This is a genomic window from Maribacter polysaccharolyticus, assembly GCF_028882255.1.
Lineage (GTDB): Bacteria > Bacteroidota > Bacteroidia > Flavobacteriales > Flavobacteriaceae > Maribacter_A > Maribacter_A polysaccharolyticus.
The window spans coordinates 1,182,372-1,297,714 of record NZ_JARBUY010000001.1; the positions used below are offsets into that span (position 1 = coordinate 1,182,372).

The 115,343-nt window shown below is 42.0% G+C and carries 106 protein-coding genes, 2 tRNA genes and 1 other RNA gene (2 of these 109 cut by a window edge); 44 read left to right on the forward strand and 65 right to left on the reverse strand.

The genetic code is table 11. The annotated features are described in order from the left end of the window. From PHU20_RS04995 to PHU20_RS05025, 7 genes are all read right to left on the reverse strand, one after another. On the reverse strand, window positions 1-5 hold the start of the coding sequence (locus PHU20_RS04995) for a HipA domain-containing protein (protein WP_338040878.1). Its footprint begins 1,273 nt before the window's first position; 5 of the gene's 1,278 nt are visible here — the first part of the coding sequence; the start codon lies at window positions 3-5; its stop codon lies off the left edge, out of view. Then, window positions 6-293 (reverse strand): helix-turn-helix domain-containing protein, encoded by a 288-nt coding sequence (locus PHU20_RS05000; protein ID WP_274824243.1) that lies wholly within the window; start codon window positions 291-293, stop codon window positions 6-8. 307 nt (window positions 294-600) lie between these two features. Next, entirely contained in the window at window positions 601-747 is a 147-nt protein-coding gene (locus PHU20_RS05005; RefSeq protein ID WP_274824244.1) for a hypothetical protein, read from the reverse strand. Between the two features lie 20 nt (window positions 748-767). Beyond that, a complete protein-coding gene (locus PHU20_RS05010) occupies window positions 768-2,030 on the reverse strand; it encodes a site-specific integrase (protein ID WP_274824245.1) in 1,263 nt (420 codons plus the stop codon). A 252-nt stretch (window positions 2,031-2,282) separates the two neighbouring features. Continuing rightward, a tRNA-Pro gene (locus tag PHU20_RS05015) sits at window positions 2,283-2,357 on the reverse strand. A gap of 26 nt (window positions 2,358-2,383) precedes the next feature. After that, window positions 2,384-2,467: transfer RNA gene (locus tag PHU20_RS05020), tRNA-Ser, on the reverse strand. 109 nt (window positions 2,468-2,576) lie between these two features. After that, the gene (locus tag PHU20_RS05025; RefSeq protein ID WP_274824246.1) at window positions 2,577-4,613 is read right to left on the reverse strand and encodes an HD family phosphohydrolase; all 2,037 of its coding nucleotides are present in this window, start codon (window positions 4,611-4,613) and stop codon (window positions 2,577-2,579) included. 121 nt (window positions 4,614-4,734) lie between these two features. On the opposite strand from PHU20_RS05025, the gene PHU20_RS05030 reads away from it, so the two are divergent. Then, window positions 4,735-5,910, forward strand: coding sequence for an acetyl-CoA C-acyltransferase (locus PHU20_RS05030; RefSeq protein ID WP_274824247.1), 1,176 nt, complete (start codon window positions 4,735-4,737; stop codon window positions 5,908-5,910). A gap of 21 nt (window positions 5,911-5,931) precedes the next feature. Further along, window positions 5,932-6,681, forward strand: coding sequence for a C40 family peptidase (locus PHU20_RS05035; RefSeq protein ID WP_274824248.1), 750 nt, complete (start codon window positions 5,932-5,934; stop codon window positions 6,679-6,681). 53 nt (window positions 6,682-6,734) lie between these two features. Here PHU20_RS05035 and PHU20_RS05040 read toward each other — a convergent pair whose 3' ends face one another. Continuing rightward, on the reverse strand, window positions 6,735-7,997 hold the full coding sequence (locus tag PHU20_RS05040; RefSeq protein ID WP_274824249.1) for a tetratricopeptide repeat protein: 1,263 nt from the start codon (window positions 7,995-7,997) through the stop codon (window positions 6,735-6,737). A gap of 33 nt (window positions 7,998-8,030) precedes the next feature. Then, entirely contained in the window at window positions 8,031-10,565 is a 2,535-nt protein-coding gene (gene gyrA / locus PHU20_RS05045; protein ID WP_274824250.1) for a DNA gyrase subunit A, read from the reverse strand. 258 nt (window positions 10,566-10,823) lie between these two features. Between gyrA and PHU20_RS05050 the strand changes: the two genes are divergently transcribed. Next, on the forward strand, window positions 10,824-13,379 hold the full coding sequence (locus tag PHU20_RS05050; RefSeq protein ID WP_274824251.1) for an ATP-dependent Clp protease ATP-binding subunit: 2,556 nt from the start codon (window positions 10,824-10,826) through the stop codon (window positions 13,377-13,379). Window positions 13,380-13,575: 196 nt separating this feature from the next. After that, entirely contained in the window at window positions 13,576-13,980 is a 405-nt protein-coding gene (locus PHU20_RS05055) for an STAS/SEC14 domain-containing protein (RefSeq protein ID WP_274824252.1), read from the forward strand. Between the two features lie 20 nt (window positions 13,981-14,000). On the opposite strand, the gene PHU20_RS05060 is transcribed toward PHU20_RS05055, so the two are convergent. Further along, entirely contained in the window at window positions 14,001-15,554 is a 1,554-nt protein-coding gene (locus PHU20_RS05060) for an NAD(P)H-hydrate dehydratase (RefSeq protein ID WP_274824253.1), read from the reverse strand. A 273-nt stretch (window positions 15,555-15,827) separates the two neighbouring features. Here PHU20_RS05060 and thrA point away from each other — a divergent pair, with 273 nt between their 5' ends. The 13 genes from thrA to PHU20_RS05125 all read left to right on the forward strand — a co-directional run bounded on the left by thrA (window position 15,828) and on the right by PHU20_RS05125 (window position 32,112). Next, the gene (thrA, locus tag PHU20_RS05065; protein WP_274824254.1) at window positions 15,828-18,272 is read left to right on the forward strand and encodes a bifunctional aspartate kinase/homoserine dehydrogenase I; all 2,445 of its coding nucleotides are present in this window, start codon (window positions 15,828-15,830) and stop codon (window positions 18,270-18,272) included. Window positions 18,273-18,274: 2 nt separating this feature from the next. Further along, window positions 18,275-19,198 carry a homoserine kinase gene (locus tag PHU20_RS05070; RefSeq protein WP_274824255.1) on the forward strand — a complete coding sequence of 308 codons (924 nt, stop codon included), beginning with the start codon at window positions 18,275-18,277 and terminating at the stop codon, window positions 19,196-19,198. Window positions 19,199-19,248: 50 nt separating this feature from the next. After that, window positions 19,249-20,547 carry a threonine synthase gene (gene thrC / locus PHU20_RS05075; RefSeq protein WP_274824256.1) on the forward strand — a complete coding sequence of 433 codons (1,299 nt, stop codon included), beginning with the start codon at window positions 19,249-19,251 and terminating at the stop codon, window positions 20,545-20,547. A gap of 305 nt (window positions 20,548-20,852) precedes the next feature. Then, window positions 20,853-21,941 carry a glycine cleavage system aminomethyltransferase GcvT gene (gene gcvT, locus PHU20_RS05080; protein ID WP_274824257.1) on the forward strand — a complete coding sequence of 363 codons (1,089 nt, stop codon included), beginning with the start codon at window positions 20,853-20,855 and terminating at the stop codon, window positions 21,939-21,941. Continuing rightward, complete coding sequence (locus tag PHU20_RS05085; RefSeq protein ID WP_274824258.1) at window positions 21,938-22,852, forward strand: glutaminase; 915 nt, start codon at window positions 21,938-21,940, stop codon at window positions 22,850-22,852. Before gcvT ends, PHU20_RS05085 begins: the two co-directional genes overlap by 4 nt. Before the next feature lie 3 nt (window positions 22,853-22,855). Beyond that, window positions 22,856-23,677 carry a sugar nucleotide-binding protein gene (locus PHU20_RS05090; RefSeq protein ID WP_274824259.1) on the forward strand — a complete coding sequence of 274 codons (822 nt, stop codon included), beginning with the start codon at window positions 22,856-22,858 and terminating at the stop codon, window positions 23,675-23,677. 48 nt (window positions 23,678-23,725) lie between these two features. After that, window positions 23,726-24,013 (forward strand): 4a-hydroxytetrahydrobiopterin dehydratase, encoded by a 288-nt coding sequence (locus tag PHU20_RS05095; protein ID WP_274824260.1) that lies wholly within the window; start codon window positions 23,726-23,728, stop codon window positions 24,011-24,013. 217 nt (window positions 24,014-24,230) lie between these two features. Further along, window positions 24,231-24,941, forward strand: a complete 711-nt coding sequence (locus PHU20_RS05100) for a YebC/PmpR family DNA-binding transcriptional regulator (protein WP_274824261.1) — start codon at window positions 24,231-24,233, stop codon at window positions 24,939-24,941. A 207-nt stretch (window positions 24,942-25,148) separates the two neighbouring features. Next, window positions 25,149-25,643, forward strand: coding sequence for a hypothetical protein (locus PHU20_RS05105; protein WP_274824262.1), 495 nt, complete (start codon window positions 25,149-25,151; stop codon window positions 25,641-25,643). A 324-nt stretch (window positions 25,644-25,967) separates the two neighbouring features. Then, window positions 25,968-26,906, forward strand: coding sequence for a helix-turn-helix domain-containing protein (locus PHU20_RS05110; protein ID WP_274824263.1), 939 nt, complete (start codon window positions 25,968-25,970; stop codon window positions 26,904-26,906). 364 nt (window positions 26,907-27,270) lie between these two features. Then, window positions 27,271-30,297: a SusC/RagA family TonB-linked outer membrane protein gene (locus PHU20_RS05115; protein ID WP_274824264.1), complete on the forward strand. Its 3,027-nt coding sequence runs from the start codon at window positions 27,271-27,273 to the stop codon at window positions 30,295-30,297. Between the two features lie 8 nt (window positions 30,298-30,305). Beyond that, entirely contained in the window at window positions 30,306-31,709 is a 1,404-nt protein-coding gene (locus PHU20_RS05120; protein WP_274824265.1) for a RagB/SusD family nutrient uptake outer membrane protein, read from the forward strand. Between the two features lie 226 nt (window positions 31,710-31,935). Beyond that, entirely contained in the window at window positions 31,936-32,112 is a 177-nt protein-coding gene (locus PHU20_RS05125) for a hypothetical protein (RefSeq protein WP_274824266.1), read from the forward strand. 288 nt (window positions 32,113-32,400) lie between these two features. Here the strand turns inward: PHU20_RS05125 and PHU20_RS05130 are convergent, their stop codons facing one another. Genes PHU20_RS05130 through PHU20_RS05155 form a run of 6 tightly spaced genes read right to left on the reverse strand, consistent with a single transcriptional unit; the run spans window position 32,401 to window position 37,559 of the window. Beyond that, window positions 32,401-32,937 carry a 1-acyl-sn-glycerol-3-phosphate acyltransferase gene (locus PHU20_RS05130; protein ID WP_274824267.1) on the reverse strand — a complete coding sequence of 179 codons (537 nt, stop codon included), beginning with the start codon at window positions 32,935-32,937 and terminating at the stop codon, window positions 32,401-32,403. A gap of 12 nt (window positions 32,938-32,949) precedes the next feature. Then, a complete protein-coding gene (locus PHU20_RS05135; protein WP_274824268.1) occupies window positions 32,950-34,077 on the reverse strand; it encodes an iron-containing alcohol dehydrogenase family protein in 1,128 nt (375 codons plus the stop codon). Window positions 34,078-34,081: 4 nt separating this feature from the next. Next, complete coding sequence (locus tag PHU20_RS05140) at window positions 34,082-34,783, reverse strand: HAD family hydrolase (protein ID WP_274824269.1); 702 nt, start codon at window positions 34,781-34,783, stop codon at window positions 34,082-34,084. Further along, complete coding sequence (gene kdsB, locus PHU20_RS05145) at window positions 34,774-35,487, reverse strand: 3-deoxy-manno-octulosonate cytidylyltransferase (RefSeq protein ID WP_274824464.1); 714 nt, start codon at window positions 35,485-35,487, stop codon at window positions 34,774-34,776. The genes PHU20_RS05140 and kdsB overlap by 10 nt, the downstream gene beginning before the upstream one ends. 37 nt (window positions 35,488-35,524) lie before the next feature. Then, the gene (locus tag PHU20_RS05150) at window positions 35,525-36,094 is read right to left on the reverse strand and encodes a DUF4126 domain-containing protein (RefSeq protein ID WP_274824270.1); all 570 of its coding nucleotides are present in this window, start codon (window positions 36,092-36,094) and stop codon (window positions 35,525-35,527) included. Between the two features lie 25 nt (window positions 36,095-36,119). Then, window positions 36,120-37,559: an ATP-dependent DNA helicase gene (locus PHU20_RS05155; protein WP_274824271.1), complete on the reverse strand. Its 1,440-nt coding sequence runs from the start codon at window positions 37,557-37,559 to the stop codon at window positions 36,120-36,122. 273 nt (window positions 37,560-37,832) lie between these two features. Between PHU20_RS05155 and PHU20_RS05160 the strand changes: the two genes are divergently transcribed. The 3 genes from PHU20_RS05160 to PHU20_RS05170 are packed head-to-tail and all read left to right on the forward strand — an operon-like array spanning window position 37,833 to window position 39,845. Beyond that, window positions 37,833-38,483: a hypothetical protein gene (locus tag PHU20_RS05160; RefSeq protein ID WP_274824272.1), complete on the forward strand. Its 651-nt coding sequence runs from the start codon at window positions 37,833-37,835 to the stop codon at window positions 38,481-38,483. Beyond that, on the forward strand, window positions 38,461-39,294 hold the full coding sequence (locus PHU20_RS05165) for a DUF3822 family protein (protein ID WP_274824273.1): 834 nt from the start codon (window positions 38,461-38,463) through the stop codon (window positions 39,292-39,294). Before PHU20_RS05160 ends, PHU20_RS05165 begins: the two co-directional genes overlap by 23 nt. Next, window positions 39,294-39,845: an RsmD family RNA methyltransferase gene (locus PHU20_RS05170; RefSeq protein ID WP_274824274.1), complete on the forward strand. Its 552-nt coding sequence runs from the start codon at window positions 39,294-39,296 to the stop codon at window positions 39,843-39,845. Before PHU20_RS05165 ends, PHU20_RS05170 begins: the two co-directional genes overlap by 1 nt. 124 nt (window positions 39,846-39,969) lie before the next feature. Here the strand turns inward: PHU20_RS05170 and rnpB are convergent. Continuing rightward, an RNA gene (rnpB, locus tag PHU20_RS05175) (RNase P RNA component class A) lies at window positions 39,970-40,286 on the reverse strand. Between the two features lie 128 nt (window positions 40,287-40,414). Between rnpB and PHU20_RS05180 the strand changes: the two genes are divergently transcribed. Together PHU20_RS05180 and PHU20_RS05185 are read left to right on the forward strand one after the other, a co-directional pair. After that, window positions 40,415-42,238 carry a DNA polymerase III subunit gamma/tau gene (locus tag PHU20_RS05180; RefSeq protein ID WP_274824275.1) on the forward strand — a complete coding sequence of 608 codons (1,824 nt, stop codon included), beginning with the start codon at window positions 40,415-40,417 and terminating at the stop codon, window positions 42,236-42,238. Window positions 42,239-42,376: 138 nt separating this feature from the next. Beyond that, entirely contained in the window at window positions 42,377-42,958 is a 582-nt protein-coding gene (locus PHU20_RS05185; protein ID WP_274824276.1) for a MiaE family protein, read from the forward strand. 19 nt (window positions 42,959-42,977) lie between these two features. Here PHU20_RS05185 and PHU20_RS05190 read toward each other — a convergent pair whose 3' ends face one another. The 8 genes from PHU20_RS05190 to pyrR all read right to left on the reverse strand — a co-directional run bounded on the left by PHU20_RS05190 (window position 42,978) and on the right by pyrR (window position 50,165). Next, window positions 42,978-43,868: a Ppx/GppA phosphatase family protein gene (locus PHU20_RS05190; protein ID WP_274824277.1), complete on the reverse strand. Its 891-nt coding sequence runs from the start codon at window positions 43,866-43,868 to the stop codon at window positions 42,978-42,980. Window positions 43,869-43,879: 11 nt separating this feature from the next. Then, window positions 43,880-45,958 (reverse strand): polyphosphate kinase 1, encoded by a 2,079-nt coding sequence (gene ppk1 / locus PHU20_RS05195; protein ID WP_274824278.1) that lies wholly within the window; start codon window positions 45,956-45,958, stop codon window positions 43,880-43,882. Further along, window positions 45,958-46,443: a SixA phosphatase family protein gene (locus PHU20_RS05200; protein ID WP_274824279.1), complete on the reverse strand. Its 486-nt coding sequence runs from the start codon at window positions 46,441-46,443 to the stop codon at window positions 45,958-45,960. The genes ppk1 and PHU20_RS05200 overlap by 1 nt, the downstream gene beginning before the upstream one ends. A gap of 80 nt (window positions 46,444-46,523) precedes the next feature. After that, on the reverse strand, window positions 46,524-47,171 hold the full coding sequence (gene pdxH / locus PHU20_RS05205) for a pyridoxamine 5'-phosphate oxidase (protein ID WP_274824280.1): 648 nt from the start codon (window positions 47,169-47,171) through the stop codon (window positions 46,524-46,526). 226 nt (window positions 47,172-47,397) lie between these two features. Further along, complete coding sequence (locus PHU20_RS05210) at window positions 47,398-48,303, reverse strand: ribonuclease Z (protein WP_274824281.1); 906 nt, start codon at window positions 48,301-48,303, stop codon at window positions 47,398-47,400. A gap of 54 nt (window positions 48,304-48,357) precedes the next feature. After that, window positions 48,358-48,690, reverse strand: coding sequence for a ribonuclease Z (locus PHU20_RS05215; protein ID WP_274824282.1), 333 nt, complete (start codon window positions 48,688-48,690; stop codon window positions 48,358-48,360). Window positions 48,691-48,692: 2 nt separating this feature from the next. Further along, window positions 48,693-49,622 carry an aspartate carbamoyltransferase catalytic subunit gene (locus PHU20_RS05220; protein ID WP_274824283.1) on the reverse strand — a complete coding sequence of 310 codons (930 nt, stop codon included), beginning with the start codon at window positions 49,620-49,622 and terminating at the stop codon, window positions 48,693-48,695. Between the two features lie 3 nt (window positions 49,623-49,625). Further along, window positions 49,626-50,165: a bifunctional pyr operon transcriptional regulator/uracil phosphoribosyltransferase PyrR gene (pyrR, locus tag PHU20_RS05225; RefSeq protein WP_274824284.1), complete on the reverse strand. Its 540-nt coding sequence runs from the start codon at window positions 50,163-50,165 to the stop codon at window positions 49,626-49,628. A 754-nt stretch (window positions 50,166-50,919) separates the two neighbouring features. Here pyrR and rpsU point away from each other — a divergent pair. The 6 genes from rpsU to ablB all read left to right on the forward strand — a co-directional run bounded on the left by rpsU (window position 50,920) and on the right by ablB (window position 55,234). Then, window positions 50,920-51,114 (forward strand): 30S ribosomal protein S21, encoded by a 195-nt coding sequence (gene rpsU, locus PHU20_RS05230; protein WP_274824285.1) that lies wholly within the window; start codon window positions 50,920-50,922, stop codon window positions 51,112-51,114. Window positions 51,115-51,316: 202 nt separating this feature from the next. Further along, window positions 51,317-51,508, forward strand: coding sequence for a hypothetical protein (locus PHU20_RS05235; RefSeq protein ID WP_274824286.1), 192 nt, complete (start codon window positions 51,317-51,319; stop codon window positions 51,506-51,508). Window positions 51,509-51,517: 9 nt separating this feature from the next. Beyond that, window positions 51,518-52,324 (forward strand): pyrroline-5-carboxylate reductase, encoded by an 807-nt coding sequence (gene proC / locus PHU20_RS05240; RefSeq protein WP_274824287.1) that lies wholly within the window; start codon window positions 51,518-51,520, stop codon window positions 52,322-52,324. A gap of 12 nt (window positions 52,325-52,336) precedes the next feature. Next, window positions 52,337-53,107 (forward strand): glutamate 5-kinase, encoded by a 771-nt coding sequence (proB, locus tag PHU20_RS05245; RefSeq protein ID WP_274824288.1) that lies wholly within the window; start codon window positions 52,337-52,339, stop codon window positions 53,105-53,107. 11 nt (window positions 53,108-53,118) lie between these two features. Next, the gene (locus PHU20_RS05250) at window positions 53,119-54,318 is read left to right on the forward strand and encodes a glutamate-5-semialdehyde dehydrogenase (RefSeq protein WP_274824289.1); all 1,200 of its coding nucleotides are present in this window, start codon (window positions 53,119-53,121) and stop codon (window positions 54,316-54,318) included. A 49-nt stretch (window positions 54,319-54,367) separates the two neighbouring features. Further along, a complete protein-coding gene (gene ablB / locus PHU20_RS05255) occupies window positions 54,368-55,234 on the forward strand; it encodes a putative beta-lysine N-acetyltransferase (protein ID WP_274824290.1) in 867 nt (288 codons plus the stop codon). 132 nt (window positions 55,235-55,366) lie between these two features. Here the strand turns inward: ablB and rpsA are convergent, their stop codons facing one another. Next, window positions 55,367-57,199, reverse strand: a complete 1,833-nt coding sequence (gene rpsA, locus PHU20_RS05260; RefSeq protein WP_274824291.1) for a 30S ribosomal protein S1 — start codon at window positions 57,197-57,199, stop codon at window positions 55,367-55,369. 262 nt (window positions 57,200-57,461) lie between these two features. Between rpsA and PHU20_RS05265 the strand changes: the two genes are divergently transcribed. Further along, window positions 57,462-57,842 (forward strand): LysM peptidoglycan-binding domain-containing protein, encoded by a 381-nt coding sequence (locus tag PHU20_RS05265; RefSeq protein ID WP_274824292.1) that lies wholly within the window; start codon window positions 57,462-57,464, stop codon window positions 57,840-57,842. 20 nt (window positions 57,843-57,862) lie between these two features. Here the strand turns inward: PHU20_RS05265 and cmk are convergent, their stop codons facing one another. Continuing rightward, window positions 57,863-58,570, reverse strand: a complete 708-nt coding sequence (gene cmk / locus PHU20_RS05270) for a (d)CMP kinase (protein WP_274824293.1) — start codon at window positions 58,568-58,570, stop codon at window positions 57,863-57,865. A 39-nt stretch (window positions 58,571-58,609) separates the two neighbouring features. Continuing rightward, window positions 58,610-61,060 carry an endopeptidase La gene (gene lon / locus PHU20_RS05275; RefSeq protein WP_274824294.1) on the reverse strand — a complete coding sequence of 817 codons (2,451 nt, stop codon included), beginning with the start codon at window positions 61,058-61,060 and terminating at the stop codon, window positions 58,610-58,612. A gap of 217 nt (window positions 61,061-61,277) precedes the next feature. On the opposite strand from lon, the gene PHU20_RS05280 reads away from it, so the two are divergent. The 4 genes from PHU20_RS05280 to PHU20_RS05295 are packed head-to-tail and all read left to right on the forward strand — an operon-like array spanning window position 61,278 to window position 64,242. Then, complete coding sequence (locus tag PHU20_RS05280; RefSeq protein WP_274824295.1) at window positions 61,278-61,829, forward strand: RNA polymerase sigma factor; 552 nt, start codon at window positions 61,278-61,280, stop codon at window positions 61,827-61,829. 2 nt (window positions 61,830-61,831) lie between these two features. Beyond that, window positions 61,832-62,401, forward strand: a complete 570-nt coding sequence (locus PHU20_RS05285; protein WP_274824296.1) for a hypothetical protein — start codon at window positions 61,832-61,834, stop codon at window positions 62,399-62,401. Continuing rightward, a complete protein-coding gene (locus PHU20_RS05290) occupies window positions 62,382-63,470 on the forward strand; it encodes a DUF4097 family beta strand repeat-containing protein (protein ID WP_274824297.1) in 1,089 nt (362 codons plus the stop codon). Before PHU20_RS05285 ends, PHU20_RS05290 begins: the two co-directional genes overlap by 20 nt. A gap of 46 nt (window positions 63,471-63,516) precedes the next feature. Further along, on the forward strand, window positions 63,517-64,242 hold the full coding sequence (locus PHU20_RS05295; RefSeq protein WP_274824298.1) for a head GIN domain-containing protein: 726 nt from the start codon (window positions 63,517-63,519) through the stop codon (window positions 64,240-64,242). 54 nt (window positions 64,243-64,296) lie between these two features. On the opposite strand, the gene PHU20_RS05300 is transcribed toward PHU20_RS05295, so the two are convergent. From PHU20_RS05300 to glgB, 4 genes are all read right to left on the reverse strand, one after another. Beyond that, complete coding sequence (locus PHU20_RS05300) at window positions 64,297-65,637, reverse strand: MFS transporter (RefSeq protein ID WP_274824299.1); 1,341 nt, start codon at window positions 65,635-65,637, stop codon at window positions 64,297-64,299. Window positions 65,638-65,709: 72 nt separating this feature from the next. Beyond that, a complete protein-coding gene (locus PHU20_RS05305) occupies window positions 65,710-66,519 on the reverse strand; it encodes a M48 family metallopeptidase (protein WP_274824300.1) in 810 nt (269 codons plus the stop codon). A gap of 35 nt (window positions 66,520-66,554) precedes the next feature. Then, window positions 66,555-68,954 (reverse strand): glycoside hydrolase family 31 protein, encoded by a 2,400-nt coding sequence (locus PHU20_RS05310; RefSeq protein ID WP_274824301.1) that lies wholly within the window; start codon window positions 68,952-68,954, stop codon window positions 66,555-66,557. Between the two features lie 100 nt (window positions 68,955-69,054). Continuing rightward, window positions 69,055-70,950: a 1,4-alpha-glucan branching protein GlgB gene (gene glgB / locus PHU20_RS05315; protein WP_274824302.1), complete on the reverse strand. Its 1,896-nt coding sequence runs from the start codon at window positions 70,948-70,950 to the stop codon at window positions 69,055-69,057. A gap of 180 nt (window positions 70,951-71,130) precedes the next feature. Between glgB and PHU20_RS05320 the strand changes: the two genes are divergently transcribed. From PHU20_RS05320 to PHU20_RS05335, 4 genes are all read left to right on the forward strand, one after another. Then, window positions 71,131-71,676 carry a collagen-like protein gene (locus PHU20_RS05320; protein WP_274824303.1) on the forward strand — a complete coding sequence of 182 codons (546 nt, stop codon included), beginning with the start codon at window positions 71,131-71,133 and terminating at the stop codon, window positions 71,674-71,676. A 155-nt stretch (window positions 71,677-71,831) separates the two neighbouring features. Next, window positions 71,832-72,314 carry a peptide-methionine (R)-S-oxide reductase MsrB gene (msrB, locus tag PHU20_RS05325; RefSeq protein ID WP_274824304.1) on the forward strand — a complete coding sequence of 161 codons (483 nt, stop codon included), beginning with the start codon at window positions 71,832-71,834 and terminating at the stop codon, window positions 72,312-72,314. A gap of 240 nt (window positions 72,315-72,554) precedes the next feature. Continuing rightward, window positions 72,555-73,946, forward strand: coding sequence for a dihydrolipoyl dehydrogenase (gene lpdA / locus PHU20_RS05330; RefSeq protein WP_274824305.1), 1,392 nt, complete (start codon window positions 72,555-72,557; stop codon window positions 73,944-73,946). 141 nt (window positions 73,947-74,087) lie between these two features. Next, window positions 74,088-74,366 carry a DUF3817 domain-containing protein gene (locus PHU20_RS05335; protein WP_274824306.1) on the forward strand — a complete coding sequence of 93 codons (279 nt, stop codon included), beginning with the start codon at window positions 74,088-74,090 and terminating at the stop codon, window positions 74,364-74,366. Window positions 74,367-74,504: 138 nt separating this feature from the next. Here the strand turns inward: PHU20_RS05335 and PHU20_RS05340 are convergent, their stop codons facing one another. From PHU20_RS05340 to PHU20_RS05365, 6 genes are all read right to left on the reverse strand, one after another. After that, window positions 74,505-74,708: a hypothetical protein gene (locus PHU20_RS05340; protein ID WP_274824307.1), complete on the reverse strand. Its 204-nt coding sequence runs from the start codon at window positions 74,706-74,708 to the stop codon at window positions 74,505-74,507. 83 nt (window positions 74,709-74,791) lie between these two features. Beyond that, entirely contained in the window at window positions 74,792-75,157 is a 366-nt protein-coding gene (locus tag PHU20_RS05345; RefSeq protein WP_274824308.1) for a NifB/NifX family molybdenum-iron cluster-binding protein, read from the reverse strand. Between the two features lie 95 nt (window positions 75,158-75,252). Next, window positions 75,253-75,378, reverse strand: coding sequence for a hypothetical protein (locus PHU20_RS05350; RefSeq protein ID WP_274824309.1), 126 nt, complete (start codon window positions 75,376-75,378; stop codon window positions 75,253-75,255). Window positions 75,379-75,401: 23 nt separating this feature from the next. Beyond that, window positions 75,402-75,719, reverse strand: a complete 318-nt coding sequence (locus PHU20_RS05355; protein ID WP_274824310.1) for a NifB/NifX family molybdenum-iron cluster-binding protein — start codon at window positions 75,717-75,719, stop codon at window positions 75,402-75,404. A 9-nt stretch (window positions 75,720-75,728) separates the two neighbouring features. After that, window positions 75,729-76,133 (reverse strand): DUF134 domain-containing protein, encoded by a 405-nt coding sequence (locus tag PHU20_RS05360; RefSeq protein WP_274824311.1) that lies wholly within the window; start codon window positions 76,131-76,133, stop codon window positions 75,729-75,731. A gap of 347 nt (window positions 76,134-76,480) precedes the next feature. Beyond that, on the reverse strand, window positions 76,481-78,016 hold the full coding sequence (locus PHU20_RS05365; RefSeq protein ID WP_274824312.1) for a serine hydrolase: 1,536 nt from the start codon (window positions 78,014-78,016) through the stop codon (window positions 76,481-76,483). Window positions 78,017-78,285: 269 nt separating this feature from the next. Here PHU20_RS05365 and PHU20_RS05370 point away from each other — a divergent pair, with 269 nt between their 5' ends. Further along, window positions 78,286-78,762 carry a Dps family protein gene (locus tag PHU20_RS05370; protein WP_274824313.1) on the forward strand — a complete coding sequence of 159 codons (477 nt, stop codon included), beginning with the start codon at window positions 78,286-78,288 and terminating at the stop codon, window positions 78,760-78,762. 143 nt (window positions 78,763-78,905) lie between these two features. On the opposite strand, the gene PHU20_RS05375 is transcribed toward PHU20_RS05370, so the two are convergent. Beyond that, window positions 78,906-79,907: a YhdH/YhfP family quinone oxidoreductase gene (locus PHU20_RS05375; RefSeq protein ID WP_274824314.1), complete on the reverse strand. Its 1,002-nt coding sequence runs from the start codon at window positions 79,905-79,907 to the stop codon at window positions 78,906-78,908. A 137-nt stretch (window positions 79,908-80,044) separates the two neighbouring features. On the opposite strand from PHU20_RS05375, the gene PHU20_RS05380 reads away from it, so the two are divergent. Beyond that, entirely contained in the window at window positions 80,045-80,371 is a 327-nt protein-coding gene (locus PHU20_RS05380; protein WP_274824315.1) for a winged helix-turn-helix transcriptional regulator, read from the forward strand. 34 nt (window positions 80,372-80,405) lie between these two features. On the opposite strand, the gene PHU20_RS05385 is transcribed toward PHU20_RS05380, so the two are convergent. The 4 genes from PHU20_RS05385 to PHU20_RS05400 all read right to left on the reverse strand — a co-directional run bounded on the left by PHU20_RS05385 (window position 80,406) and on the right by PHU20_RS05400 (window position 86,915). Further along, window positions 80,406-81,326: a YeiH family protein gene (locus PHU20_RS05385; RefSeq protein WP_274824316.1), complete on the reverse strand. Its 921-nt coding sequence runs from the start codon at window positions 81,324-81,326 to the stop codon at window positions 80,406-80,408. A 75-nt stretch (window positions 81,327-81,401) separates the two neighbouring features. Then, a complete protein-coding gene (locus PHU20_RS05390; RefSeq protein WP_274824317.1) occupies window positions 81,402-82,286 on the reverse strand; it encodes a LysR substrate-binding domain-containing protein in 885 nt (294 codons plus the stop codon). Between the two features lie 56 nt (window positions 82,287-82,342). Next, window positions 82,343-84,556: a heparinase II/III family protein gene (locus PHU20_RS05395; protein ID WP_274824318.1), complete on the reverse strand. Its 2,214-nt coding sequence runs from the start codon at window positions 84,554-84,556 to the stop codon at window positions 82,343-82,345. A gap of 46 nt (window positions 84,557-84,602) precedes the next feature. Then, on the reverse strand, window positions 84,603-86,915 hold the full coding sequence (locus PHU20_RS05400) for a chondroitinase-B domain-containing protein (RefSeq protein ID WP_274824319.1): 2,313 nt from the start codon (window positions 86,913-86,915) through the stop codon (window positions 84,603-84,605). Window positions 86,916-87,667: 752 nt separating this feature from the next. On the opposite strand from PHU20_RS05400, the gene PHU20_RS05405 reads away from it, so the two are divergent. Further along, window positions 87,668-91,150, forward strand: a complete 3,483-nt coding sequence (locus tag PHU20_RS05405) for a PPi-type phosphoenolpyruvate carboxykinase family protein (protein ID WP_274824320.1) — start codon at window positions 87,668-87,670, stop codon at window positions 91,148-91,150. Between the two features lie 138 nt (window positions 91,151-91,288). On the opposite strand, the gene PHU20_RS05410 is transcribed toward PHU20_RS05405, so the two are convergent. The 6 genes from PHU20_RS05410 to PHU20_RS05435 form a co-directional block, all read right to left on the reverse strand. Next, window positions 91,289-91,834 carry a cupin domain-containing protein gene (locus PHU20_RS05410; protein WP_274824321.1) on the reverse strand — a complete coding sequence of 182 codons (546 nt, stop codon included), beginning with the start codon at window positions 91,832-91,834 and terminating at the stop codon, window positions 91,289-91,291. Window positions 91,835-91,918: 84 nt separating this feature from the next. Then, a complete protein-coding gene (locus PHU20_RS05415; protein ID WP_274824322.1) occupies window positions 91,919-92,722 on the reverse strand; it encodes a helix-turn-helix domain-containing protein in 804 nt (267 codons plus the stop codon). Window positions 92,723-92,957: 235 nt separating this feature from the next. Beyond that, entirely contained in the window at window positions 92,958-94,022 is a 1,065-nt protein-coding gene (gene corA, locus PHU20_RS05420; RefSeq protein WP_274824323.1) for a magnesium/cobalt transporter CorA, read from the reverse strand. A gap of 57 nt (window positions 94,023-94,079) precedes the next feature. Next, complete coding sequence (locus PHU20_RS05425) at window positions 94,080-94,637, reverse strand: hypothetical protein (RefSeq protein ID WP_274824324.1); 558 nt, start codon at window positions 94,635-94,637, stop codon at window positions 94,080-94,082. A gap of 183 nt (window positions 94,638-94,820) precedes the next feature. After that, window positions 94,821-95,933, reverse strand: coding sequence for a serine hydrolase domain-containing protein (locus PHU20_RS05430; RefSeq protein WP_274824325.1), 1,113 nt, complete (start codon window positions 95,931-95,933; stop codon window positions 94,821-94,823). Between the two features lie 155 nt (window positions 95,934-96,088). Continuing rightward, window positions 96,089-96,685, reverse strand: a complete 597-nt coding sequence (locus tag PHU20_RS05435; RefSeq protein WP_274824326.1) for a TetR/AcrR family transcriptional regulator — start codon at window positions 96,683-96,685, stop codon at window positions 96,089-96,091. Between the two features lie 72 nt (window positions 96,686-96,757). On the opposite strand from PHU20_RS05435, the gene PHU20_RS05440 reads away from it, so the two are divergent. After that, a complete protein-coding gene (locus tag PHU20_RS05440; RefSeq protein WP_274824327.1) occupies window positions 96,758-97,192 on the forward strand; it encodes a cupin domain-containing protein in 435 nt (144 codons plus the stop codon). Between the two features lie 80 nt (window positions 97,193-97,272). On the opposite strand, the gene PHU20_RS05445 is transcribed toward PHU20_RS05440, so the two are convergent. The 4 genes from PHU20_RS05445 to PHU20_RS05460 all read right to left on the reverse strand — a co-directional run bounded on the left by PHU20_RS05445 (window position 97,273) and on the right by PHU20_RS05460 (window position 101,341). Continuing rightward, a complete protein-coding gene (locus PHU20_RS05445) occupies window positions 97,273-98,130 on the reverse strand; it encodes a hypothetical protein (RefSeq protein WP_274824328.1) in 858 nt (285 codons plus the stop codon). A 228-nt stretch (window positions 98,131-98,358) separates the two neighbouring features. After that, entirely contained in the window at window positions 98,359-99,300 is a 942-nt protein-coding gene (locus PHU20_RS05450) for an aldo/keto reductase (protein WP_274824329.1), read from the reverse strand. A gap of 338 nt (window positions 99,301-99,638) precedes the next feature. Further along, window positions 99,639-100,313, reverse strand: a complete 675-nt coding sequence (locus PHU20_RS05455) for a LytR/AlgR family response regulator transcription factor (protein ID WP_274824330.1) — start codon at window positions 100,311-100,313, stop codon at window positions 99,639-99,641. After that, window positions 100,310-101,341: a sensor histidine kinase gene (locus tag PHU20_RS05460; protein WP_274824331.1), complete on the reverse strand. Its 1,032-nt coding sequence runs from the start codon at window positions 101,339-101,341 to the stop codon at window positions 100,310-100,312. The genes PHU20_RS05455 and PHU20_RS05460 overlap by 4 nt, the downstream gene beginning before the upstream one ends. 198 nt (window positions 101,342-101,539) lie before the next feature. On the opposite strand from PHU20_RS05460, the gene PHU20_RS05465 reads away from it, so the two are divergent. Both PHU20_RS05465 and PHU20_RS05470 read left to right on the forward strand, forming a co-directional pair. Continuing rightward, window positions 101,540-102,973, forward strand: coding sequence for a serine hydrolase (locus PHU20_RS05465; RefSeq protein ID WP_274824332.1), 1,434 nt, complete (start codon window positions 101,540-101,542; stop codon window positions 102,971-102,973). 30 nt (window positions 102,974-103,003) lie between these two features. Next, entirely contained in the window at window positions 103,004-103,459 is a 456-nt protein-coding gene (locus PHU20_RS05470) for a YybH family protein (protein WP_274824333.1), read from the forward strand. A 169-nt stretch (window positions 103,460-103,628) separates the two neighbouring features. Here the strand turns inward: PHU20_RS05470 and PHU20_RS05475 are convergent, their stop codons facing one another. The 4 genes from PHU20_RS05475 to PHU20_RS05490 all read right to left on the reverse strand — a co-directional run bounded on the left by PHU20_RS05475 (window position 103,629) and on the right by PHU20_RS05490 (window position 106,658). Further along, complete coding sequence (locus PHU20_RS05475; RefSeq protein WP_274824334.1) at window positions 103,629-103,895, reverse strand: hypothetical protein; 267 nt, start codon at window positions 103,893-103,895, stop codon at window positions 103,629-103,631. Window positions 103,896-104,001: 106 nt separating this feature from the next. After that, on the reverse strand, window positions 104,002-104,802 hold the full coding sequence (locus PHU20_RS05480; RefSeq protein WP_274824335.1) for an SDR family NAD(P)-dependent oxidoreductase: 801 nt from the start codon (window positions 104,800-104,802) through the stop codon (window positions 104,002-104,004). After that, window positions 104,799-105,659 carry a DUF4437 domain-containing protein gene (locus PHU20_RS05485; protein ID WP_274824336.1) on the reverse strand — a complete coding sequence of 287 codons (861 nt, stop codon included), beginning with the start codon at window positions 105,657-105,659 and terminating at the stop codon, window positions 104,799-104,801. The genes PHU20_RS05480 and PHU20_RS05485 overlap by 4 nt, the downstream gene beginning before the upstream one ends. A gap of 12 nt (window positions 105,660-105,671) precedes the next feature. Further along, complete coding sequence (locus PHU20_RS05490) at window positions 105,672-106,658, reverse strand: zinc-dependent alcohol dehydrogenase family protein (protein WP_274824337.1); 987 nt, start codon at window positions 106,656-106,658, stop codon at window positions 105,672-105,674. A 98-nt stretch (window positions 106,659-106,756) separates the two neighbouring features. Here PHU20_RS05490 and PHU20_RS05495 point away from each other — a divergent pair, with 98 nt between their 5' ends. After that, a complete protein-coding gene (locus tag PHU20_RS05495; protein WP_420828667.1) occupies window positions 106,757-107,113 on the forward strand; it encodes a winged helix-turn-helix transcriptional regulator in 357 nt (118 codons plus the stop codon). A 180-nt stretch (window positions 107,114-107,293) separates the two neighbouring features. On the opposite strand, the gene PHU20_RS05500 is transcribed toward PHU20_RS05495, so the two are convergent. The 8 genes from PHU20_RS05500 to PHU20_RS05535 all read right to left on the reverse strand — a co-directional run. After that, complete coding sequence (locus tag PHU20_RS05500) at window positions 107,294-107,794, reverse strand: hypothetical protein (protein WP_274824338.1); 501 nt, start codon at window positions 107,792-107,794, stop codon at window positions 107,294-107,296. Between the two features lie 159 nt (window positions 107,795-107,953). After that, the gene (locus PHU20_RS05505) at window positions 107,954-108,862 is read right to left on the reverse strand and encodes a TolB family protein (protein WP_274824339.1); all 909 of its coding nucleotides are present in this window, start codon (window positions 108,860-108,862) and stop codon (window positions 107,954-107,956) included. A 205-nt stretch (window positions 108,863-109,067) separates the two neighbouring features. Then, window positions 109,068-109,580, reverse strand: coding sequence for a hypothetical protein (locus PHU20_RS05510; protein ID WP_274824340.1), 513 nt, complete (start codon window positions 109,578-109,580; stop codon window positions 109,068-109,070). A gap of 3 nt (window positions 109,581-109,583) precedes the next feature. Beyond that, window positions 109,584-110,495, reverse strand: a complete 912-nt coding sequence (locus PHU20_RS05515; RefSeq protein ID WP_274824341.1) for a helix-turn-helix domain-containing protein — start codon at window positions 110,493-110,495, stop codon at window positions 109,584-109,586. A gap of 9 nt (window positions 110,496-110,504) precedes the next feature. Next, on the reverse strand, window positions 110,505-111,455 hold the full coding sequence (locus PHU20_RS05520) for an SDR family oxidoreductase (RefSeq protein WP_274824342.1): 951 nt from the start codon (window positions 111,453-111,455) through the stop codon (window positions 110,505-110,507). A gap of 443 nt (window positions 111,456-111,898) precedes the next feature. Beyond that, on the reverse strand, window positions 111,899-112,201 hold the full coding sequence (locus PHU20_RS05525) for a HigA family addiction module antitoxin (protein WP_274824343.1): 303 nt from the start codon (window positions 112,199-112,201) through the stop codon (window positions 111,899-111,901). An 11-nt stretch (window positions 112,202-112,212) separates the two neighbouring features. After that, window positions 112,213-112,494 carry a type II toxin-antitoxin system RelE/ParE family toxin gene (locus PHU20_RS05530; protein WP_274824344.1) on the reverse strand — a complete coding sequence of 94 codons (282 nt, stop codon included), beginning with the start codon at window positions 112,492-112,494 and terminating at the stop codon, window positions 112,213-112,215. A 295-nt stretch (window positions 112,495-112,789) separates the two neighbouring features. Continuing rightward, window positions 112,790-115,343 carry the 3' portion of a PA14 domain-containing protein gene (locus tag PHU20_RS05535; protein WP_274824345.1) on the reverse strand. 869 nt of this gene lie beyond the right edge of the window, so 2,554 of the gene's 3,423 nt are visible here — the last part of the coding sequence; its start codon lies off the right edge, out of view; it ends in the stop codon at window positions 112,790-112,792.

Here is a 115,343-nt window from a genome sequence, read left to right on the forward strand (position 1 = left end):
ATCATTTACAATAAATCTAAGTCTTGTAATTTTCTTCCGAATGCATCGTCATTGGCCAACTTCAAAAAATCATCCTGAAGATTCATTACCTTGAGCACATTAAAATATAGTCCAATGGCCACCCCCGGATCGCCTTTTTCTATACGGTAAAGGGTAGCTCTGTGAATGCCCGCACGTTCTGATACCTGCTCTGTCGTTAGCTTTCTTCTCTTTCGTGCCAGTTTGATATTCTCCCCTATTTGATCAAAAAACTTTTGATATTTCGGAAGTAGAATAGCTTTCTTAGTGTTCATGATGTTGCTCTTTTGCGACAAATATACAATTTTTGTTGTAAATTAGCGACATTATGGTGTTTATAGATAGGTATAACATTTTTAATCAGGATCATGAATCAACCATATAAATGGGAATTCCCAATGAGAACACCTTGAGTGGGCTCAAAGAAAAATATATATGGTTTTCAGACAGGAGTTCCCTGAATGATAAATTGGATTCTAATCCCTAATTTGTGAATTTTTCAGACAATCCCGCCGAGCTGAAATCACTTTATGATACCATATTGGAAAGTATCCTAGACCCAATAGTGAAGAACTATTTCGATTAGATTATAACTCCAAAAAACCTCCTTGAATTTGCCCCTACTAAAATAAGATCTTTCATGTCAAGCTTTGGTATTGCTTGCTTAACTCCGATATCTTTTTTCCCCTGAATATTATGGATTTCTGTTTTTATTATAGATAGTTCCATTGTTTGCTCTTTAAAGTAGGTTATACATTGTGATGGGTTTTGGAAGTTGGCTCACTTTCCAATTGATTGAAGTGGGTTCTCAACCTTTGCATATCGTCACTTACCTTACGTTCAATGACCTTGGCATAAATCTGGGTAGTGGATATTTTGGAATGGCCCAACAATTTTGAAACCGTTTCAATTGGCATTCCGTTGCTCAAGGTAACGGTGGTAGCAAATGTGTGCCTAGCTATATGGAACGTTATGTTCTTTTTAATGCCGCAGACATCGGCAATTTCCTTCAAATAGGAGTTGAGCTTTTGGTTGGATATTTTAGGGAACAACCTGCCCTGGGAAACGGCTTTCCGATTACCCTTGTATCTTTCGATAATGGCCAAAGCCTTAGGCAATAACGGTATGCGTATGGGTTTGGTCGTTTTTTCACGTCTGTAATAAATCCATAGTTCACCGTCAATACCGGTACAGATATTATCCTCGCTCAAATGGATAACATCGATATAACTTAAACTTGTATAACAACTAAAAACGAACAAATCCCTTACCTGTTGTAGTCTCACAATGGTCAGTTGCTTGTTTTCGATTTCCAGAAGTTCATCCAAACTTAAAAAGCCACGTTCCTTTTTTATGAATTTGGATCTGAAATTGATAAATGGGTCACGCTCTATCCACCCCAACTTATGTGATAAGTTAATCAGTTTCCTAAATCGTTCAATATGCTTCATCACGGTATTGTTGCCCATCGGTTTTTGATGGTCCTCCGGAATATAGTTCCGTAAATACTTCTCGAACTTTATAATGAAGTCATAATCGAGTTCCTGTAAATACTTATCGGTAGTCCTATATGATTTTTGAAGAAATTTGGAAATATAACGTTGTGTGGTAAAGTAGTTCTTTTGGGTACCCCATTTCAGCTTGCCTTCCATATCCTCATTGTGGTAGTTGATGATATCCTTAATGGAACGGTTATCGTCATCTTCACCAAAGTACCTCGCTTTGACAGCTTGTGCCGTAATCAATTTACGTTCCGCTTTTAATTCCCGATAGCACTCGAATAGAAAAGTATAGGATTCATCCAAATAGCTGTTGAGTACCCTGGATTTTTGACTGTTCCCACGAGCTCTATTTCGATGGGCATCCCAATCAGATATCAAAACCTTTCGTTTTAGACTGATGGTAGATCGTTTTCCGTTTACGGTTATTCTAGCATAGAGTGATGCTTGATTGTCATTTGCCCTGGCGAAGTCCGCCCAGAACAAAATACTGAAGGTTGAGGATGTTTTCATTTGTTTCGTCTTTTAGTTAACAACAGTTTGTTATCAGACGAAAGCCAAATCACTTATAAAGATACATTTTATTACCGAACCGAAAAGGCGATTTTAACAATTAGGTCAACACAAATGTTAAATCCGTTTTGTTATCCGATTTGTTGACTTTTGTTGACGGATTAAATCATTTCATTTGATGCCTTAAAAAACGCAAAAACCTGCTAATCATACGATTAACAGGTTTTTAGTAACAATTGATATGTTAAATTGTCGGGGTGGCAGGATTCGAACCTGCGACCTCCGCGTCCCAAACGCGGCGCGATAACCGGGCTACGCTACACCCCGAGATGGTTATCATTTCAAAAAAATTGCGGAGAGAATGGGACTCGAACCCATGCGACACTTACGCGTCGACAGATTAGCAATCTGCTCCGTTACCACTCCGGCACCTCTCCTGAATATCTTTTAATGAACTTTTGCTGTTAAGCGGTTGCAAATGTACATTTTTCCAATGCTAAAAAGCAACTATTTAATGACTTTTTTTCAATCAATTTTACAAATGCCTTATTCTGGGTATTCTACCCTTAAATGATAGATGTTCGTTAACCGTTGTTTAAAGATTTTCTTAATGGTCTCTATTTCCATAAAGGTAATGTTCGCATTCAAGAATTGATTGGAGGCCATTTGGCCACCGATGATCTTATCCACGAATTCATCCAAGACCTTAAACGTCGGATTCTTTAAACTTTTTGAAGCCGCCTCTACCGAATCCGCCATCATCAGGATGGCGGTTTCCTTGGAAAAAGGTGTGGGACCAGGATACCTAAAGTCCGCTTCATTTACCCCTTCATCCTTTTCTTTTTGTTTGGTGTAAAAATAATAGACCAAGGTGGTGCCATGGTGGCATCTAATAAAATCTATCACCCTGTCGGGTAAATTGTTCTTTCGGGCCATTTCAATCCCCTTGATCACGTGATCAATGATAATACGTGCGCTATCCTTAGGTTCCAGGTCATCGTGGGGATTCGCGTTTGTAATTTGATTTTCGGTAAAATAGGTAGGGTTCCCCAATTTCCCAATATCATGGTACAAGGCACCCACCCGCACCAACATGGCATTCGCTCCAATTTCATTGGCTGCCGCTTCCGCTAAATTCGCCACTTGTAGGGAATGGTTGAAAGTGCCCGGTGCCTTATTCGAAAGTTCTTTCAATAATTTTGAATTGGTATCCGACAATTCCAACAAGGAAACATCCGATACCAACCCGAATATCTTTTCATAGATATAGATCAGCGGTTGTACGAACAAAGTGATCATACCATTCAACAAAAATAGGCCTAAGGTCAGCCAAATGATATTATCCAAATTCCCCTCATGGATTATATGGAAGGCCAAATAGGCAACGATATATATCAAAGTGATCTGCCCCACCGAAATAAACAGGTTCGCCCTTTTGTACAACTCGGACACCGTTAGTATGGTTACGATCCCGGCAATGATTTGGATAAAGATATACTCAAAACTATTCGGGACCACAAAACCTAAGATCAATACCGTAAGTACATGTACGAAAAGCCCCAATCGCGCATCAAAAAAAGTTTTCAGGATAAGGGGAAGAATACACAATGGGACCACAAAAACATAGGCTTCATTGTATTTGACCACAATGGTGGTCACAAATACCATAACAAGTATGTTTATAAAGATAAAGGTTACCTTGGTACCGTTTTCAAAGATTTCATCCCTGTACTTTTTAAGAAAGAGAAAGAGCATCATGAGCACCAGTGCAACAAGTACCGTATATCCCGACAAGATATAATAGTAATTATTGGAGGCCCAAAGTTCCGATTCGAACTCGTCTTTCAAGGACTCCAAGATCAAATAATTCTCCGATTCGACCACCTCTCCTTTGGCAATGATCAGCTTACCTTCATCAATGGCTCCCCTTGTCAAGGATAATTTCGAAAGTTCTTCATCCAAGGCCTTTTGGGAAAGATTATCATCATAAGACACATTGGGCTTGATCAGGTCGAAAAAAAGCGACTGAAATGCGTTGGTGAACGACCCCAGGTTTTCTTTTTCCAATACCCTTTGTACAATCCCTTCAACATCGCGAACCCTATAAAGGTCATCATAGTTGATTTGATGGGCCTCGTTCTGCTTAATAAGATATACCTGTTTTCCGATATCATCGGAATTCATTTTTTCCAGGATTCCTTTTTCATAGATCCTATCGAGAAGTTCGCGTCCGGTTTTTTCCAATATGGCCAATTCCGATGCGCTATGTTCTTTTGACGGAAATGTCTTTGCGAATTCAGACTCATAATCCAGATATACGGCTTCGGCCGTTGCTTCATTAAAACGATAATAATGCAATTGACCCTCAACGATCTTTTGTTTTTCGGCTGAAATCTCCTCTTGGGTCTTTTTTACCGAAAAATCAAATGGGGCATATAGGTTCTCATATTGCCATGGTTTGCCTTTTTGGAATTCGTATTTGAACTTACCTCCTTTCGGAAAAAAGAACACAATACAAAAAACAGACACTACGTATAGGAAGTATTTATATATGAGGGATTGATTTTTGTAAATTCGGTCCAATAATCTCGTTTCTAATTCATATCTACCATCAAAAATAGAAAATATAATAGACCTTTTGCCACAACATCCCCATTGATTGCACATTAATTTATTAATTTCGCAATAATAAAAACATTTAGTTATGAACGATGTTGTCATTGTATCCGCAGTACGAACACCCATTGGTAGTTTTATGGGCGGGCTATCCACGATGCCCGCTCCCAAATTAGGTGCCATCGCCATTAAAGGGGCATTGGAAAAAATCGGTTTAGACCCCAAATTGGTAGACGAGGTTTTAATGGGCAATGTCGTTCAAGCAGGCACAGGCCAAGCCCCTGCAAGGCAAGCCGCCATATACGCGGGAATTCCCGATACCGTGCCCTGCACCACAGTGAACAAAGTTTGTGCCTCCGGAATGAAATCGGTAATGCAGGCCGCCCAAGCGATTGCTTTGGGGGATATCTCGATTGCCGTAGCGGGGGGAATGGAAAATATGAGCCTTATCCCCCATTATGCACACCTAAGGACCGGTACGAAATTCGGTCCGGTCACTTTCGTTGATGGTATGCAAAAAGACGGACTCGTAGATGCCTATGACCAAAATGCAATGGGTGTATGTGCCGATGCATGTGCCGCTGAATATAAATTCTCTCGTGAAGACCAGGACAACTTTGCCCTAAAGTCTTATAAAAGGTCGGCAGAAGCCTGGGAAACAGGTAAGTTCGAAAAGGAAGTCATCCCCGTCGAAGTGCCCCAAAGGAGAGGGGAGCCTAAAATAGTTTCGCAAGATGAGGAATTCAAAAATGTGAACTTTGATAAAATTCCCAGCTTACGTCCTGCATTTACCAAAGATGGTACGGTTACAGCCGCAAACGCATCCACCATCAATGATGGTGCCGCTGCCTTGGTGCTGATGAGTTTGGAGAAAGCCAAGGAATTGAAACTTACCCCCTTGGCAACCATAAAAAGCTATGCCGATGCCGCACAGGCCCCGGAATGGTTTACCACATCACCGGCCAAGGCCCTGCCCAAAGCCTTGGACAAAGCCGGAATCGACATTGACGATGTTGATTATTTTGAATTCAACGAAGCATTCTCCGTAGTTGGTTTGGCCAACATGAAGTTACTGGGATTAAACGATTCCAAAGTAAACATCAATGGGGGTGCCGTCTCTTTAGGGCATCCGTTAGGATGTTCCGGGGCCCGTATTTTAATAACCCTTTTAAATATCTTGGAACAGCAAAATGCCAAAATCGGGGCTGCCGCCATATGCAATGGAGGTGGCGGGGCTTCGGCCATGATTTTAGAGCGAAATTAAATTATTACCGCAATATCAACTATGCAATACGGTATTTGTCATTTAAGCATCGTTCCTATTAGATACAGTGCGGAAGAAACCTCAGAGATGGTTTCCCAATTATTATATGGTGAGCATTTCAAGGTCCTGGAAAAGCGTAAAAATTGGAGTAGAATACGTACGGCTTTTGACAAATGTGAGGGATGGATACAGAATCTACAGCTAACCTTTATCGAAGAGGGCCTCTACCGTGAATTGGAAAAAAAAGCCTATCCCCATCATTATACCACGGATTTGGTTTCCTATATCGAGACGGACAAGAATAACCTTTTACCCGTTGTACTGGGATCGGTATTCCATAAAAATCAAGAACATGTCCACGAAGGGGGGCTGATCGCATCAAAACAGGAAAAGCCGAACTTGATCGATAACGCTTTGCAGTATTTGAATACCCCTTATTTATGGGGCGGAAAAACCCCTTTTGGCATAGATGCTGCCGGGTTTACACAAATGGTATACAAAATCAATGGATACAAACTTCTTCGAAGTGCCACCCAACAAGCAACCCAGGGCACGGCATTAAGTTTTATCGAAGAGAGTGAAGCCGGGGATTTGGCCTTTTTCGATAATAATGAAGGCATCATTGACCATGTAGGCATTATCATGGACAACAATTACATCATCCACGCCTTTGGTAAAGTCCGTATAGACCGTTTGGACCATACGGGAATTTTCAATACCGATTCCAAGACCTATACCCATAAACTTAGGGTCATAAAACAGATCATATAAAAAAAGTCCTGATTTGTTATCAGGACTTTTTTTATATGATGGTAAGGGATTGATTACTCCCCTAAAAGTTTTTTCAATCTCATGAAATTCTCATTGTCTCCCATTGCCCCATAGATATTCTTCAATTGGGTTAGGATTCCTTGGTTGTCCGGATTGGTTTTCAAAGCCTCTTCCAACACATTGGCTCCTTCTTGGAACAAATCGTCTTTTTGCTTTTTCAACTCATCGTAACGGGCAATATCGGCTCTAGAGTTACCCAAGCTATTCATTTCATCGATTAGACCGTTTCCTTCGTTTACGTAGGTAGTCGAAAGGTTCAACTGGGCATTGGTGTATCCAGGATTGATTTCCAAGGCTTTTCTATAGGCCTCCCTCGCTTCTTCCAAATTACCTTGCTCCATGTTGATCACACCGATATTGTAATGTAAATCGGGATTATCAGGGGCAACCGCTGCCGCTTCGGCCATTAATTCCTTGAATTTTTCCTTGTCCCCTAATTTATAGTGTAGATTAGCTTCGTTCAAGATAAGGTTTACATCCTTAGGGTTGTTGGCACGCGCTTCCTTATAAGCTTCCAATGCCTTATCATCTTGTCCCAATTGGGTGTAGATCAAAGCAACATTTTTAACGATTTCAGCTTTTTTCGAAGGCGCCTTTTCATCAACTGGATCTTTGTAGGTTCCTGACTTTACCATCAAATCCCTTTGTACTTTATCCATTACTTCTTGTTCACCGGTGGCAACGTTCGTAGCTTTGTATTCGATGACACCTCCATCAAAATCAACTTCCTTAAGTTCGTTATAGTACGATAAGGCCTGCTCATATTCACCGCCATTTACTGCACTACTCGCAGCATAATATAGGTAAATGGTATCTTTTGGGCTGAGCTTATAACTCATATAAAGTTTTTCTCCGGCCTCTTTGAACTTCTTATTGCTGTTATCCTCCACAGCGGAATTTACCATATCACCTGCAAGGGCGGCCAATTCCTGTTCGATCATTTTACCATATTTGGGCTTGCCACTGGTGGTTTCGACCTCATTCGCTTTTTGGTAAGAGGATATCGCCGTTTCAAAAGCACTATCATCGCCTTTTTTGGCCAAGTCCGCATAGACTTTTCCTTTTAGGTAATAATATTGTGCCTGTAATTTGACATCCGCTCCGGAAATAGCCCCTGCAGCAGCCTCCAAACTAGTTTTGGCCCCTGCCGCATCACCACCTTTCAAGGCTTTCTCCGCGGCCTTTATCTCATTTTTTTGCGCAAACCCCACCATCGTAAACGACATGGCCGCAAGTATAAAAATTTTAGTCTTCATTTCGATTTAATTATAATATTTAGTGTTTATTGATTACTCTTTTGTTTCTTCGGTATCATCATTATCAATAGCCGTGCCGTTTTCAGGTTTAACCTCTATATCCATGATATCGGCCTCCTCTACGGCTTCATCGTCCTTCATCACTTTAGCTACCGCAGCAATACTATCGTTACCCTTGATGTTTATCAGTTTAACCCCTTGTGTGGCCCTACCCATGACGCGTAGGTCTTCCACACTCATTCGAATAGCGATACCGGATTTATTGATGATCATTAAGTCATCTGAATCGGAAACGTTTTTAATGGCCACAAGTCCACCGGTCTTTTCGGTAATGGATATGGTCTTGACCCCTTTACCTCCCCTATTGGTAATCCTATAGTCATCGATACTCGAACGTTTACCGTATCCGTTTTCGGATACCACGAGAATTTCCTCTTCCAAATCATGTACGGAAACCATTCCTATGACCTCATCATTATCATCGGCCAAACGAATACCCCGTACTCCGGAAGCATTCCTCCCCATAGGTCTTGTTTTTCCTTCTTCGAACCTAATGGCCTTACCCGATTTCAAACCTAAGAAAATCTGACTTGTACCCGTCGTTAATTTGGCTTCCAACAATTCGTCGCCATCTTTTATACTTATGGCATTGATCCCGTTTTGACGTGGTCTGGAATATTGCTCCAAGGATGTTTTCTTGACCGTACCTTTTTTGGTCGCCATGATCACATAATGGCTATTAACATATTCCTCATCCTTAAGATCCTGGGTACATATAAAGGCCTTGACCTTGTCATCCTGTTCTATGTTGATCAGATTCTGAATGGCCCTTCCTTTTGAAGTCCTACTACCCTCTGGGATTTCGAAAACACGCATCCAGAAACATTTTCCTTTTTGGGTAAAGAACAACATATACTGGTGGTTGGTCCCTACGAACAAATGTTCCAAGAAATCCTCATTCCGGGTTGACGAAGCTTTTTGACCCACGCCACCTCTATGTTGGGTCTTATATTCCGAAAGAGGGGTTCTTTTGATATAGCCTGCATGGGAAATGGTTATAACCACTTGCTCATCAGGAATCATGTCCTCCATACTCAAATCCCCACCGGCGAAGTTTATCTCTGAACGTCTTTCATCACCATATTTTTCCTTGACCTCTAAAAGCTCGTCCTTAATAATCTGCATTCTGCGCTCTTTGCGCTCTAGGATATCCTTTAAATCAGCAATGGTCTTGATGATTTCGTCGTATTCCGACCGTAATTTGTCCTGTTCAAGACCCGTTAGCTGACGAAGTCTCATTTCCACGATCGCCTTGGCTTGGATCTCGGTCAATTTAAAGCGTTCCATCAAGTTCTCCCTTGCCTCATCGGCATTTGAAGAAGCCCTAATGATGGCGATCACCTCATCGATATTGTCCGAGGCAATGATCAACCCTTCAAGGATATGCGCCCGATCTTCGGCTTTTTTCAGTTCGTACTTAGTTCTTCTGACCACTACTTCATGCCTATGCTCCACAAAATAATGGATCATCTCCTTAACATTAAGCATCTGTGGCCTACCATTCACCAAGGCAATGTTATTTACACTGAACGAAGACTGGAGTGGTGTATATTTATATAAGGTATTCAATACGATATTCGGAATGGCATCCCTTTTAAGGATATATACGATGCGCATTCCATTCCTATCCGATTCATCACGAATGGATGAAATTCCCTCTATTTTCTTATCATTTACCAAGTCGGCCGTCTTCTTGATCATATCGGCCTTATTGACCTGGTAAGGAATCTCGGTAACGATGATACACTCCCGTCCTTGGACCTCCTCCACTCTGGCTTTTGCCCGGATTTTCACCCGTCCACGTCCCGTATGGAAGGCCTCTTTGACCCCATCATAACCGTAAATAACACCTCCCGTAGGAAAATCAGGTGCTTTTATATGGGTGATCAATTCATCAATTTCAATATCGTTGTTTTCAATATAGGCTACCGTACCATCAACAACCTCGGAAAGATTGTGTGGTGCCATATTGGTGGCCATACCAACTGCAATACCGGAAGCCCCGTTCACCAACAAATTGGGAATCCGGGTAGGCAAGACGGTAGGTTCTTGGAGGGAATCATCAAAATTCAATTGATGGTCCACCGTATCCTTATCGATATCGATAAGCATATCGTCCGCGATCTTACGCATCCTGGCTTCGGTATATCGCATGGCTGCAGGGCTATCCCCATCTATAGACCCAAAGTTACCTTGACCATCGACCAACATATAACGCAAGCTCCATTCTTGGGCCATACGCACCATGGTGTCGTAGACCGAAGTGTCGCCGTGGGGATGGTACTTACCTAGGACCTCCCCTACGATACGAGCCGATTTTTTGTGCGCACTGTTTGACCGAACCCCCAATTCATGCATACCGTAAAGTACCCTTCTGTGAACAGGTTTCAATCCATCCCTGACATCCGGCAAGGCACGTGACACAATGACCGACATTGAATAATCAATGTAGGCAGACTTCATTTCGTCTTCAATGTTGATAGGAATCAATTTTTCTCCTTCTGCCATTCTAATTTTTATCTATTTAACTTGTTTAAAAAAGCATGGCAATATACGCATTTTAACAGGTTTCAGCACGTATATCGAATACTTTATCCAATAATTTATTAACACGCTTTTATCGCTTTTCAGTTGATAATTCGATTGTTAATTATTTTGTAAATAACGGCTTTTTTCGACATTTAGACTATGTTTAACGATTATTAGGTATGGTAATTGGTCTAGATTAGGATAGTTTTACTAATTTTATTGTTGAAAGGATAATATATGGATGATAATTTCTCACCCCGGGTAAAGGATGTAATTGCGTATAGCAAGGAGGAGGCATTAAGATTAGGACACGATTTTATCGGTACCGAACACTTGATGTTGGGATTGTTGCGTGATGGTAATGGCAAGGCGATAAGTATCCTGGATGCCATGGATGTTGATTTGGACCACTTACGCAGAAAGGTCGAAATCCTCAGTCCTTCCAATCCAAACCCCAATAGGGTACAAAAGGACAAAAAGAACCTTCATTTGACAAGACAGGCAGAACGTGCCTTAAAAACGACATTTCTTGAAGCGAAACTTTTTCAAAGTTCCTCAATCAATACGGCGCACTTATTATTGTGCATTCTCAGAAATGAAAATGACCCAACCACCAAGTTACTCCATAAATTGAAAGTGGATTACGACGGTGTTAAAGAACAATTCAAATTTATGATCACAAGCGATGACGATATTGTGGATTCCCCAACCTCAGAATCCTTCCCCAGTGACTCGGACGAAACCGGCAGTGGGAAAGAAGGATCTTACGGGACCACCTCGAGCCCAAAAGGAAGCAAAAAATCCAAGACCCCGGTCTTGGACAACTTCGGCAGGGACCTGACCCTAATGGCCGAAGAAAATAAATTGGACCCTGTAGTGGGGCGTGAAAAAGAAATCGAAAGGGTATCCCAGATATTAAGTCGACGAAAAAAGAACAACCCGTTATTGATCGGGGAACCCGGAGTTGGTAAAAGTGCCATTGCCGAAGGTCTGGCCTTACGTATCATCAACAAAAAAGTATCGCGTATACTTTACAACAAAAGGGTCGTTACCTTGGATTTGGCATCCCTTGTGGCCGGAACAAAATACAGAGGCCAGTTCGAAGAACGGATGAAAGCCGTAATGAACGAGCTTGAAAAAAATGATGACGTCATTCTTTTTATAGATGAAATCCACACCATTGTAGGTGCCGGTGGGGCCACGGGAAGCCTAGATGCATCAAATATGTTCAAACCGGCATTGGCCAGGGGCGAAATACAATGTATCGGTGCAACCACATTGGATGAATACAGACAGTATATCGAAAAGGACGGCGCCTTGGAACGAAGATTCCAAAAGGTCATTGTAGAACCCACATCCGTTGACGAGACCATCGAGATCCTTCAGAACATCAAAGGAAAATATGAAGAACACCACAATGTGGAATATACCGATGAAGCGATTAAAGCCTGTGTTAAATTGACGAATCGTTACATGACCGATAGATTTTTGCCAGACAAGGCCATTGACGCCTTGGATGAAGCCGGATCTCGGGTACATATCGTAAATATGGACGTGCCCAAACAGATTCTTGAACTCGAAAAACAGTTGGAAGATGTACGGGAACTGAAGAACAGCGTGGTCAAAAAGCAGAAATACGAAGAAGCGGCCAAGTTGCGCGACGACGAGAAAAGATTGGAAAAAGAGTTGGCCAGTGCCCAAGAAAAATGGGAAGAGGACAGTAAGTTGCACAAAGAAACCGTAGATGAGGAGAATGTTGCCGATGTGGTATCGATGATGAGCGGTATTCCGGTCAATAGGATCGCCCAGACCGAGAGCAACAAATTGGCAGAACTTCCAAACCTCATAAAATCGAATGTCATAGGTCAGGATGAGGCCGTAGCGAAAGTCGCCAAAGCGATCCAAAGGAACCGGGCCGGATTAAAAGACCCCAACAAACCCATAGGCTCGTTTATATTCTTAGGACAAACCGGAGTAGGTAAAACCCAATTGGCCAAAGTACTCGCCAAGGAATTGTTCGATTCCGAAGATGCGTTGATACGTATTGACATGAGTGAATACATGGAGAAATTCGCCATTTCGAGATTGGTAGGTGCACCTCCGGGATATGTCGGGTACGAAGAAGGCGGACAATTGACCGAAAAGGTAAGACGCAAACCATATTCGGTCATCCTATTGGATGAAGTTGAAAAGGCCCACCCCGATGTATTCAACATGCTTTTACAAGTATTGGATGACGGATTCATAACGGATAGCCTTGGAAGGAAAATTGATTTCAGGAACACGATCATCATTATGACCTCGAATATCGGTGCGCGACAATTGAAAGATTTTGGACAAGGTGTCGGTTTCGGTACTGCCGCTAAAAAATCGCAGGCAAGTTCGCATCAAAAAAGTGTGATTGAAAATGCCCTGAAAAAGGCATTCGCCCCCGAATTCTTGAATAGGATCGATGACGTCATCGTCTTTAACGCCTTGGAAAGAGAGGATATACATATGATCATTGACATAGAATTGGCCAAACTTTATTCCAGGATCAAGGATATTGGCTACCACTTGAACCTAACCGATAAGGCCAAGGATTATATTGCCGAAAAAGGCTTTGACAAACAATATGGTGCCCGACCTCTAAAAAGAGCCATTCAGAAATACATTGAAGATGCCCTGGCCGAGGAGATCGTTAACTCGAAACTCGATGAAGGGGACAGCATTTTCATGGATTTGGATAAGAAGAACGAAGGCCTGACCATCAAAATAAAAAAGGCTGGAAAAATCGAAAAACCGAATTCATAAGTACAGATTGCATTAAAAAAAGGGAGTCACGAAACGTGACTCCCTTTTTTTTTGCACCCCTTGGAAAAGCAAGGGACACACCCCTCTAAATTACCGACATTGGCAGTATACACGATATTTGAGCCTTTAATCTAGTATTTTGTTTATTCAAAACGTTAAAATATACATTCGTTTCAGACACTATAAATTACATGAAATGAACGTGGGACAATCGAAAAAAACCATTATTGTTAGGGAATATAATTTAGACATAGGGGTAATACAGGTTTATGATAACTACATGGTAGCAAAATTTGAGGCAGGAGCCTCCTTGACCCTTGAAAGGGTATACCAGATCATAGGCATATCGGAAATCCATTTTAAGGGCAAACCCTTTGGATACATAAGTCTTCGCAAAAACTCCTATGCCATTGACCCCATGATCTATACGTATTTAAGGAAAATGGACAATATGAAAGCCTTTGCCATTGTTTCGGTCAAGGAAATAGATATGCACAACTTCAAAATCGAAAAGTTATTCTACAGGAAACCCATGAAGTTCTTTATTGAATACGACAACGCCTTGGTGTGGGTCAAAAAAAGAATCAAAACAGCCAAATAAACATCTAGAACACCCTCATTTTATGGTTGGGTATCATTGGAACCCGTTTCCCCTGAAGATTCGGGCATTTCAAACAAATCGATAAACGCCTTACCCAACGCTTCGATTACCTTCGACGCCGTCAACGCCTGGTACCCTGTTTGTTCCAATGCGATATCCCCCGCCCTACCGTGCAGATAGACCCCGAAAACAGCCGCATTCAAGGGCTCGTACCCTTGGGCCACCAATCCGGTGATGACCCCCGTTAAAACATCCCCGCTTCCCGCAGTTGCCATTCCAGGATTACCGGTTGTATTCACATAACCGAGGTTGCCATACACCGTAATGGTATGTGCCCCTTTAATCACAACAATAACATCATGTTCTTTCGAAAAGGCCTTTACCTTTTTTAATTTCTCAAAATCATCTTTCCAATCCCCTATCAATCGACTCAATTCCTTTGGATGGGGCGTCAAAATCGTCTTTGGTGGCAATTTTTCAAGTAAAACCTTATGCTTTGAAAGTAAATTCAATCCATCGGCATCAATAACCATGGGAACCTTTTCCTGTGTATCAAGATATTCCGAAAGGGCATCGCCCGTTACCGCGGCTACCCCCATACCTATACCTACGCCAATTACCGTTGGTTGTATATCCAATGCGATATCCTGTATATGGGCTTCATTCTTATCGGTAATCACCATCACCTCAGGTAAAGCGGTTTGAAGGGGAACATATCCACATTTGGGAACATAGGCCGTAACCAAACCACTACCAATGATCAAGGAAGCCTTGGCGGCAAGGGATACCGCTCCGATTTTCCCATAACTCCCCCCGATGATCAAAGCATGTCCATAATTTCCTTTGTGTGAGAATTTTTCACGAGGCATGTACAAGGGAAGCACTTCATTCTTACCTATCAACTCAAATTCCGTTTCCATCCCTGCAAGGAATTCCTGATCCAGCCCAATATCCAATACTTCCCATTGATTGCTGTAAACCCCTGTTTCGGGTAAGAAGAAAACCAATTTGGGCACTTGAAAACTCAATACATGGTTGGCTTTTATTGCCGCATCCTTATTTTCAAGGACCCTATCCATAAATACCCCGGAAGGGATATCGACCGACAATATGAATGCTCCCGAAGCATTCAAGTGCTGAATGAGTTCAGCTACCCATGGCTCCGGGGACCTATTGAGCCCAATGCCAAAAATCGCGTCGATAATGATATCATCCTTTCCGATTTCAACAAAATCACTGCCTTTATCCAAAAAATCCGGCCAAATCTTACGGTCTTTAAGTCGGTCTAGATTAATCAAAAAGTCCCTGGAACGTTTCTCGCTATAATCGACCACATATACCGCTATATCATAGCCATGGTCTTTTAAATGCCTTGCGAGGGCCATGCCATCCCCACCATTATTGCCTATACCACAAAAAAGATGGATTTTTACCTGCGCCCCCTGCATACGCAAATGGAGCCAATTGAACAGTTGAACGGCCGCACGTTCCATAAGTTCGTTGCTTGTAATTTGCTGTTTTTCAATGGTAGCTTTATCGGCAGCATGGATTTGCCCGGCAGTATAAAATTTCATTTCGTAAAAAATTTAAGCTATTTTGTGCGATTTCCGAAAAAATCAATAGAAACGTTTGATTAGCAGATCAAAAATACTACTTTTGACACTTACAACGAACTATGCCTTTGAACATTTCGAACATAGCGATTTTATCCTTTCCATTCTCCAATGGATGCAACACTACGATTTTGCGTACCACCCCATTGGGGTAACATGCTATATATATCCATCCGTCCATTTTTCGCGATTTTTCGCCTACAACAATCCAGTACCAGTTAATCTATTTATATAATGAAAGTTTTAAAATTCGGGGGCACCTCGGTTGCCAATGCCCAAAACATAGCCTTAGTAAAAAATATCGTATCAAATTCCGACAGTGACAAGAACATCGTCGTAGTTTCAGCCTTGGGAGGCATAACGGATCTTTTATTGAATACCGCAAATCTTGCCGCTTTACAGGACGATTCTTATAAATCGTTTCTAAAGGAAATCGAAGACAGGCATTTGGAAACCATTAAAAAACTTATTCCCATTGCTTCCCAAAGCAGGGTATTGAGTATGGTCAAAAGTGAATTGAACACTTTGGAAACCCTTTTGGAAGGTGCTTTCTTAATCGGTGAGATCACCCCTAAACTTTCGGACAAAATAGTGAGTTACGGAGAATTACTTTCTTCATACATCATAGGGGAATTCTTTAAAGAAGAAGGGTTGGACGTTGCCCATGCCGACAGCCGCAACCTCATCAAAACCAATACTGTAAACGGAAAAACGGTCGTTGACTTTAAAACGACCAATGCCCTTTGTCTCGATTATTTTTCCACAACACCCCATAAAGTAGTAGTTATGGCCGGATTCATTGCATCTGCGGAAAACGGCGATTCTACCACCTTGGGCCGTGGAGGTTCCGATTATACAGCAGCTATTGTGGCAGCCGCCGTAAATGCGGAATTATTGGAAATATGGACCGATGTAAGTGGGATGTATACCGCGAACCCAAAACTGGTAAAGCAAGCAAAGGCCATTCCGCATATCTCTTATCAGGAAGCCATGGAACTTTCCCATTTTGGCGCCAAGGTATTGTACCCCCCAACCATTCAACCCGTATTGGCAAAAGGAATTTCAATTCAAATCAAAAATACCTTTGACCCAGGGAATGAAGGTACGATCATTACCAAGAACAAAAACGAAAAAGGGAAGACCGTAAGAGGCATAACCCACGTGGAAAACATCGCCCTATTATCCCTGGAAGGCCCTGGAATGGTAGGCATACCCGGAATATCAAAACGTTTTTTCGAAGTGCTTTTCCAGTCGAACATCAGTGTCGTACTGATCACACAGGCTTCTTCCGAACATTCGATCTGCGTGGGTATTTCGGCAGATGATGTGAATTTTGCCGAACAAGCGGTCAACGATGCCTTTGAATTTGAAATGGGTAGTGGAAAAATAAATCCCGTAGTGGTTGAGAAAGATCTGGCCATTATCGCTTTGGTCGGGGACAATATGAAAAGCCATCAAGGACTGAGTGGAAAAATGTTCAGCACCCTTGGAAAAAACAATGTGAACATAAGGGCCATCGCCCAAGGAGCTTCTGAGCGGAACATTTCGGCCGTCATCAATAAGGAAGATGTAAAAAAAGCTTTGAACTCACTTCACGAAGAATTCTTTGAGGAGAACATAAAACAACTGAACCTCTTCGTAATGGGAGTGGGTAATGTAGGTGGCAAGTTCCTGAACCAAATCCATCAACAAAAAAAATACCTCAAAGAAAACCTGAAATTGAATGTCAGGGTCATAGGTATTTCCAACTCCAGAGCCATGGTTTTCGATGAAGACGGAATTCCTTTAAAAAACTGGGAAACCCTTTTAGCCAACGGGGAAAAATCGGACAAGGCCAAATTCTTCGAAATGGTGAAAAAACTGAATTATCGCAACAGTATTTTTGTAGACAATACGGCCAGTGAGGAAGTTTCGAACACCTATAGTTCCTACCTAAGCAATAGTATTTCGGTAGTTACCTGCAATAAGATCGCCTGTTCATCCAATTACTCAAATTACCTACACCTTAAACAATTGGCAAGAACTTATAACGCCCCATTCTTATTCGAAACCAATGTTGGTGCCGGGTTACCGATCATTGACACCCTTAAGCACCTCATCGCTTCAGGGGACAAAGTACTGAAAATACAGGCCGTACTTTCGGGTAGCCTGAATTTTGTATTCAATAATTTCAATGATAAGACCACCTTTCATGATGTGGTACAACAAGCCCAAAAAGAAGGGTATACCGAACCCGACCCAAAAATAGATTTAAGCGGTATCGACGTAATGCGGAAAATCCTCATACTTGCAAGGGAAAGTGGTAACCAATTGGAAATCGAGGACATACAGAACAATGCATTCTTACCCCAAGAAAGTTTGGACACGACAAACAACGAGGATTTTTATGCGACCCTGAAAACCCACGAACCTTCTTTTCAAGAGCTTTACAAAAAAGCGGTGGACCACGACAGTAGACTAAAATATGTGGCCCAATTCGAAGATGGAAAGGCGAGTGTAGGTTTGCAGGAAATTCCCAAAGGACACGATTTTTATAACCTTGAGGGCAGTGACAATATCGTATTGTTCTATACAGAGCGCTACCCCAACCAACCTTTGATCGTCAAAGGTGCGGGTGCGGGTGCGGATGTTACGGCTTCGGGTATTTTTGCCGACATAGTAAGAATCGGAAATTATTAAAGATGGAGGAACTGAAAATATTCTGTCCGGCTACCATTGCCAACATTTCCTGTGGCTTTGATGTGCTTGGAGTGGCATTGGACTCGGTAGGAGACGAAATGATCATTCGCAAAGTGGCCCATAAAGGCATCCGTATCACCAAATTGGAAGGTCAGGACCTGCCGATGGAAACCGATAAAAATGTAGCCGGGGTTGCAGGATTGGCCTTTTTGGCCGAAAGTGATTTTGACGGTGGTTTTGAGATCGAGATTTATAAAAAAATCAAAGCGGGAAGTGGTATCGGCAGCAGTGCCGCCAGTTCTACAGGTGCCGTCTGGGCCATGAACCGATTATTGGGCAACCCGTTCCCAACTTCCAAATTGGTCGAATTCGCAATGGAAGGGGAACGATTGGCCAGTGGCGTTGCCCACGCAGACAATGTAGCCCCTGCCCTTTTTGGCGGATTTACCCTGGTACGCAGTTATGAACCCTTGGACATTATTCCGATCGCTAGTCCATCGGAATTGTTCGCTACGGTAATCCATCCCCAGATAGAAATCAAGACATCCGATTCACGGAAAATCCTAAAGGCCCATATTACCTTAAAAGAAGGCATAAAACAATGGGGGAATTTAGGTGGACTTATCGCCGGACTGTTCACTGAGGATTATGACTTGATAGGCCGTTCATTGGAAGACCATATTGTAGAACCCATACGATCTATACTTATCCCCGGTTTCCAAGACGTTAAGAAAGGGGCGTTGGCTTCAGGAGCTTTGGGGTGTGGTATTTCCGGCTCCGGACCCTCGATTTTCGCATTTAGCCGAGGAGCCGAAACCGCCAAGAAAGTTGGGGATTCAATGATGGCGGTATACGAAAAAATCGGGATCGATCATGATATCCACATATCCAAAATCAATACCGAAGGAATCAGAATAATTAATTAGAATAAAATACAGCGTCTTTTCCAAAGTAAGGGAACGACCCATTTGAAAACATGGATTTTTACAGCCTAAACAAAAAAGCACCGAATGTTTCTTTTAAAGAAGCGGTAATCCAAGGAATCGCCCCGGACAAGGGACTTTACTTTCCTGAAAGCATTACCCCTTTACCAAAAAGTTTTTTTGAAAACATTGAAACGTTATCGAATGAAGAAATAGCCTTTACGGCCATTCACCAATTCGTAAATGCGGACATTCCCGATGGGGAACTACGCAAAATCATCAAGAACGTTTTGGACTTTGATTTTCCTGTTGTTGAAATCGAGGATCAAATCGCCACCTTGGAGCTTTTTCATGGGCCTACCATGGCCTTTAAAGATGTAGGGGCACGTTTTATGGCCCAATGTCTTGGCTATTTTTCAGGAAACGAAAGTAATGAGGTCACCGTTTTAGTAGCTACCTCAGGAGACACGGGTGGAGCCGTAGCCAATGGCTTTCTAGGGGTCGAGGGCGTAAAAGTGGTCATATTATATCCTAGTGGAAAGGTCAGTGACATCCAAGAAAGACAATTGACCACCTTAGGACGCAACATTACCGCATTAGAGGTTGACGGTACTTTTGATGATTGTCAAAAAATGGTAAAAACCGCATTTTTGGATGAAGGACTATTGCAAAAGATGCAATTGACATCGGCGAACTCCATTAACGTGGCCCGATGGCTACCCCAACTCTTCTATTTTCTGATCGCTTATAAACAAATAAAGTCAAAAGGTAAGGAATTGGTATTTTCGGTTCCAAGTGGCAATTTCGGGAACATTTGTGCCGGTATGGTGGCACAACGATTGGGCATGCCCGTTGACCATTTTATCGCGGCCACGAACGTAAACGATACGGTACCCGAATTCATGCAGTCCGGGGAATACAATCCAAAGCCCTCATCAGCCACTATTTCCAATGCCATGGATGTTGGGGACCCCAGTAATTTCATTCGCATAAGACATTTACACCACGACGATTTCGACAAATTAAAAGAAAACCTTAGCTCTTTCCCATTCACTGACGAAGAGACCAGGAAAGCGATGTTGCATATCTATAAAACATCGCAATATATAGCGGACCCCCATGGTGCCGTCGGATATCTAGGACTTCAAAAATATCTAAAAGACCATCCTGAAACCTATGGGGTATTTCTGGAAACCGCCCACCCCGTAAAATTCTTGGATGTCGTAGAGGACACCATTGGCCACACCTTGGAACTCCCTCCCCAGATCAAAAAAGTAATGGGTAAGGAAAAATCCTCAATCAAGATAGGTACGTATGAAGAATTGAAAAGTTATTTGCTGAAACGGGAATAATACTTTCCCAAGATCAACACCTTAGAAGGAAATCCTTCCCGTACAAACCAACAGCTTTGGAACGTTTCGGGGTGAAATAGGTTAAATAATCCCAGGGAACAGTTTTGTCCACACCCCCTGCAATATCAATATGATCGGGAAAGGGTTTTACTTTTACCCCATTTAAATTGCCCCAACACAGGCGTTAAAACCCATGTTTTGCCATTGACAATGTGTTCATAAACATGGTCATTGCCGCAATTGGAAAACAACTCCTTTTGTATCCTTAAATTATTCAATAGCTTTGCCGCTCTAAAGAGATAAGAATGAAAGATACCGCACTTACCAAAACCCACGAAGCCCTAGGGGCTAAAATGGTGCCATTCGCAGGGTACAACATGCCTGTTTCCTATGAAGGCGTTACCATTGAACACGAAACCGTCAGAAACGGGGTCGGAGTTTTTGATGTATCCCATATGGGTGAATTCCTTATCGAAGGTCCGAATGCCTTATCACTTATACAGAAAATCACCTCAAACGATGCCTCGAAACTTAGTATTGGCAAGGCCCAATACAGTTGCCTACCCAATGAAACCGGTGGCATTATCGATGATTTGATCGTATACCGTATTAAGGAAGAAACCTACCTGTTAGTGGTCAACGCTTCAAACATAGAGAAAGATTGGAACCACATCTCAAAATACAATGAAGACTTCAAGGCCGGGATGAAAGATCTTTCAGGGGATTATTCCCTTTTGGCCATACAAGGCCCTAAAGCCGTTGAAGCCATGCAAAGTTTAACATCAGTGGATTTAAACAGCATCAAATTCTACAATTTCGTTGTCGGGGATTTTGCGGGTGTGGATCATGTTATTATATCCGCTACGGGATATACCGGTTCCGGTGGTTTTGAAATCTATTGCAAGAATAGTGAAGCAAAACAAGTATGGGATAGGGTTTTTGAGGCAGGAGCCGATTTCGGTATCAAGCCCATAGGTTTGGCAGCAAGGGACACCTTGCGATTGGAAATGGGATATTGTTTATATGGAAATGATATTACCGACGAAACCTCTCCATTTGAGGCCGGTTTGGGCTGGATCACAAAATTCAACAAGGATTTTGTAAACAGTGAAGCCCTCGAAAAAGAAAAAGAACTTGGTCCCAAAAGGAAGCTTGTTGGCTTTGAATTGGATGAACGCGGTATTCCCAGACACGGATACGATATTGTGGATGCGGAAGGAAAAACCATTGGCGAAGTCACCTCGGGAACCATGTCCCCTTCATTGGGCAAAGGAATCGGTATGGGCTATGTTCCCACCCGATATTCCGAAGCAGGTAACAAGATCTTTATTCAAATACGAAAGAAAGCCGTAGCGGCGACAATAGTCAAACTGCCTTTTTATAAAAATAAATGATCGATTACCAGCACATCATAAACACGATACATTCCGAATTGAAAGGTGTTGAGGATAAAGGGAACGTCGCCTCCTACATTCCGGAATTGGCGAAAATAGACCCCAATAAACTGGGTATCCATCTTACGGATTCCATTGGGAACCATTATTCGGCCGGTAATGCCGATGAACTATTTTCCATCCAAAGTATCTCAAAAGTCCTTAGCCTCTCCCAATGTTTTGCCATGCTCGGGAATTCCATTTGGGAACGGGTGGATGTTGAACCCTCTGGTGACCCTTTCAATCATTTATCGCTTTTGGAATTTGAAAACGGTATCCCCAGGAATCCACTTATAAATGCAGGTGCCTTGGTTGTAGCCGATATGCTGGTATCCCACCTAGAAAACCCCAAGGAAGACTTCCTGGATTTTATCCGTCGGTTAACGGATGATGATACTATTGGTTTTAATGAAAAGGTGGCCAATTCAGAAAAGGAAACGGGTTATACCAATATTGCCGCAGCCAATCTGCTTAAATCCTATGGGAACCTGAAGAACGATGTTGACGAGGTACTTGATTTTTATTTCCACCAGTGCTCCATTGAAATGAACTGCAGGCAACTGGCCAATGCATTCTATATGTTCATGAACAACGGAAAGTGCCAAAAAGGAAAAAAATACTTGGATATTACCCAAGTAAAGCGAATAAATGCCCTGATGTTGACTTGTGGATTCTACGACGAGGCCGGCGAATTTGCCTTTGAGGTCGGATTGCCCGGAAAAAGTGGAGTTGGTGGTGGTATCGCCGCAGTGCTACCCAACAATTTTTCGGTAGTCACGTGGTCTCCCGGTTTGAACAAAAAAGGAAATTCCAAACTTGGAATGCAAGCCCTGGAGAAACTTACCACAAAAACCACCCAATCAATTTTTTAGAAGTTGGATTCAAAAAAGATTCTCATATTAGGTGCAAGCGGTTTTTTAGGCAATGCCTTTTATCGGGAACTTCGCTCTTATTTTGATACCTATGGCACCTATAATGCTGCCCGAAGGACTTTTGAAAGCAACCAACAGTTTCTTAAATACGATCAGGAGAGCGATGACATTTTTCAGGTTTTGGAAAAGGTACGGCCCCAAATAATAATTTCTGCCGTACGGGGAAACTTCGCTTCCCAGATACAAAGCCACCAACATTTGGTAGAATACGTAGCCGAACACAATTGCAAGATTATCTTCCTATCTTCCGCGAATGTTTTCGACGCCTATAGCAAATACCCTTCCTACGAAAATGACAAAACCCTTTCGGAAAGTATTTATGGCAGGTTAAAGATCAAGATCGAAAATATGATCATGAGGCTACCTATCCACAAATACGCAATTCTTAGGGTACCCATGGTTTTTGGCAATACTTCCCCACGAATCAAAGAAATCAAAAAACTGATTTGGAATAACGAACCCATAGAGGTTTTTCCCAATTTGATAATGAATGTGACCCATGACGATAAACTGTCACAGCAATTACATTTTCTGATCAATCGGGATAAAAGCGGTATTTTCCATTTAGGAAGCAATGATTTGGTGCACCATGAGGATTTTATCAAGGAAGTGGTAGAACGCATAGGGGAATTCAACCCGATCTACAAAAGGGTCTATACCACAAATGAGGATCGTTATTTGGCCGTACTTGCCAAAACCAATAAACTTCCCAAGAACCTACAAACCACCTATCAGGACATCATTGACCATCATCTTTTGAAATAATGTCCCCTTTATATCATTTGCTTTTATAACTTTGATAAAAACGACGTTATGGCAAAGCTCAGTGAAATCGAAATCCGACAACAACTTAAAGCATTGAAAGGCTGGGAATATATTGACGGTGCGATACAGACCACTTTCGAATTCAAGAATTTCAAGGAAACCTTTTCGATAATGACCCGCATTGCTTTTGAATGTGAGGCCCAAAACCACCATCCCGATTGGAGTAATGTGTATAACACCCTGACCATTCGGTTGAACACGCACGATGCCGGGGGGGTCACCCTAAAAGATTTTAAATTGGCCCAGAGCATTGAGGAAATTATTGAAAGCGAATAAGGATACACTACCCAAAGCGACATTTTCGAGTTTCGTAAAGGCCTTGAATATTTAGGTAACTTCGCCTAAATCAAAAACTTGGAACCCTGATCGCAATCCTTATCGGGATACACCTCCATCGATGTTTTCACCCATGAACTTATACTTGGCCAAAGCATCGTAATACTCCTAAATTTTCTTAAATTTACAGCCGTTAAAATATTTCATACATCAAATTATGGGAAGAGCTTTTGAATTCAGGAAGGCACGTAAAATGAAAAGATGGTCCGCTATGTCCAAAGCGTTCACACGTATAGGCAAAGACATTGTTATGGCCGTAAAGGAAGGTGGTCCTGACCCTGATTCCAATTCAAGGCTTAGAGCGGTAATTCAGAATGCCAAATCGGTGAATATGCCCAAGGACAATATCGAAAGGGCCATTAAAAGGGCCACCGATAAAAGTCTTGGGGATTATAAAGAAGTATTGTTCGAAGGTTACGCCCCTCATGGAATTGCCATTTTAATCGAAACCGCCACGGACAACAATACCAGGACCGTAGCGAATATCCGTAGTTATTTCAACAAATGCAATGGCAGCCTAGGCACCTCCGGATCGGTGGAATTCATGTTCGACCACACCTGTAATTTCAGGATCAATGCGGAAGGAATAGACCCCGAGGAACTCGAGCTGGAAATGATCGATTTTGGGGCCGAAGAGGTTTTTGTCGACGATGATGGCATTTTGATCTACGCACCTTTTGAAAGTTTTGGCGCCATTCAAAAAGAATTGGAACGTAAGGAAGTAGAGATATTGTCTTCAGGTTTCGAGCGCATTCCACAAGTGACCAAGAAACTTAACGAAGAGGAAGTGGCCGATGTGGAAAAATTATTGGAAAAAATCGAAGAGGACGATGATGTCCAGAACGTCTACCATACCATGGAGGAATAAACACACCTGCCCCACAAGGGTTACCTAAATTTACTTCCCGCTTTTAGTAGAACATACCCGGACAATACCCCGGAAACTTATCTTTTTACCTTGTCTTATTTTACCCTGATTGACGCAAGTCATTTAGAATAACCCTTTGCGCGGTTATTTTTAGCTAGGTCATTTAGGTAACATGGCCAACTATGTTCATCAACAAATTTAAAAATCATGAAAAACACATTGAAAACATTGGCTTTCTTCACGACACTTATCCTATTTGCGTTTATTTCCTGTGGGGAAGATGGTTCGGACCCGCTCGTAAAAGAGGGAGGACCATTTGCAATCAGTGAATTGGCCGGGAATTGGGAGGCTACTTCGGCATCTTTTACCAGTGATAGCGACAACACAAATGTGGACCTTATTGGCGATGGCGGATCATCATCCATATCCGTACAAAGCAACGGCAGATTTACATTGACCATAGAACCTGCCGATCGTTCCGCATTCACTTTGAGTGGGGAAATGTTCTGGGAAAAATGGGAAGGGGATTATTATTTCGCTATCGCATGGGATGATTATCCCGGGGATTGGGACAGCTATGGAGCAATCCTTTCCGGGGACACCTTCTCAATAAATGGAGGTGTCGATACCGGGGCATATGATTTTGACGATGATGGCACTTTCGAATCGGCCAGTATCAGTTTTACCTTCGTTAAGGTATAGGTACAAGCCGGAATCCGGCCATTCATGTTCACAAGTAGGTCATGTTCCTGAGGAAACCATCCAAAAAATATCCATAACGTAATTGTAGTACATAAAATCCAAGCTGTCAACATCAAAAATCAACATCCATGGAAAATGGACACTTGGATCATACGAACGAAGCCACCATCCCCGTTCGTTAAAACTTAGTAAATCTTAGTACAATAGCATATTATTTTTAAATTGCACCTTTTAAGACAAAATTGAAATAACAATGCTCGATTATGCTATAATTTAACTACTACATTGGATAATTAAGAGCTGATTAAACTTTTAGCCGTAAATATGAATATTCCCCCCAATTCATACTGTGCTTATTGTGATTCGTTACACACACCTTACCATGACAACAATTATTGTTCGCTTCATGGATACGAATACAACAAGGCATTTGGTAATGCATTTTACATCAAAACGGATCGACTGGAATCCGCAGACCATCACTCCAGATATACCATAAGGGCCGTCCTAAAAGGTTATCAACACTATATGGTAAACAATGAAGACATACTCCTGAACCAAAACAGGTTTTTGGTTCTTCAGGAAAATCAAGTGTTTTCTACCAAAATCGAATCCCACTACCCCACAGAAGCGGTAGTAATAGCTTATGGTACCGAGGATCTTAGAGCAATTTTGGAAAGTCTGGACACCTCTTTGAAAGATCTATTGGATAACACCCAGGGAAATTCCATTTGGGATGTGGAGTTATTGCCCAACAGCTATGAAATGTCCGATGAACTCAACCAACTTTTAATTCATTTGGCCCATGCCATTCAAATTGGTATTAAAAATGAAATGTATTATGAGGAAATGAGGTTTAACATCTTGAAGGATGTATACAGGAACCATCTGAAAATTGAAGAAAAGCTACAACACCTATCAGCAAAAAAAGATTCCACCAAAATGGAATTGTACAAGAGACTGCATAGATCCAAGGATTTTATGATGTCCCATTTAAACCAAAAACTGCATCTTGACCAAATAAGTGCACAAGCCTCCATGTCCCCTTATCATTTTTTAAGGAGTTTTAAGGAAGTTTTTGATTGTACCCCCCTACAGTTTATGGCCACCGAGCGTTTATCCGTAGCCAAGGATTTGATAATAAATTCGGATATGCCCATTTCCCACATTATCGCTGAAGTAGGTTATGACCACCCTAGCTCTTTTTCCAGGGCCTTTAAAAAGAAATACGGATTGAGCCCACTAAACTTACGTTCAAGATAGAAATAACTTCCCCAAACACCCCTTTCAAAACCTTAATATAAATTTCACAATTTTTTAACACAAAAATATTCGATAATACATTCTTTGTGCTTTTTAAAATGAATACAATAAATCCTTTCTCTTAAAATAGCATTAAAAGCACACACTTCGATTTATATTCTAGGTAGTTTAGATTTTTACTTAGTTCAATATTTTTTAACATTTCTGGCATTGAATTGGATTGTTCGACCCTACCCATGACCTAAACCCATATGGAAGTAGGAAATTCCACCTAGATCAGACGATCTCACTTCAATCTCCAAGATGCGGAAATATGGACTAAGAAAGATTTTCAAGTAAACCAACCTAATTAAAACAAAAGATTATGAGGAAAATGTTATCAGTATTACTGATATTTGGAGCCCTTGGCTTTGCCTACGGCCAGTCGATCACAGTGACCGGTAAAGTGGTTTCTTCCGACGACGGTTTAGGGGTCATTGGGGCCACCGTACTCGTTAAGGGAGGAACAACAGGAACCACAACGGACTTTGACGGAAACTATTCCATCAATGCGGATTCCAAAGGTGTATTGGTATTCCAGTACATGGGATTCAGCTCTTTGGAAGTTCCCATTAACGGTCAAAGTACCCTAAACGTAACTATGGAACCTACGGTGCAAACGTTAGGGGAAATCGTTGTTGTGGGTTATGGCCAACAGAAGAAAGAAGCCCTAACCGGTGCCATTGCCGAAATGGACAATTCCAGGATAGAGCAAGTCCCTGTCGCTTCTTTTGAACAAACCCTTCAGGGAAATATGTCTGGGGTTCAATCTAGCGGAGGCGATGGTGCTCCAGGTTCCAATTCACAGATCAGGATCAGGGGGATCGGATCCATTTCAGCATCCAGCGAACCGCTTTATGTTATAGACGGCGCCATTGTTACCGCCGGTAGTTTCGCAGGTCTTAATGATAATGGCGATCGCAGTACCAATATCATGTCTACCTTAAACCCTAACGATATAGAAAGTATCTCGGTTCTAAAAGATGCCTCCGCAACGGCAATTTATGGTGCCAGGGGTGCCAATGGGGTAATATTGATTACCACCAAAAGAGGAAAAACGGGAAAACCAAAAATCCAATTGGGTATTCAAACAGGATTCAACTCCGTTGCATCCAATAAATTATTGAAACCTTTAACAGGGGAGCAGTATAAAGACCTTTACATTTCCGGTTACACCGTCAACGGATCCATGACCTATGAGGAGGCCGAAGCGCAACTTATAGATACTTTTATCGACATGTACGACCCGGAAACAGGGGAAATGATCAGTACAGACTGGTTGGATGCCGTTACCCGAACAGGTTTAAACCAATCATACAATTTAGGGGTTTCCGGAGCAACGGAAAATGTCAGATACTATGTTTCCGGCTCTTATTTCGATCAGGAAAGCCATTTGATCGGGACCGAATTCAAGCGTCTATCATCTAGAGCGAATATTGATGTGAAAATCAATGAAAATATTACGTTGACCAATAACCTTACCGTTTCCCAAACCAAACAATTGGGTACCGTAGATGGTTCCGCCTGGGCCAACCCCCTGTACAATGCGTATTTATTATCCCCATTAATTCCAATTAAAGATGAAAATGGGAACTATTACGGAGAACACAAAAACTATTTCCCCATGGGGGGTAACAACCCTGTCGGTAGCCTAAGTGGTGATGATACCCGTGAAACTTCACAACTACGTTTGTTGGACAACATTGCCCTATCTGTTAAATTCTTACAGGATTTTACGTTCCGTTCACAATGGAACTTCGATATTTTCCAAGTGGATGAATACCAATATTATAATGCCAATTATGGTAATGGCCGTAATGTAGGTGGATATGCACAAGAAAATACCATTCAGAATTCCAACTGGTTGGGAACCCAAACATTGAGTTACAGCAAAACTTTCGGAGATCACCACTTTGATGCCTTAATTGGGTACGAGGCCCAAGAAAACAATTACAAGACCGTATACGCCTATGGGGAAAATTTCCCAAATGACAAAGTACGGAATTTGGCGAGTGCCTCAAGCTCTTATGACACTTCATCTTCCAGATCCAGTTACTCGTTTGTTTCCCTATTATCCAGGGCAAACTATGATTACAACAATAAATATTTCCTTTCTGCCAGTATCCGAAGGGACGGTTCTTCTAGATTTGGGGCCGATAGCCGATGGGGTACGTTCTACTCTGTGGGTGCAGGTTGGTCTATTCACAAGGAAGACTTTATGGAAGATATCTCTTTTATAAACAACCTGAAACTTAGAGGTTCTTACGGTAAGACAGGTAACGCCGAAATAGACAACTTTATCTCAAGGGGACTTTATGATTACTCCAATACCTATGATGGTCTTCCAGGGGGATCCCCTTATCAACTTGCAAATCCCGAACTTACATGGGAAAGCCAGACGAACTATAACATTGGTTTGGATTTTACGCTCCTCAACAACAGATTGGGCGGTTCTATAGAGTATTTCAATAAAAATTCAACCGATCTTCTATTGGATGTACCCGTATCCAGGATCACCGGTTTTGAAAACTATACCCAAAACTACGGGGAAATGGTGAACAATGGATGGGAGGCATCCATAAACGGTAGGATCTTACAAACCGATGATTTTTCATGGGATGCAGGATTCAACATCACTTTCTTGAAAAACGAGATCACCAAACTTCAAAGCGATTATACCGATGGCACCAAAAGGAGGGCTGAAGGACATGACTTTCAATCGTTTTATCTTTACGAATGGGCCGGTGTAGATCAGTCCAATGGTGATCCCTTATGGTACACGGACGAGACCAGGTCGGTAACTACCAATGATATCTCCGATGCCGAACGATTTTTTATAGGTAAAAGTGCCACCCCCGATTTTTATGGTGGTTTCAACAGTACGTTCTCCTACAAAGGATTCTCTTTGGATGGTCAATTCTCTTATTCTTGGAACCAGTATATATACGACTCCAATGAACGTTTCATTCAAGGTGACGGCGCCCTTACTCCAAGAAGTACCACGACTTATATTTATGAGAACCGCTGGCTACCTGGATCTACCGATGCCGAAACCCCCTTGTTCTATTGGGGAAACAACAGTGGAAGTAATACGGCCAACACTTCTAGATGGTTACACGATGCCTCTTATATCAGGTTGAGAAACCTAACGTTTGCCTACAACTTTGATAGCGATATCACCTCTAAGCTAGGCCTAAGTATGCTAAGGGTATATGCTAGGGGAACCAACCTATTGACCATTACACGTGACCCGGACCTGTATATTGACCCTGAACAAGGTATCAATGGTATATCCCAAGGACTTACCCCTGCTATTAAATCCATAACCCTTGGATTAGATCTTGAATTTTAAAAAAACAAATGATGAAGAATATATATACAAAGATTTTATTGGGGTTAATGTTAATAACCTCGTTTTCTTGCTCAGAAAGCTTTTTGGAAATCGACCCGGAACAGCAGGTAGCAACAGAAGATGCAATTACATCTGTTGACGATCTTGAATCATCGATAGTCGGTGTTTACGATATTATGTCGGACAATGATTACTATGGCCGCTATTTTGTAATGATCCCCGATGTAATGTCTGATGATGTAAAACAAAATAGCCAAGCCAACCGGATCAAGAACTATGCAGAGTATGTGGTAACAACTGATGACGCCCAGGCCGAAGACTTATGGGTTCGTGGTTATGAGGCCATCAATGCCGCCAATACCGTAATCCACTCCGATTTGGAATTAACCGGTGATGATGCCGATACTCGGGACATCCTGGTAGGAACGGCATATGCCCTTCGCGGTTTGGTATTTTTTGACATGGTTCGCTTATTCGGCCAACATTACACCTACACTTCGGATGCCAGCCATTTCGGCATACCTTTGCCTTTGGAATCTCCCGAGGCTACGGCCCAAATGGAAAGGAGTACCGTTGCCGAGGTTTATGCACAAGTGATCAGCGACATGACCACCGCTATTTCTTTAATGGATGATTCAACACTTTCAGGAACTACCTCAACCCTATCAGCCAACGCTGTAAAAGCCCTACTTTCCAGGGTATACCTGTATATGGAGGACTGGTCAAATGCTGAAGCAATGGCAACAGAAGTTATAGACAGTGGGGATTATACCTTATTAACGAATGCCGCCTATGCCGATTCCTTTGCATTGGATGCCAACGGCGAAACCATTTTTGAGTTTGTATATACCGATAGTGACCATTTTGGTTCGGAATCTGTAGCAGGTCTGTATTTGAGCAACTATTATGGAGACTACCTTCCTTCTGCCGATGTATTGGATTTGATCCCTGATGGCGATGCAAGGAACGACCTTTACATCGTTGATGATGGTCTGACCGGTGATTACGCACCCTTCCGTGTAAACAAATACCCTATAGCGGCGACAAGTACAAAAGTCATCAGACTGTCTGAAATTTATCTTATACGGGCCGAGGCAAGAGCAGAACTTGGTGACGATTCTGGGGCACAAGATGATGTCAACACCATAAAAACCCGTGGATTACCTTCTGCCACTTTAATTACCTCTACGGGGGATGAACTTAAAGAAGCCATCGCTACCGAGCGCCGTATAGAATTGGCTTTTGAAGGACAACGCATTTGGGATTTGACCAGAAACAAAGAAGGGGTCGAAAGAACCCAATGTACTTCTTCGGTATGTACGGTCTCTTACCCCAACGATTACTTCGTATTGCCCATACCACAAGCGGAGTTGGACGTGAACACCGAAATAACCCCCAACCCAGGTTATTGATGTGATACCCACCAAAGCGAAAATTGCTTACGGTTGATACTATAAAATGGTCATCATTCTTTTTTAGGGTGATGACCATTTTCTTTTAAATTAAAATCATAAGTGTCAGCTTTAGGCTATTGATACTATAAAAAACAAACCTCCACTAAAATTCGATCCGCAAAAAAAACTTTCGGAATCCTTTTCCTCAGTTTCTCCTTGGTCGCCCAAGAGATAAAAAAAACCAATGTCGGTCATTGACTTCCTTAATATCCCAGCAGTATCGAGTCCACGATTATCGCCGAACGGAAAGCAAATTGTGTACACCCTTTCAGAAAGTGATTGGGATGCCAATAAACAAGTGGAGCATCTATGGATCGAGAACCTTGAAAAGGGAACCTCCGATCAATTCAAGAATGATTAAGAAGGAAAATCCACACCAATATGGCCCCCTATGGGTATCGGATCGGTTTCTTGACAAAAAGAGGGGATGAAGAAACTACCCAACGCTATTTGATATCCCCACGGGTGGGGAAGCCCCAATCGGTTGCTTCACTTTTTTATGAACGAAAATCACCGTACTACCATCCATGATCCCTAGCCTACTCGACAAACCATCATTTTGGTTGCCAATGAATCAACCGACCCTACAAAGGCCCAGCTATTTCACTGACTCCCCTATCGACCGGAATGGGTTTTATATCGTTACGGTTTACGTATAAGCCGGGATTTTACCGGTAACACCTTTGAAGAATGCCTTATAGGTCTTGAAATCATCTTCAATATTCCCGGAAGGAAAATAGGGTTTTGAAAACTTCACCTGTTTCCCACCGTAATCAAAGGCCACTAGAATAATGGGTACATGGGTAGCCTTGGCTATATAGTAAAACCCTGTTTTCCAATTTTCAACCTTTTTACGGGTTCCTTCAGGGGAGAGGGCCAACCTGAAAACTTCCTTTTCCCCGAAAATTCCGGCTATCGCGGAAACGGTGTCACTGCTTTTCGATCGATCTATGGGAGCGCCCCCCATCCACCTGAAATACCAGCCAAATGGTGGTTTAAAGAGACTTTTCTTGGCGATGAAATTCATGTCCTTATTAATGACCCTTCGAACCAAGAGTCCCAAAAAAAAGTCGACCCAACTGGTATGGGGTACAACGACCAACAGGCATTTCTTAACATCGGGAAATTCCCCCACGATCTTCCAACCGAGTAACCTGAAATAAATAAACTTAGCGAGTGTATGCATAAATGGACGGCCTTAGATCTTTTCGTAGATCGATTTCAACTTGGACGGGGTGATGGTTTTTTTCCACTCCTTTCCCAGGGCATTTTCCCATAAGGGCTCCATTCCCAAAGCAACGGAAATCATGATATCCAATTCACCCTGTGATAAATCGGCACAAATGCCCATCGGGAGTTCTATTTTATGTTTCTCCTGCATACGCTTGAACAGGGCCACCCCTTCCGGATAAAACTCTTCCAAGTGATTGAAAACGATACAATTCCCTATTCCGTGCTTTACCCCTAATAAATAGGAGAGTCCGTAACTCATCGCGTGTGCAACACCGACCTGGGAATATGCGATACTCATGCCCCCATGCCAAGAGGCCATCATTAACTTATCACGGGATTCGGCTTCAGGCAAATCCCCTAAAAACACTTCCTTGCAGAGCTGAAAGGCCTTTTCCCCATAACTCTGGCTAAAGGCATTCAAAAAGGTACCGTTCAACGATTCCACACAATGGATAAAACAATCCATCCCCGTGTAAAACCATTGCTCTTTGGATACCCCAATGGTTAAATCGGGATCAAGAACGACCTGGTCAAAGGTGGTATAATCCGAATTGATCCCCAACTTCTTTTCAGGTCCCAAAAGGACCGTGGTCCGGGAAACCTCGGCTCCCGTGCCACTAATGGTAGGTATGCCCACATGGTAGATCGATGGTCGTTTGACCAAATCCCAACCTTGATATTCATAGGTACTGCCTTCATTGTTCATCATTATGGAAACGGCCTTTGCCAGATCCATGACCGTACCCCCTCCTATGCCCACGATTCCGGACGGAACCTCAGCATAATCTTCCCGGATCTTTTGTACAAGGGCATCGACCTGATGGGTCTTTGGTTCTTCATCGGCCGATATTAAGACAATGCGATCGTTAAGAATGGCAGGAATGCGATCCACCAACGCCTTGCCTTCAAAAACATCGTCCACCAAAAAAATAAACGGAGCTTCGGAATTTTTCCTTTTGGCCATTAAAATCGTCCCCAACTGATCAAAACTTCCTTTTCCGAAAACCACACGCGGTACCATGGGGAAGTTCTTATATTCCACTTTTTCTTCAGTAGGCGTATTTTTTTTAATACGCGTGTCCTTTAACTCCATAGTATTAATTCAAATAGTTTAGGATATCCTTAATCCTATTTATTTTCAGATACTTATAATCCCCGTTCTCGATAGACACCTGTTCGTGTATCCAGGTCGTATGAAAAGGGACATGTACTGCCTTTGCCCCAATGTTCAGTAAGGGCAATACATCCGATTTAAGGGAATTTCCGATCATCAGGAATTCATCGACGTCTATTTCCAAATGCTCCAATAGGTTCTTATAATTCTGTTCTTTCTTATCACTCAATACTTCCACATGGTGAAAATACCTTGAAAGACCCGACCTTTCCAACTTTCGCTCTTGATCCAATAAATCCCCTTTGGTCAACACGATCAAACGATATTTATGGTTCAAGGCTTTTAGGACCTCTTTTACCCCGTCCAATAATTCCACGGGATGGGAGATCATGTCCTTACCTAGATTCAGGATCTTTTGAATCGTTGCTTGCGAAACCTTATTATTCGAGAGTTCGAGGGCCGATTCGATCATCGAAAGCATAAAACCCTTTATACCATACCCGTAGAGTTCCAAATTGTCCATCTCCTTTTTAAAGAGTTCTTGGTCGATTTTATTTTTGGTCTCGAAACCTTCCAATAATTCGGCGAACAGTTCCTCGGTATCCCGGAAATACGTTTCGTTTACCCAAAGGGTATCATCGGCATCGAAGCCAATTACTTTTATGTTACTGAAATCTATTTCCATGCTGCTTGGGCCTTTTTTAAATCCTCAGGGGTATCTATTTCTATTCCGGTGACATGCGTTTCGACCATTTTTATCTTTTTGCCGTATTCCAAATATCGGATGGCCTCTATCTTTTCCTTGGCTTCCAAAGGCAACATGGGCAATCGCTGAAAGTCCATCAAAGCACTTTTACGAAAAGCATAAATCCCTTTGTGTTTGTAATAGATATCCTCGATGGACTTATCCCTTGGATAAGGTATTGGTGACCTTGAAAAATATAGGGCAAAATTACGATTATCGACAATAACCTTCACGGTATTCGGATTGCTGATTTCGTCCCAATCATGGATTTTCACCATTAAGGACGCCAAATCTATTTCCTTGGAAACATCATCTTGGAAAACCTTCAAAACACTTGCCAAACTTTCACGATCCGTAAAGGGTTCATCCCCTTGCACATTGACGATAATATCCACATCCATGTGGGTTACGGCCTCCGCAATACGGTCACTGCCACAATCATGCTCTTTAAGGCTCATGATCGCCTTACCCCCTGCATTCACAATGGCATCAAAAATCACCTTACTATCGGTAACGACATAGACCTCATCGAAAAGTTTTGTATTTATCGCCGCCTCATAGGTTCGTACAATAACGGGTTTACCCGATAGATCCTGCATTAATTTGGCAGGGAATCTTGATGCCGCATAACGTGCGGGTATCATTGCTATAATTTTCACTTTCTTCGCTTTAAGTTATTGATTAAGATTTTATCCTTGGTCTGAGTTTACGGTAAATCGTAAAGACGAAAACCAAAATGGCTATGACCAAAATAACGGCCAGGACAGGAGCAAAAATCGATGCCGTGGAGACCACCACGGCAGCTCCTGTTTCTACTGTGGAGACCAACGGGTTCGCCAACCCCCCGGTCGTTGCGGTCGAGGCCAAACGCGAGGAAGCTCCGGCCCCTTTTATGGCGGTGGCCGTTCCCCCACCGGCTATGATCGCCAACGACCAGGTAACCACAGGGTCTAAATTTGCCACGGTGGATACCATTACCGCAGTACCCGCTATTGCGGCCAACGGTATGGCGATACTATCCAAAAGATTATCTACCCACGGAATAAAATAACCGAACAGCTCTGTTAGAGTGGCGATACCTAGGGTTATCAAGGCAGGCATACTCCCGATCCATTCCCAATTATCATTCAAATCCCAAACCCCGAAATAAGCGGCAAGGCTAAGGGCGAACAAAGGTAGGAACACGCGAAATCCTACCGATGCCGCTAGACCTATACCCAAAAATATACTGATTATCGTCTCAGAGTCCATTTCTTATACTTTACACTAAAATAGGTTATTCCGAATCAAGAAAAAAATCGGACTTGAAGCCTATGAGATATAGTTTTTTCTTTGCCCTTGTGACGGCAGTGTACAACCAGCGCAGATATTCCTTGTCTACCCCGTTCGGCAAATAGGGTTGTTCCACAAAGACGGTATCCCACTGTCCACCCTGTGACTTATGACAGGTAATCGCATAAGAGAACTTTACCTGCAACGCATTGAAATATTTATTGTTCTTTACTCCGAGAAACTTTTTATATTTTGATTTTTCATGGGCATAATCCTTCATCACTTCCTGGTATAACCGGTTACCGTCTTCATAGGACAAGGAAGGGGTTTCCGCCTTGATCGTATCCAACAACAACACGGTCTCGAACGGTTGCTGGTTTGGATAATCGACCATTTTCACTTTAACCTCGGCAAATTTGAAACCGTACAATTCCTTGATCGAAAAGATCTCGAGAACCTCGATAATATCACCATTGGCGATAAACCCAGCCTCGGAGGTGGGCTTTAACCAAAAATAATTATTCTTTACCACCATCATATAATCCCCAACGGCAAGATCATTCTCCAAATACAGAATTCGACTACGTATGTTCTCGTTATAAAGGTTGGCCCGTTTATTGGATCGTACGATGATGGTCGTTTCTTCTTTTCCGTTTTCAGAATAAGAAGCATCGATGGCCTCCTGTATCTCATAACCATCGACCAACCTAACAATATCGGAATAGGCATCAACATCGAATTTGAATCCGTCAAAAAAGGTTCCGGCCAGCTGCTCCCTGAGAAGGGTTGCATTAACCAAAATACCTGAATCCCGGGTTTGACGTACCACCTCATCGAGCTCAAGCTTGGTCACTTCCTTATTATAGTTGAGTTCCAACTTACCTTCGTCCAAAGCCGGACTCAGGTCTAAACGCACGGGGGGCAATTGGGCCGTGTCCCCGATCAAAATCAATTTGCAATTATGACCTGAATACACGAACATCATTAAATCGTCCAAAAGGGAACCGTTCTCAAAAAGTTTTGAATCTGCCGGGGTATCCGGGATCATCGAAGCCTCATCAACAATGAAAATAGTATTCCTATGTTTATTGGGCGCCAGTACGAACTGCACCCCTCCCCCCGATTGTTTTTTGGGAAAATAAATCTTCCTATGTATGGTAAAAGCCTGAGTATTGGAATAGTTCGACATCACCTTCGCCGCCCTTCCCGTTGGAGCCATCAATACCGCTTTCATGGTCGTTCGCCATAAATTGCTTACCAAAGTCCCGACAATGGTCGTCTTCCCGGTTCCGGCAAACCCTTTCAATAAAAACAACCGTTCTTTTTCCTTCGAAAGCACAAACCCCGACAATTGTTCCAAAGCAACGGCCTGTTTTGGTGTAGGATCATGCGGAAATTTTTCCTTTAACGTAGAAAAGTAAGAAGAGACGGTAAGGGCTTTCATAGGATCCAAAGATAATCATGATAATCGGGCAAACATATACTTACCCCATTTATCTCGGAAAAACACCCCCTGAAACAGCCCCCATCCGGCTCCCTACCCATTACATTTCAAAAGGTTAAGGAACACCCCTCATTTCATCGCCCAATAGCCCTCTTAACGGGCATTCGTATAATTTTCTTAAACCTTAATAATTACCGCAATAAAATATTAGGCAGTTTGTAAAAAAATTGTAGATTTGTGGGAACCACTAAATCAAAAAATAACATTTAAGAAATGAAGACCATAATACAAATTGTACTTTGGATTGCTTGTATCGGATTAGCATACCTAATTTATAGTTCTGTTACAGGACCCATCGAATTCAAAAAGGTAAAACAAGAGCGTTTTGCGAAAGTCGTTGCCAAGTTAAAGGATATACGTAATGCACAGGAAGCCTACAAAACAGCTAATGGAACGTATGCGAACGACTTCAATAGTCTTATAAAATTCGTTGACACAGGAAAGTATACAATTACCCAACAAAGGGATTCTTCTTATATGGAGATGGATAAGACTTACGGTATTGAACTTCTAAAGGAAATCAAAATCATCGATACCTTGGGATTTGTTTCCGTTAAGGATTCACTTTTCAAAAATGACGATCGTTATAAAAGATTAATGGACGTGCCTTATGGCCAAGGCGATGCCAAATTCGAAATGAAAGCGGCTATCATCGACAAAGGCGGATACAAGGCACCTGTTTTTGAAGCCAAAGTCAAGAAAGACGTAGTACTATATGACCAACCTGCGGACTTATTAGCGAGAGAGAATGCACAAGTTAGTGTTGAAGAGGTAAATGGGCCTGTTATCAAAGTTGGTTCATTGGATCAAGTGAGCACTAGTGGAAACTGGCCTCCTATCTATGACAAAAAAGAAGATCTTTAATACAGGGGATATCCCATTGGAAAAATTCAATAAACTGTCCATTCAAGTTAGCTTGAATGGACTTTCTTTTTGTGTACTTGACACAATTTCCAAGGTTATCATAACCTCGGACCGGGTAGATTTTGACCTGACCCAAAATCCCTTTGAACTCCAGAGTAATTTAAAAGCCTTATTGGAAAAGCATCACCTACACCAAACCACCTTTTCCGAGGTAACCGTCGTGCATAACAACGGACTCTTCAGTTTTGTTCCCAAATCGATGTTCGATGAGAAAGAATTGGCCAATTATTTAAAACTGAATGCCAAGATATTCGCCAATGACCATATGGCCTACGATGTATTGGAGAACTATGATATCGTAAACACCTACGTCCCCTTCGTGAACATCAACAACTATATTTTCGAATTGTTCGGGGAGTTTGAATACAAACACAATGGTACGGTTTTGGTTGAGGCATTATTAAATAATTCGGGCCTGACAAAAGAACCGGTTTGCTATGTTTATGTAGACCGCCGACAAATGGGCATTACCGTAATTTCCCAAAAAAAACTACAACTCCATAATAGTTTTACCTATACGACCAAAGAGGATTTTATCTATTATTTACTCTTTACCATGGAGCAGTTAAAACTGGACACGGAAACCACAAAGCTTAAATTGTTCGGTAACATAGAAGAGGATGATGAAATTTACAAACTTTGTTACAGCTATATTAAGGATATCACCATCTTCATTCCTTCTGCACAATCTTATCCCATGCCCGATACCGACAAAGACACCATAGATTTCACCTTAATCAGCGCTTTATAATGCGAATAATTTCCGGATCCCATAAAGGTAAAAGAATAATGGCCCCAAAGAAGTTGCCGGTACGCCCGACTACTGATATGGCCAAGGAAGCACTGTTCAATATCCTGAACAATACCTATTATTTTGAAGACCTTACCATTCTGGATTTATTTGCCGGGACAGGGAATATCAGTTTTGAGTTCGCCTCACGGGGTACGACCGATTTGGTTGCCGTCGATGCTGATTTCGGATGTATAAGGTTTATCGATAAAATATCGAAAGAACTCGATTTTGGGATTTCGACAGTGAAAAGTGATGTTTTCCAATTTTTAGGGAAGACCGTGATCAAAGCAGACATCATTTTCGCAGACCCCCCCTATGATTTCCCTATAGAGGAATTTGCCAAATTACCGGAGTTGGTTTTCAAAAATGAACTCCTCAATGAAGACGGAATACTGATCGTAGAACATTCAAAACATACCGACCTATCCCACTTGAACCACTTTCACAAGAACAGAAGGTACGGTGGAAGTATTTTCAGTTTTTTTAAAAGAACAGGGGATTCAAGTTAGTCCATACGACCACAAAAAAAACGTATATAATGGAATTCCCGACATTGCGTCAAAATCCATTTCGATGCTAGGGTGCACCAATGGGTATTTTGATACCCTATGACTATTATACTAGGGCATTTTGAAAAAAAGCAGGTCATAAGCCGGATTCTGTATGGCTATAAAAGCCCTCCTTATCATTTATCTGGACCTTTGGTTACCCAAAGGCTCTAACCGCCTACCCTTCAGCTCGGACGTGCAGCCCTCAAACACTGATTTACATGACGTTTCACCGTATAGAGTTTACCTGATTTCACTACAGCCTTACCTGTACATTCTTTCTGTTGCACTTGTCCGTCCCCGCTAGTAGCGGGGAGACGGGTGTTACCCGCTATACTGCACTATGGTGTCCGGACTTTCCTACCTGACGACAACCGCCAGATCGATAAGGTGACCTGCTCGGTGCAAATTTACTTCAATTGTTGATAAAAAAGTGTTTAATCCATCTTAAATAAAGTGTTGTAAACCCCGCTATTTTTATATTTGTAAAATAGCCATGGCAAAACAAAATGCCTTAAAAGACTAGAGAATTGGAGCCATTTATTGTATCAGCACGTAAATATAGACCGCAAACCTTCAAGGATGTTGTTGGGCAACAGGCTATAACCAATACTTTACTCAATGCCATCGAGAACAACCACCTGGCCCAAGCCCTATTATTCTGTGGACCCAGAGGGGTCGGCAAGACCACTTGTGCCCGGATTTTGGCCAAACAGATCAATCAAGACGGTACAGAACGGGAAGATGAGGACTTCGCTTTCAATATTTTTGAGCTCGATGCGGCTTCGAACAATTCGGTAGACGACATAAGGAACTTGATCGATCAAGTCCGTATTCCACCCCAAGTCGGTAAATATAAAGTATATATCATCGATGAGGTACATATGCTTTCACAATCGGCATTCAATGCCTTTTTAAAGACTTTGGAAGAGCCTCCCAAACACGCCATTTTCATATTGGCCACTACGGAGAAACACAAAATCATCCCGACCATCCTATCACGTTGTCAAATATTTGATTTTAAACGCATTACGGTCAAAGATGCTGCTGCTTACCTAAAATACATAGCAGAAAACCAAGGTATTGAGGCAGATGATGATGCACTGCACATCATAGCCCAGAAAGCGGACGGTGCCATGCGTGACGCCCTTTCCATTTTTGATAGGGTCGTAAGTTTTTCCGGGAATAACCTGACCCGTAAGGCGGTTACCGAGAATTTGAACGTCTTGGATTATGACACTTATTTTACGGCCACTGACTTTATCATAAAACACGATATTCCAGGTTTATTACTCTTATTCAACAAAACGTTATCCCTAGGTTTTGATGGCCACCATTTTATAGCCGGACTTGCCTCCCATTTTAGGGATCTAATGGTCTGCAAACACGAACAGACCATTGAATTACTCGAAGTTGGTGAGAGTGCCAAAAAAAATTACCTGGAACAATCACGGTTAACTTCCAATAGCTTTTTACTGCAGGCCTTGAACATTGCCAACGATTGTGACCTAAAATACAAAACCAGCAAAAACCAAAGGCTCTTGGTTGAGCTTTCACTTATGAAATTGGCGTCCATTGACTTTGGAGCTGAAAAAAAAAACCCTGAATCCGTCGCTTTAGCGAATGGGACCGTCGAATTCATAGCGCCCGCCGCATTTTACAAAAACACGGGGACACCCCCTACCGATGTACCTGAAATCCGTAAGGAAATTGCCCAAACCAACGATTCCCTTGCACCGAACATTTCGCAAACAGGATCGGAACCACCAACAAAACAGAAAGTTACCGTAGGATCAACCAACATCGAAGAATCAAAAGATCCCCAGTCGGTACACCCGGAAACAGAGGAAACCACAGTTGCCGCACCCCCTCTGGACATCAAACTTAAAAAGAAGCGCATATCGGGTCTTTCCATATCAAGTCTTAAAGTAAAAAAACAACATGAAATAAATAAAATAGATGTTGTTATTGATGAAAACGACCTACCAAGAGAGGCTTTTACCGAAGAGGAAATGCAAAGGCATTGGAATGATTTCGTAAAAAAAATAGAAAATGATGGCCGTAAATTATTGGCTTCCAGTTTAAGTACCGATATTCCCAAACTGACCAATGAAAATACCATTTGGATAGAACTCCCCAATGACACCATGAAAAAAGAGGTAGAACGCGAGAAATACGACCTTATGGAGTATTTGCGAACGAACCTCAACAATCATTTCATTACCCTGAAAATCACGGTGAATGAGCAGGTGTCGAAAAAATTCGCATTCACGCCGGAAGAAAAATATGAAAAACTCAGGGAAAAGAATCCGGCCATAGACCTACTTCGCAAAACATTTGACCTGGATCTTTGATTTTTCCCTATTCTTGATCGAACTGCCAAAAAGCTTCCTCTAAAAATATTTAACACCGATCAATTCGATAAATTTAAACGGCTAATTTTGAATCGGAGGGTTTACCTACTATTTTTGAATGACAAAAAAACACCAAATATGCTCGGCTTAAAATTACCTACAGATCCTAGATGGGTCGATATCGTGGAAAAGAACATCGATGAAATCCTTACCGACCATGCCTATTGTGAACAAAAAGCGGCCAGTACGGCCATTTCGTTGATCGTATCCTTTCCTGAATACACAGAACTGGTTGAGGAAATGGTGGCCCTCTCCCGAGAGGAAATGGGGCATTTTAAGATGGTACACGATCGTATCGTAGCCAGGGGACAGACTTTAGGCAGGGATAGAAAAGACCTTTATGTCGTGGCATTGATGAAATTTTTCCCCAAGGGCGGTAGCCGTACCGATCAGTTGGTGCATCGTTTATTATACGCTGCTTTGATAGAAGCCAGAAGCTGCGAGCGATTTCGATTGTTATCGGAAGAATTACAGGATAAGGATTTGGCCTCGTTTTACCATAAACTCATGGTTAGCGAAGCAGGACATTATACCATGTTCCTGAAATTTGCGCGCCAATATGGTAATCTGGAAGCGGTAAACCAAAAATGGCAGGATCTTTTGGAGTATGAAGCCCAAATCATGAAAGACTTAGGCAAGAATGAAACCGTCCACGGGTAACAACCGCATGGGAACGCCTTTATTTTGATTCCCCAAAATAGAGGCTTTTTATGATTCCGTCGGATAACCCTATTTTGGGAACATATATTTTTTTGGCACCACTCCACTTGGTGGCCATTAAAAAAATACGGGTTGCCGGAATGATCACATCGGCACGATCCGTATTTAGGCCCAGTTCCGAAATCCTCTCCTCATAGCTTAAACTGCTCAGGAAATTATATTGCGCATTCAACCAAACATAAGACAGGTGCTGACCTTCCTTTCTTCCCGACATTTTATGCAGCTTATTGATATTACCCCCGGAACCAATAATGGAAATATGCTCGGTGTCGGCCGTATGAAGTTTTATCCAGTCCTCTAATTTTTTCCAAGTAGCCTCACCTACCATATTGTTCAATAGGCGTACCGTACCCAACTTAAAGGATTTCGAAGCCTTTATCTCACCTTCATCAAATAAAGTGAACTCCGTACTTCCACCACCAACATCGATATAGAGATAGGCTTGATCTTTCTGTATCAATTGTTTTAAATCCGTAGAAGCTATGATTTCGGCCTCGCGTTTCCCATCGATCAAATCGATTTTAATTCCCACTTCCCGACGGACCTTATCAATGATTTCCATACCATTGTTGGCCTCACGCATGGCCGAAGTCGCACAGGCCATATATTTTTCTACCCTATTTACTTCCATCAAAAGCTGAAAAGCCTTCATGGATTTAATGATACGTTCCGCATTCTCCTCGGATATCTCCCCAACGGTAAATGAATCCTCACCAAGGCGGACGGGCACCCGTACCAGTTCACTTTTGGTAAAAGTGGTTTTTTTTCCTTTTTCCTCAATGACATTGTTTATGAGGAGCCTAATGGCATTAGATCCTATATCTATTGCTGCGAATTTTAATACTTTCAACCTGTAAGGAATTATGAATTTAATTTATTCTTATAATAATCGTAAATCGCAAATTGGGATCGCACCTTGGGTTTATGGTTCTTCTTATAGGCATTGTCCTGTTTCGCCGAGAACATACGGGCCTTTACGTTATCGTTCCAAGAAATCTCAAAGGTATCGATCAACTCCTGTTTTACATCCCCATCATAGATGCGACACCCGACCTCTACCCTATTATCCAAGTTTCTGGTCATCCAATCCGCCGATGAAATATAAACCTTTGGGTCATCTTCATTACAAAAAATAAATACCCTTGGATGCTCCAAGAACTTATCGACCACACTTATGGCCTCGATATTCTCACTCATTCCCTTCACCCCAGGTATCAGGCAACAAATACCCCGGATGATCAATTGGATCTTTACACCGGCATTGCTCGCCTCATATAATTTATCGACCATTTTGTACGATGTAAAACTGTTCATTTTAATCTTTATATAGGCCTGTTTACCAGCTTTTGCATTCCTGATTTCTTTATCGACCAAAGAAATGAAATAGCTTTTCGTATAGTGGGGAGAAACCACCAAATGTTTGTATTTATTGATTTTATACGTAGTGGTAAAAAAGTCGAATACCTTGTTCAATTCCTTCAATATGGGCACATGTGCCGTAAAAAGGGTGTAATCGGTATAGATTTTTGCCGTTGATTCGTTAAAATTACCCGTGCTGATGAATCCGTACCGCTTTATTTTATCGCCTTCCTCCCTTTCGATCACACATATTTTACTATGTACCTTAAGCCCTGGGATACCAAAAATAAGCTTGACCCCTTCTGCCTGCAATTGTTCTGCATATTCTATATTCGCCTGCTCGTCAAAACGCGCCCTTAGCTCGATCTGCATGGTAACCTGTTTCCCGTTCTTTACTGCATTGACCAATGAAGCTGCCACTTGCGAATTTGACGCAAGACGATACACCGTGATCTTTATACTTCGCACCTTGGGATCCAAAGCGGCTTCCCTTAAAAATTTAATGACGTAATTGAAGGTGTGGTATGGGGTGTATTGCAAGTAATCCTTTTCTGCGATCTTTTCCAAAATACTCCCCTCCAAACTAAGTCCTTTTATTGGTAATGGTTCAATGGGATCATACATTAAATCCTTTCTTCCCAAACTGGGGAACCCCATATAGTCTCGCCGGTTATGGTATCTTCCCCCCGGGATCACACTGTCGGTTTCCTCCACATCCATTTTTTCCTTAAGAAATTCCAAGGTATCCTTACCAATGCGGTTATCGTATACAAAACGTACGGGATCACTGATTTTTCTACCCTCGACACTTTGGGATAGCTTTTCTATAAAACTCTTACTTAGATCACTATCAATATCCAACTCGGCATCACGGGTTATCTTTATCATATGTGCCGTGATCGATTCATAGGAAAACATCGTAAATATGTTGCGAAGGCAATAGCGAATCATGTCATCGAGTATGATGATATAATCCTTGCCATCGATTTTCGGCAACACGATAAACCGGTCTATACCTTTTGGGATTTCAATAAGTGCATATTTTACATTTTTCCTGTTCTTTTGGGCACCTTCTTCTGGAATCAATACCATCTTTACCGCCAGATAAGCCGCAGTGTCCTTAAGTGTAGGGAATTCGGTAAGATCATTGAGGATAATGGTCATCAATACCGGACTTACCTTTTGGGCGAAATATGATTTTACGAAATCTTCATGTTCAGGTTTGATTTGGGTCTCATCGACTAGAAAAATATTTTGGGTTTCGAGCTCCTTTCGTATCTGCCTTAAAACAGTGAGACTTTTGGCCTGTTGCTTGATGACGACATTGGTGATCTCTGCCAATAGGTCTTTCGCTATTTCCCCACCCAATTCACTTTTACCTGTCTTACCGGCTTGCACAATTCGTTTTACCGTAGCGTAACGCACTTTGAAGAATTCGTCCAAATTATTTGAAAAAATCCCTATAAACCTTAGACGTTCGATCAACGGTACATTTTTATCGGCACTTTCCTGAAGTACCCTTTCATTAAAACTCAACCAACTGATCTCACGGTTTATATATTGATTTTTGATCTTTATCATTATTTCAAGTATTTAGGGAAAACAGTATTGACGGTGGAACCCATTCCCAAGGCATTCCATTCATTTATTTCAAACTTCAAGTGAACCAGTCCACTGGTCGGTACGTTATCGATATATTGGTTTCCCAAACTATTTGCAAGATGGGTAAAAGCATGGTTATGGCCGAATACCATAACCGTATTCAAGGAATCATCCAGATTCCCGATAAATTGCAGGACATCGTCTCCCGAGAAATCGTAAAGCCCTTCGGCCAATTGGAATTGGTCAAAAGGCAAATTAAGGTTCCTTAAAAAAATCATACAGGTATGCAAAGCCCTTATGGCCGGACTCGAAAATACGGCATCGGGCATTATTCCCTTTTTCCTAAAGGCCCCGGCCACCAAATGACCATCTTTGATCCCTCTTTCCATAAGGGGACGATCCTTATCATTTACGGGATATTCCCATGAGGATTTACCGTGCCGAACCAATATTAACTGTTTCATCTACCTTTTCGATTTATTACGACGCTCTTAAAATTAAACAATCATGGAAAGCATTCGTAAAAGTTATACCTATATTTAACTTAAGGGGCCAATCGTTCTATTTTCCAATCGTAATCCTCCTGTAAGGAAAATCGGATTCTATCATGAAGCCGATTGGGCCGTCCTTGCCAAAATTCGATGGAAACAGGCCGTACCAAATACCCACCCCAATAGTCCGGTCGCGGAATTTCTTTACCGGTGTATTGTTCTTGCAATCCTTTCAGACCGTCTTCCAAAACTTTCCGGGAAGGAATGACCTCACTTTGGTGCGATACAATAGCCCCCAACTTACTGCCCTCGGGTCGGGATTCAAAATAACCATCGGATAAGTTCCCCGATATTTTTTCCGCCGTTCCTTTTATGATTACCTGACGCTCCATGGAATGCCAGAAAAACGAAATGCAAACCTTCGGGTTTGCTGCGATAGCCCTACCTTTTTCACTTTCGTAATTGGTATAAAAGATAAACCCCTCATAAGTATACCTTTTTAGAAGCACCACCCGGTTTTTTGGAAAACCATCAAGGCCAATGGTCGAAACGGTCATGGTATTGGCCTCATCGACCGTATTGGACGCTTCAACTTCATAAAACCATTTTTGAAACAGTTCCATGGGGTTATCTGAAATGGCTTCTTCCGTCAGTTCGCTTTTTTCGTAGGATTTTCTATAATTACTTAAATCTTTTTCCATGCTTTCGTAATCTTTTGTCAAGATATACAAAGTTCATTAAAAGAACGGAGAAAGGGAAAGCTTAAGCCGCTTTTATTGCCAATCCATTTCATGGGATACGGATAAAAATACCACTAAAATCCTACATTCACCCTTTGCCCTCTTATTACCATGAATATTTACCGGGATAGGCGTATCGAAGTAACGATCTTACCCGAAAGGCATCGGAGTACCGGGGTGTACCCGTTCAAAGTTCGAACACCTTTCCATCTTCGGCCAACTCTACATTGGAAAACACTTCCATGGCCTCCTGCTTAAAGAAATCAATGGACTTATACCTAGTGGAATAGTGCCCCAAAATCAAAGTCCCTACCGCTGCTTTAGAAGCGATTGTCGCCGCCTCCTTTGCCGTGGAATGCTTGGTTTTGGCTGTCAGATGTGCTTCGGACTCCAAAAAGGTGGATTCATGGTATAAGGTGTGTACGTTCTTTATTTGCCCTATTATATTGGGCAGATAAATGGTATCACTACAAAAGGCATAGCTTTTGGGTTCGGGCGGATCGAAGGTCAGCAATGTATTGGGCAGTATTTTACCGTCCTCCAAAGTGATGTCTTTCCCGTTCTTTATATTCTGATAGTAACTTTTATCGATTTTATATTGGGAAACGGCTTCGATATTCAATTTTCGTTCCCCTGGCTTTTCCTTAAAAAGAAAGCCATTGGTGTACACCCTGTGGTGTAGCGGAATCGTTTCGATCGTTATTTTTTCATCCTCAAAAATCTTTTCGGGCCCCTTGGACGTCAGTTCATGAAAATGCAAGGGATAATTCGTCCAGGAATCACCTAATTTCAGCAACAATGTAATTGCCTCTTTTATGCCCTTAGGACCATATATATGCAGCTTCTTATCCCTACCCAATAAGCGAAAAGTGGAAATCAACCCCGGTAATCCAAAGAAATGGTCCCCATGCAAATGGGAAATGAAAATATGGTTGATCCTTGAAAATTTTATTTTGTGCCTGCGTAGTTGTACTTGTGTTCCCTCACCACAATCGATCAAAAACATATGGTTCTTGATTTCCAACACTTGGGAAGTAGGGTTGGTCAAAGTACGTGGCGTAGCTGCATAGCAACCAAGAATATGTAGTTTCATAAAATTGGGAATAAAATTGAAAAAAGGAAGACCTATTCGGATAGCAACTATCGATCAGAGATCAAGATCCCGTTCTATTTCTTCCATTTCAATAATATCCTTGGCTTCCTGTATGGTCGGAACCACACATAATTCCTCTGGGACTTCGTCAAAGGAGACTTTCTCGGTCACCAATACAAGCGATTTCCCTATCTCCCTATGCTTGTTCGAAATAGGCATAAACTCCAAAATATCGCCCGAGGAAAGCTTTGAAAAAGAAAATAGATTGATAATAATATTATCGTTTTTAATCTGGGGATACCCCTTTTCAAGATTCTTTAAAAATTCCTGAATGGAAATATTTTCCTGGAATACAATGGTGGTGGTACCGTCCTTATCAAATATCATAGCTATTGTTTTATTTTAGAAGCCAACAGATAAATTACCGCCATACGGATGGCAACCCCGTTTTCAACTTGGTTCAAGATAATGGATTGTTTTGAATCCGCAACATCACTGGTGATTTCAACCCCTCTATTTATCGGACCTGGGTGCATGATCACGATTTCCTTGTCCAGGGAATCCAAGAAAGCCTTGTTCACCCCAAATTGCTGGGTATATTCCCTTGTTGTCGGAAAATAACTGATATCCAAACGTTCATTCTGAATGCGCAGCATATTGGCCACATCGCACCAATTCAAGGCTTTTCTTAAATCGGTTTCCACTTCAACCCCCAATGACCCGATATGTTTGGGCATCAATGTTTTAGGTCCACATACCTTTACATGGGCCCCTTGTAACTTCAAGGCAAAGATATTGGACAGGGCCACTCTGGAATGTAAAATATCGCCAACAATCACCACCTTCTTACCGGCAACATCCCCTAGCTTTTCCCGAATCGAAAATGAATCCAATAAAGCTTGGGTCGGGTGCTCATGCGCACCATCACCGGCATTTACTATGGCCGCCTTGACATGTTTGGAAAGGAATATCCCCGCTCCGGGATTGGGGTGTCTCATGACCACCATATCCACTTTCATCGAAAGTATATTGTTGACGGTATCGATCAGGGTCTCCCCTTTCTTCACCGAAGATTGGCCTGCCGAAAAATTGATGACATCTGCGGAAAGTCGCTTTTCGGCCAATTCGAACGACAGTCTCGTTCTTGTACTATTTTCAAAAAATATATTGGCTATGGTAATGTCGCGCAGCGAAGGAACCTTTTTAATGGATCGGTTAATGACTTCCTTAAAATGGTCTGCGGTTTCAAAAATGAGCTGAATATCCTTTTCGTTAATATATTTTATCCCCAATAAGTGATTTACACTCAGTTCGCTCATTGCTTATTTATTTATCATATAAATTTGGTCCTCCCCATCATTTTCCTCCCATAATACCACAACCCTTTCATTGTTAATGGCATCGACCTGTCTTCCACGGTAAGTAGGTTGTATGGGCAAATGTCTACTGAAACGACGGTCGATCAAGGTCAATAGTTCTATTTCGGAAGGTCGCCCAAAAGATTGTATGGCCGTTAATGCCGCCCGTATGCTTCGACCCGTATACAGCACATCATCGATCAAGACCACTTTTTTATCCTCTACCAAAAAATCGATTTTGGTCTGATTGGCCTCTAGGGTCTTATCACCCCGTCTAAAATCATCCCTGTAAAAAGTAATGTCCAAAAAACCTACATCAATATGCTTAACCTTATATTCCTCCTTGAGTATCTTGGTGAGCCTTTCAGCTACGAACCTTCCCCTAGGTTGCATCCCTATCAAAACGGTTTCGGAAAAATCAAGATGGTTTTCAAGCAATTGGCAAGCCAATCTATGTAAGATGATGTTTATTTCTTTTGAGGAGAGTAGTACTTTTTGACTCATAGTAGGCCAGCAACACTTTTGTTACACAAAAATAGGGAATTCTAGTCAAACAATGGAAAAAATGAAAATTATCGGAAATGATCCTTGAGTACTTTTTTCGTACTTGAAAACACCCCTTATATACTTTTACCCATTCCCCTCTATTATGCGGTAAATAATAACCCGTTCTTTATACGCCCGAACACGTTTATTTATGAACAGACTCCTGCCCTGCCCTACTTGATATCACCATATTTTGTGAAGGTGATAGCTATATCCCGGAACAAATGGGCCCAGGTTTATAACCAAAGGACATGCTATCGCACCCTACAAAGCCGCACACGACCACAACCAATAAACCTACAAAGAAATGGTGAACGATCTATGGAAAGTTAGATTTAGCAGGTCGCCTACAGCAGACCCAAAGTTTTTACAAAATTCGTTTTTAGCCAAAATTTGATTAAAATCGGCATTTTATTTGGATTTCTGCCTAAAAATCATACGTTGTAGGGAAGAAATGTCCAAAAACAGAAAAATTCCAAAATCGAAAACCAAGGAATTTCACTATTGGAAATTTACGATCATTTAAAAAAGTTCCAAATATCCGGCCCCCGGAAAGGACCGTTTCCGATTTCATATGATAATTGCGGAGCACTCCCAATACATCAATAGACAGGCCGCACCACTATTCAAGTGACATTCGTACCCTAATCGGGTCGAAGATCATGGAACAAAATTCAATCCATTAATTTAATAAAAACAGAAGAAAGGATCTATGCTCAAAATTGAAGTAAAACAAGGGGGAAATATCGAAAGAGCCATAAAACGGTATAGGAGAAAGTACCGAAAAACCAAGGTTCTTGACCAAATCAAAGACAGGAAGCACTTCGTAAAAAATTCCCAACAACGACGCGAAACCATAATGAAGGCTGAATATCGCCAAAAATACACCGAAGAAAACATCGAATAACCATTCGTCCCAGTTGGCATGATCCCATTCGATACGCAGCGCCCAATAAGGCGCATCCTACGACTGGTATCAAAAATACCCGCCGCCAACCTGGTGTGATACACATCGTTCCGAACACACCGAAAATCAAAATAATCGAATCTTAATAATAGATAGTTGCCCAAGAAGCATATGTTATTGGGCTAACCATAAACAATCCAACATGAAGTTGCTTTATATCAAAAGAAGAACAAAAACGGAAAAACACTATAGTGCAAAAATGGGGATATTGACCACCAAGGTAACCTCCATTAAAAAATATATGGTAGGAATTCCATTAAAAACCATCCATTCTTATCGAAGAACCTACTATGGTCAAGTAAAGGCCAGTCAAGATTGTAATTTATTCATTTAAACCCAACTTATGAAAGTATTGGTAATAGGAGCAGGAAATATGGGACTGACATATGCCGAAGGCATGTCCAAATCAAAAATATTAAAAAAGCACAATATCATGGTGCTCGACAAGTCTAAGGAAAAAATGGATGAGGTTGACAAGATTGCCCATTTCGATGCAATTGACCGCTTGGAAGATTGTGTTCCAAAGGCAGACATCATCTTTGTAGCCGTAAAACCTTATCATGCGGAAGAGCTTTTCAAGAGAATGAAACCGTTGGTAAACCCCGAGCAATTGGTTATTTCCATTATGGCAGGGGTTACGATCGACTATATGAAGGATTCTTTGGGAATCGATAAGATTGTAAGGGCCATGCCCAACCTTCCCGCACAAGTCGGTAAAGGCCTTACCAGTTATGTGTCGTCGGAAGCGGTGTCACGCCTGGAGCTATTTATGATAGAAGGCCTTCTGGATACGACCGGAAAATCACTCCGGGTCAAAAATGAAAAGTTCATAGATGCTTCCACCGGAATTTCAGGTAGTGGCCCCGCCTATGTCTTCTATTTCATGCAAAGCATGATGGAGGCGGCATTACAAATGGGGTTTTCCGAAAATGTTTCCAAGGTATTGGTAAGCCAGACGTTCACAGGGGCGGTTGAACTTTTCAATCAATCGAACCTTAGCCCAGACTCCTGGATGGAAAAAGTGGCCTCCAAAGGCGGCACGACCAGGGCAGCTTTGGACTCCATGGAAGACAACAACGTCAATGAAATGATCAAAGAAGCCGCTTTTGCCGCCTTTAACCGAGCGGTGGAACTTGGTGAAGAATATTAAAAACAACCATAAATGAATAAAGAATTAGTGGTCATAAAGGTCGGGACCAATGTAATGACCAATAAAGACAACAGGATAGTAAGACCGGTACTCAATAACCTGGTACAACAGATTGCCGAACTTTACGAGCGTGACATCATGACCATTTTGGTCTCTTCGGGCTCAGTAATTGCAGGCAAGGAGGTTTTAGGCAAGGCCAATATCAAAAACAAGACCCAACGAAGACAGGTATATTCGGCCATAGGCCAGCCTCGAATGATGCGCCTTTACTACAACATTTTTCGCGATTACGGAATGAAATGCGCCCAGGTACTGCCCACAAAACGGGATTTCAACCCTGGGGTACACCGTGACAATATGATCAATTGCATTGAAGGACTCCTTTCGGAAGGTGTGGTACCCATTGCCAATGAGGACGATGCCGTTTCCGTAACGATGTCGATGTTCTCCGATAATGATGAATTGGCCACGTTAATTGCAGAATTAATGAATGCGGACAAGTTTATCGTACTGACCGATATTGATGGCCTTTATGACGGAAATCCCGACAAGGAAGAAACAAAGGTGATCCAGGACGTGGAACCCCATGAAGACCTTGGTAAATATATTTCCAAGGGAAACAAGGAAGAAGGGGAAGGTCGGGGCGGCATGGGATCCAAATTGGGCTATGCCCAAATGGCCGCTGCCAAAAATATCCCCACTTATATCGTAAATGGGAAAAAAGAAAATATCATCATTGATATCATTGAAGGAAAAAAAGTAGGAACAAAGGTTTCCCTATAAACAAAACACCTATGAAAATACTGAATACTGAAACAAAGAACAACGTTTTGGCCGAAATGGAAAAAATTTTGAATGAAAACCGGAGCGAACCGCTCCAAGCCAATCAAAAAGATTTGGATGCATTCGACCTAAAAGACCAGGCCCTTTACGATCGTTTGGTGGTCGATCATAAAAAAATCGACCAAATGATCAAGGCCATAAGGGAGGTGCGTCTGCAACCTGACCCCGTAAATCGTGAAATTTCCAAGAGGGAGCTTGACAATGGCTTAAAAATCACCAATAAGACAGCTCCTTTTGGAACGATCATGATCATCTATGAATCGCGACCCGATGTTACCGTTGAAGCTGCTGTTCTGGCTTTTAAGGCAAACAACAAAATCCTATTAAAAGGTGGGAAGGAAGCCTACCACAGCAACAAAGTTTTGGTTCGGTTTTGGCATAGGGCATTAGGTGCAAATGGGCTATTTAAAGACTACATCCAATTTTTGGAAATGGATCGTGAACAAACCCAGGAATTTTTGAGGAATCCGGACCAAGATTTGGATTTGATCGTTCCTCGAGGTGGTGAACGCCTGATTTCCTTTGTCAAAGAACATGCCCGCTGTGCCGTACTGGTGAGTGGAAGGGGTAATAATTTCCTTTATATCGATGAAAAAACCGATTGGCAACAAAGCATAAAGGTAATCTTAAATGCAAAGACCCATAAGATTTCGGCCTGCAATGCACTGGATAAAATACTGATCCATAGCGGGATCGATGACCATAAAGGCAAAATAATCGACTTGGGCAATATCCTAAAAGCAAATGGTGTCGCCCTCCTTGTTGATGAAAACATTAAGGAAGTTTTAAATGATGAGTCCCTTATTACCTCAGCATCCGTTTGGAAAGAGGAATTCCTGTCGATGAAATGTTGTATCGGTTCGGTAGCATCCCTACAAGATGCGATTGGAAAGATCAATACCTATTCGGGTGGACATTCGGCTACCATAATGACAACTGAAAGAAAAACCGCTGATATGTTCATGCAGGAGGTAGATTGCGCGGCCGTATACCACAATGCTTCAACCAGATTCACCGATGGTGGTCAAATGGGCGTGGGGGCCGAGCTTGCCATAAGTACCGATAAATTGCATCATAGGGGTCCATTGGGATTAAACCAATTGGTCACCAACAAATACCATATTTACGGTAATGGCCAAATTCGTGAATGACCTTGGCCTTACCGCCAAGTATCCAAAATGAGAATCAATTTTTATCACCATGTACGATACTTTAGAGAAAATAAACGGGGCTACCATACGTCATGGGAAGACCCACGACAGGGTCTACCTCATGCAATCCGAAGCGGATAATTGGGATACGACCCTACAGAATTTAAAGCATATAGCGGATGAAAAGGGTTATAGTAAGATTTTGGGACGCATACCCGAAGGTGCCAAGGCCCATTTCGAATCCAAGGGGTATGGCGTAGAAGCAGAAATCCCCGGAATGTTCCATGGCGTTAAGCCGGGGTTTTTTATTTCGGATTTCCCGAATCGACAACGGGCCCATTGCGATGCGTATGAATTACGGACACTACAATCCATAAAATCCATAGCATTCGCCGCGAAAAAGCCATCCGAAGATCCGCACTTACGATTACCTTCACACTATGACATCCGAGCATTGGACCCATGCGACATTCCAATTATGGTCGACTTACACAAAAAAGTGTTCAGCAACTATTCCATACCAATAAGTGAGGCCGATTATCTTTTGAAAATGACCACAAAGGATTTTAAGTTCTTCGGTCTTTTTCACCACAAGGCATTACTTATTACGGCCATCCTTAAAATCAATGAAAAGGAATCCAATATTGAAATTGTCGATTTTGCGACACATCCCGATTTCAAGGGTCAGAACCTATCCTATTACCTGGTCCAAAAAATCAAGAAATACGGTTTCGAAAACGACTACAAGCACATTTATTCGCTGGTTAGGGCAACCTCATACGGACTGAACATCACTTTTAGCAAACATGGTTTCATGTTGGGGGGCACCTTATTGAACAATACCGTGATCAGGGGCCATCTAGAAAGTATGAACGTATGGTATTTAAACAAGGATGGATCGAGGAAAGGGATATAAATTTCCCACAAAGGCGGGACCCCAGGAACAATTGGCCAATTCAGATCATAAAGAAAATAAAAAAGCCCCGACTAAAAAGTCGGGGCTTTTAAATTCCTGTTTATACGGAAAGTGTTATAAAGAAAAAACGGATTACTTTTTATCAGCTTCCATCTTATCTTTCAACGCTTGTAAGGCTTCGTTGGCATCCCCTAAAGTAGGTTTGGCCTCATCAGCACTTGCAGAAGCCCTTTTGGCAGCTGCTTTAACATTACGTTGTTCCTCTTCCCTAAAGATAGCGGTATGGCTGGCTACGACTCGTTTAAAGTCTTTATTGAATTCAATGATCTTGAATTCGGCCTCTTCGCCTTTACCTAATTTCTTGCCATCTTCTTTTTCCAAATGACGTTGTGGAACGAAAGCTGTGATGTCTTCATTGAATTCTATCGTTGCCCCTTTATCCACGATATCGGTGATGGCCGCTTTATGAACGGTACCAACGGCAAATTCACTTTCGTATTTGTCCCATGGGTTCTCGGTAGTCTGTTTGTGACCTAAACTTAATTTACGTCCTTCAACATCCAATTCCAATACTTCCACTTCCAAAGTATCCCCTACAGTTACGAATTCTGATGGGTGTTTGATTTTCTTCGTCCATGAAAGATCTGAGATATAGATCAAACCGTCGATTCCTTCTTCCAATTCCAAGAATACCCCGAAATTGGTAAAGTTCCTAACGATTCCTTTATGCCTAGACCCTACAGGGTATTTGGTCGTAATATCAGTCCATGGGTCCGGTGTCAATTGCTTAATGCCCAAGGACATTTTACGATCTTCCCGATCCAAGGTCAATACCACTGCCTCTACTTCATCACCTACTTTTACAAAGTCCTGTGCAGAGCGTAAATGGGTAGACCATGACATTTCGGAAACGTGGATCAATCCTTCTACACCTTCTACAACCTCGATAAACGCACCATAGTCGGCAATAACGACTACCTTACCTTTTACCTTGTCGCCAATTTTGATGTCTTCGCTCAAGGCATCCCAAGGATGTTTCTCCAATTGCTTAAGACCTAATTGGATCCTGGATTTGTTCTCATCAAAGTCCAAGATAACGACATTCAATTTCTGATCCAATTCAACTACCTCATTCGGGTGGTTGATCCTACTCCAGGAAAGATCGGTAATGTGTACCAAACCATCAACACCACCAAGATCGATAAAGACTCCGTATGAAGTAATGTTCTTAACGACACCTTCAAGTACCTGTCCTTTTTCCAACTGGCCGATGATTTCTTTTTTCTGTTCCTCAATATCAGCCTCGATAAGTGCTTTATGTGAAACAACGACGTTTTTGAACTCATGGTTGATCTTAACCACTTTGAATTCCATCGTTTTATTGACGTACTGATCGTAATCCCTAATAGGTTTAACATCGATCTGGGAACCTGGCAAGAAAGCTTCGATCCCGAATACATCGACGATCATACCTCCTTTGGTCCTACATTTTACGAAACCACTGACGATTTCCTCTTTATCATGTGCGGCATTCACCCTATCCCAAGCCATAATGGTCCTGGCCTTTCTGTGGGAAAGTACCAACTGACCACTTTTATCCTCACGGATATCGATCAATACCTCTACTTTATCCCCTACTTTCAAGTCTGGGTTATAGCGAAATTCGTTTAAGGAAATAACGCCTTCAGATTTGGCATTGATATCGATAATCGCCTCACGATCGGTCAAGTATACTACAGTACCCTCTACCACCTCTTCATCTGCCGTATCGACAAAATTTTCGGCGACCAATGTTTCAAACTCCTGAAGTTTGGAGTCATCTACACGTTCGATGCCTTGTTCGTACTTGTCCCAATCAAAATTTTCCAAAAACTCTTTTGGGTCTTGTACGGGAGTTTCCACCTTAGTTTCTTGAGTTGCTTCGGCAGTTTCTTCCACTGCCTTTGTTTCTTTTTCTTCAGCCATTTGCTGATTTAAATTTGTATTCCGTAGCGCTACAAGAGTTAAACAATTACTACAGAAGCTGTTATATGAATTTATGTTTTCTGCCCTTTTCCTCTCGACTCTTCGTTAAAAAGGTGTGCAAAACTACGATTTTATTATGTATTTACAAACAATCAAAGCCCCTGTTTGCCGAATATGTCGTATTCCATCCATTTTTTTCTGAAATAGGGCATTAATCCTTATCTTCACAGTAATAAATATTAACCATAATTAAAATAGAACTATGAGCGTTAAAGCAAAATACCAGCCGGTTTTGGACCTGGGCGAAGAATTGGCCATTAAGGACGGAAACGTTACTGAAGAGAATGGCGTATTGAAAATAAAAGGTACTGCCGCCACCCAATTTGAAAAAAACCTTTTATGGGATAAGATCAAGGAAATTGGCGGGGAAGCACCATCGGATTTAAAAGCGAATATTACCGTTGCCGACCAATCGGTTTTTCACAGGCACACCGTAAAAAGCGGGGAATCTTTGAGTAAGATCGCCAAGAAATATTATGGTGACCCCATGAAATACAAACAAATTTTCGAAGCCAATAAAGGCATCCTTAAGAATCCGGACATCATTCATCCCGATCAAGTTTTGGTCATTCCGAACTTATAGGACATTATTAAAAAAGACGTTCAATGAACGTCTTTTTTTTGTTTGTTCACCACCCTATTCGCAAAATCCAGAATCCTGGCAAACTGGTCTTCCAACCCCATATCACTATTATCGAATTCTATGGCATCTTTCGCTTTTTTCAAGGGTGATATTTCACGGTGCGAATCTATATAGTCCCTATCTTCAACATTCTTCAACACCTCGCTATATTTTACATCCTCCCCTTTGTCCAACAATTCCTTATACCTTCGTGTAGCCCTTTTTTCGGGTGAGGCGGTCATGAATATCTTGAGTTCGGCATCGGGAAAAACAACGGTCCCGATATCCCTTCCGTCCATTACAATACCCTTCTCTTTCCCCATCCTTTGTTGAATGGCCACCAACTTTTCCCGCACCTTTTCAACGGTCGCCACTTTGCTCACCAACCTTGACACCTCCATGGACCTGATTTCCCGTTCCACATTTTGATCATTGAGGTACATCTCGGCAAACCCCAGGGCATCATTATACACAAAACGAAGGTCGATACCATCCAAGGAAGCTATCAATCCGTCGAGATCACTGGCCGTCTCACTGATAAAACCATTACGCATGGCATATAGGGTAACCGCCCTGTACATGGCACCCGTATCCACATAAATATAATTGAGGGCCTTGGCCAATCGTTTTGCAATGGTACTCTTCCCTGTGGATGAATAGCCATCGATCGCAATGGTAATTTTTTCCATACCTTAAAATTAATCAGAAAAAAGGAAGCTTTAAAACTATTAGAGCTTTTTTGCGTTCTTAACTTTCTGTTTTGTAATGGCCAAATCGATTACCTCGCTCATATCGGTCACATAATGGAAGGTAAGTCCTTTTAGGTAATCTTCCTTAATTTCCAAAATATCCTTTCTATTGTCCTCACATAAGATGATTTCCTTGATACGGGCTCTTTTCGCTGCAAGGATTTTCTCCTTGATACCACCGACAGGAAGCACCTTACCCCTTAAGGTAATCTCCCCGGTCATAGCCAGACTCTTCTTCACCTTTCTCTGGGTAAACAAAGAAACCAAGGAGGTGAGCATGGTAATGCCCGCACTTGGGCCATCTTTCGGCGTTGCACCTTCCGGAACGTGGATATGGACATTATATTTGGCGAAAACCGAGGGATCGATCCCAAAATGATCGGCATTTGATTTTATATATTCCATGGCTATGGTCGCCGACTCTTTCATGACCTTGCCCAAGTTTCCGGTAATGTTCAACATACCTTTCCCCTTCGACAGGATTGATTCTATGAAAAGGATGTCCCCCCCAACGCTTGTCCATGCCAAACCTGTGACCACACCGGCCACTTCGTTGTTCTCGTATTTATCCCGCTCCATATGGGCAGGACCCAAAATCTTCACAATGTCCTCATTACTGATCTTGATATTGTACGCTTCCTCCATCGCAATTGATTTTGCGGCGTAACGCACCATTTTGGCTATTTGCTTTTCCAAGGACCGCACCCCTGATTCCCGGGTATAACCTTCAACGATTTTTTCCAATTGGGGTTTCCCTATTTTAAGGTCTTTTGCCGTTAGCCCATGTTCTTTCAACTGTTTGGGCAACAAATGCCTTTTGGCAATTTCCACTTTTTCCTCGATCGTATACCCTGTGACGTTGATGATTTCCATACGATCCCGTAAAGCGGGTTGAATCGTTGATAGGGTATTCGCAGTGGCAATGAACATTACCTTGGATAGATCATACCCCATTTCAAGGAAATTGTCGTGAAATGCACTGTTTTGTTCTGGATCCAATACTTCGAGCATGGCTGAGGATGGATCACCTTGATGGCTACTGGCCAATTTATCGATCTCATCGAGAATGAAAACAGGATTCGAGGTCTTTGCCTTTTTGATACTTTGGATGATCCTACCCGGCATGGCGCCTATATAGGTTTTTCTATGGCCGCGGATCTCTGCCTCATCGCGCAATCCTCCCAAAGACATACGTACATATTCCCTGCCCAAGGCTTCCGCCACGGATTTACCCAAGGAAGTCTTTCCTACCCCCGGAGGTCCATACAAACAGATTATGGGGGATTTCATATCGTTACGCAGTTTCAATACCGCCAAGTATTCGATAATCCGTCTTTTCACATCCTCAAGGCCATAGTGATCACGGTCCAGGATTTTTTGCGCCTTTTTCAAATCGAACTTATCCTCGGAAAATTCATTCCATGGTAATTCGAGGAACAGGTCCAGATAATTCCTTTGGATCGAATATTCTGCCACCTGAGGATTCATCCGCTGCAATTTGGCCAGTTCTTTCTCAAAATGATCGGCTACCTTGGCATTCCATTTTTTATCCTTTGACCTTACCCGCATTTCGTCAATCTCCTCATCATAGGAGACACCCCCCAATTCCTCTTGGATGGTCTTCATTTGCTGATGTAGGAAATATTCCCGTTGCTGTTGGTCCATATCACTCCGTACCTTGGATTGAATCACGTTCTTCAACTCCAGTTTTTGAAGCTCTACGTTCATATATTTCAAGGTAGCCAAAGCCCTTTCCTTCAAGTTGCCTATTTCCAACAACTCTTGTTTCTCTTTTACATCGAGGTTAAGGTTAGACGACACAAAATTGATCAAAAAGGAGTTGCTCTGAATATTCCGGATGGCAAAAGAAGCTTCACTAGGAATGTTCGGATTGTCTTTGATGATTTTCAGAGCCAGATCTTTCAAAGACTCGATAATGGCCAAAAACTCTTGACCGTCCTTATCCGGGCGCTCTTCCAAAGTTTCCCGAACGGTAGCGTTCATATACGGTTCTTCGGTAAGGACCTCAGCGATTTCAAAGCGTTTTTTTCCTTGAATGATCACCGTTGTATTCCCATCGGGCATTTGAAGTACCCTAAGGATACGGGCTACCGTACCTAAAGTATGCACATCATTTACACCGGGATTCTCGGTCTTTTCATCTTTTTGGGCAACCACCCCGATAACCTTAGAACCATTATTGGCATCCTTGATCAATTTTATCGACTTGTCCCTACCTGCAGTAATCGGAATGACCACCCCGGGAAACAACACCGTATTGCGTAACGGCAATATCGGTAAGGTCTCGGGCAAACCTTCATTGTTCATTTCCTCTTCATCCTCAGGGGTCAATAACGGTATTAACTCGGCATCTTGGTCAATACCTTGTAAGGACATATTGTCAAAATTTGAAAATTTAAAATCTCCCATAGCATATTATCAGCCATTCTGTCATACAATAGACAGGTATAAGCGTTTTTTTGTGTTTAACCATCGTTTCATTTCGTCCAAAGCCTTTGTTTTTAGGCTGCAGCACGCATCATTTCTACTAGTAGTAAACAATTCCCATGCCAACACGTTAAATTATTTTCGATAAACTGTAACAATGGGTAAATTAGGTCATCTTTAAAACAAATCAATCACTTTTTTGAGCCAAGTAAGAGAACATACTGATACGTTGATTTTATTGTGTCTAGAAGGGAACCAAAGTGCACAAATGGAAATTTACAATCGCTATTACAAAGCCATGTACAACACAGCTTTGCGTATTGTAAAAGATAGTGCCGAAGCCGAAGATATAATGCAGGAGTCCTTTTTGAAGGCATTTACGAAACTGCATACTTTCAAAGGCGAAGTAACTTTTGGATCTTGGCTTAAGCGCATAGTCATCAACAACAGTATTTACCACTACCGAAAGCACCAAAAGAAAAATGAGGTTGCATTGGATGGCGTACTATACAAGGTCGAAGATAATGATGGAGTTGCTTCGGATCATGTGTTTACCGAACTGAAGGCTCAAAAAGTGATGGAGACCATGAAACGATTAAAAGATAATTACAGACTTTCTTTGACCTTATATTTAATAGAAGGATATGACTATGAAGAAATCAGTGAAATAATGAATATAAGTTATGCCAATTGCAGGACAATGATTTCCAGGGCAAAGGAAAGCTTACGAAAAAAAATGATAAATGCGTAATAATGAAGGAAGAGGATAAATTAAAAGAACTGTTCAAAGGCCTTGAAGGCACTTTTGATACCGAGGGACCCCGAACCGGGCATCGAGAACGGTTTCTGGAAAAATTGAGTGATACTCCCAGGGCGACGAACCTACATAACCATGAAAAGAAAAAAAACAGGTGGAGGGTCTTTTCAATTGCCGCTTCCATCGCCGTGCTTTGCCTAATCGGAATCGGAATCAACGCCTTAAGACCATCTTTAGACGAACAGGTTGCCCAAATTTCGCCGGAAGTAAGCAATACCCAAGTCTATTTTGCCAGTCTGATCGAGGACCAGGTAAAACAACTTAAAAATGAAAGTTCCCCAGAAACACGAAAGATCATCGCCGATACTATGGACCAATTGGAAAAACTGGAAACCAATTACAAACAATTGGAAACCGACCTGATCCATGGAGGCAATGACAAGTTGATCTTGAGTGCCATGATCACCAACTTTCAAACAAGGATAGACCTCTTACAGGAAGTCATCGAGCAAATTGAAACCATCAAAAATCTAAAAAATCAGAACAATGCGAATAGTATTATATAAATATGTAGCCGTGCTATTTTTTATAGCCCCCGTGATCCTTGCTGCGAACGATGGCATCCTTAAAGGGAAGTATTCCAAGGAAAAGACCATTAGAAAAGAATTCGATGTCAATTCCAACGCCCTTTTAAAAGTCAATAACAGTTACGGCAACCTAAATATCATTTCCTGGAACGAAAACCGTATCCTGATCGAAGTACATATAAAGACCAGCGGCAATAACGAGGAAAAAGTACAAAAGAAGCTGAACGATATTACCGTTGAATTCGAAGCATCGAACAATGAGGTTTCCGCAAAGACCATATTCGATAAAAACAAAAGCAGTTGGGGCTGGAGCTGGGGAAACAACAATGTGAACATGCAGATCAACTACACCATTAAGTTGCCGGTCAAGAACAGTGTCCATCTCGACAATGATTATGGCAATATTGTTCTAGATCGTATCGATGGCCATGCAAAAATCAATTGCGATTACGGTCGATTGGAAATCGGGGAACTGCATGGGAGAAACAACTATTTGAATTTCGATTACACCTCCAAATCGAGCATAGGCTATATCAATAGTGGGGAAATCAAAGCCGATTATTCGGGGTTCACCGTTGAAAAAGCAGGCAACCTGAAAATCAATGCGGATTATACCAGCTCTACCATTTATCAGATGGATAACCTCCAATATTCCTGTGACTATGGCAATATCGAAGTAAGGGAAGTAAACAATGTGGATGGCAACGGGGATTACATCAATGTTAAATTAGGGACCGTTCACGGCAATGTGGATATAAATGCCGATTACGGGTCTTTGAGAATATCGGAAATGGCCGAAGATGCCGGCAATCTGAATATCAGCTCCGACTATACTGGAATAAAAATAGGATACGCCCCTGAGTACCATTTTGATTTTGAAATCAGGGCAGAATATGCCGGAGTCAGTGGAAAGGATGATTTTGAAATAAACATCAGTACCGAAAAATCGAGCAACCGGTACTACAAAGGATATTATGGATCATCCAATAGCGGTAATCACGTAACGATCAACAGTGAATATGGCGGTATTTCCTTTACAAGGAATTAATGGATCTTACCATGAAACAAATAACAGAAATCAAAAAACATAAAAAATGAAAAAAATAGCATTCGTCGGATTCCTCTTATTGTTTACCTACTCCGGTTCCGCACAATGGGGAAAAAAGGTCAAAGGAAACGGAAATGTGGTTACCCTGGAACGTACAACCGGGGATTACGAAGGCATATCACTCTCGGGGTGGTTTGACGTAGAACTTGTGGCAGGAAATGAAGGCGAAATTTCATTGAAAGGTGAAGAAAACCTGTTAGAGCATATTATTACCGATGTCAAGGGTGGCAAATTGATCATAAAGGTTGAAAAAGGCATGAACCTTAGTCCATCATCTTGGAAAAACGGTATATTGATCACCGTACCTATAGAAAGCATCAATAGTGTCACCCTTTCCGGTTCAGGGGATATCGTGGGCAAGACCCGTATTGAGACCGGACAATTCCATACCACCATGTCTGGCTCAGGCGATATCACCCTTGATATCAAGGCAAACGCGATCCATGCTTCCATGAGTGGTTCAGGAGACATGCTGTTACGTGGACATACCACCGATTTTGAGGCCACCATTTCCGGTAGTGGGGACATAAAGGCGTTTGATTTGGAGGCCGATAATGTCAACGCCACGGTTTCCGGTTCGGCCGACATCAGGGTAACGGCCCATAAAAGTATAAAAGCACGGGTATCGGGTTCCGGGGACATCCATTACAAAGGCAATCCTGAAAAAATAGACACCAAAACCTCCGGTTCCGGGGATATCACAAAAGCATAACCGTCGGCAGACGGTCACATCAAAAAACGAATGGCAATCATGTAAGAGGCCCCTTTATACAGGGGCTTTTTCTTTTGGGACCCGAAACAACAAAATGATACCGACCAGGAAAAATAAAAAAAGGAACAATATGGCATACCGCATGGTACTGATATGGTCTACCATCGCGAAAATCACCATTCCTATGACGATACCAATCTTTTCGGCCACATCATAAAAACTGAAATAAGAGGTTGTATCCTCCGTTTCGGGCAAAAATTTGGAATACGTGGATCTTGCCAAGGCCTGGATACCCCCCATCACCAAACCTACCAAACCCGCTGCGATATAAAATTGCAATGGGGTGACCATGAAGTACGCATAAAAGCAAAGGCATAACCAAACAAGATTCACCACGATCAAGGTCCTGATATTCCCGAATTTATCCGAGGCCCTCGAGGTCACCACCGCTCCCACAACCGCTACCAACTGTATTACCAATATGCTAATGATGAGTCCCATGGTTTTTTCTGAATCGCTGGCCCATGCAATTTCCTTCTCTCCAAAATAAACGGCCATGAGCATGATGGTCTGTACCGCCATACTGAAGACGAAAAAAGCCCCTAAATAACGCTTTAACCTTAAATTTTGCTTTAACTGCCGCCAAACGGATTGCAATTCCCTAAATCCGTTGAACAGCACGTTTTTGGTAATCTTATGTTCATTGGATACCCCTTTGGGAAGCACATAAAAGGTATATTGACTGAACAAAATCCACCATAATCCGACGGTTATAAACGAAACCTTCATCGCTTTCATCTTGGCCATTCCCAGATCTTGATCCGTAACCCCAACATCAAAGCCGAACCACCCCGGTTTCATGACCATGGCCAAATTCACCAACAATAGAAGCACACTACCAATGTACCCCAAAGAAAAACCTTTCGCACTTATGCGATCTTGCTGTTCTTCAAAAGCAATATCGGGAAGGTAGGAATTATAAAACACCAAACTGCCCCAGTACCCGATGAGGCCCATAAAATAAAAAAACAGACTACGATGTATACTTTCAAGACTGAACCAACAAAGCCCTATACACCCTAGTCCGCCTACATAACAAAAAAACTTCATAAAGCTCTTTTTGTCCCCCACATAATCCGCTATTCCAGATAAAATAGGCGATAATATCGCTACCATTAAAAACGTAAAAGCCGTAATGATCGAAATCAGAACGGTTTGCTTCATTTCAAAACCGAAAGCGGATACCAACTGATCTTTGGAAGAAAAAAGTGCTGAATAATAGATCGGAAATATGGAGGATGCTATCGTAAGGGTATAGACTGAATTTGCCCAATCATAAAAGGCCCACGCATTCAGTAGTCTTTTGCTGCCCTTTTGGGCCAATGTTCCTGTCATATATAAAAATAAAAGCTGCTCTTTACCAGAACAGCTTTCAATATACAATTATTACCTAAAACCATAAACGGTTTATTCAAAAGAAGTAACGCCGAACTTCCTGGCCTCTTCCCTGGCCGCAGCTGCCCATTCGGTCAGATTGGCGATTCTCGTATCGTTTGAGGGGTGGGTACTAAGAAATTCCGGGGTGGATTGTCCGCCACTATTCGCCTTCATCCTTTTCCACAATTCAGCCGCTTCGGAAGGATCATAACCGGCAATGGCCATTATTTGAAGTCCGATCCGATCAGCTTCCGTCTCATGGCTTCTGCTAAAAGGAAGCATTACCCCTACGGAAGAACCTATGCCATAAGCCTGATTGAACACGTTTCTTTTTTGCTCATCCTGGATAACCACATTCCCTGCCACGGCTCCTAATTGCTGCAAGGTACCGGCACTCATACGTTGCGCACCATGATCGGCCAAGGCATGGGCGACCTCATGGCCCATGACCACAGCTATTCCCCTTTCCGTCTGTGTTATAGGCAATATTCCGGTGTAAAAAACGATCTTACCCCCGGGCATACACCATGCATTAACGGTTTCATCATCAACCAAGTTATATTCCCACTTATAATCGCTCAAATAACCGGCATAGCCGTTGGAGGACAGCCATCGCTCCGCTGCGGTCGATATACGCTGTCCCACTTTGGTGATCATTCGTGCCTCAGATGTATTTTCAACTACCTTATTTTCGGTCAAAAATTGATCGTACTGGGCAAAAGATGTTGGGAAAATCTGACTGTTCGGATAAAAATTCAATACTTTTTTACCCGTAAAGGGATTAACCTTACATGCTGCCACTCCCATGAAAACAGCAAGTATCAAAAGTGTTTTTTTCATTGTTATAGTGTTTAGTACAGGGAAAATACAAAAAATTATTTTCCCCTAATCACCACTTGGGTAAAGTCCTTTGCTATCTCAATAACATCGCTCCCGTTAGGTTTTACTTGCTTTAAAGGCACCTCTTCATTATCCACCTCAATCGATTCGATGGCAAAAGGCAATCCGTGCAATGTAATCCTAAAGGAATCGTAGGAGGTAATGAATGCCCCTTCTTTGAACTGTTGAATGGCAACACTTTTCTCTTTACCGTTCAACTTGAAGTTCCTTAAGCTAAAATCTCCTTTGTCGTAGCCATAGCCGTCCTGATCATCTTCATAGACCACGGAACTTTCCGTTCCCAACATATAGTACACATCCAAATCAAGTTCCTTTATTTCCAATTCCCCGACATATTGTTGAACCGGGAACTTAGGAATAATGGCTCCTTCCTTAATAAACAAGGGCATAATGTCGATATCGGCTTCTACCCACTGTTCTTTACCTCCGGATACAACTACATCATCCCAATAATTATACCAATTTCCCCTTGGGATGTACATGCGCCTTCCCTGGGCGTTGGGTTCTTGGACCGGACAAACCAAGATATGGTCTCCGAAAATAAATTCATCGGTCCTGAAATGGGTTTGTGGATCTTCTTGATCGAAATAGACCAATGGTTTTATCATTGGCTCGCCATATTTGGAGTATTTCCAGAACATGGTATAGATATAAGGGAGGTGTTTATACCTTATTTCTATGAATTTTCGGACGATATCGGTTACATCGCCATCGAAAGACCAAGGCTCTTGATCACCGTGATCGCCACTGGAATGGACGCGACAAAAAGGATGGAAAACCCCAAGTTGGATCCAACGGGCAAAAAGTTCGCCGTTGGGTTGTTCGGCAAAGCCACCGATATCCGAGCCAATAAAAGACATTCCGCTCATACACATACGCTGCACCTGTACATTCGCCAACCATAAATGTTCCCATGTGGCTACATTATCCCCCGTCCATGTCGACGAATAACGTTGTGTACCGGCATAGGCGGCCCTTGTAATCACAAAAGGTCTTTTGGGGTACACGTATTTTTTGATCCCTTCATAGGTAGCCCTGACCATTTGCATGCCATAAACATTATGTGCCTTACGATGGGTACAGGGGTGCCCATCAAAATCATGCCTGGTATCCAATGGGGCCGTTTTTGTAGGTACCTCCATAACGGCAGGTTCATTCATATCGTTCCAAACGGCGTGAACCCCCAATTCGGACATGAACTCCTTATACAGTTCTCCCCACCATTTACGAACCTCGGGATTGGTAAAATCGGGGAAATGGCATTCCCCCGGCCATACTTTACCTTTCATATACGGACCATCGCCACGTTTACAGAAGTAGTCTTTCTCCATGGCCTCCTGAAATATCCAATAGTCCTTATCTATTTTGATCCCCGGATCGATCATTACGACGGTCTTAAAGCCATCTTCATGCAATTCGGCCATCATCCTTTTAGGATCCGGAAATTTTTTCTTGTCCCAAGTGAAACAGCGAAACCCATCCATATAATCAATATCCAGATACAATGCATCACAAGGTATCCGCAACTTCCTGAACTTCTTGGCCAAAGCCTTTACGTTGCTTTCGGGAAAATAACTCCATTTCGATTGGTGGTAACCCATGGCCCACATGGGTGGCAATTCAGGGGTTCCTGTCAGGTTGGTATAGGCATTTACGACTTTCGATATTTCGGGTCCGTAGAAGAAATAATAGTTCATTTCGCCCCCATCTGCCCAAAAGCTGGTAACATTCCTTCGTTCATGGGCAAAATCAAAATAGGTCCTAAAGGTATTATCAAAGAAAATACCATAGGCCATATTCCGATGCAATCCTATGTAGAAAGGAATCGCCTTATATAGGGGATCTTGATCCTTACCATAGGCATATTGGTCCATACACCAATTCTCGACCCTTTTACCTTTTAGGTTGGAATGTGTAGCTTTATCACCCATACCGAAATAACTTTCGGCATTTTGGGTGATCTTACTCATTTTTACCGTATTGCCGCCGTATTCATAGTTTTCTTCCCAATGAAAACCAATCTCATCCTCATTGATGATATTTCCTTCGGGATCCGCTATCTGCACCCGTAGGGTGGATTTATCGATGAGCACCCTTAGTTTGGAAGTTATGATCAGGTAGTATTCCTCTTCCTCCTCGATTTCCAGACTGTCATACCCTCTACTGGCATCCTCACTTATCGCATAGGAAAAATCAGGTTCAAAAACATTCTCTGTGGCATATCTAAAGCGCAATGCGCTGTTTCGTAGAACGGTAATTTGCAAGATGACCTCATTTTCGGTAGTAAAATAAAACTTGTCAACATCCTGCTTAAAGCTTACTATTTTATTAGGGTAAAGATTACCCTTATATTCCAGTTCTGTATTTGTAATCATATTTGTCTCTGTTAACAGCGGGCCAAAATACGCATATTACCATATAATTACGAATTGGTTAACCACCAATTGTCAACAATTACGATATAAATGAATAGAACTACTTTAAAATAATGATTCCCAAAGGCGGAATTGTTATTTCGATCGAATCTTCAAATCCGTGCCACGCCTCTTTTTCGGTGGATACGGTTATATCCGCAGAACCAGCCCCTCCATATTTCTTGGCATCACTGTTGAATACCTGATGCAAGTCACCGGTTTTCGGAACCCCTATACGGTACTTTTCCCTGGGTACCGGTGTGAAATTGGCCACGACAATCAGATCATCTTCCCGGTTGAACCCCTTTCTGATGTACGTCAAGACCGAGTTGTCGGCATCCCCGTAGTCGATCCATTGGAAGCCTTCCGAACTGAACTGTTTTTCGTATAATGCAGGGTGGGATTTGTAAATGGAATTAAGGTCTTTGATCAATTCCTGTATGCCCGAATGAAAATCATATTGGGTCAAATGCCAGTCAAGACTTTGGTTATAGTTCCACTCAGACGACTGTCCGAATTCGCCCCCCATGAATATGAGATTGGTCCCGGGATGTGTAAACATATAACCGTACAATAAACGCAGATTGGCAAATCGCTGCCATTCATCGCCGGGCATTTTGTACAATAACGATTTTTTACCATAGACTACCTCATCGTGTGAAAACGGAAGCATGAAGTTTTCCGTAAAGGCATAGGTCATACTGAATGTTAGGTCGTTCTGATGGTGTTTTCTATAGATAGGTTCCTTTTTAAAGTATTCCAACGTATCGTGCATCCAGCCCATCATCCATTTCATACCAAAACCCAATCCACCCATATTCACGGGTTTGGAAACCATGGAAAAGGCCGTGGATTCCTCGGCAATGGTCTGCACACCGGGAAAATTACCATAAACGGTTTCATTCATCTCCCGGATAAAGGAAATAGCTTCCAGGTTCTCATTGTTACCGTAGATATTGGGTTCCCACTCGCCTTCTTCCCTGGAATAATCCAAATAGAGCATCGATGCTACGGCATCCACACGAAGACCATCAATATGGAATTGATCTAACCAGAACAGTGCATTACTGATCAAAAATGCCCTGACTTCATTTCTACCGTAATTGAATATAAGGCTCTTCCAGTCGGGATGATACCCTTTTCTACGATCTGGGTGTTCATATAAATGCGATCCATCAAAAAACCCAAGACCATGGGCATCTTCCGGAAAATGTGACGGTACCCAATCCAAGATCACACCGATATCGGCCTGATGCAATTTATCGACCAGGAGTTTGAATTCCTCTGGAGATCCAAAACGCGATGACGGCGCAAAATATCCGGTAAGTTGATAGCCCCAAGAGGGATCATATGGAAATTCCATTATAGGCATGAACTCAACATGGGTAAAGCCCATTTCCTTCACATATGCCACCAATTCCTCGGCCAACTCCTTATAGCCCAGAAACTCATTGTTTTTGTCTCTTTTCCATGAACCTAGGTGTACCTCATAGACCGAATAGGGCTTGTCCAAGGCATTTTTACCTTCCCTGGAATCCATCCAGTTTCCATCATTCCAGGCATACTCGCCTTCCCATACCACAGAAGCGGTTTTTGGCGGCTGCTCACATAAGCGGGCATATGGATCCGCTTTTTCGGTGACAATTCCGAAATTATTGGAGATGATATTGTATTTATAGAGTGTACCCGGGCCAATATCCGGAATAAACCCTTCCCAGATACCACTGGCATCCCAACGCACATACAACTCATGTGACTTGCCCTGCCAATTATTGAAATCGCCAACAACCGAAACCGATTTGGCTGTCGGGGCCCATACCGCAAAATAAGTTCCTTTTTGCCCATTCAATTCCATCGGATGGGATCCCAGCTTTTCGTACAGTTTAAAGTGTTTACCTGCCTTGAATAATTCAATATCGAAATCGGAAAAAAGAGAATGTACAATAACGTCAGACATACTATTGGGTTATATTTTAAAACAAAGCTAAACAACTTTGCATTAAGTGTAGGGGATTAAAAGCTTTTCTTTCCCGTACATGGGTTGATTCTATAAAAATACTGAGAATTTAAAAAAATGGAACGCTTTTTGAATAAAAAATAAATACAACTAAAGAAACAAACAATTAATTCCATTATTATGAAAAAAATCGGCACATTGCTCGTCCCCATTCTAGCCTTATTCATTATTTCCTGTGAAGGCCCCGAAGGCCCTCCGGGGTTCGACGGCCTTGATGGCCTTGACGGGGTGAATATCCTTGGAACCGTAATCGATATTGAAGGAGACTTCGTTCCCGATGATTACAGTATTTATTATGAATTTCCGCAATCTGTTGAAGTTTTTGAAAGTGATGTCGTGTTGGTTTACATACTTTGGGACCAAACGGAAGATGGCAATGGGGATCCCGTTGACATTTGGAGATTATTGCCACAAACCCGATTATTGGACCAAGGGATATTGCAATACAATTACGACTATACCTTTTTTGATGTGAGTATATTCCTAGAGGCCGATTTTGACCCCGCCACTTTAACGGCCGGGGATACCGATAACCAAATTTTCAGGATTGCGGTTTTACCTGCAGACCTGGCACAAGGTTCAAGATTGGATCGCTCGAATGTCAATGCGGTCATGAACCTTATGGGAGTTACAGAAACGGATGTATTGAAAGTAACCTTGGACTGACCCCAAAAATGCATTGCCCCGGAAAACCGCTTTAAACAAGCGGTTTTTCTTTTTCCGGCCATTGGCAAGATTAACAAAACCTTACGACTTTCACATTATTTATCCCAATATATTTGATAAGGACACGCAATGACTATCGACTAAGAACGAAAAACATGAAAACGATTTATTTAAGTATCTTCTTGCTATTCATAGGTTGCAAAGGCAAATCACAGGAAAAACCCACCATGGAAAGTACGACTTTTGAGGTACAAAAGACCGATGCCGAATGGCGGGCGGAGCTTTCCGATTTGCAATATTATGTCTTACGGAAAGCAGGTACCGAACCCGCATGGTCCAGTGGATTATTGGAAAACAAGAAGAAAGGGGTTTATGTTTGTGCCGGCTGTAATATCGAACTATTCAAAAGTGAACATAAGTATGATTCAGGCTCTGGCTGGCCAAGTTTCGATCGTGAAATAGAAGGCAATGTAGCTTTTGATGAAGATTACAACATAGGGGTCAAACGCATTGAGGAACATTGTGCAGTCTGTGGAGGACATTTAGGCCATGTTTTTAACGACGGACCACGGGAAACCACAGGGGAAAGACATTGTATAAACGGGGCGGCCCTTAAATTCATTCCCTCCGCACAATAACGTACCGTTTAGTAACATTCCCCAATTCGCTCAAGGGATGCGACACTACTGCATTGCGGCTTAGGATACCAACCAAATCCTTCGTTTTTATCCATGTGGAATATTTCCCCAATATCCCAATGGCTTTTCAATATGTTATTTTAAAATGCAATATTAAGAAACTACCATTTGGTTTTGTATTTTTGCACCTGCTTGCCTACAAGTAAGCCTCTAATTTTAAAATAATCAAAGACTAAAAATATGAGCAATTTTGATGTTATTGTTTTGGGCAGCGGCCCAGGAGGATATGTTACTGCGATTCGTGCATCACAACTAGGATTGAAAACCGCAATTATCGAAAAGGAAAGTTTAGGTGGTATTTGTTTAAATTGGGGTTGTATTCCTACAAAAGCCCTATTGAAATCCGCCCAGGTTTTTGAATACCTACAACATGCCGGTGATTACGGACTTTCCGCTGAAGGTGTTGACAAGGATTTTAATGCCGTAGTAAAAAGAAGTCGTGGCGTTGCCGAAGGAATGAGCAAAGGCGTTCAGTTTTTGATGAAGAAAAACAAAATTGAAGTCATCAAGGGATACGGTACCCTTAAACCTGGTAAAAAAGTATCCGTAAAGGATGCAGAGGGCAAAGAAACCGAATACAGTGCCGATCATATCGTCATTGCAACGGGAGCCCGCAGCAGGGAACTCCCAAGTCTACCCCAGGATGGCAAAAAGATCATCGGTTATAGAGAGGCCATGACCTTGGAAAAACAACCCAAAAAGATGATCGTTGTAGGAAGTGGGGCCATAGGTATCGAATTTGCCTATTTCTATAATGCGATGGGTACCGAGGTAACCGTAGTGGAATACTTACCTAAAATAGTACCTGTTGAAGATGAGGATGTTTCAAAACAATTGGAACGCAGTTTCAAAAAAATAGGGGTCAAAATTAAAACCTCGGCAGAAGTCACCGGAGTCGACACCTCCGGAGAAGGCGTTAAAGCCACGGTTAAAACCGCAAAAGGTGAAGAAGTATTGGAAGCCGATATCGTCCTTTCCGCTGTAGGGATCAAAACCAACATTGAGAACATCGGTCTTGAAGATGTAGGTATCGCTACCGATCGAGATAAGATCTTGGTCAATGATTATTACCAAACCAATATACCCGGCTATTATGCCATTGGGGATGTAACCCCCGGACAGGCATTGGCACATGTTGCCTCTGCAGAAGGGATTCTTTGTGTTGAGAAAATCGCAGGAATGCATGTCGAACCTTTGGATTACGGTAACATTCCCGGCTGTACCTATTGTACTCCCGAAATCGCTTCGGTAGGCCTTACGGAACAACAGGCAAAAGATGCCGGATATGAGATCAAGGTCGGTAAATTTCCTTTCTCAGCTAGTGGAAAGGCCAAAGCAGCCGGAAATTCAGACGGATTCGTAAAAGTAATCTTCGATGCCAAATACGGTGAATGGCTAGGTTGCCATATGATCGGTGCCGGTGTAACCGATATGATCGCTGAAGCCGTTGTGGCCCGTAAATTGGAGACCACCGGACACGAAATCCTTAAAGCAGTGCACCCACACCCAACGATGAGTGAAGCGGTAATGGAAGCCGTTGCGGATGCCTATGACGAAGTGATCCATCTATAACACTGAATATTGAACCGCCCCTGCATGTCCTGAAGCGTTTCATTCCTATATTTTTAACGGAATTACGCCTCAGGTCATTCAGGGACCATCGGTTCAAAAAGCCCTGAATTTGTCCCCAGGACATTGAACCCTTACTTAATTATGCTGAAAACCTTTAGATATACGGCCATTCTCGAAGGCATTTCGTATTTGTCCCTTTTTGCCATAAGTATGCCATTGAAATACTTGGCCGGACTAGGGGAACCCAACAAATACATAGGGTATGCCCATGGTTTTTTATTCATTGCCTACATTGCACTGGCCATACTATTGACCCTATCCAAAAAATGGGGAATAAAACGATTGGCCATCCTGTTCGCGGCTTCCCTATTACCATTTGCCACCTTCTATATCGACAAGAAGTATTTCAAAGGGCAGTAGATGCTACCTTGCGGCTTCATTCCCAAAACATTCGTTCCAAAATCCCATAATACCCATACGGCACCTTCAATGGGTTTCATCCCAGTAAACTATTGAACAAAAACGGAGCGGACCACTCCATAGATTTTCTGAATAAGTTCATTTATCGCTATTGATCCCAGGCACTTTTTGTGATACTTCCTGAACATCGATGACCTCGGCGTCGCAAAAGAAGATGATGTCATTAGGCTCTTCTACATCACAATCTACCAGTTGCACCCTTGTTCCCCGACGCTCATTCAATCTTTTAAATAGATTTACCGAAAACGGTCGTTTTGCCGGCACCCCCTTTACCACTAGCAATGGCGATTTTATAGGACATATTGATGTTTTTATGCAGCTTCAACCTGCCTTGACCGAAAGGTCTGGGATTATTTCATTCAAATTCAGCGACCAGTGCAACCTTCTTCGTGTTCATGATCGCAATGATTACCTGTTAAACCCAACTTGTTGTTCACAAATTCTTGAATAAGATCGAAGGATGATATTTGGGGAGCGCCTACAAAGGCATTCACACCTCTTTGATGGAATAATTTCAAAGCCATTTGGCCCATACCCCCTGTAATCACATCGGTGACACCCTTTTCGGAAAGCCATTTGGGCAAGACCCCAGGTTCATGTGGTGGCGGTGTTATTCGGTCTTGGGCAATAATCTGGCCATTTTCCGCTGTAAAGACCATAAAGAATCTGCAATGCCCAAAATGGGCATCCAACCTCCCTGTTTCATCAACGGGTATCGCTATTTTTTTCATTTTTTACGTTTAAATCCCTGAATTATTCCCAGGGCCTGATTTATAGATTCATTCGTTTGTGATTGATGTACCACATTGTTCCATTTTCACTATTCCTAACAGGATTTATTCTTCGTTATCAATGGGTTTTGCGTGTTGTGAACCACATCGTCTTCCCATTCCTTTTCTTCTTCCCGATCCCCTGCCCGAGCGAGGGCCTTGTCCTTCTGGGCCTTTCCCATTTAATCCAGGCATGATTATTATTTTACGCTTTGAGTTTTTCAATAATTTCCTGCACGGTAACATCATTGTCCTGGACAATGACCATTTGCACATTGAACTTATCCAAGAGATCTTTGGCCTTGGGGCCAAAATCACCGGAAATGACTTTTTGGACTTTCATGGAAACGATTTGTTCCGCAACCATCGTCCCTGCCCCATTGCTTGCTCCAGCATTTGTATTTTTAATAAAAACGGACCCTTTGGTTTCTTCATCGAAAACACAAAACCAAGCCGCCCTACCGAATCTTTTATCGAATTGGGCCGAATTATTCTCCCCTGATGATGTTATTAAGGTTTTCATAATCTAATACTAAGTGTTTAAAAGTTCTATGTTCCCCGATTTGCAAAGGGGGCATTGCTGTTCCTTTATTGTTTTGGGGATGGTGAACCTGGTTTGGCAATCCCCACACACATACCAGTGCTTATCCAAAAGGGCATCGCCATAAACGGTTTTTATTTCAATCGTTTCCACAAGCGCCTTGGCGATCTTTCTTCTCGCTGTTTCATAAATCCTGGCAAAAGTCGCTCTTGATATCCCCATAAGTTGCGAGGCTTCCAAATGATTCATCAAATCATAATCCGCCAATTTTATGGCCTCATACTCTTCATACAACAAATCAACGGATTCATTGGCCTCCACATTCGTCCCATAAGGTCGATATCCTTTGAAATTAGGCGGCGCTACTACTTTCCGTAATGTTTTTGGTCTCGACATATGGTCAAATAAATTGTTGATCTAAAATATTGATCACAACAAAAGTAATGAGAATATTCTCATAATTAAATAAAATGCAAAATATTTTTAAACCAACAGTCCATAAAACTTTGTGTTTTACACGCTATGATTGACCAAATAGGGGTTTAAATGTTCTGGGGAATGAATAATAGGGACGACCAAAAAGGGTTATTTGCATAAAGAGTGATTACATTGAGCGGATATGCTTATTAGGACATCAAAAAACATGTACGCACCGCAAAAGCGCTACTCGTTGACCCCCATTTATTTATGGTACAATCTTTATTCCAAATTAGCTATTGGGCTGCTAAAACAAAGGATACAAGCTACTTTTTATAAGGCTTCAATTCCTCAAAAAAGAAATCATCATTAGGCACATCAAAATCAAAACCGAGCACCTTCAAATTATTGTCGGTCCTTAATTTAAGGGTACCGAAACTGAACCAAGCTTGTGGATGTTCCCAATGTATTTCCCACACCTCATAATGCCAATGCGTGAGTGTAGCGGATAACAACGGGTGGTTTTCAAACACCAATTTAAATGTCCCATTTACTTCCTCGATAGTAATCTTACCACATAGGTCCGAAGTATACTCCCCGACCATTTTATCCGGTGTTATGGAAGGTTTGGTACCAAGAACCCTTTTCGCCTTGCGATCCGCAATACGGGTATCGGAGGCTGCATATTTATTGGTCCTTTCCAACAAGTCGGTTGACCAATCCTTGCCGTTTTCAATTCCTAAAAAGGTATCCAAGGCATAATAGGATGCGGCCATGATCGGACTTCTTACCCCGTTGGTCAATACGACCACACCCAAATTCTCATCAGGAATCAAGTTAATGGCCGTGATAAATCCGTCATATCCCCCCGTATGGCCAACACGCATGTAACCATGGTAATCACTAAGTCCCCATCCTAGTCCGTAACCATTAAAATGCCTGCCAAAATCATTCCCGGCCGTATGGTCTACCTTGAAATTATTATGGGGGGTCCATACCATATTACGGGTAGCCTTGGTCAAAAGGGTATCCCCTTGATGAATGCCATGGTTCAAATTAAAGATCATCCATTTGGAAATATCCTCAACGCTCGAAATGAGTCCGCCCGTAGCTCCCACATATTCCCAATCTACCCAAGGAATCACATAATTTCCATCATCCTTTCGGGCATGGGGTTGGGCGTAGTTGCCCATACCGTCCAAATCCTTTAGCGAATAGATACTACGATCCATACCCAACGGTTCCAAAATGCGCTCTTTCACATTTTCGCCCCAACTTTTACCGGTCACGGATTTGATGATTTCACCAGCCGTAATATACATTAGGTTGGAATACCCATAACCCGCCCTAAAATCATAGGCCTGGGGAACATATTGTATCCTTTCAATGATTTGTTCGGCAGTACGGTTAGACTTGTACCAAATATTATCACCGCTAAAAGTACCCAAACCAACCCGGTGGCTAAGAATATCCCGAATCGTAATGTGTTCGCTTACCCAGGAATCGTACATCGCAAAATAAGGCAAATACTTCCTTACTTTATCATCCCAATCCAATTTTCCTTCCTGCACCAACATACCGATAACGGCCGAAGTAAAGGCCTTCGAATTAGAGGCGATGGCATACAGGGTCTGGGCATCGGGCTTACCCTTTTTCCCTTTCTCCAATACACCATAATTGCCCGTAAAAACCAGTTCACCATCCTTAACGACACCGATCGATGCCCCGGGCACATCCCAATCCTTCACCATTTTAGCAAAATAATCGTCCAATGCCTTTAGATCAACTTGTTTTTCCATCTGGCTATGGAGACCGAACGAAATGAGTACCGTAAAGACAAGGAAGCAAAAAATCTTTTTCATGGTTTTTAAAATTTTAGGGTTTTGGGTTCAGCTTCGATCCTATACCGAAAGGCGAATAATACCAAAGGCTACAGACGTTTTAAAATTAAGCCTTTACAATGAATTAATAGCTACCACAAAAAATCGCTTGAATCGAAAAGTTTTATGTTTTTCATTTTCCCTATAAGCTTTCTCAATGTCAAGATAACCAAACAGGATGGGATAGGTAACGAAAGTTACATTTACAGTAAGGGCAGCATGGTAATTTTACCTGTATAAAAAATAGACAAATGGAAACTTTAGAAGCAACATCAGTACAAACACAGGATTATAAGACAACGATTACCAAAGCATTAAACGCACTACTATCCGATGTGCAGATCTACACTATGAATGTCAGGGGGCTGCATTGGAACATCAAAGGAAAAAATTTCTTTTTATTGCATGAAAAATATGAAGAATTATATAATGAAGCCGATGAAATGGTCGATGAAATCGCAGAGCGGATTTTAGCCATTGGCAGCAGTCCTTTACATACCCATGGCGATTATTTGGCCAACAAGACCCTAGAGGTCGCCAAAGACGTAACAAAAGGTGAGCAAGGCGTTGCCTTGGTATTGGGTAATTTAAAGTACTTATTGCGTAAAGAGCGTGAAATTTTGGAATTGGCTTCCGAGGGCTCCGATGAAGCCACAACAAATTCAGTAAGCGATTTCATTTCGACCCAAGAGAAGCATATCTGGATGCTTGAGTCATTCTTAAGTTAGGAAAGCGAACATTTTTCACAAAAAAAAGCAAGAACCAATAAGTTCTTGCTTTTTTATTCCTTTTATCAAGGAATTCGAGGAAATAAAGGGGGCCATATAACCTCTTCAATTCATCATCAATCGTCATTATCCCGATTTCTCCTCTAAGCCCCCATATTGACAACCGTTCTTCCCTTTAATTTTCCTGCGAGCATTAGGTCGATTTTTTCATTCAATTCGTTCAAGGTAATTTCAGTGCATGTATCGGTCAAGGTTTCAGGCTTCCATTCGTTGGATAATCGATTCCATACCTCTTCCCTATAGGCCATCGGATAATTCTGCGAATCGATACCGGCCAAGGTTATGCCCCGTAAAATAAATGGGAAGACCGTTAATTCCAATTTCGGTGAGGCAACATTACCACAGGAAGTAACTACTCCCAAAGGTTGCGTCGCTTTGATGATGTTCTCTAAAATCACACCTCCTACCGTATCCACGGCCCCGGCAAAAAGAGGTCTCAACATTGGTTTTTTATCAAAACTTTCGATTTCACTCCGTAACAAAATCTCTTTTGCCCCTAATTTATGGAGGTAATCGCTTTCGGCTTCTTTTCCGGTTACAGCGACAACCTCATACCCCAATTTGCTTAAAATGGCTACACTTAAGGCTCCGACCCCACCTGTTGCCCCTGATACGACGATTTTGCCATCTTCTGGCTTGATCGATTGTGAGAGTCTTAAAATGGACATTCCGGCCGTTAATCCGGCCGTACCGATGATCATAGCTTCTTTCATGGTAAGATCGGCAGGAAGCTTAACCACCCATTCTTTCGGCACTCGAATATATTCACCAAACCCCCCATCGGTATTCATTCCCAAGTCATAACTGGTAACGATTACCTTGTCCTCTACTGCAAACTCTTCGGTTTCTGAGGCAACTACGGTACCAACGGCATCGATACCCGGGGTATGGGGGTAGTTTCTAGTCACTCCTTTATTACCGCTTGCCGATAAGGCATCTTTATAATTAAGGGAAGAATACTGTACTTTTATAAGCACATCCCCTTCGGGCAGATCGCTTATTTTCCTCGATTTAATACTCCTTTCATACGTCCCGTTCTTCTCTTCGACTACAAATGCGTTGAACACCATGCTATTTACCTCCATCTTTAGTATATTTAAAAAATCATATTTTTTGCAAATATCGACATAAAAGTATTAACTATCAACAACTTACAAATTGTTCCCCTACGAACATTTTGTGCCGAATTGAACATTTTCAACACTTTAGAGACCAAAAAAAAATGAAAAAAAGCTATTGCCCCATAGATACTTTTATAAACGTGGTCAAAGGAAAAAGAAAAGCGACCATAATCCTGTACCTTTTTCAAGGCAACAAGAGATATGGCGAACTAGCCAAACTCTTAACCGATATCAGTGAGCGGATGCTAACCAAGCAACTCAAGGAATTGGAAGAAGATGGATTGGTTGACCGAAAGGCATATCCTGAGGTTCCGCCCAGAGTGGAATACAGCTTAACCCCATTGGGTAAGGAAATACATCCTGTACTAAAGGGAATGTTCAAAGGGGGAATCCTATTTGAAAAAACGCTGGAAGAGGTCCAAGCCTAATTTCCGATTCATTACGTTCTACAAGTTCTTAAGATCAATGGGTAATATAGATCAACGAAAAAGTTGATATGAATACCCAAAGACCAATAGCCAAGAGCATCGGTTTGATTCCCGTAGCCCTTAAATCCTTTATTGAAATCGTAGTACCTACGAGAAACAAAGTCAGCACCAGTAATCGTTTCGAAAAAAGAACGATCGTTTCCGTAGTGGAAGAAGGCAAAAGATGAAAGCTATTAACGACTATGGCGATTATGAACAACAAGATAAAATAAGGGAATTTGATTTTCTCCCCTTTTGATTTAAATAGAAACATGGAAAATATGGACATTGGGATTATCCAAAGGGTTCTCGAAAGCTTAACGGTAGTGGCTATCCGCAAAGCCTCCTCTCCATAATCCAAGGCCGCACCAACGACTGAACTCGTATCGTGTATGGCCACGGCGCACCAAAGTCCAAATTGTTCTTGGGACAAATGCAACAAATGACCAATGCCCGGAAACACCAAAAGGGCCACGGAGTTCAATAAAAAAACAATACCCAAGGCCATACTGATCAATTTACCGTTTGCCTTGATTACCGGCGATATAGCAGCAATGGCACTACCGCCACAAATGGATGTCCCCGAAGTGATTAGGTGTCCCAACTTTAAATCGATGTTTAAAATCCTGGACAGTAACAGCCCTAAACCAACCGTAAGTACTATGGAGTACAATGTTAAGCTAAAGCCTGCTTTTCCGGTTGCCCAAGTTTCCTTGATAAACATGCCAAAACCAAGGCCTACAACCGCTATTTTCAAAAAATATTGGATGGCCTTGTGGGTGTTCGTTTTAAACGGATTCTTGAAAAACAGGCTAAAGACAAACCCGAGCAACAAAGCGGTCGCGCTATTGACCATTCCCATTACCGACACTATGACAATGCAAAAGTAAATTAGAATTGATGCAGTAGCTTTCATATCGTTATCAATCAACAACACAAAAGTAAGTCTATACAATAACCAATCTGCAAATTAATTAGCTATATGCCATAACTAAAAGTTATAGTTATCCCATATATACTTTTCCAACAATTGTATCCAGTTGGATTGAAATCCCGTTCGGGAAACAAAATAGAACCATCGCTCGATCGTCAACCCATTGACATCAATGATTTTCAAGGTATTGTCGATCAACTCTTCGGTAATCGCATGCATGGAAACAAAGGCATAATTATCGGAATGTAAAAGGTAGTTTTTTATGGCTTCGGTACTGTTCAAGGTAACCACCGTATTCAATTTTCGAATCTTGTGTTTGTTCAAATACCCGTATAAGATCTCTTTTGTCCCAGAACCCATTTCCCGTTCAATGATCGGAATTTCCGGTAACTCCCGAATTTCCATGGCGGTTTTTTTATAGGCAGGGTTCTTAGCATTGGTAACCAGGACGATTTCATCCTTGACAAACTTATTGAAGTGTAACTTTGGATTTGTATTCTTGCCTTCGGTAATCCCAAAATCCAATTCCTGATTTAAAATTAGCCCCTCGATTTCTTCAGAGTTACCACTTGTTATCTTAAAGTTCGTTTTGGGGAACTGTGTCCTGAATTTCGCAATTACCTTGGGGATGATATAATTGGCCAAGGTTGTACTGACCCCGAAGGGTATGACTTCCGGAAATTTCTCGTATTTATGTAAAAACTGATTCTCCATTTCGGCATGGATTTCCAATATCTTATTGGCATAAACCAAAAATGATTTCCCATCATTGGTCAATTCAATGGAGTTTCTCTTTCTCAAGAAAAGGGTGATACCATACGCTTCCTCCAAATTCCTGATGGATTTTGATATCGCCGGTTGCGATATGAACAACTGTTCCGCGGCCTTTGTAAAACTTAAATGGGAAGCAACGACTTTAAAAATATGTAACTTGGTTTTCATGCGTTTATTTTTGGAATCCCCGCTTTTGGATCGAATACGATCTAATAATAAGGCCCTTAATCCAAATTAAAAAAATTACGGTCGCCCGGTGCAAGCATAACGGTGGTTTCTTTTATATTTTTCCCTTTTCCCTGTTTTACCGTTATGGCCCTTTTGGAATCCCCCAATAACCGTACCTCCAGTTTGTTCCCCTGTACCAAAACATAGAGGTCCGTTTCTTGTGAAGCTGTAACGACAAGCTTTCCCATATGCACTTCCGAGATCCCAAAGAGAAATGCCCCATTCCCTTTACGGATCATGTGGGCATCGCTCCCCGTAATGGTCCATAAACCATCATTGACCACCCATCCATCGAGCATGATTTCCTGCTTTGTTTCATCTATTCGATTGTGGTATCCTTTATAAGGGTAAATGAGGGTGATAAAATCAAAGTCGTCCGGGTCGGTTTTGGAAACTACGGTCCAGTTTTTACCACGTGCACCGGAAGTAACGGCTTTATCGACCGTTTTCAATTGGAGAATATCACAACCCGTTGCATCGGGGAAAGAAGCCCTAAGAAGTCCAGGACCTGTTTCCGAGGTATAATGCCCTTGCCAAACTTGTTTGTAATCATGGCCGTTTTTGGATTGGAAGTTATCTTTTACGATCCAGAAACCGTCCTTACAATAAATGACCTGTCTGGTGTAACCTACAGCTTTATTTTCGAATCCGTCATGACTGCCTATAAAAAGATCGAAGACGTCATTGCTTTCCCAAGCAATTACTTTTGGAACCGGCAACTTTTTAAACTTACCAAAACCGCTCCCCCCTTTATTGGAAGTATATTCCTTACCCAACAACTCATCGTCGATGAGTGCCACATTCTTTACCATTGAATTCTTGAACAATTCATAATCCTCGAGGGAATACCGTACCTGATAGTTGGGCAATATAACCTTGCCGTTGGCCATGGCTTGTATCCCCAACATATCGCCATGTTGGTGATCGGGTTTGTCGGGATCCAATCCGGCACTGATGATCATCATAGGGTCATTTGGCTCCCATCCTTGCCGCATGATGTAATACTTCGTATCCTCAAAAGCCAAGGAACCATAAGATGGTCTTTTACGCTCTATATGCCTTAAGAGTTCCACTTGTGGATTGCTTAAAAACCAATACATCCGTTCATCTACCTTATCAGTGGCAAAATATCCAAATTCAGGATCGTTGAACAAAATATACCCCAGTGTCATGGCTCCCGATATGTCATTTTTCTCTGCCCAGGGAATTTCGGTATCATCTTGCAACACAGGGGCGCTTTTATCGGGATACGCGATTTTTACAAGGGTAGTGAACAAGGATTTCAATTTCCGTTCCCAGGCGGTATCCACACTGATATTATTTAGCTGTGCCAATTGATACACAAAGAAATAGTTATTGATATCGCTCATATGGTAATGTACGGACCGTTCGAACTGAAAACCATCGGGATTTATTTCTTTCTCCAAATGCTCCCCCAGCCTCATCATGGCCCTATCATACCATTTGTCGGTGCCTTTGAAATCACGAAACAGTATCGATAGCACCGCCAACCCCGACATTCCTTTGGTTTGATGGTTACCTGGCCGAAAGTTTGCATTTCTTTCATACAGGTGTTGACCGTGCTGCAATAATGTCGCTATCGTCTGCAACTGATCTGCATCGGTATATGCCGGGTCGTTTAAAAACATATTATGGATCCAAAGCCAATTAGAGATTCGGTACCCTGCCCGAAAGACCTCATATATTCCGTTACCGTCTTCTATTCTCTCATACTTATTCTCCTCAAGGGCCCTATTCAGGGATTGCATTTGGTGCACGAAATACTTTATGTATTTCGGGTCCTTTCCTTCATTGAAATACATCAAAGCAATATCGACCATTTTATGTTGCCTAGCCAAATGACGAAGGGCATAAGCATTTACCGGCTCCCCATTCCGATAGTTGAAAGGTAGGACCCATTGGGTCTTAGCAGGGTATTTATTGAGGTGGTCCAACGCCCTGTCCTTATGTTCAGTCGCATTGCCATATAGCCCATTATAGGTAGCCATACGATCATCAATGCCTTTATGGTCATAAAAGAAACGGTCGGAAAAGGCTTGCCTGAAATATTCGGCCAGGGATCCTTCCTTGATTTTCCCATCGATCTGTAATCCTTCACGGATATCGGCCTTAAGGTAATCTGCAAGCTCTTGGATACCCAATACCCGCTGATCGGGAAGTTCCTGTGCCCATGTTTTGGTATGGACCATGATCAAGATAAAAAGAAGGAAGCCTAGTCGTTGATGGTTTTTCACTTTAATATAACAAATTGAGTTTCAGATTTTCCTCTACCACTATTTTACCAGAATTGTTGATGGTATTATTGGAGTGTGTATTGTTCTTCGCTCCCCAAAGTTGGGCGACCAGCTTAACCTTATTGTCCTTGAACGTATTACCGGATATATCCACATTTACGATACCGTAGGTATTCAATAAAATCCCATTTTTCTCTTTTGCCCCACATTTTGTAAAGGTACTGTTGGCAACCACCAAGGTGCCACCCACCGTAGATTCATCATATCCCCCTCGGTAATAATCCAATACATTTTCCTGTACCCCCTCAAAATGACAATTCGTTATGCTGATATTTTCCGCATTGTACTCTCCCTTATCCTCTGTCTCCTCGGAAAGCTCCAATCCGTTTTGGCAATCCTTGACGGTGGTATTATCAAAAGTGATGTTTTCCGCAAAGGAATATTTAAAGGCTTTCAATACATAATCAAATGCCTCGATGTTACAATTCCCGACATACAAATCGTATTTACTTGACATATTCTCCTCTAAGCTTGCAAAGGCATATTGACCCATATCCCCACGAAGGTTCATACCTTTTAAGGTCAGATTCGCTTTGGGATTCATTTCGAACAGTGGAGTGTTTTTACCCCCCTTGTAAACAAGGGTTACGTCTCCATCGGATTTTCCTTTTAGGGTCAAGGTCTTATCGATCTTCAAAGAAGAACCTATTTCATAGCTACCTGCCTCAAATGCAATGATATCGCCATCCTGGGCATCGGCAATAACCGTAGCCAAGTCGGTGGTAGTATAGACTTCAAGGGTATTGGGTGCGGCCTTGGACGGCTCCGCAGTATACCAAGTAGGACCATAATCGGTTCTATCTAAAGGCGATGGGGCCACAGTGGGAGCACCTACGATCGCACCGACCATATTATTGTCTTTTCTGGATGCCCCGAACAAGTCTTGCTGAAATGCCTCAAAACCGAATCCGTCATAAACTGGAACTTCGGGAAAATCGGTAGTGGGCACCCATATATTTTCGCTTAATTCCTTAAGGGTAAATGTTTTTGATTCCAGGGCATCACTAGGTTCAAAAACCACACCTTGATTGTTGATGATATTGCTTTTGAACGTTATACCGTCGATAAGGTCATGGGCAACAATGGGGGCTTTATCCCCTTTGGTATTATAGATTAGATTATTCGCCACTATGGTTCGAATAGGTCGTGCCGACCTGATCTCTGATGCAGGCAATACATCTTTCTGGCTTACATTGGTCCCCACACCAAACTGCAAAGGTGAGGTGCAATCTATCCAAGAATTATTGGCAACAACAACATCGGTAACTTGAATGTACCTATTGAGTGGCGACTTGGGAATACCGTTCATAACGGCTAACGGACTCCTGAAATTCTGTCCCCTTAAATTATAAAAATAATTATTGGTTGCCGTATGGCCCGTGCCGATGATCCTAATCCCTCCATAATTCGCTGATTCCCCATCCCCAATGAAATAATTACCATCGATGGTGCAATAATTACCGTGTCTTGTTACCAATGAACCTTCACTTTTATAAAACACGTTGTTCCTGAATTCATTGAAGTTCGTTTTGCTGGATATGATCTCAACCTCCCCATTACACTCATCGAACAAGTTATTGGCCACCAAGGTATAACTCGGGCACATGGAGGTAAAACTGTTTCCTAATTGTATGCTTTCCGCACTCGGCCCGCCTTTTGGTGGCCTGGGACCAAAATGATTGTTGGTGATCTTATGGTAATTATTGATGTTCCGGTTTCCTGCAAGGTCTACCCGAACGGTCGGACCCCTATTTGATTTCCCCGCCAAATAAGAATGATCCAATTGGTTATGCCTGCCTTTAAAAAGCACCCATAAATCCGTCAGGTTACGTTGGGCTTTGTTGAAATCCTTGATCACACAATTCTTGACGATACTGTGATTGGCCACACTATCCGTACTTACGGCATACTCTATTACCGCATTGGAAGGGGAATGACCGTTGACAAAGTACAATCCGTCTACAATAAGATAATCGCCACCCAATTTAAGGTCAGATGCCCCCTGGATCAAAACTTCACCTGGGGTTTCTGCCCGCAGTGTGATCGGTTTATCTTCCGTACCGCTGGCTGTCATACGTATTTGAACATCTTCCCAAACGCCATTGGCAAGTACAATTTCGTCACCAGGTTTGGCATTGGCCAAAGCCGCACTAAGTCCATCCTTATTGGTGACCGTTATTGAGGGTTGCATTCCGGAATCCTTACAACCGATAAGGAGGAGAAAAAATAAAGGGATAATTACTGAATACTTCATGAATTTATACTATTGATTAGTTAGGATTTTATGCTATAAATACCATATCACTGTAAAAATCGCCCATAACTTACATGCTATCCTATCTTTCCGTAGCCCTAAAAATGACGATCGACCATTCGGCCGCCCAGAACTTGTGGGCTTTACACCAGAGCATTCGAAAAGGATTTTAATGGGACGAAACATTACATGATATACGACAGGTTAAATTGGTTAACCAATTTCGCGCGATAAATGTACAAACCATTATTTAGTTAGCCCAATCATTGGCCAATTAACTCGATGATTATTACGGAATACCTTACAAAAAGGTGAAAATGTTTACATTATCGGGCAAAAAAAAGGACCAAAATTGGGTTGGTAATTTAACGGCAATCGTGATAATGATATAAAAAATTATACCCCGAAGCACCCCTAGGGTCATTGTGTCGCAGCATACTTTAACCCATATATGATCGTCGTCCCATCCGATAAAGTGGAGGGAAATACAACAGAAATGTTCCCTAAAACGTTCCTTGGCACCAATACCCTCAATATTTCTTTACAAAACCCTATTATTCCTTAAATTTTGTTATTATTCTTCGTACATCAAAAAAAAATCATGGACTTTTCGTTGATAATATCAATAAAATGTGTGATTTTTGTATTTTTGAAAATTGGTTAACCAATCTGGATTACCAATGATAGTGGGAATCAATGTGCAGGTTCTTAAATTATCGTTTAAATATAAAGCACATCATAAATCATAAAAAATGAATAAAGAAGGTACACTAACTCCTGATCGCAACCAACAAGGCAGAAAAGATATAATCCAATATATCAACCTACAGTTATCATCACTTGGACAACCTATTTTTCATGATGATGAGGATGGCCCTGCAGAAAAATTCTGCAATCCTAAATTTCAAGAACTCACCAACGGATTGATTCAAAATTTTCGTGAAAAATCGCGATTGCTATCCACCCATCTTGCTCCCGCGGATTCAAGAATCCAAGAATTCATAAATGATTATTTAAAGGAGGAATTGAATGGGGAAGCCATACATTTACCCAATGACACGTTGGTTTTAAACCAAAAAGGCCATGCAAGGGAAGTAAGTTTACCCCCCAATGAAAACACCTTCTTTAGTGATGATATTTCTTCATACCGTATAAAGCAGGGTATCTTGAACAACCCTATTCACGATAAAAGGACCACAAAGGGTACTTTTCATATCGTAGAAGGTCCCCTACCTGTACCCTTGGACAAAAAGGAAGTACCCAAAATCGCCTTCAAGCATTTCTTAAAGGCCGCATTCAATCCTTCGGATGAGTTGAAAGTATTGCCCTTTACCTCAAACCAAAAAGAGAAGGCCAAGTTAATGGTTTCCTTTTTGATGCGCCCCATGGTGTGTCCCGAGGTCAAAGGGGTTATCTCGAAAAAAAGTTTGGAGGTGCGGTTTTTTGCCCCTGGAAGCTTAGTCAGTAATTTGGATTTTGTTGAATCTATCTTCGGAAATGCGGGAGATCCCTATTTGGCACAAAATGACGCAGCATTGGATACCGAACATTGGACCGGACATACAGGCTGTATCATTCTTGCGCCCCAATTAAAAACACTGACCAAAAAAGAAGTTGGCCTACCCCATTTTGATGCTGCTACCGAGCGCCAAAAAATTGATGGCATGTGCTGGAAAGATGAAAAGGAATTATACAATGATGGTAGTGCCTTTAAAGTAACCTGTAGGGATGACAGAGGGGTTGTAGTCACCATTATCGCGGACAACTATTTCGGATATTCGAAAAAGGAAATCAAAACACAGATCAGCTATTCGGCAAACCTATTCGGTTTGGTCGAAGAAGAACATGCCGGTGGTGCCATAGCATACCCCAGAGGGGTAATGGGCGATATCGTCGATGGTAGTGCCTTTTCGGCCAAGTTCGGAAACAAGTTCAGTTTTGAAGATGTAAAAAAATTATTGGGTGACCGTATCGAGGTACAGCCTTCGAATTATGCGATCGACAAGAAGTATCCGAATCTTATTTATATTCCGGAAAATGCCTATATCAACACCAATACCAATAGTATTACCTGGACCCATAAAAACAAACAGGAAAAACTGATCTTATCACCGGTCAAAACCTATATACACCCTACGGGTAATAAATTCAGGTTGGAAAAGCACAGGGCCATTTCGTTATGGCGTATCGTCAACACTTCACCTGAAGGGGTATTTTGCCACAAACCCTGTACGGTTTCAGGGGGTGGTAAATCGGAGATTTCCAAATCGATGTTGAACGCCATTACCTATATCCCGTTCAACGTCATAGACATTGAGGAAGACTTTAAAAAGGCGGATGAGATCATTGAATTCAATTATTCAAAACGTTGGAAAAACTATGACCCGACCTTACCTCCTTCAAGATCCTTTTTAGATAAACGGAGAACGTTGGGGTCTGCCGTAAAATTACTTACGCCATCGGACAAAAACAGTGATGAATACAATGAGTTCATATCCAATATCCCGGTACATATCCGGTCTTTGGTACTCTTTGTAAAAAGACTCTATCGTCAAGACCACAATGAACTGAATTGGAAGGATTGTATGTCGGTTCAAATCATCAACGGTCAAAAAGGAACCGAACTATGGTATTTCGACAATCCAGTAGTGGGCAGTTACGTGCGTATTGGATTCAATCAAGAAGGAAATTGGATGCTGAATAAATTAAGGTCAGACTTTGCGGCTTCCACGAAAATACAGACCGAAGATGATATTTCAGCTTCGATCACCCTACCTAGAAACAAGTTTAAGAATTTAAATCCCTTATACCAGAATAAAAGTCTAAAGGTGGTCGCGAACTGTGAATCCCATTTGTTTCAACGACCCGATGAAGCCATTGTTCGAGGGTATGACGAAGGTGCGGAACGCGACTTGGTATCAGACAATGTGTTCTTGACGAATTACGAATTACTGACCAAAAAGGATGCTATCGAAATCTATGAGGACACCATCAATTTTGATAAGTACACCCAACCTGTAAAGGATTTGATCGAAAGTATCGTGAACAGTCCCAAAGAGGAGGAATATTTTGCATTACCCTCACACACGAGAATCGTGGATGGGGAACCTACCAAAAACCCACGCTATCTAGAACGCAATCTTTTCATCAATGAAACGGAAGCCAGCTATTTAGGCGAAATAGGGGTTCGTTTGTACAGAAAGGTCAAATCCGAAGATCCCGTGGTCAATGTAGTCAATGCCATATTGCCCGGAAGAAGGAACAATCCTGTGGATAAAGAAGCAGGTATACGACCATTGGCCGTCTATAACCCGATCCACTATCAGGAAACCCCTGAATTATTCATGGATTTTATCTGTAGCCTTACCGGTAAATCCCCTTCAACGACCGGAGCCGGATCAGAAGGTGCCTTGACCAAAGGACCCTTTAATATGTTGACCCCGACAACGGATCTGAACAATGCCTTATTGTCCCATATCCTAACGGAATCCAATGCCTTTAGTACCGCTGCCGGTTATGTGGGGGCCGACAACAAAGTAGATCATGATATAAGTCTGTTGATTCCTGAAATATGGGCCCGACTCGTACCTGAGGATAGGGATCCAAAAGCCCTGATTGCCAACGGATCTTTGGAAAAAATCGATGATTTTGAATACAATGGCAAAAAAGTGTTGGCGAGTAGATTGGGCTACCGTATCACAAGCACCTTCTCTTTACGGTGTTTAAACCGCCTGTTCGATGAGCCAAATGCCGTATTCAACGAAAAAATGTTGAAACCCGAACTGCAAGGTATGGAGGATTATGTTGATGGTATCAACAACATTGTTGAGGCCCAACAAAAGGTAGCGTTACGTTATTTTGAAGACGGCAGTATCGAAGCGGCCATTCCACCTTTAAAAATATTATTGCACATCATGGCATATGGACATTTTGAGGGTAAGGAAATGAGCGATCCCGAATTGCGCGGATATTTCACTAGGGATTACGTGATCAATAGTGATTGGTATACCGATAGATTGAAATTAAAACAGCAAAAGGACATACAATTCTATACACAGCAGAAAAACTATTTGGAAAAATTCATCGCTGATTCCAACAATGCACTTTTGGTAACTGAAATGGATTTGAAAACACGTTTTCAAAATGTAGAAAACACTTTAAAGGAAGTAAGTTCGACGGACTACCTAAAAAGTTTGGAAGGTACTATCGGCGCCGACCCGCTTTGTAGAAAATAGGCCACTTTCCTGATAGGTTCAAATAAGCGTCACGACTTCACGAATGTTCATTCGTGAAGTCGTGACTTTTTTATGGCATTGGCCCGATCATATTGGAAATCGGCCGCCAAGACGTTTTTTCCCTCTTTCCCTACTTACTTAAACAAAATTAATCCCGTATCTCCCGCAAATCTCGGATACCTTTGCAAAATCCGGGGGACCAGCGGGTAGATCGGCCAGTTCTGAAAACATCAATTCTATGCCCGCCGGGAAGGCGGAAGTGATCATTTTGGCCTTTTCGGTACCCACTACCGTCCAAGCATGTGGTATGTTCTTAGGGGCAAAGGCCACATCCCCTTCATTTAAGACCGTGGCTACCCCATCGACCATTATTTCCACCTGACCTTTAACAACCCTGAAGATCTCATCTTCAAGCGTATGGATATGGGGTGGAATACCCACCCCCGGTTCCACATCGGAAACCCATTCAACAATTTGGTCACCGGTATCACTTCCTCTAAGTTTATGGGTTTGAATATCCCCTATTACGTTCAATACGCTACCTTCACCATCGCTGATGATCTTAGCCCCTACTTCCATTGATAGCCCACCAGCATCATCGGATGATTGGCATTGGATCGTTAATGGAAGTAATGTAAGCCCAATCCCTAATCCTGAAGTCCTTATAAATCTTTTTCTATCCATGATAAATGTTTTATTGCAATATAGCACAAGGACATAGGCAAGGAAATGTGAAAACCACGGTAAAACATTGGAAAATAGGAACTCTTATGATTTCCTTAATGAAGAAGGCGTAATTCCCGTTTGGGATTTAAAAAAATAACTAAAATAATCGGGGGTCGAAAAACCCAATTCAAAACTGATCTCTTTAATGGATTTGTTTGAAAATTTCAATGAATGCCGCGATCGCATAAGCAATTGTTCGATTATGATATATTTGGAACTTACGAACAGTACTTCCTTTACGCATTCATTCAAATATTTGGGGGAAATATTGAGAAGTTTGGCATAATCCGCCACTTCATGATATTCCTGTATGTGCTTATCTACCAGTTTTTTGAATTTATAGACGATGTTCGTTTTGGAATTGTTATTTGATACAATGGATTTAATGTTGCACTGTCCGTCACAATACACGAAAAAAGTATTTAAAAGGGATAGTATGGCATCATCTTTATGGTTAAGGTGGGATCCTAAAAGCTCATCGATCATTTCCAGAATTGCCTGTGTTCTTTTTTCGATTCCCGGACTTAATTTAAATAGGGGGATTTCCCCTGAATTGAAGAGTCTCACTTTATTTATGTGAAGATTGCTCAATATAGGATTGTTTAAAACCTCATCATCCAAGTATAAAATATAACCGGAGGGGACCGTCCTATCCTTTTTGATTATCTTCCATGTACATTTTGGACTGAGAAAAAAAATGGAATTCGAAACATTTTCATATAATACATGGTCAATTTCGAAACCGTCCACCTCATTTTTTATCCAACAAACCGCATATTTATCACTGTTTTGTCCAGAGGTCGTTTCCTTAATGATTTGTACTATGTTGATCGTTTCGGGTTTCATTATATCTAAATACCAAAGTTCCTTAATATCGGCCTGTTCCGGGATAAGAAGTTAGTGAATTTTATTTAGATAACAAGCCTTGGCATCCCCTACTCGATGCTTGGTGGGGTACCCCAGATAATAAGCCCGAAAACACCCGATTGTGGGAAAGACAACTTTGTTGGGAAGGGCTAGCGTACAAATACCTAAGCCCCTTCAATGCGATAGGACTTGTGGCGCTTTGTTGCTTTCGGCATTACAACCATTTTTTATTTTTAAAATACAATAGCATGGCAATGGCCACTACGATCATTACCCCCCACATGATATGATAACTATATTTATAATGCAACTCTGGCACATTATCGAAATTGGTACCGTAAATTCCTGCGATAAAGGTCAAGGGAATGAACACGACTGAAAAAACGGTCAGGAATTTCATTACATCGTTCAACTTACTACTGAGGGTGGTATGATAAATATTCAATTGATCGGATAAAATTTCCCGATAACTATCGGACACATCACTTGCCTGGCTAATATTGTCTTGCAATTCCTTAAAATGCAGATAGGTGCTTTCCGCTATAAAGTCAGTCTCCAGTTTTGCCAAGGCAAATATCATTTCCCTGGCGGGTTTTATGTTTTTGCGCAGGAAATTGAGTTCACGTTTATATTTATTGATTTCATTGATTACTTGCTGATCGGGATCGGACAGTAGGTTTTCTTCCAAATTCTCTATTTTTTCCCCCAATATGCTCACTACGTACAGGTAATTGTCTATTACGATATCCAGTAAGGCGAAGGTGAGGTAATCGGTCCCTCCATTCCTGATTCTTTTTTTTTGTTTACGTATCCGTTCACGAACCGGTTCAAAAACATCGCCTTTTCGTTCCTGAAATGATATTAAAACCTCCTTGGTCAATATTAGGCTCAGATTTTCAACCTTGATCATCCCCGTATCGTTTTCTTGCTGTAACATTTTGATCGTTATCAAGGTGCAATTATCGAATTCGATTATCCTTGGTCTTGCCTCTGTATTCAAAACTTCAGCTATGACCAGCCTATCAAAGTCAAAAACGGACGCGATTTCCTCCAAAATCAGGGTATTGTGAAGTCCATCGATATTCATCCAAGTAACCGTCTTCTCATTTTGGAAGGCTTTTATTTTATGCAGTGCCTCTACAGCATCCTCCCTAAGGTTGTTGGCATCAAAATCGATTACGCGTATGAGTACTTCCTCCTGTTTTCGTTGACCTCTAAAGATCAAATCATCAGGAGCAGCACCAATATCCAGTTTTGATTTTTTTATGAATCTTGTCATATCATTTTTAGTTTATTAAACCTATCGGTTTTACATACCCTTGGGGAATACCCTACATCACGAACGTTTTTCTCCCCTATGCGATCGTTTAAAAAGCACACCGGATATAAAGAAGAGGAACGCAAAAAAAGAACTTAATAAAAATACCCCGAAGACACTGGGGGCCCAAGAAATTTCCGATGGAGGCCAAATAATCAATGCGGTGACCGGAACGGCCATTTGTACGATAGCCATCAGGAACATGGTAATCGCCATTCCCTTCGATTTACATCTTGAAATCAAAGCACCTACCAAAAGGACGGCAAGAACAGATCGATAGAGTACATTGGCCTCTTGGTTTTCATGCCCTATCATTCCTACAGCACCATTGACCCAAAATAAAAGGAATGCCCCCAATATTCCCGTCATCCAAGCGAGCCGAAAGCGCATCCTTTGAGACCTTCGGATAACCCCTTCATAAAACAGACCAATACCGCCCAATACACTTCCCATTATGATGAAGTCGGATAAATCCCAGTTGATCTCATTGGTAAATCGCATACCAGCAAATGGGACCAATAAAGCGAAAATCACGAATCCCATCCAACCTAAAAGCCTTCTTTTGGAGTATACCATAATCCAATATAATCATTTGGTTTTATTTTTCATAACCCACCATTGTTGGGCGAAAAGACACCCAACGGTCCTGGCCTTGATCGGTTAGATGGGCCACTACTTCAATGTACACCGTACTACCAATCCGAAAATGCCAACGGATTTTATGAGGTAAGGTGTCAAACATCCTTAAGATCCGGTACATTATCGTGCCTTGTTCCTTTTAAGTTGGGATTTAACGATGGAATCCGTGATATCGATAAGCTCTTTGTCGAAAAAATCATCCCTATTGGCAAAAATGGCCAAGGTCAATGGCATGTTCAGGTATCTCCTGGTGAACGTATTAACCCCAAACCAACCCCCGCTGTGCTCTGCCAAAGTATCGGTTACGAACCACCCCATTGCATAATCATTTTTCACCCCATTTACCAGTTCGCTCGACGTTGGTTTGAATATCAGGCCATGTGCTTTTTCATTAAAAATGGACTTTTCCCTTAAGGCATTATCGTAATTGAAATAATCGTTCAAACTCGTATAGATTCCACCTGCCCCGAATAATCCGGTAAGTGGATGTCCATCCATTTTCTTCCAATCCCCTAAACTATCCTTGTGATAATAGAATGCCCTTTGCTCAATATCAACGGGATTATTTAAATCGTAAGCAACGGTCTTGGTCATTCCTGCCTTGCCAAAAACATTTTGCCGAATATAATCGGGGTACTTTTCCCCACTTACCTTTTCAACGACCAAGGGAAGTAATTCATAGGCCCCGTTATTATACTTAAAAACCTTATCGGCACTCCCGACTTTTTTGTTTTTTTCAAGGTACCAATGCAATACATCCTTATTGGTGGCAATTTTTGTGGTATCCCAATGGTCGTAAAAATATTCCTCCGCATCGTCCAATCCGGATGTGTGGTCGATCAGTTCCTGAATGGTAACATTCTTAAAGGTCTCGTAGGGCAAGAATTTAAAGAGCGTGTCTGATAAGGAGAGTTTTTGTCGATCGACCAGACTCAAGATGGCCAGGGCCGTAAATTGTTTACTTACCGAAGCCAACTCCATATTCGATGAAGCGGTCAAAGGTTTTTGGGCATCCAAATCCCCAACCCCATAACCTTTCGCGAATATTTTATGCCCATCATAGGAAACCAGTACCGCGACCCCTGGATCGTCGGCTTGGAAATTACTCTCAAACAATGAATCGAGTTGGGTTTCCAAATCGCTCCAATCCCCGGTATTGGATACGGTCTCTTTTTCTCCCGACAGTTTACAGGAAAAAATAAATAACAATCCCAGTACTGCTATATATTTCATACGTGCAATGGCCCCTTGCCGATTTTGAATTAGGGTTTCACTACTTAAAACCCAACCTGTTGATCCGTTAAGGAAACAAGATAGTAAAAGTGCAATCAATTTCCCATAGGAAAGCACAAGACAGACCACCCCATATACACTTTGGCCAATCGATTTTATTGTTTTTTGGATCCAAAGTAGCCCTTAAGTATCAATTGTATCCCCCATTTCAACAATGCTTTGGACCCTTCATTATTAAGTCCAACAACATCCTTTGATACGATAAGGGGTTCAATACCCATTAAAAGGGTCAGTAAATTCGCTAAATCCTTTTTTTCCTTCGCGGTAAATTCCGGATGGTCAAGTGCCAACTCCAAAGTTTTCTTCCGACGTGCCCCTCTTTTCAATTCGGGTGAATCGGAAGTGATCACAAGACTTAAATACTTGCGAAAAGCCTTCTCATTATCGATGGCCAACGTATTAAAGTAATCTTGGATCCCTAAAATCATCCCTTCAATCCCCTTTCCTTCCAAACTTTTGATTACCCCATCCGGACTTAGGGTGGTTATATCCAATCCTGCTTCTGCGGCAAGAATTTCCTTGTTGGAATAATATCTATAAATGGTGGCCCTTGAAATCCCCGCTTTTTTCGCAACATCCTCAAGGGAGAAATCGCGTCCTTTTTTTAACAATTCCTGGGCACTTACCAATATAAGTTCCCTTGTTTCCAGTTTCTGGTTTACGCGTCCGGTTTGAATGTAATCTTTATTCATGAGACAAATATCCCATAAACTTTGGAGGAATCAAAACAAAATCGTAAGTTTATGAGACAAAAATCTTATAACATGGAAACAAACAATTCAAAATGGGTATTAGGTCATAAAGTCACCTCCCATGACACTACCGGGGATTACGATTTAATGTTTGCAGAAACACCCCCTAAAGTCCAAGGTCCACCGCCCCATACGCATAATTCTTTTAAAGAGTCCTTTTTAATCGTGGAAGGGGAAATGGAATTTTTTATCAATGGTGAAATCAAAACCATCAAAGCCGGGGAGTCGGTTGACATACCCCCCAAGACCTTGCATACTTTCAGTAACAAAAGTGATTCGCCTTGTAAATGGGTGAATATCCACAGTCCGAAAGGGTTTAGGAAATTTTTTGATCAAATGGGCGTTCCTGCCGATGCCAAAGATGCCCAACAAAAATCCGTTGCTCCCGATATCATTCAAAAAGTAATGGAAAAAGCAGTGAATTTTGATATGATCATCAAAGCTTGAATCAAATTCCCCAGATAGACAACGGTTTTATAAAAAGGAAGCCATACCTCCGACCTTAGTTAACAGTGGTACGTTTTCCCCTAAAATACTTTCTCTGCCACCAGTATAACCTCGGGGTCTGAAACTTTCATGGAAAGGACTTTGTCGTTTTGGATGTGAAAGGAAATTTCCACCGAAGGTGCGCCATTGTAGATGAATTTATTGTTCCCGACTTTATATAAAGCACCCCCAAATTCACCGATAGGCCCTAAAGAGAGCAGCTTCCGCATATTCAACCCAATTGTAAAGCCTTCTTTTTCACCTTTTCCATACCTATAATCGCCTAAATATTTCTTTTGCGCTTCTTGTTCAACATCGAAATACTTATCCCCTCCTGCATTTCCCAACATGGTTAAATAATCAATGGTTTTTTCGACATCTGCAATTTCGGCGGTCGTCATATCCGCTTTCATGCGTTCGCCCGCATATGCGTGATCCAATAAACTTATACCATGGGGACCTGTGATTTTCTGTATGCCCGGCGAAGCTTCGATGGCCGATTTAACCACCCCATGATGTCCCAACATGGCAAAGGTAAAAAGGGTCGGTCTTGCTCCTTTACCCATCAGGTAAAGTGCTATATCCCTTCTACCCACATGTGAAGCCGCTCCTATGGCCGATTCGAAATCCCCAAAACGCCATTCCCAAACCGACCTGGAGAGTTCGGGCCTTTTATCCACTAATTCCCTAACACGATCTAAATCGAAATGCGATTTTCCTACGACTTCCGCTATAATTTCAGGGGCAATATTGGGAAAGTGTTCTGGCACCTTGTCGTTTTCGGGTAATTCCGGAAACCACTTAGGACCCTGTTCAGCAAGGGCCAAGCCGGGAATGACTAAGCCCAGCATGGCCAATGTATAGGTTTTTAGAGCCGTTCTTCTGTTCGTCTTGTCCACTTTCAATGCGATTATAACCCAATGTGACGTACTACGACAACCCGGCCGACCCGTCAGATAGGACTCTTAAGTTACTGATTTTCCTTTAAAGCAACGGACTTCGATTTTATTTAGGATCTCTTATTGGGTCGGTCATATCCATATTCCCAATTTAATTTCAGGAGGCCTTAAAACTTCGCTAAAAGGTATATATCCCCAATGGGTATAACCTTGTTGGGACTATTTACCTTACCATGGCAGGTTCAAATCCTTTACTTCGGTTTGATAGAATTTCTCCAGCGTATCGACAAGTTCTTTCGAAATGGGGTTTTTAACGCTTTCTATATTACTTTCCAATTGGGTTATGGATGCATTACCCGGGATAACCGTGGCTACTGCATCATAGGCAACACAAAACGCCAAGGCTATTTGAGCGAGGGCATGCCCTTCCGGAATAAGGTTTTTGATTTTGCCTACCAAAGCCGCTCTCGTTTTAATATCATCTTTTGACCAACGGGTCCTTATACCGTTAAATACACTATTCTCATTATATCTTCCTGAAAGCCATCCTGAATCAAGAGGGATCTTGGCAATAATACCCACTCCCTTCTCCTGGGCCATACCAAAGGCCCTTGAGGCATCTTGGTGCAGGATATTGAAGAAAGCCTCAATGACCTCACAGTTGGTGGTTTCCATAAAGAGTTTCATCTCTTTGTATGTATCCAATGAGGCGCCATAGGCCTTTATTTTTCCTTCCTCCTTTAAACGTTCAAGGATTTCATAGTGATCGTTCTTGTTACCATCAATATATTCAAAAGGCGGATTATGAATGATCAAAGAGTCAACATAATCCACTTGTAACCGCTTTAAACTTCCTTCCAAGGATTCGCGGATATAATTGGAATTATAATTCGTCTTGCCCGTATCGGTATGACCGAATTTTGTATTGATGACAATGTTACTTCTGTCGATTTGCTTCAGTGCTTTTCCGAGTCGTGATTCACTTGTTCCGTTTCCGTAATTAGGGGCGGTGTCAAAAAAATTCATCCCTAGCTCCAATGCTTTTTGGATCATTTCATTGACCTCTTTCTCCGTAAGCCCTTTCCAGCCCGAATTTACCCCAAGTTGCCAAGCTCCAAAACCGATCTCCGAAACCATGGGGGCTTCCTTAATAAATCTATTATATTTCATGTCAAACCAATAGTATATGTTTCCCCAACGAAGTTAATGAATCGACCCGAGCATTGAAATCAGAATGCCATTAAAAATAGTCGGTTCCCCCCTTTATCCAAGCACTCCTCGGCCCCCTTGCCCCCTTGCCCCCTACCTAAAACCATGGCAAATAAAACCCTTGGAACGGGATTCCTCTCCCGGTAAATAGGCTGGATTGAATGTTAACCCTCAAAACCCATAGGGAAACAGGCACATGGCATGCCCCTCTCTATTTACACAAAAACCATTTCACGACCAAACTACTGAAAACCAATACTTTTACCACTTTTACCTATACAAAAAGTTGGCGACTGTCTTTAATTTTTCAATAGCTCGAACAAACTGTTCCTATAGGTGTCACTTATGGGTATTCTTTGTATTCCCATGTTCAATTCGTTAGCGTCGAAACTTATGATTTTTTCCGTGTTCACAATATAGGATTTATGTATGCGTACAAAGTTCTTGGGCAATTTTACCAAAGCTTCCCGAATGGTTTCACGCGTCATTATTTTTTGATCTCGACAATGATAGTTCATATAATTCCCATCTTTTTCCAAATACAGAATGGAAGCCTTTTCCAACCTAAAGGTTTCAAACCCGCTTTTAACCAAAATTATATTTTTTTCGGTCGAGACAAGGGGTTGGGAATCCGGTAAGATCCTACTCATCGCTTTTGTAAACCGCTCCAGACTAATGGGTTTTAGGAGATAATCCACGGCCTGTATTTCATAGCTCTCCACGGCAAATTCCGAATAGGCCGTCGTAAAAACCACCTTTACGTTTTCAGGTAGCATCCTTGAAAGTGAGATACCCGAGATGTGCGGCATATTGATATCCAAAAAAACCAAATCCACGGGCTCCTTTGTCATGAATTCAAATGCCTTTAATCCATTTCTAAACGTAGCCAATACTTCGATACTGCTAAAATGCCGTAAATAATTCTTCAGCAGTTCTATGGCTTTTGGCTCATCGTCTACGATAATTGTTCTCATTGGGTCTGAATGGTTAGTTGAACGATAAAATCGCCCGTTTTACTTAGGGTCAATTCATGTTTGTCGGGATACATCAATCCCAGTCGCTTTTGGGTCACTGCAATGCCCGTTCCAATACCGTTGGGATTATGCAGTAACACCTTGTTCTTAATGGTAAAGCCAACGGTATGGGCTTGGGACAGGTCGAAGTGAATTTCGATCCTTGCCCGATTTTCAGGTTCTGTACCATATTTAAAGGCGTTTTCAACAAATGGGATGAACAATCCCGATTCTACCACCTGCCTCCTATGGTCACCGGTGATATGGAATGCGACATCGACCTCCCCTTCATTGAACCGTAACATTTGCAGTTCGATGTAATTTTCAAGGAAGGTGATTTCTTTTTCCATACTTATTTTTTCCGCTTTACTCCCCTCGATCACAAAACGCAAAAGTTGGGAAAGTCGCTCAATCGAATCCATCAGTTTGGGGTTGTCGGTAGGATGCACCATCGACAGTAAATTATTCAAAGCATTGAACAAAAAATGGGGTTGCAATTGGTTGCGCAACAATGATAGTTCGGCCCGGTCCTTATCGACGATCAACTGCTGTTGCCGCCGTTCGTTGAATATCGAGGATTTGACCAAGCCGTAGGCAATCGAAATCGCAAAATAAAAAATAGCGATCCCAAAAGCGATTTCCCTCGGAATGGGTAGCGAATCGTCGAAAATGGTATATTCGGTCAGTACATAGGTCAGGAATACGAGGATTCCGAAAATCGATATGGAACCCAGGATCGATTTCCTTCCTCTTTTATTCCGGTTGGCCGTAATGATCAATCCGGCGTTGCCATAAAAAGCGATACAGGACGCCACAATACATGTGACCAACTGTAGCACCCAGTCCCTATTTCTGACAATATGCACGGTTTCAATGCCGTCGACCAATTCGATTTCCTGGGCTTGAATCGAAAAACCGGAGGTAATCAGCCAGGCCGTACTGAGCCAAAAGAGAAGATGTACGATTATTTCCAGCCCCAATTTTTTCATCAAATAAAGATACGAATTGATCCGTGCCCAATGAAGGATTGTTACGAGTGCCTCCTTTTTCGTGACCAAACGGGTGTTTTAATCCATATCACAAAAGACGACCAGGACATCCCCTTGAATAGCGCTTTCATCACTTTCTGAAAAGGGTCGCTTCCAAAATAGCTATACTTGTTCTAACGTTCACTAAAAACCATCACGATGAAAACATACCTTTTGATACTGATGACAATTTTGACCACGCCCTTCATAACCGTGGTCTCCCATGCCCAGGATAACCCGTCAAACTCCCTGAACAAACAAGAGATCGGCACGAAAACCGACGCCTTGGTAAAAGCGTATATGGATCTGGACATCTTTTCCGGGGTGGTCCTGATAGCGGAGGAAGGAAACCCGATCTACCACAAGGCATTTGGGTTGGCCGATAGGGAAAAGAATGTTCCCAATACCGTAAATACCCTTTTTGATATCGGTTCTATGAATAAAACGTTTACGGCTATCGTTGTCAAGCAATTGATAGAGGAAGGCAAACTGAAGTATTCCGATAAATTGGTGGATTTCATAGACGGATTTAAAGATCCGATGGTCTCTAAAGTCACTGTGAAACACCTTTTAGAACACGAATCCGGTTTTGGCGATTATCATCGCAACGGTTATTTCGATTTGCCCAAAAACGAAAAGACCTTGGATAAAATAGTGGAAAGGTCCAAAGACGATCGATTGCTGTTTCCTCCCGGGGAAGAAAATGAATACTCCAATACGGGCTTTGTGCTCTTAGGGGCCATCATCGAAAAAGCCTCTGGGACAAGCTATTTCGACCATGTAAAGCAGAGGATCATTGATCCCTTGGGACTAAAAAACACCTATGTCGAAAACTTGGAACGCTTCAAAGATCGGGTAGCCTACGGGTATCTGTATTCCCCCCTGGGGGTTTTGGAGAAAAACGAAACGATGCAGGACTTGCCCAATCCTGATGGCGGCTTTTTGTCCACAACAAGCGACATATTGAAATTCTACCGATCGTATTATTATGACAACCTGTTACTGGATACAAAGGCGAAATCCAAGGACCCTTTCTTTCAAATGATCCGTGAATTGCCAAAAGGAAAAGCACCTATAATGGCAGGAGGATTTGAGGGATTCAATACGGCATTCCTTCAGGTATTGAGTGATGATCGATCGATAATCGTATTCGCCAATATGGACGAACCCGTTGCAGAGCATTTGGGGTTGGGAATACTCCAAATTATCAGGGGACAAGAACCTGACGAACCAAAATTGCCGGCCCTACAGCAAGTTCGAAAGGCCTATGAAGAAAAAGGGGCCGAATTCGTAAAAGCCAATTTCAAGGATTTAACCACAAACTATCACCCGGCTGACCCCAAGGATATGATCTTGAATGATTTGGGTTATGCGTATCTTTACGGCAAAGAGGATGTGGATACTGCCCTAGACCTGTTGAAACTGAATACGGAATTGTTCCCGGAAGTAGGGAATACATGGGACAGTTATGGGGAGGCATTAATGAAAAAAGGGGATAAAAAAGCTGCATTATCGGCTTACAAAAAGGCCTTGGAAATCAACCCGGATATTCCTTCGGCACGGCAAGCGGTGGAAGTATTGGAGAATCAATAAAAAGTCTTAACCGAAATAAAACGATCCATAATGGCCAAATCCATAGTTACCTTAGGGTTGATCTTTTTTATGAACATTGCGTTTTCCCAAACGTATAATGGGGATCGGGAGGAAATCGATAAAATCCTCCAAAACATTGAGCTGTTCTCTGAATCTTATACCTCGGGCGATTACGATGCCTTGGCGAACGCCTATTGTAAAGAAGGGGTGATACTTCCCCCTGGGGCACCTATCATCAAAGGGCGTGAAGCCATCAAGCAACGGTGGATAGTACCAGAGGGAATCCGGGTGCCGTACCACAAAATCACACCAACCGAAATAACCGTCATAGCCGATTGGGCCTATGACATCGGATATTATGAAGGTACTACGATCAAACGAAATGGCGACATGGTCGACTTTAACGGAAAATACCTTATCGTTTGGAAAAAGGAGGATGGGGATTGGAAAATCCATGCAGATGCATGGAATAGGGTAAATAATTAAGGAAAAGGGAAATTTGTTTTTGAACAAGGAATTGGCAATTGCATACGCCGACCTGCTGTGAAATGGTTTTCCAACTATCACAGCCCCGTTTTTTCTACCGCAATGGCCAACCGTTTTTCGTTGGTTGACCAATCCGGGGGGATACACTCCATGGGATGGTTGGTAAAATTCAATCTATTTTGTCAGGATCCATCGTAAAACTCCCCCCATAGAGGCAGGTGAATCGACGGTGGCTTCCCTCATCGGACTCCGGATAATGCAACTCATAACTTTCCGCTTCCGGCGATTCCATTTTCAACTTATTGATAAGATTATCCATGGGTCGTACATGAAAAGCTTTTAAAGGCTCCTTACTATTATTTTCAGGAATGATGAAAGCAGGGTATTTTAAAGCCAAAACGTTCCAAATAAGTCCATGCCCCTGCCCGTTTGGCAAGAGGTTCCCGGTTTTCCGTTTTTTGCCATCGAACCGCTATAGGCTTCCAGTGGAAACACCTATTCGAGAGTCAATTTATTTTGGGTTGCCATTGTGCTGAAAACACTCATTTACCCTTTAAAATTTTTTCAGTTTCAGAAATCAATCCTGTAATCTTCCCATGGACATAAGCATCGGAATGGGCAGTATTGAAAGAGCCTTTATCATTGTCAAAGTATTTACCACTACAGTTCGCGTACTTTTCCGATATGGCCAGATCATATAAAATAGCAGCGCCCTTATCTGCCGAAGCCCAATGTTGTCCAAAAGCATCTTGAACCATTTTCGTATTGAGCAAGGAACCGGGATTTACTGCTATTGTAATTATCTCCGGGTTGTTTTCGGCAAAATCAAAACTCCACATGGTCAATGCCAATTTACTTTGGGCATATGCACTTTGGGTTGAGATCGATTCGTTACCCTTTAAGGCTTTAAGGGAAACTGCTTCCTGTGCTGCCGAACTTAAATTAATAACACGTGGTGCACTGCTGTTCATTAATAGTGGGGTCAATCCATTGGTCAGCATATAAGGGGCGAAATAATTGACAACAAATCGCATATCCAAATCATCTTGATTGCGTTGGATTTCACTCTTGTAAACCCCTGCATTGTTTATCAGAACATCAATTTTGGAATTCGTATTGGCCAGGTCAGCTACCATGCTGCGGATGCTACTGAAATCGGACAAATCCGATACAAAGCCATTTATGCCATAATTATTTGATAGGGATTTGACTTCGGCAATGGTTTGCTCAAGTTTTGCACCATTTCTTCCGTGCAATAGCATTTGGCAACCTTTTTTCGCTAATTCAATGGCAGTTAATTTACCGATGCCATCTGTACTTCCCGTTATTAAAATGGTTTTCATATTTCATTGATTTTGACATCACCATTGGTTCGGATGTAAACAACAACCGCTTCGGCCGAACTATTGGAAATGTTATGGATCGTCTTATGGGTTGCACCAAAATAGCTTCCACTATCCAACACTTTCAACGCTTCACCATTGGGCATTTCATAATGTAATTCCCCTTGTATTACAACGGAATGCAAAACAGTTCCGTTTGATTCCATTGTACCGTTAAACCCTTTTGGCAATTTAACGAATAGCCCTTTATACCCTTTACTTTCCCAAAGAAAACTTATTTCAGGGTTACCCTTTTGGCCCAGCCAGTTAGACTGGTCCTTATTTAGCCAAACGACATTTGAAACATCAATATTCAAAGGTCTTTCCCCATTATCAAAAGCCTTATTGATCGGCTTGACCAGATATGGACCATTATCAATTTCCACCAGTGCCATACTTTCCCCTTTCGAAGCCGTAATATGTGACTCGCCTAATGGTTGAGTCCAAAAACTACCCGGTTTCATCCACATTTTTTCCGCTTGTGGGTCATCATTATGTATTGCCCCACTTATGACAACAGCCCTATAGGTTATATTATGGATATGCGGTGGGGAAGAAAAACCATCGGCGAATCTTACTAAAAACCCTGTCGCCTCGATTCCGTTTCTATCGCCCCAAATAGTTCCTGCCAACGGACTTTGATCCCCTCCTGCAGGATTCAGCTTTTCCCACTTCACTTCAGAACTCAACACCACTTTATTTGTCGGTTTTTCAAGCTGTTCCGATATTTTGTTTTCGGTTTTTATCCGCCTATCATTACACGAGACCGAAAGCATCAGTGTCATTGCAAGTGATACGTACAATAATCTTAAATCCATTAGGGAAGTTTTTTAATTTTCAACGACTACTTTGCCCAATGCCTTTCCACTTTCAAGGCGTGCATAGGCCCCACCCACATTTTCCAATACGAATTCCTCTTCGTCAAGTAAAGGCTTTAAAGCTCCTGTTTCGATTATATTGGTAAGCTCGTTTAAAATTTCGCCATGTTTTTCCCTTTGAAAATCGTGAAGCATTTGGATAAGCATAAATACCACGTGAAGGGACAATCCTTTGAAATGCACGGGACTTAAATCCAGTTCCAACAATGACACCGTTGTGGAAACATGGCCATTCAAAGCAGCAGCTTCAAAAGAATTCAACAAATTCTTACCGCCTACCGTATCATACACAACATCAAATCCGACATCGTTGGTATGTTTATTTACATAGTCCTGAACTGCTTCCTTTTTATAGTCAATAAAAGTGGCACCATAACTTTCTATGATCTCCTTTTTTCTTTCACCAGCCCCGGTTGAAAAAACGTTGGCACCAAGATGTTTGGCCAATTGAACTGCAACGTGACCAACACCACCAGCACCACCGTGTACCAATACCTTTTGACCCATTTGCACATTCGCCCGTATCAATCCCTCATAAGCGGTAATTCCCACTAAGGGTAGCGCAGCGGCTTCCCGCATGGTAAGGTTCTTTGGCTTGCGCGCAACTAATCTTTCATCAGCAGCTATGTATTCCGCTAAGGTTCCTTGCAAATCAGCCAAACCACCGGCACAGCCATAAACCTCATCCCCGACGGTAAAACCCGTTACATCCTTGCCGATTTCTTCAATGGTCCCGGCAAAATCCATTCCCAATATGGCCGGCGTATCAGGCGAGAAAGGTAAATCTTCACCCATATTCCTAATCATCGTATCAACGGTATTCACACTGGATGCCGAAATTTTAACAAGCACCTGGTTTTCCTTTACAAATGGTTTTTTTACCTGTGCAGGTTCGAATTTCGATTTTTCCCCGTATTCCTTTAAAAGCATTGCCTTCATATCCTCTATTATTTATGTTACTATAATTTTTATAGTTACAAACTTAATTATAGTTATTTACCTTTGCAATAACGGTCAAAAACGATAGTATGAATTTTATGGAAACAGCGGAACCAAAAATGCTCAAATTCAGGGGAAATGAATACCCTTGTTGTGCAAGTTTAACAATGGGGATCATTGGTGGGAAATGGAAAACGGTTATTCTTTATCACCTCATGAATGAAAAGCTCAGGTATAACGAATTACGAAAATCGATGCCTACCGTAACCGAAAGAACATTGAGCTTGCAACTTAAGGCCTTGGAAGAAGATGGTTTGATAAACAGAAAGGTATATACCTCAAAACCTCCATTGAAGGTAGAATATTCATTGACTGATTTCGGAAAAACGTTAATTCCGTTAATTCAAGCTATTGCAGATTGGGGTGATTATGTAGTGGAAAGTTATTCGAAGTAGCTATTTTTCCATTTTCCAACAGATCTAGCACTCCAAGAAGGGCGGTTTAAATCTACATTCGAATTTATTCCGAAAGGTTCAGTTGCCATTATCAATTTACGGGAGCATCGGCTATTGACAAACTCTTTTACGTACCTAATTACCCCCATCGTTCCCGGTTATGGATGGTTGTCAGGCTAGTTACTCCGTTTTGGGCGTACCAACAAATTCAGTTTCCAGAAACTTTTGTTTCCATTCACCGTTTTCATAAATACCTACAATAAAACCGTATGTCAATTCATTTTTATAATGCCACATTTCAGTCACAAACGTTCCTTCATAGTCATAGCTATAAATTATATTTTTCCCTTCCTTAACCACCGTTCCTTCTGTAACATTGCCAAAAACATCGAATTCCCAAAATCGCACTTTTTTTGATTTTGCATCGTATTGTCGGATTCCGTGGTTTCTTAAACCAAATTCAGTCTGTTCCATATTTGTGAATCCATAGGATTCTACCTTGACCATCTTGTTTTCCAATAAAAACTCCAAGCTTATCTCTTGCTTGAATGTGCTTCCGTCTCCCCATTTTCCTTCAGCCTTCCAGATATGATTTTCCAAGGGTTTGAAAATTGTCAATGGATTTTCTTGCGCTTTTTGTCCGATTGGAAATAATAAAAACAGCACGATTAAATATTTCATGATTTCCTTCATTTTGAATAGTAATGCCTTCTGGCCACTGTTTTTTTATGGTTAATCGGGTATGGAATACCTTAGCAAACAGATCACGGACAGCGATTTCCATCGGAATTTTCGCATGTCGGCAGTAACCCATTGATTATACCGATGGTCGGTAGCTGCCTATTTTTTCCAAACCGGACTTTCATTTCTACCTTTGGTATTTGTCAATTGAATACGTTCTTTAGTTTCAATGTTTATTTTCCAAATGTTATAATTCCCTTTACTTCCCGCAGTATAGACGAGCCATCGTCCGTCCGATGACCAATCGGGCGAATAACATTCTATGGTATCATTGGTTAAATTGTATAAATTCGTCCCATCGGAATTCATAATAAACAAATCCCAAGTACCCTCATTACTTCCATAAAATGCAATTCGTTTTCCATCGGGCGAAAATCTTGCCCCAGAATCATAACCGACTTTGTTCGTAAGTCTTTGTACGTTGGTGCCATCCGAACCCATTATGTGAATTTCCCCATTTGCAGCATGTGAAGTATCGGAAGAATCACGCAATTGCCTTGTAAATATTATTTCTTGACCGGTTGCAGACCAATTGGGACTTTCTTCATAAAATTTGTTTTGTGTTAGTGGCCTAACATTTGTACCGTCATTGTTCATTACATAAACATTTCGGGAAAGGGAATCCCGTTCACTCATGAATACAACGGTATTCCCGTCAGGTGAAACATCTGGAAGCACGTCCGGTGAATGATTATTCGTTAATCGTTTTAAATTATTTCCGTCGGATTTTATTGAATATATCTCTGCGTTACCTTCTCTTTTTGAATAGAAATAAAGGCGTTCTCCATCATAAGACCAGGAAGGACTAAAGTCCAGGGAATCATTTTTAGTGATATTTCGCAAGTTCCCTCCATTGGCGTCCATTATATATATTTCGGAGTTTCCATCCCGATCGGTCACAAATGCAATTTCTGAATTTGATAAAATCCCGTCATCAAGCTTTCCTTTCCTATGCTCTTTACAGGAAATGAAAATTAGTAGGAGTATTGAAACTTTTATTTTCCCCATGAGTATACTTTGCTTGCTGCCTACGGTTTCGTGTATGGTTTTGTCAGTGCGAAAATCCACTTGGATTTTCTGCCTGTAACCAATATAATTAATTTTCGAGGATATTCCCTTCGAAAAATCCTCGAAAATTAAATTTGGGGTAAGGCTACATTAGCACACAAACCGCTATTGCTTATATACTTTATTGTGAGAATGTGTGTGGTTATTATTTGATTTCATTTTCTGAATGCAGCAATTTCAATTCTTTATGGTAGGATTCAATTCTGGCGTGTGCAGTTCCGTCAACCCATAAGATGACTATCAGCATGGCAATCGTTGTGATGCCAATAGCCCGCCAAGTTGGTGCATTTAGAAGAAGTATTATCAATGCTGCAATAATAATCAGCATTGGAATGACCTTAAATACAACGGTGTATTCCTTTAAAGTACTTTCGGTTCGTTCAATTTCAGATTGATAAAAAGAAGGAGCATCCACGTTAAACGCTTTTTCAAATTGGGTAATCCTTGATTTGTTGGTATAAAATAAACCTAACCCAATGGTAATAAGCAATACACCTGCCACCAAGGTTGGAATAATGTATGCCTTTGCCAAATCCGTTTTTCCCAATTGCCAAAACCCAACGCCCGCAATTAAAAATAAAAGTGCGAAAAAGATGAAGAAACGGGTTGAGAACACTTCGGATTTCGCCCATTCCGTGGCTAATTTCAATAGTTCCATAGCTTAATTAAGTTTATATTTTTCCCTGTACTCAGATGGACTTATACCTTCTTTCTTTTTGAACAATCTCGAAAAATAGGGTGGATATTCAAACCCTAATTCATAAGCCACTTCTGAAATACTCTTATTGGGTTGCAATAAAATATTCTTTGCCTCGTCTATTAAATGCAAGTGTAAATGTTCCGTTGTGGTTTTACCGGTTTCTTTTTTAAGTGTATCACTTAAGTAACGTTGTGAAACCGACATTTCATCAGCGATTTGTTCTATGCTCGGAATACCCTTTTGCTGTAGTTGACCGGATTCTAAATAGGTAGCTATTTGCTTATTGAACTTTTCCAACAAATCATTTGACAGTTCTTTCCTATTTAGAAACTGTCTTTCGTAGAAACGATTGGCATATTTCAACAACGTGTCTAAATGGGAAATAATGATTTCCTTGCTAAAGGCATCGTGGTTGTTTTGATACTCAATTCCAATATTCTCCACTATCGATTCCATTTGCTTTTCTTCTTTTGGCGATAAGTGCAATGCCTCATTGGTCGAATACGAAAAGAAACCGTATTTTTTTATTCGTTGCGCAAGTTCGGTTCCTTTCAGAAAATCTTCGTGAAAGTTTATTGAAAAACCCTTTTGCTCAAAGACCACGCTGCTGTCCCATTGTAAGACTTGTCTTGGTGCAATGAAAATCAAAGCCCCATTCGTAAAATCGTATTTTGTTCGGCCATAGTTTAAATTTCCCTCTACATATTTTTTAAAACTAATGGAATAGCAATCATTTGTAATCGGTGGTGAACTTTCCCTTGGGCAAGGTAAATAGCCTTCGCCTTTTGAGTTGAACACACTCAACATAGGATGCTCTGGTCTTGGCAGTCCCAAATAATCCAAATACGATGATAATGTTTTGAAATGTTGCATACTACAAATTTAGATATTCCATTTTATACCGGTTTCTTTTTCTGAAAGTTCCCATAGTCTCTTGGCAACCGCTTTATCTTTGGCATGCGGCTCCAATTTATGTGCTCCTACGGGGCCTGTCCAATTATTTCTACCGGTGGGGCCATAAAAACCATTTTGATCAAGGTTTGGTTCTGTGGCACACATCACTTGTGGATAAGCACCTTTTTCCGCTGATTGTACCAATGGGGATAACTTCATTAATTGCCAAATAAAACGTGTCATTAAACTGCCGCTGGTCTTAATGAGCGACGTTCTGGAAGCACCCGGATGACAGGCATACACTTTTACATTGGTTTTCCCTGCTTTTTTTAATCTATCCTGCAATTCGTAAACACACATGATCTGCGCTAATTTACTTTGGCTGTATACATCATTGGGACCATAGTTCTTGTCCCAGTTCATATCATTAAACTGTATGGTTTTGATTCCTAAATTATACCCCATACTACCAACAACGACTATTCTACCTTCGGATGCTTCAATTTTCGGATAAAGCATTCCCTGTAGTAAAAAGTTGCCGTAGTGGTTTACGCCAAGCTGGCTTTCAAAACCATCAACCGTAAATGTTTGTTTCGGCACTTGGGCAATTGCAGCATTGCAAATTAGTGCATCAATCTTCGATACTGTTTTAAGAACTTCCCCAGCCGCTTTTTTAATGGAAGCTTGATCTGCCAAATCCATTTGTATAAATGTAACAGCTATGCCATTACCAAGTTCTCGTTTAAATACGGTAATAGTTTCTTCCGATTTTTTTTGGTTTCTATTAAGCATTACCACCTTTGCTCCTTTTGACAGCACTATTTTCGCTGCTTCAAATCCTGTCCCGCTTGTAGTGCCGGTAATGACATATGTTTTGCCTTTCAAATTTCCGATTCTATCGGGTGTCCACCCTTTTTTGCCAAATGTATTTGTCTGCATTATTGCCTATTTTATGTGTTTTAAAGAATAGGACAAAGATCCGACGCAACTGGTCTTAGGTACGTATACAAATTTTCGAATGTTGTATACTTTTTAGTTGCTTTTAATTAGACACGACAGGTTAGTGTATGAACGTAGTGGATATTATGCAACTGCTTTTCGGAATACAATGTAGCTTAACTAACACAAAAACGGTTCGGATTGGAACCCAAACCGCTATAGCGTATACAAATTGTACCTGTTACAAACGTAAGCGAAAAAGAGGGGCGAAAAAGCTTGCTTTGTCATTTTTAGTGGAAAACAGGTTCCATGAACCGGAAAGACAACTTGTAGGCTCCTAGAAATCCGGAGTGCCCAGTTGCCAGAAAAACAAAACCGCCTTGAAAAGCGGTTATAAAAGTCTGTATTTTGGGAATTATGGGCTTGCGCACCGGTTACCGGTGTTAGGCAACATTTTTATTTTCAAATTTTTCAATTCCGTCCAGTTCCGCTTTTTTTTCCTCCCGTTCCGTTTCGATATCAAAATCATCTTGGAGACCCAACCAAAATTTGGCTGAATTTCCAAAATATTTGCTCAGTCGCAGTGCGGTGTCCGCCGTTATTCTTCTTCGACCCTTTATAATTTCGGAAATTCTTGTCTGGGGAATTTTCAAGTCCTTTGATAGTCGGTATGCCGATATTTCCAGTGGTTCAAGAAATTCGTAAAGGAGAATTTCACCAGGATGTATGTTTGCCAATTTTTCCATTTGTTACTTTTTTAATGATAATCGATTATTTCCACCTCACTTGCGTTTCCACTGTTCCATTTGAAAATTATCCGCCATTGTTTGTTGATTCTGATGCTATAAAATTCACTAAGGTTCCCTGATAATCTTTCCAGTCGGTTAGACGGTGGCACCCTCAAGTCCATTAAGTCCTGTGAGTTGTTCAACATTCTTAGTTTTCGACGTCCAACATTTTGGATTTCAAGTGGCATTTTCTTGACCCTGAATCCGTTCCAAATCCGTTCGGTCTCTTTGGAGCCAAAAGAAACAACCATAGTTCTGTTTTACGTTACTAACGCCAAAGGTAGGTAAAATTGGAAAATCCCACAAATATTGCTTAACGGTTCGGCTCGTATGTTTACAACCATTGTACCTGTTACAAACGTAAGCGAAAAAGAGGGGCGAAAAAGCTTGCTTTGTCATTTTTATACAAAATGTTACCGTCAGTTTTCACTTCTTTATCCTTTCACGATCTATAGTTTTCCAATATTCAATTCATTGGAAAAAAAAAGACTTTATCAATCCTACTTTTAGGAAAGCTATGTACAACTTGTCTAGATTAAAGGTTCACTATTTGGCGTTAGCGGATTCCAAATAGTTAACCAATAGTTTGCGTGCAATGTCTGCCGGTCCGGCCGGTTCATTGATTGCTGGGCAGATTTCCAAAGTGGAGAGGATGATTTTTCCTTCGCCTGTGGAAACTACGCCTACAGAAGTTCCCAGACGGCATCCCATAGACTGCCAGGCTCCGGCAACGAGCTCCTCGCCTTCCATATCCAAGGCATATCGGCTTCGGCCGTTTTTAACCAAACGTTGATAAGGCCAATTGAGAGCCGTGTTGACCGGAAGGCCGTCGAACAGGTCGTGTTCACGGGCAAAGAACTGTCCGCCTCGCCAATTGATCCCAACATCAATCCGGCCGTTATATTCCACACCGGTTACTTCCTGCATCGCCTGCATCCAGTCTTCTGCATAGTCCGCAATGATAATGGTGGTACCGTCACGCTCAGCGCGTTTCAGCACATCGACCGGATCAATAGACTCCTGTCCGGGTGCTTTCCAAAGCAGATGCGTTCGTGCGCCGCCATCCCCATTGTAACTTTCCACCACAATGGAAACCGGCTTACCGCCCTCTAGTTGAATGTTGCCCGGATTCGGACCACGCTTGAGGGGAGTGTTCCAGTTGTCGATAATCTTTTGTCCGTTTACGTGCAGGCGCATTTTTTCATCGCGGCCATCGCGCAGCATCATAAATTCATATTCACCGGTGGTGGGTGGAATAATCTGCCCTTCCCAGCGAATACTGTAATCCTGGATAAGGGGTACACTTGGGTCAGGTGTCGCCCCGCGATCGGCATCAAAATACACACGTTCATCCACGCGCTCGCCAAACTTTTCGCGGAAATCGTTGCCACGATAATAGCTGACCGTTAAACCTCCGGGCTTTCCCGCTTTATCGATCAGATCATCGCGCCCCACCAGTTCCATAAAGGGTTTCGGCGGTCGGCTTATAACGAGCCAATCGAGCTTGTCCTGCGTTCCGTCATAAGCAGGGATATCCAGTCCGAATCCTTCCTTCAGAAAACGGGAGACATCCGCATTACTTTCGAATATTGCTCCATTCCCAGAGAGGGATGCTGATTCCCAATCCACCGTTACCACGGTGTCATGGCCTTTGGCCTTCACGTTTCCTTGTTTATCCAACAGGTGGGCTTCGAGCCGATACACCCCGGGCAGCCCCTCCAAGGTCATCTCCACATCACGCAACAGCAACTGGCCATAGGTATCACCACCGGCCACATCAACGGTCTGCGTTTTTGAAAACACGATTTTCCCATCCGGTGCAATGGCTTTCATTTCCAACGAATGCGGTCCCTTTAAATCCACTTCGTTGACCACATAAAAATCCACTACCGGCTTAGCAGGCAGACGGTTCACCTGACCACGTCCCTTCACTGCGATATAGAGCGGCTGATTGTAGTATGAAATGATCGACGGATCCGATTTAGGGTGTCTGAAAATATCAACCACACTAGAGTGGTTCTCAAAGGGCTGCGCCTCCCATCCATTGACGGTGTAGCCGTCGTTCAGGTCGCAGATCCGAAAGTCTTCAATTTTACGCCCTTGATGGGCAAAACTGACCTCACTAAGTGTTTTTGTGAATGCATCCACATCAGGGAACGCACTACGCAGGTTCTTGCGTGTCAGGAAACCATCCATCAAATCATACCAATGCAGGTAAATGGCTCCATCAAACCCTAACCGGGGCTCCGCTTCAAAATCCTTTTTAAGCAAAGCCATACGAGGTGGAGCGGACACCGCTCCCTCCTCTCCCCAAAAAACGATTTCAGACGCATTATCGGTATGCATAAAATGATCCTCTGGCCCGCGATAAAACCCATCGCGCCAGGTCTCCGGACCGTTGGCCCGATGGAGGTCCCACCATCCTTGAAAATGAAGCCGATCATCAAAAGGACGCATATGAAGTTTGGTGAATTGCTCGTGCTCACCGGGTTCCGACCAGGTGGAGGCAAAGGTGATAACGCGGCTGGGGTCGATGGCGTGCGCCTTAGCAATGTCTTTCTTAAACACTTCGCGCATCACCGGATCCTTGTCTGCACCAAAGAAATCCCACTGCTCGTTCACCATGTTATAGATAACCAATGATGGATGACTGCGGTCACGCTTGATCATACGGAACAGTTTTTCACGCGCCAGCTGTTGGGCAAACGGATCGGTACCTCCTGCAATATAACCGCCTGGTTCGGCATAGTAGAGCAGTCCCATTTCATCCGCTTTATCGAGCACCAATGGCTGTCCGATGCCACGATGAAAATTGAGCATATTCAGCCCCAGCTCCTGAGCAGTATGAATGTGCTGTTCCGCCAGTGCCTCGGTTGGTGTATAAACATTAACCGGCCAATATCCCCAGCTAATCGAAGTGCGGATAACAATGCGCTTACCATTCAACCTGAATAATGCATTTTTTCCGATGCCATCGACTTCAAACCAACGGAATCCAAAAGCTGTTGAAAGTCCGTCTGTTTGCTTTCTATTTTTAACCAGCTGAACATCTGCCACGTACAGATTGGGATTTTTTAAATCCCAAAGTTTAGCCGTAGGC

What these genes read in the sequence shown, in the direction of transcription:
- PHU20_RS05000 (WP_274824243.1), bottom strand. Translation starts at nt 293, where the DNA reads ATGAACACTAAGAAAGCTATTCTACTTCCGAAATATCAAAAGTTTTTT.
- PHU20_RS05005 (WP_274824244.1), bottom strand. Translation starts at nt 747, where the DNA reads ATGGAACTATCTATAATAAAAACAGAAATCCATAATATTCAGGGGAAA.
- PHU20_RS05010 (WP_274824245.1), bottom strand. Translation starts at nt 2,030, where the DNA reads ATGAAAACATCCTCAACCTTCAGTATTTTGTTCTGGGCGGACTTCGCC.
- PHU20_RS05030 (WP_274824247.1), top strand. Translation starts at nt 4,735, where the DNA reads ATGAACGATGTTGTCATTGTATCCGCAGTACGAACACCCATTGGTAGT.
- PHU20_RS05035 (WP_274824248.1), top strand. Translation starts at nt 5,932, where the DNA reads ATGCAATACGGTATTTGTCATTTAAGCATCGTTCCTATTAGATACAGT.
- PHU20_RS05040 (WP_274824249.1), bottom strand. Translation starts at nt 7,997, where the DNA reads ATGAAGACTAAAATTTTTATACTTGCGGCCATGTCGTTTACGATGGTG.
- gyrA (WP_274824250.1), bottom strand. Translation starts at nt 10,565, where the DNA reads ATGGCAGAAGGAGAAAAATTGATTCCTATCAACATTGAAGACGAAATG.
- PHU20_RS05050 (WP_274824251.1), top strand. Translation starts at nt 10,824, where the DNA reads ATGGATGATAATTTCTCACCCCGGGTAAAGGATGTAATTGCGTATAGC.
- PHU20_RS05055 (WP_274824252.1), top strand. Translation starts at nt 13,576, where the DNA reads ATGAACGTGGGACAATCGAAAAAAACCATTATTGTTAGGGAATATAAT.
- PHU20_RS05060 (WP_274824253.1), bottom strand. Translation starts at nt 15,554, where the DNA reads ATGAAATTTTATACTGCCGGGCAAATCCATGCTGCCGATAAAGCTACC.
- thrA (WP_274824254.1), top strand. Translation starts at nt 15,828, where the DNA reads ATGAAAGTTTTAAAATTCGGGGGCACCTCGGTTGCCAATGCCCAAAAC.
- PHU20_RS05070 (WP_274824255.1), top strand. Translation starts at nt 18,275, where the DNA reads ATGGAGGAACTGAAAATATTCTGTCCGGCTACCATTGCCAACATTTCC.
- thrC (WP_274824256.1), top strand. Translation starts at nt 19,249, where the DNA reads ATGGATTTTTACAGCCTAAACAAAAAAGCACCGAATGTTTCTTTTAAA.
- gcvT (WP_274824257.1), top strand. Translation starts at nt 20,853, where the DNA reads ATGAAAGATACCGCACTTACCAAAACCCACGAAGCCCTAGGGGCTAAA.
- PHU20_RS05085 (WP_274824258.1), top strand. Translation starts at nt 21,938, where the DNA reads ATGATCGATTACCAGCACATCATAAACACGATACATTCCGAATTGAAA.
- PHU20_RS05095 (WP_274824260.1), top strand. Translation starts at nt 23,726, where the DNA reads ATGGCAAAGCTCAGTGAAATCGAAATCCGACAACAACTTAAAGCATTG.
- PHU20_RS05100 (WP_274824261.1), top strand. Translation starts at nt 24,231, where the DNA reads ATGGGAAGAGCTTTTGAATTCAGGAAGGCACGTAAAATGAAAAGATGG.
- PHU20_RS05105 (WP_274824262.1), top strand. Translation starts at nt 25,149, where the DNA reads ATGAAAAACACATTGAAAACATTGGCTTTCTTCACGACACTTATCCTA.
- PHU20_RS05110 (WP_274824263.1), top strand. Translation starts at nt 25,968, where the DNA reads ATGAATATTCCCCCCAATTCATACTGTGCTTATTGTGATTCGTTACAC.
- PHU20_RS05115 (WP_274824264.1), top strand. Translation starts at nt 27,271, where the DNA reads ATGAGGAAAATGTTATCAGTATTACTGATATTTGGAGCCCTTGGCTTT.
- PHU20_RS05120 (WP_274824265.1), top strand. Translation starts at nt 30,306, where the DNA reads ATGATGAAGAATATATATACAAAGATTTTATTGGGGTTAATGTTAATA.
- PHU20_RS05125 (WP_274824266.1), top strand. Translation starts at nt 31,936, where the DNA reads ATGTCGGTCATTGACTTCCTTAATATCCCAGCAGTATCGAGTCCACGA.
- PHU20_RS05130 (WP_274824267.1), bottom strand. Translation starts at nt 32,937, where the DNA reads ATGCATACACTCGCTAAGTTTATTTATTTCAGGTTACTCGGTTGGAAG.
- PHU20_RS05135 (WP_274824268.1), bottom strand. Translation starts at nt 34,077, where the DNA reads ATGGAGTTAAAGGACACGCGTATTAAAAAAAATACGCCTACTGAAGAA.
- PHU20_RS05140 (WP_274824269.1), bottom strand. Translation starts at nt 34,783, where the DNA reads ATGGAAATAGATTTCAGTAACATAAAAGTAATTGGCTTCGATGCCGAT.
- kdsB (WP_274824464.1), bottom strand. Translation starts at nt 35,487, where the DNA reads ATGATACCCGCACGTTATGCGGCATCAAGATTCCCTGCCAAATTAATG.
- PHU20_RS05150 (WP_274824270.1), bottom strand. Translation starts at nt 36,094, where the DNA reads ATGGACTCTGAGACGATAATCAGTATATTTTTGGGTATAGGTCTAGCG.
- PHU20_RS05155 (WP_274824271.1), bottom strand. Translation starts at nt 37,559, where the DNA reads ATGAAAGCCCTTACCGTCTCTTCTTACTTTTCTACGTTAAAGGAAAAA.
- PHU20_RS05160 (WP_274824272.1), top strand. Translation starts at nt 37,833, where the DNA reads ATGAAGACCATAATACAAATTGTACTTTGGATTGCTTGTATCGGATTA.
- PHU20_RS05165 (WP_274824273.1), top strand. Translation starts at nt 38,461, where the DNA reads ATGACAAAAAAGAAGATCTTTAATACAGGGGATATCCCATTGGAAAAA.
- PHU20_RS05170 (WP_274824274.1), top strand. Translation starts at nt 39,294, where the DNA reads ATGCGAATAATTTCCGGATCCCATAAAGGTAAAAGAATAATGGCCCCA.
- PHU20_RS05185 (WP_274824276.1), top strand. Translation starts at nt 42,377, where the DNA reads ATGCTCGGCTTAAAATTACCTACAGATCCTAGATGGGTCGATATCGTG.
- ppk1 (WP_274824278.1), bottom strand. Translation starts at nt 45,958, where the DNA reads ATGATAAAGATCAAAAATCAATATATAAACCGTGAGATCAGTTGGTTG.
- PHU20_RS05200 (WP_274824279.1), bottom strand. Translation starts at nt 46,443, where the DNA reads ATGAAACAGTTAATATTGGTTCGGCACGGTAAATCCTCATGGGAATAT.
- pdxH (WP_274824280.1), bottom strand. Translation starts at nt 47,171, where the DNA reads ATGGAAAAAGATTTAAGTAATTATAGAAAATCCTACGAAAAAAGCGAA.
- PHU20_RS05210 (WP_274824281.1), bottom strand. Translation starts at nt 48,303, where the DNA reads ATGAAACTACATATTCTTGGTTGCTATGCAGCTACGCCACGTACTTTG.
- PHU20_RS05215 (WP_274824282.1), bottom strand. Translation starts at nt 48,690, where the DNA reads ATGATATTTGATAAGGACGGTACCACCACCATTGTATTCCAGGAAAAT.
- PHU20_RS05220 (WP_274824283.1), bottom strand. Translation starts at nt 49,622, where the DNA reads ATGAGCGAACTGAGTGTAAATCACTTATTGGGGATAAAATATATTAAC.
- pyrR (WP_274824284.1), bottom strand. Translation starts at nt 50,165, where the DNA reads ATGAGTCAAAAAGTACTACTCTCCTCAAAAGAAATAAACATCATCTTA.
- rpsU (WP_274824285.1), top strand. Translation starts at nt 50,920, where the DNA reads ATGCTCAAAATTGAAGTAAAACAAGGGGGAAATATCGAAAGAGCCATA.
- PHU20_RS05235 (WP_274824286.1), top strand. Translation starts at nt 51,317, where the DNA reads ATGAAGTTGCTTTATATCAAAAGAAGAACAAAAACGGAAAAACACTAT.
- proC (WP_274824287.1), top strand. Translation starts at nt 51,518, where the DNA reads ATGAAAGTATTGGTAATAGGAGCAGGAAATATGGGACTGACATATGCC.
- proB (WP_274824288.1), top strand. Translation starts at nt 52,337, where the DNA reads ATGAATAAAGAATTAGTGGTCATAAAGGTCGGGACCAATGTAATGACC.
- PHU20_RS05250 (WP_274824289.1), top strand. Translation starts at nt 53,119, where the DNA reads ATGAAAATACTGAATACTGAAACAAAGAACAACGTTTTGGCCGAAATG.
- ablB (WP_274824290.1), top strand. Translation starts at nt 54,368, where the DNA reads ATGTACGATACTTTAGAGAAAATAAACGGGGCTACCATACGTCATGGG.
- rpsA (WP_274824291.1), bottom strand. Translation starts at nt 57,199, where the DNA reads ATGGCTGAAGAAAAAGAAACAAAGGCAGTGGAAGAAACTGCCGAAGCA.
- PHU20_RS05265 (WP_274824292.1), top strand. Translation starts at nt 57,462, where the DNA reads ATGAGCGTTAAAGCAAAATACCAGCCGGTTTTGGACCTGGGCGAAGAA.
- cmk (WP_274824293.1), bottom strand. Translation starts at nt 58,570, where the DNA reads ATGGAAAAAATTACCATTGCGATCGATGGCTATTCATCCACAGGGAAG.
- lon (WP_274824294.1), bottom strand. Translation starts at nt 61,060, where the DNA reads ATGGGAGATTTTAAATTTTCAAATTTTGACAATATGTCCTTACAAGGT.
- PHU20_RS05285 (WP_274824296.1), top strand. Translation starts at nt 61,832, where the DNA reads ATGAAGGAAGAGGATAAATTAAAAGAACTGTTCAAAGGCCTTGAAGGC.
- PHU20_RS05290 (WP_274824297.1), top strand. Translation starts at nt 62,382, where the DNA reads ATGCGAATAGTATTATATAAATATGTAGCCGTGCTATTTTTTATAGCC.
- PHU20_RS05295 (WP_274824298.1), top strand. Translation starts at nt 63,517, where the DNA reads ATGAAAAAAATAGCATTCGTCGGATTCCTCTTATTGTTTACCTACTCC.
- PHU20_RS05300 (WP_274824299.1), bottom strand. Translation starts at nt 65,637, where the DNA reads ATGACAGGAACATTGGCCCAAAAGGGCAGCAAAAGACTACTGAATGCG.
- PHU20_RS05305 (WP_274824300.1), bottom strand. Translation starts at nt 66,519, where the DNA reads ATGAAAAAAACACTTTTGATACTTGCTGTTTTCATGGGAGTGGCAGCA.
- PHU20_RS05310 (WP_274824301.1), bottom strand. Translation starts at nt 68,954, where the DNA reads ATGATTACAAATACAGAACTGGAATATAAGGGTAATCTTTACCCTAAT.
- glgB (WP_274824302.1), bottom strand. Translation starts at nt 70,950, where the DNA reads ATGTCTGACGTTATTGTACATTCTCTTTTTTCCGATTTCGATATTGAA.
- PHU20_RS05320 (WP_274824303.1), top strand. Translation starts at nt 71,131, where the DNA reads ATGAAAAAAATCGGCACATTGCTCGTCCCCATTCTAGCCTTATTCATT.
- msrB (WP_274824304.1), top strand. Translation starts at nt 71,832, where the DNA reads ATGAAAACGATTTATTTAAGTATCTTCTTGCTATTCATAGGTTGCAAA.
- lpdA (WP_274824305.1), top strand. Translation starts at nt 72,555, where the DNA reads ATGAGCAATTTTGATGTTATTGTTTTGGGCAGCGGCCCAGGAGGATAT.
- PHU20_RS05335 (WP_274824306.1), top strand. Translation starts at nt 74,088, where the DNA reads ATGCTGAAAACCTTTAGATATACGGCCATTCTCGAAGGCATTTCGTAT.
- PHU20_RS05345 (WP_274824308.1), bottom strand. Translation starts at nt 75,157, where the DNA reads ATGAAAAAAATAGCGATACCCGTTGATGAAACAGGGAGGTTGGATGCC.
- PHU20_RS05350 (WP_274824309.1), bottom strand. Translation starts at nt 75,378, where the DNA reads ATGGGAAAGGCCCAGAAGGACAAGGCCCTCGCTCGGGCAGGGGATCGG.
- PHU20_RS05355 (WP_274824310.1), bottom strand. Translation starts at nt 75,719, where the DNA reads ATGAAAACCTTAATAACATCATCAGGGGAGAATAATTCGGCCCAATTC.
- PHU20_RS05360 (WP_274824311.1), bottom strand. Translation starts at nt 76,133, where the DNA reads ATGTCGAGACCAAAAACATTACGGAAAGTAGTAGCGCCGCCTAATTTC.
- PHU20_RS05365 (WP_274824312.1), bottom strand. Translation starts at nt 78,016, where the DNA reads ATGAAAAAGATTTTTTGCTTCCTTGTCTTTACGGTACTCATTTCGTTC.
- PHU20_RS05370 (WP_274824313.1), top strand. Translation starts at nt 78,286, where the DNA reads ATGGAAACTTTAGAAGCAACATCAGTACAAACACAGGATTATAAGACA.
- PHU20_RS05375 (WP_274824314.1), bottom strand. Translation starts at nt 79,907, where the DNA reads ATGGAGGTAAATAGCATGGTGTTCAACGCATTTGTAGTCGAAGAGAAG.
- PHU20_RS05380 (WP_274824315.1), top strand. Translation starts at nt 80,045, where the DNA reads ATGAAAAAAAGCTATTGCCCCATAGATACTTTTATAAACGTGGTCAAA.
- PHU20_RS05385 (WP_274824316.1), bottom strand. Translation starts at nt 81,326, where the DNA reads ATGAAAGCTACTGCATCAATTCTAATTTACTTTTGCATTGTCATAGTG.
- PHU20_RS05390 (WP_274824317.1), bottom strand. Translation starts at nt 82,286, where the DNA reads ATGAAAACCAAGTTACATATTTTTAAAGTCGTTGCTTCCCATTTAAGT.
- PHU20_RS05395 (WP_274824318.1), bottom strand. Translation starts at nt 84,556, where the DNA reads ATGGTCCATACCAAAACATGGGCACAGGAACTTCCCGATCAGCGGGTA.
- PHU20_RS05400 (WP_274824319.1), bottom strand. Translation starts at nt 86,915, where the DNA reads ATGAAGTATTCAGTAATTATCCCTTTATTTTTTCTCCTCCTTATCGGT.
- PHU20_RS05405 (WP_274824320.1), top strand. Translation starts at nt 87,668, where the DNA reads ATGAATAAAGAAGGTACACTAACTCCTGATCGCAACCAACAAGGCAGA.
- PHU20_RS05410 (WP_274824321.1), bottom strand. Translation starts at nt 91,834, where the DNA reads ATGGATAGAAAAAGATTTATAAGGACTTCAGGATTAGGGATTGGGCTT.
- PHU20_RS05415 (WP_274824322.1), bottom strand. Translation starts at nt 92,722, where the DNA reads ATGAAACCCGAAACGATCAACATAGTACAAATCATTAAGGAAACGACC.
- corA (WP_274824323.1), bottom strand. Translation starts at nt 94,022, where the DNA reads ATGACAAGATTCATAAAAAAATCAAAACTGGATATTGGTGCTGCTCCT.
- PHU20_RS05425 (WP_274824324.1), bottom strand. Translation starts at nt 94,637, where the DNA reads ATGGTATACTCCAAAAGAAGGCTTTTAGGTTGGATGGGATTCGTGATT.
- PHU20_RS05430 (WP_274824325.1), bottom strand. Translation starts at nt 95,933, where the DNA reads ATGAAATATATAGCAGTACTGGGATTGTTATTTATTTTTTCCTGTAAA.
- PHU20_RS05435 (WP_274824326.1), bottom strand. Translation starts at nt 96,685, where the DNA reads ATGAATAAAGATTACATTCAAACCGGACGCGTAAACCAGAAACTGGAA.
- PHU20_RS05440 (WP_274824327.1), top strand. Translation starts at nt 96,758, where the DNA reads ATGGAAACAAACAATTCAAAATGGGTATTAGGTCATAAAGTCACCTCC.
- PHU20_RS05450 (WP_274824329.1), bottom strand. Translation starts at nt 99,300, where the DNA reads ATGAAATATAATAGATTTATTAAGGAAGCCCCCATGGTTTCGGAGATC.
- PHU20_RS05455 (WP_274824330.1), bottom strand. Translation starts at nt 100,313, where the DNA reads ATGAGAACAATTATCGTAGACGATGAGCCAAAAGCCATAGAACTGCTG.
- PHU20_RS05460 (WP_274824331.1), bottom strand. Translation starts at nt 101,341, where the DNA reads ATGAAAAAATTGGGGCTGGAAATAATCGTACATCTTCTCTTTTGGCTC.
- PHU20_RS05465 (WP_274824332.1), top strand. Translation starts at nt 101,540, where the DNA reads ATGAAAACATACCTTTTGATACTGATGACAATTTTGACCACGCCCTTC.
- PHU20_RS05470 (WP_274824333.1), top strand. Translation starts at nt 103,004, where the DNA reads ATGGCCAAATCCATAGTTACCTTAGGGTTGATCTTTTTTATGAACATT.
- PHU20_RS05480 (WP_274824335.1), bottom strand. Translation starts at nt 104,802, where the DNA reads ATGAAAACCATTTTAATAACGGGAAGTACAGATGGCATCGGTAAATTA.
- PHU20_RS05485 (WP_274824336.1), bottom strand. Translation starts at nt 105,659, where the DNA reads ATGGATTTAAGATTATTGTACGTATCACTTGCAATGACACTGATGCTT.
- PHU20_RS05490 (WP_274824337.1), bottom strand. Translation starts at nt 106,658, where the DNA reads ATGAAGGCAATGCTTTTAAAGGAATACGGGGAAAAATCGAAATTCGAA.
- PHU20_RS05495 (WP_420828667.1), top strand. Translation starts at nt 106,757, where the DNA reads ATGGAAACAGCGGAACCAAAAATGCTCAAATTCAGGGGAAATGAATAC.
- PHU20_RS05500 (WP_274824338.1), bottom strand. Translation starts at nt 107,794, where the DNA reads ATGAAATATTTAATCGTGCTGTTTTTATTATTTCCAATCGGACAAAAA.
- PHU20_RS05505 (WP_274824339.1), bottom strand. Translation starts at nt 108,862, where the DNA reads ATGGGGAAAATAAAAGTTTCAATACTCCTACTAATTTTCATTTCCTGT.
- PHU20_RS05510 (WP_274824340.1), bottom strand. Translation starts at nt 109,580, where the DNA reads ATGGAACTATTGAAATTAGCCACGGAATGGGCGAAATCCGAAGTGTTC.
- PHU20_RS05515 (WP_274824341.1), bottom strand. Translation starts at nt 110,495, where the DNA reads ATGCAACATTTCAAAACATTATCATCGTATTTGGATTATTTGGGACTG.
- PHU20_RS05520 (WP_274824342.1), bottom strand. Translation starts at nt 111,455, where the DNA reads ATGCAGACAAATACATTTGGCAAAAAAGGGTGGACACCCGATAGAATC.
- PHU20_RS05525 (WP_274824343.1), bottom strand. Translation starts at nt 112,201, where the DNA reads ATGGAAAAATTGGCAAACATACATCCTGGTGAAATTCTCCTTTACGAA.
- PHU20_RS05530 (WP_274824344.1), bottom strand. Translation starts at nt 112,494, where the DNA reads ATGGTTGTTTCTTTTGGCTCCAAAGAGACCGAACGGATTTGGAACGGA.